This window comes from Herbiconiux dendrobii (assembly GCF_052048175.1).
Lineage (GTDB): Bacteria > Actinomycetota > Actinomycetes > Actinomycetales > Microbacteriaceae > Herbiconiux.
Window position 1 is genome coordinate 1 of sequence record NZ_JBLZQV010000011.1, and the last position, 81,925, is coordinate 81,925.

An 81,925-nucleotide genomic window follows, 5' to 3' on the forward strand; every position below is an offset into this window, starting at 1 on the left:
CTCAATCGCTGCGCTTGCCAGACAGGCAAAAAAATCAGTTGAGGGAGAGAGAACCCAATGACTACCAACACCGCCAGCATCCCGCAGGGCGTCGTCGAGCACATCGACCCGACCGTAATCATCGTCGAGGCGAACGTACGAAGCGAGGCGAAGCTGCCCGCCGACTTCCTCGCGAGCATCAAGCAGCACGGTGTTCTGTCGCCGATTCTTGCCCGCCGCAACGAGCAGGGCAACGTCATCGTGCGTGCCGGTCAGCGCCGTACCCTCGCCGCCCGTGAGGTGGGGCTGGCCAGCATTCCGGCGTACATTGTCGAGGCCGACGAGAAGACCGTGGATCGGATCGTGCAGCAGATGGCCGAGAACGAGCACCGCGAGGCCGTCACCGACGCCGATCGGGTGGCCGCGTACCAGCAACTCGCGTTCGAGGGGCTGACCCCGACCGTGATCGCCAAGCGGCTCAACACCAAGCCCGCGACGGTGAAAGCCGGAATCGCTGTGGCCGAGAACGCCGCCGCCGCATCCGCCATCGTGTCGCACTCGCTCACGCTCGACCAAGCGGCGACGCTGATCGAGTTCGAGGGCGATGACGACACCGTGGCCGAGTTGATCGAGGTGGCGACCACCGAACCCGGCCAGTTCGCCCACACCGCCCAGCGGGCGCGTGACGACAAGGCCCGTAATGCTGAGAAGGCCGCAATCGAGGCCGAGCACGCCGAGCGCGGCTACGTGATCCTCGACCGGGAACGGGGCTACTACGAGAACGACTACACGCTGGTGCGCGACCTGGTGACCGCCGACGGCACACGCCCCACCCAGGAGCAGATCGACGCCGCCGAGGGACGCGCCGCGTACGTTGCCACCTACTTCGGCGGCCAGGTCCGCCCGGTCTACTACCTGGCCGACCCCAAGGCGGCAGGGTTTCGGAAGGACAGCGGGAGCGGCGCGAACAGCGGCCCGATGACCGACGAGCAGAAGGCCGAACGCAAGACCCTGATCGCCAACAACAAGGCATGGGCCAGCGCCGAAACCGTGCGCCGGGAGTGGCTGGCCACGTTCCTGTCACGCAAAACCCTGCCGAAGGATGCCGCGCAGTTCATCGCCCAGGGCCTCACCGTGCACGGACTGAATGTCGGCGGCGCCGCTCGCGACGGTAACGCCCTCGCTCACGAGCTGATGGGCTTGGAACGCGGCGGATACTACGACCGCGACAAGCTGTCCGGCCTCGTGGAGGCCACCCGAGCAAGGCGCAGCACGTCGCCCTCGCCGTGGTCCTCGGTGGCATGGAGGCCAGCATGTCCAAAATGAGCTGGCGGAACCCGAACACCACGGATGCGCTCTACCTCAACCAGATCGCCGCGTGGGGGTACAGCCTCAGCGAGGTCGAGCAGATCATCACCGAGCACGAGAAGAACCGGGCCGCCGCCCGCGCCGAACAGGCCGTGAAGGGTGAAGTCCACCCGGACGAGGTCGCCCCGGACGACACCGGCGACGACTTCGAGGGGTAGCAGACTCCCGGCGTGGCAGTCCCCCACTGCTGCCACGCCGGGCCACTCCCCCGGCCCCGGCACGAAGGCCGGACCCTCCACCCGATATCGGAACACTTTCACTCTGATATCGGTACGAAAGCAGATCACTGGGAGCCGCAGAAGGAACGCCGGCGCCGCCGGCGCACTGCCCTGACCGGAATGGAGCCGCCGCCGGCGGCGCTGCCTAGTCGTCATTTTTCCGTCTGTCTGGCCACTTGACGATAGTTCGCTCCCGGCCCTTCGTGCCCATCGATTCGGACGCGCCCTGGCGGGCTTATTTCGCCCGAATTGGCGGGCACTGCGGGCCGTCCGCTCTCAATCGCTGCGCTTGCCAGACAGGCAAAAAATCGGTTGAGGGAGAGAGAACCCATGAGCACCACCCTTGAAAACATCGTGCGCGGCCAGATGGTCGCCTATCTCGTCGGGCGGGTCATCACCTGCCCCGTGACCGGAGCCGTGCTCGACGCGCGCACCGCCGTCGCGTTCACGGATGCCGACGGAGATCCGGCCTACGTAGTGTCCCCCGAGGCGTGGGCGGCAATCAAGAGCAACCCCACGGCCCGGGCTTACTTCGAGGGCACCCGCGGATTCACCCTCCCCGAGAACTAGGAGACGCCGTGCTGATCCTCACCACGCCAGGCGGCGACACCATCACCGCCGCGACCGACGTCGAGCTGGCTTCCAAGTGGCTCGACAAGCAGCACGGCGAGGGCTGGGAGAACGGCGTCATTCCGTTCGATGAGCACGACGCCATGAACTCCGCCATCGAGGAACTCGCGCTGATGGCCGACGGGATCTTCCCCGGCTACACCGTCACCGAACCCACCACTTTCGACCACTAGGAGAGACATTATGACCACCACCGACACCCACCGGGGCATCCTGATCGGAGCCGACCAGCTGCAGCAGGTCACCGTGCCCGCCGACCAGACGTGGAAGGCGATCCAGCAAGCGATTGGCGCACGTAACTTCGACGTGGTGCGCTGCCGCGACGGCATCGACCTGTACGTGGACGATGAGGGCGCGATCAACGGGGCGCCGTTCAACCTGCCGCTGACGATCATCGCCCACGCGCTCGGCCACCCAGCCGCCCTGTTCGGCTCCGCCCTCGCGCTGACCGCCGACGACGACGGCGATACCCAGGGGCTCAGCGACGAGCAGGCCCAAGCCGTCACCGACGCCATCGGGCAGAAGCCCTCCCCCGAGGTCGTCGACGCCGTGGTGGCCACGCTGAGCGTGCACCCGGCGTTCCTGCCGATCATCGCCATACTCCGGTCGATCTGACCCGCCCAGGTGCGGGGCCGCCACGGAGGCCGGCCCCGCACCCTCCACCCGCACACCACCAGCCCCGAGAGGGCCCCATGACCACCGAACCGCCCACCATCCCGCTTCCCCCGAAAGTCGCGGCCGCCGTTGATCTGATCCAAGCCCAGTGCATACGTGAGGAGTGGATGCTTCCCAGCGACCTCCCCGACCAGGCCACCACCTACCGGTATGTCACTGATTCCTGCTACCTCCCCGAGCGCGGCACCGGCTACGGCAAGCCCGGCGCCGGTGAGTTCGAGGACTACGGCGACGAGTACGCACATGCCTACCTCATCGTGCTCGCGTGGGAGCGGGTGGAGTGGGATCTGAGTGCAGACCCTGCGCACGAGCACGCGGGCGAGCTGACGCATGACGAGGCTTGGGAGGTTGAAGGCCAGGTGCAGAAGCGCACCAGGTTCCGGTTTTGCCCGTCGACTGGCATGTCCCACCGTCTCGGCGGGACCGTGCTCGCGCCCATCTGCCTCGACTGCGAGGTGATCGGCTAACTCCAACCGCTCCCCCACGCCGTCGCCACCGGTCACCCGCGCACTCTCTCCTCGCGGCAGGCCGGTGGCGATCTGGCGTACACCACCCACGACCAGGGCAGCCGGCGCGGGACGGATTCCGCACCAGCAATCGGACGACCGGCAAGCCGGTCGACAGTCAGGCACCGCGGGTGCCCGTTCTTTTGCCGTGAAGCCTTCGGCAGCATACGTTCGGCCACCCGTCGCGCAATCGGCAGCGCCGACGGCTCCCCCGAGATTTTCGGCACGCGGTCGCAAGCTCCCTTATTTCGCGCCGAAATTCTCTCCTCCCCCGCCCTAAAGGGTTGCGAGCCGGGCGTCCTCTCTAGCGGCGGTAAACCGCCTTCACGGCAAGAAAACGTGGAGGGGAGAGAGAGAAGAGACGATGACTAAAAGCATCATCACCAAGGACGTAGCCAAGATGATCCGCGCCCAGCTCAAATCGGCCTTCCCGGGCGTCAAGTTCTCCGTGCGCTGCGGCACCGGCACCGGATCAGCGTGGATCGGCGTCCACTACGACGACGGCCCCACCTACGACCAGGTGGCCGCAATCGCGCGCGCATTCGAGGGACGCACTTTCAACGGCATGACCGACGGCTACGACGAAAACGAAAGCGGACTCATCGCCAGCGAAGGCGACAACTTGCCTCAGGAAGTGCAGTATCAGTGCGACGGCGTGAACATTCACCGCTCTTTCACCCCCACCGCCCACCTCGAGGCCGAGCGCATCATCGCGACAGATAGCAACGTGCGGGATCTCATGATCTGCGACGACGCCGGAAAGCTCGTCCAGGGCAACCTCAATGGTCCCACCGACGACCTGGCCGTTATCGGCGGCCGCGTGCAGCGCCACCCCTACCTGGACGCGCACATGGCCGTGCACCTCGCCCTTTCGGAGCGCGACCTGACCCCCGTCCGCTGTAAGTAACCCACCGAGGAGAGGTGGCCATGACCCAGAGCATTCAGAGCCTGCAGCACCGCGTCAGCAAGTTTGACGACGACCCCATGAGCCAGAACCAACAGATCGGGTATCGCGCCGAAGCCCACACCGCCTCCGCGGAGAGCGTCGAGTACGTGCTTTTCGTTGACACCCTCGTCAGAGACAGCGACGAGTAGCCCAGCAGGCCCCGGGGTCGGCCATTGCCGGCCACTCCCCCGCTGGGCTGGCGGCCTCCCGCGGGTCGGCCACCAGCGAGGGGCGCCCCCCCTCGCGCTCCCCCGACAGAACTCACCCGCACATATCAGAGTGATATTAGTTCGCTACTGCTTTGAAACTAGTAGCATTTTGCTATCGTATAAATAGTAGAAGCATATTAATATGGTTTCGCTATTGCTCCAATATTGCACTGAAAGTAAAGTGAAAGCATGATCCTACTTATCGGCAGCCAGAAGGGCGGCGCGGGCAAGTCGACGATCGCCGTCAACCTCTGCGCAGAGTTCGCCCGCCAAGGGCTCGACGTGTGCTTGGTCGACGCAGACAACCAGCGGTCGTCTGCGCGCTGGCACGCCGATCGCGAAGAGGCCGGCGTCACCCCAACCATCGCGTGCGTGGAAAAGCTCGGCAACCTCCGCGAAACCCTCCTCGACCTCGACAGCCGATACGGCATCGTCGTCGTCGACGTAGCCGGCAAGGACAGCAAAGAGATGCGGACCGGGATGACCGCCGCCCAGAAGATGGTCGTGACCGTCCGGCCCTCCCAGTTCGACCTCGACACCCTTCCGCACATGAGCGAACTCGTCGAGCAGGCCCAAGAGTTCAACCCGGAGCTAGACGTTCGAGTGCTACTCACGCAGGCGCCGACGAACCCCAACGGATCCGAGCGCACAGACGCGGGGGAGTACCTGACGGACTACCCGGGGCTGAAGTCCCTGCAGACCGTTGTCTACGAGCGCAAGGCGTATCGCGACGTCATCGGAGAGGGCAAGGGCGTGGTGGAGTGGAACAACCCCAAGGCCAGTGCAGAAATCAAGGAACTAGCAGCGGAGCTAATGGCGTAATGGCAATCAAGAGACGAACCGACCCCGCCACCGAGGCCGCTATCGAGGCATTCGGCGCAGGCGCCGAAGCCCTCACCTCTCCGGCCGTCGCGCCCCGAGCTCCGGCGGCGAGGCCCTCTCGAGCTGCGGCCGCTCGACCTGCCGCGAAGAAGCCCTCTGGGCGAGCCGAGGACGTGGCTAAAACATTCCTGATTCGGTACCCAGACGAGAGTCTGCCGCTCCTGCTGGCCGAAATGGCGCAGATTGAAGATCGCAGCCAGCACGCCGTAGCCCTGCGGGCGCTGCGCCGCGGACTGGAAGCGATGAAGGCCGACGCGGAAAGCTAGGCCACGGGGCCAGCTTCAGAAGGGATATCAGTTTCAAAGCGATATCACTCTGAAAGCAGAACGAAGGCACGGGGTGCGCGATGCGATCGATAGCGGGGGAGTGCGGCCGGCACGGAGGCCGGACGCGGATGGAGCCGCTGCGCGGCCCTGTAGAGCTTGACCGATTCTCACCTGTCGGGCCGTTCGCCGTAGCTCGCTCCGCGCCTCCCGTCCCGGGCTTTCGCGGCATATCCTCACTCGCTCGGCTCCCTCCGGTATTCCACGACCCAGCACTCAGGCTCTCCCACTCACAAACGATTCCTTCTGCCAGACAGGCTCAAAAAAATGTTGGTGGGAAGGGGAGAATCAATGGCTAGGACGATCGTCACGGTCTACACGACGCCCGGATGCGTTCAGTGCACCCCGACAAAGAAAATGCTCGAGTCGAAGGGCATCGAGTACACGGAGCACGACGTGACCACGAACCCGGCAGCGCTGGAATACATCACCGAAGAACTCGGTTACAGCGCAACTCCCGTGGTCGTCGTCGACGATCACAACCACTGGTCCGGCTTCCGCCCCGACCTCATCAGCAACCTGTCCTAACCGCACGACAACCGAAGAAGAAGAGCCCATGTCCACACGCGCCATCACCGGGAACCTGGCCGCCGGCGTCGAGGTAGTCAAGGCGGGAAGCATCAACATCACGAAGCTGCGCGTGATCGAGCACACGGGGGAGTACCGGGGAGGCAAGTACGTCGAACACCCGGACGCCGCCACGCATTTCGTCGAGGCCAAGTTCGAGCTGGGGGAGAACACTGCAGCCACCCTGCACCGCGGAGGCACCGTGATCGTCGTGGGCCGCGAGCACACGAGCAGCTGGGGGCCGGAAGGGAACAAGAGCTACGGGCGCGTGCTCGAGGCCGATCACATCGGCGTCGACCCCGGCCGCCAGGTCGCCCAGGTTTGCCGCGTCAGCCGGGAGGACGACGGCCAGTAGCAACGCATAACCGCCCCAGAACATGCACCGCCCCCGGCCAATTCTCTCGCCCGGCCCGGCCCGGGACGGTGCTCTGCGCGCATAGTGGGGCCATGAATATCCCCGAGCGCATCCGCCCCTGGTGGTACGACGGCGCCGGGGTGCGCGTCATCCGCTACAGCTCCCGGCAATGGGCTAGCGGATACCCGCTCGGAAGTGCCTTCTACGGGCTCCAGCTACATCGTCGTGGGATTCGTTTAATAGAACATACGTTCTAATGTTGGGGGATGGGTCAGAACCGCCGCTATCCCGGTCACGCGATCGACCGCGAGATTGAAGATGCCGTGACCCGGCCACAACCGGTGTCACTCACCGCCGCCGAGGTCGACGCCGAACGCCACCCGATCGTCACCCCGGCGAAGCCCGTGCCCGTCGAGGCGTGGGTGCGATTCCACGAAGCGACCGTGCGGCCGCGCTGCGAAGCGATCGCGTGGAACGATCACGCGGTGCAGGTTCGGTGGACAATGCGGAACGGTCAGACCGTCAGCGCGTGGGTATGGCGCTCGGCCGTCGGAACGCCGCCTGACTAGACCCGTACCCTCGCAGTTCGACGTCTAAACACCCGGATGGAAATTTCACTACGGCGTAAAAGGGGCCGGAAGCTGCAACCTCCGGCCCCTTAGAAGTGCGACCTACGAGGCGATGATCTTCCCGCCACGAATGAGGATCCGCTTGCCCTCGCTTATGGCCTGGGCAAGGGTCGAGAGTTCAGGCTCAGTGACACGAGCGCCGTCGTTGGCTGACGCCCATCGTTGAGCCAAGATCGGCTTGATCTCCGGGACCGACAGCCCTCTACACTCCCGACTTATCCCGTCGAGGACAGGCTGGAACTGCTTTTCGATTGCAGCGTTGGCTTGCTTAGCCAGCTCGCGTTCCCATCCTGGGTTGAACTTGAAGGTGACGTTGGACGCCATAAGGTCGCCCCTTTCTGATCGGAGTTGGGGCACCGCCCTCTCGGACGGTGCCCGGGGTGCTACTTGGTGCGGCGCACCGTCGTCGTGATGGTCACGCGAACGGGTACACGCACGGGCTTGGTGCGAACGATGCGCACCACGCGCTTTGCGGGCAGGGGCTCTCTCCTTCCTCAGGATCGCGCCTGAGGGAGCACTGCCGTTAGCAGCTCAAACTCCGGTAGTCTGGTTCTTTCAACGGAACTGACTAGCTCAGGACTTACCTAGAGGGCCGACACACTGTTTGCGCAGCGTGCCGGCCCCACTTTTTTGGGGCTAGCTCTTGCGGTTAAGCACCCCGCAGAGATCACGTCGACCAGAGAAGATTCTCTGGTCGTTCCGCTAACCCTTGCCGAGGGTGGAGCCGGCCTTAGACTTCGCCGGCTTCGTTGAACCCTTGGACGCGAGGGTCTTTCCGGCCTTCGAGAGCGAGGCTTTCGAAGGCTTTGACGACTTCGCCATGTGCTGTGTTCCTTCCACTTTCCGGGTGAAGGACAGATCCACAAGCACCAACGCTGGGTTGGCGGAGGAGCTATTTAGCTCCTAGAGTCGTACAAGTCTGCCAAGACACAAGTACGGCCCCGATCTGTCTAAAGAGCTCCGCTCGAATTCGATCGGGGCCTTTTTTTGTTCAGTCTCTTGTCGGCATTGCTGCGTTCAAGTGACTACGCCAAGCATACCCGCCGCGCCTGACATCGCGCGCTGTGCGCCTCACAGAGCGAAGAATTTACGTGGATACCCAAGTTATCCACGGAACCGTCGGAAAGTCGCTCAAAACGGCAGCTGGGGGCACACAGGGGCATATCTGGGGCGGCGTGTCGTATTTTTCAGTCTGTTTCTTGAGTTTCACACAGAATCCACACGCATGTGGATAACCCGCCCGGTCCAGGCGGCGGTGTTCTGGGCGCTTTTCGTGATCAGTTCGAGACCAACAGTTGACAACAATGAAATGTTGTTGGGGATGTCCTTCAACATGAGGTTGAAGTTGCGTTTCCTGCCGCTCGAGGCGCAACTCGCGAAACCGATGACTGCGATTGTCAAGTGTTGCTCATGTATCCGTTCATCTCAGCCCCTCCGTTATTGCCGCCACGAGCGTTCTCTCATGAGCTATATAGCTCTCGCACTGAGGTATCTAGGACGGCAATCCACGGCCTCTCTGCGCAGTCTTCGGATAGCAGTGACCCAGGAAAGGAACGTATGATGCGTATGCGCACTGCAATAGCGGTGTGAAGTGAACTCGGTAGCCTTCCGGACGGTGGGTGAGCCGAGTTTCGCGCATTAAGCGCTACATCGTCGTGACGTCGATCAACATCGGCGCGATCCGGCGTTTCCAGTCACCCCCCTTCGCATAACTCCACGCGATTGCGTCAGGGATCCACAGCAGCGGCTCCGAATAGGGCGCACACAAGTCGTATTGCACCGCTGCCCGAAGCCCGTGAACACCCAACTCCCGGTAGAGGATGCGGCGATCCGAACGCTCGATCGACTCATCACGCTCAAGGACGAGCTTCGAATGCGAGTGCTTCTTCGCCTGCCCGACGAGTCCGATCAAGCACTCTTCGCGTCCATCTGACTCGCGCTTGGCACTCGACTCGATGATGTGAGCTCGAACCTCCAGCTCCGTGAGCGTGGAGAGGATGGCCTTTCGACGCGAGTCGCTCTCGCTACTGAAGTGAAGACGTCGCTGGCCCGGCAGCACAAGCCCACGCATGGCCCTCTTCATCGCAGTCGACTCCGACGGCGCCACCACGGCGGCCACGAGCGTGTACCCGGAGCTCTTGCTCTCATCGACATACAAGGCGCTCATTTGGCGCCCCCCTCTGTCATGGCCACCTTGGGCTTCCGAGCGTTCTTCTGAGCGGCCTTGATGGCGTCGACCGCGTAGGGTCCGGTGAGCGTGTAGCGGAACTCTTCCATCCACCCCGTTGGGGAGCGGGCCGAGACCACATATCCCACGGTCTTCGTCAGGAAGCCCTTGTTCTCGAGGCCGCGGAAGCCGCGCCTGGCCGTGGGTTCGGAGACTCCGTACCACTTCGGGGCCCTGTTCATGGGCAAGGCGAATCCCTCGACCTGGTCGAGTGAGATAAGGAGCATGAGCTTCTCGGCCGTTGTGAGGTGAGCATCATGCTCTTCAGTCCAGTAGCTGTACGGGAGGTGAAGCCAGTGCCCCTCGGCCGCGCTCTTCGGCCGGACGTACTTCGAACCATCCCCGGACTCATGCAGCAATTCATAGTCCATCTGGTTACCGCGGCGGTGCCGCTCGATCAGCTGCAGTCGTTCCAGCTTCGACACAAGCTTCGACCACCGCGACTTCGCCGCATCGAACGAAGCCGCCTCGTCGAGACGGGCAAGCTGCACCCAGGTCGCAGCGGGATAGGAAGCCAAGTACGGCGCACTGCTGCTCGCCATGGCGTGGATGAGAAGATATGCATCGAGCGCGGAGCCGTCACGAGCGAGCCGCGCAAGGACTGAGCCTCGCTCTTCTCCAGCTGACTTAGGCCTCTGAATGAACGCGCGGCGGACCGGGACAGTTACTCGCTTCGTGCCGGCAAGCATGGGACTAAGCAGCTCCATGCGCGGCGGACGGCCAACGGGTTCGACGAGTTCGCCCCCCTGGCCGGATCGAGTAGTGTCTGTCATGGATCACAGGTTACCCGAGTTCTGAGTCTGGGTTGCAGAGTTGAGATTCTGCGGATTGCCGCTCTGGATACCCCTGCTCGATGACTATTCGATGCCGTTCGAGGTCGCATGAGAGTTCAATGCGAGGACGAATTAGCGAATTGCCCTGGGGAACCGAGACAGCCGCGGGTTGCCGGACCCGCGGCACCGCGAATTCGACCAGCGGATTGCCCTTTTGACGAATTCAGCACGTCCTGGGCCTCTTCTGGGTGGTCGGTGCTCCTAAGTGCAGCCGAACTTACTACCTCCCAGCTCGACGACCACAGTGGGTGCGGACCTATGAATACGTGCCGATCGGCCGCTAACGAAGTTGGCGCACCGCGGCCACCGCGGCATCCGGGGTCGCGAACTCCCCAAGCGCGAACACGCGGGCCGTCTCGCTGGCATCGTCAGCGTGGCTAAGCCATTAGCCGGCGCCCTCGCGCTCGATCCGCCACGGCGTCTCGACCAGCACGCCGTCGACTTCCTCAACCACCCAGTAGTGGTCATCCTCGATCCCGCGAGCGGTGAACATCACGGGAACCCGATCAGGCATCATCCGGCAGATCGTTGGGCGCGTCCTGGTTCTCCTCAGAAGCGGCCTGGATAGCTCGTTCTTGATCGGCGGGGGCAACCGTAAGGTCCTGAGCCCAAAACCCGTCGTAGCTGGCGACCAGACCAAAGCGCAGGATCGCATATGCCTGCTGCAGAGGACGGTTGTAGCGGAAAAGCCCTTCTGAGGTTTTTCGGACTAGTGATCGGCGCTCCTCGGTCTGCAGCTTCTTGAGGTACGTAGTGAGGTTCCCTGCCGGGTATTGATCGTGCGTTTTCCGAATCTCCGCGATCAATTGGGCGTGTGTTGCGCCCTTCTCTGGAAGAGCAGCGAGGGCCTGCAGGATGATGGCGTAGTTGTTATACCGGCGGGTTTGCGCGACCTCGAGCGCGACGTCAAAATCTTCTTTCATGTTGCCGCCGCGGGTTCTCACGTAGGCGCTCTTTGCAGTTTCAAGTGCTACAGGTGTAATCACTACCCGGGACTCTGCAGTCCTTCGAACACCCATTGCTAGGCAGCACTCGCGAGCTAAAGAGTGGGTGATGCTCGCGACGCCAACAGAGTGTCTGATGATCGAATCGCGGACTTGATCGAAGTCGACGTTAAGTAGCTCCTTCGACTTTTCCAGCAAAGCCCCGAGCTGGTCGTCGTCCAGCGGTGGCACGGGAATGTCGGCCAGTCGGCCTCCCATGTTTGATGGAGCGCGCAAGATTTCGCTGGCGTTATCCGCGACGCCCGTCACCACTATTCGCAGTCTGGGGTGTGAGGGCGACTCGTCACTAAAGACTTTCATCGTGTCGCTCATCGCCGTGCGCACGGCCGGAGCGACTTTGTGAAAGTCCTCGATGACCCAGGCGAACCCCCTGGACCCGAGATAGAGCGCCAGTGCGTGTGATGTGAGTTGGGCAGGGACAATCGGCTCCCACTCCGTTGTAGTGCCTAACTCCCAGCTGGCATCGGCGTGGATGGATGCGGGTATCGTGCCGCCGCCGATCTCTGACCCTGCACTGAGAGTGCGTGTGTCTTGGTTACTCGAGCTGACTTTTCGCACTGCACGTAGCTGATCGAACGCAGAAGCTAAGAGTTGGTCATACGTGGTTGTGGCTTCGCATCGCGTCGTGACCGAAGGCTGCTTTGCCTGCCGCAGGACGTTGACCACGAGCGAGCTCTTACCAGCACCAGATTCACCCCAGACGAGAATTTGCGAGCCGCGCTCATCGAGCACGTTCCTGAGGTCGCTCTCCTGGGACGGGCGGTTGACAAAGCCTTTGTCGGCAGGTTGGCCGGGTGTGAAAACCTCGTCCAACTCATAGATGTGTCTTAGCTCGCTCGTCGTTTCGACCTGCTTGCGTCTAAAGAACTTCAGTAGATCCATGTTGTGTATCCCCCGGAGCGCCAGCCTAGTGACCGGCGCGCATAGAAGGACACATGTCGAACCCAAGATCTGTTTATCCGAAAACGATCGTTTGCGAACAGGTCGACGTCGACCGGCGGCACCGTTGATTCTCCGCGGGTCGTGATCTGTTCAAAACCCCTTACCAAAATCAAATCTACCGAAACATACTCATGGAGGTTTTTGGGCAGATCCGGTAGACTGATAGCAACCAGATTGGAGCCGTCATGAGCATCGCGCATGCACGTACAGCACCCGCCGTCGAGCAGGTCGATGTCGAGCGGCGGATGAGCTTCGCTGATGCCGCTCTCGGAGCAGCCGGCCACGAGGTCACCGACCCCGCCGTGCGGGCTATCAGTCGGCGCCTGGCCGCTGGTGAGGTCTCGGGGGACGAGGCTGCAGCGCTCGTGAAGGCGCAGCTGCTCGGCACCCGCTAACCGTGGCGAACGGCTTTAGTACCTGGGATGACTATTTCATCCCAGGTACTTCCGTCTTAAAGAACATCGAGGGCATCACCGATGGCGAGCAGCTGCGCCGCTACGAGGAGGCCCAGGGGCACGTACGCCTCGTCGAGCTGGCCGACGCACCTCTGCCAGCGACGTTCGACTATGCCCACATGAAGGCCATCCACCGGCACATCTTCCAGGACGTGTACGCGTGGGCGGGGGAGGAGCGCGTGGGTCCCGTCGGCTTCATGACGAAGGACGGGCACTCGTACTACCCGGCTGGCCCCGCGCTCGCCGAGGCGGCGGACGCCGAGTACGGCAAGCTTGCGAGCAAAGACTTCCTCCGCAGCCTCGACAAGGGTGAGTTCGTCGACGAGCTTGCAGAGCGATGGGGCGAACTGAACGTCATCCACAGCTTCCGTGAAGGCAACACTCGGACGCAGTTCGTGTTCTTCTCCCAGCTCGCAGAGAACGCCGGCTACCGGATCGACACGGACGCCTTCAAAATCGGCTCACCGCTCCGCGACGAGTTCGTGGCGGCCCGATTTCACAGCCAGGACACTGGCAGCAACACCCGGCTGGCCGCGGTGCTATCGAAGGCCATTGAGTCGATCGACAGAGGGCCGGATGCGCCGGCACCGCTGGGCCCTGAGCTGCAGCGCATCGTCACCCTGAACAAACGCAACTTCCCGTCGAGCGCCACCGAGATCCGGGCGCCCGAACCCGGTAGCTCCACGCCGGGGCGCGGGCACGTCCCGCCTCGGGGGCTCAGCAGCGATCGCGGATACGGAAGGTAGGGCTTGGTGGCCATCGTCGGATACACCCGCGTTTCGACGCAGGATCAGAATCTCCACTCACAGATCGACGCCTTGAAAGCGGCCGGCGCCGATCCGATTTTCTCAGACAAGCTCACGGGTAAGAATGCGGCCCGCCCGGGGCTCATCGACGCGAAGAAGTTCCTCCGCACCGGCGACACTCTGCTGGTGTACTCGACCGATCGGCTGGGCCGGTCAATGACCGACGTCGTGACGATCGTGACCGAGCTGGGGGAGCGGGGAGTGGAGTTCAAGTCACTCACGGAACCCTTCGACACCACCACCCCGGGAGGTGAGCTGTTCTTCCATATCTGCGCTGCGTTCGCACAGATGAACGGGCGCATCATCTCCGACCGCACTCGCGCCGGTCTTGCTGCGGCGAAGGCTCGTGGCCGTGGCGGCGGACGACCCACGGTGATGACCGCGGAGCGAATCAAGATCGCCCGCCGGATGCGGGCCGAGAAGGCGACGTGGCCGACGATCGCCACCGCCCTCGGTGTCGGCGTTTCCAGTGTCCGCCGCGCGCTCGACCGGCCCGAAGAAGTCCTCGAAAGCCAGGGCTCATGAGTGAGGTTGACCGGCGCGGCACGGCTCCTGTTGTGCTGCCCTGGTGGCAGTGCCCTGAGCGCGGATGCACGTTCGTCGCCCACGGCCTCACTCGTGGAGCCGCGGCGATGGCGCTGTACGGGCATGGACAGGAGAAGCACGGCGCGGCGGTGCCGATGTGTGGCCAGTCGGCCCCTGTCGGTGACGGGTGGTGTGTGCTTCCCAAAGACCACCCGCCCGGTCACGAGAGCCTTCTCGACCCCACTATCTGGCCATGATCGACGCAACGGGCGCTCCGGAAGATGCTCGGGTGTTCTACCGAGACATCAAGCCGTATGAGGCGCCGGGGCGGCTCGACGAGCTGCATGGTCCGCGCGACGGCCGCGTGCAGCTCCCGATCAACGTCTATTGGGGCCCGGCCTACGCGTTCGACCTCGCCAACGAGTCCGACGTTGTGGAGCCCTACCAGGCCACTCTCCGCGAGGGCCGCCCCAGTGACCAGGTTGAGCTCCTGAACCGCGACCTGTTGGTGGCTGTATGGCCGGAGCTGTTGTTGCCTGTGCGTGTCCGCGCGCTCTGGGAGGGCCGCTTCCCCGACCTGGCCGCGGAATGAGCGATGTGCGGGGAGTTGTCGCGAGCTAACTCCCGGTGGGCCAGGTGGCTGGCGTCACGACGTCTCATTGGCGTCTGCCGACCTCAACTGCATCACGTCGGCTGTGTTGTAGCGCACCACCCCGTAGCCGACCGCATGGCACTTCGGACCAGCGCCCCGCGCGCGCAGCACCTCGAGCTCAGCCACCGGTAGGCCGAGTACTTGGCCAGCCTGTGCCGGCGTCAGCAACGGCATCATCTGCTCTGCTCGAGCACGCAGCGCGCTCACGTGTTGCTCACCCTCAGCAGTTGCCCAGCGGACCGTCGTGCGGCCGCGGCCGTGATCCGCTCGGGGTCGAATCCTGACCAGTGCTGTGCCCCGTCGACGACGACCGGCGCCGACAGATACCCGAGCTGCTTCACCAGGTCGACGGCGCGCTCGTCGCTCGCCAGATCGACCACGGCGAACCCCACGCCGGCATCGGAAAGTGCCCTCTCCGTCATCGTGCACTGCACGCATCCGGGCAGCTTATAGAGCGTGACCTGCTCATCCATCTGAACCATCCCTCTCTCAACCTCATTGCCTTTTGGCACCCGTCGAACTACTCGCCGGAGGCGTGGAAGGAAGGGACCGTGGAATACCGGAGCGCAGCGAGGATATGCCGCGAAAGCCCTTCCTGGAGCGCAGCCGGCGCGTAGCCTCGCCCGGTGCAAAAGGCAACGGAGTTGCCCGACCAAAGGCGAGCCGAAGGCTCATCCTCAGCGGCACCCTTGGGTGCAGGCCGAGCGACGCTTTCGCATCCCTCCAGGCGGAGCCCAGACGGAGCAAGCTATAAAGTTACCCAGGGTAACTTCGTCGTTCCTCTCGACGCCGTGGCGTTCTCGTGGGCATACTGGAGGTATGGTCCCCGGAAATCGGGGTCGCTGCGCTGGGCCAGGAAGGACGGTGGAACGATGGCTGAACCGGACAAGGGACGCCTGTTCGGCCGCTCCCGGCGCAAGAACGTCTCCGGTGCTCGGCAGAAGTTCTACAGCGTGTATGTGACCCCTGATGAGCAGGTGCAGTTGGAGGCGCGGGCCGCCGTTCGCGAGGTCACCGTGCCGCGGCTTCTGTTCGAATCTGCGATGGTGGCGGACGTCGAGACGGACACCGATCGCAAGGCCGCGATCGTGGAAATGTTCGAGGTGCGCCGGCTGCTCGCGAGCGTCGCGAACAACGCGAATCAGCTCGCCCGGTTCGCGAACACGGAGGGCTCGTTCCCCGCCGAGGCGGAGTCGATCATCATCGAGTACCGCGCCATCGTCCCTCGCCTGTCGGCCGCGATCGAGAAGCTGGCCGAATCATGATGCCCAACATCAGCCGCGGCGATCGGATGGGTGGACTGATGGTCTACCTGGCCGGTGCCGGCCGATCGAACGAGCACGAAGAGCAGCACCTCGTGGCGGGTGATTCTGCGATCGTCACGATGCACGGATACGGAGTACTTGACCGTGACACGGCTCTGGCGATCGCGAAGGATCTGGACGAACCGCGCGTGCGGCTCGGCGTCGACGTCACCCGCCAGGAGCGGATCGCAGACCCGGAGAGGGGCGAGGTCACAAGCACCACCGTGCCGGCCGACGTGTGGCACTGCTCGCTCTCGCTCCGTGCCGAGGAAGGGCAGCTCTCGGATGAGAAGTGGGGGGCGATCGCGCAGCAGTTCGTCGACCGCATGGGCTTCACCACCGAGGGCGGCAGCAAGGCAACGTGCCGGTGGGTCGCCGTCCGTCACGGCCTCTCGACCAACGGCAACGATCACATCCATGTCGCCGTCTCGCTCGTCCGTGAGGACGGCACGAAGGCGAACACCCACAACGACTACCAGCGGGCACAGAACATCTGCCGCGACCTCGAACGCGAACACGGCCTCGAGCAGCTGGAGTCGCGAGAGCGCGGCATCGGAGAGCGCGGCGTAAAGCCGGCCGAGCGTGAGAGGGCAACCCGCGCCGGCGCCGAGGTCGGAGTGCACCGCCTCGAGCGCACCGTGCGCGCCGCGGCCACCGCATCACTCGACGAAGCAGAGTTCGTGCGGCGCCTGCGCCGCGGGGGAGTGCTCGTCCGCCCACGGTTCGCAGCAGGCCGCGACGACGTGGTGGCCGGCTACTCCGTGGCGCTGCGGCCAGAGCCCGACACGCAGGTCGTGTGGTACGGCGGCGGCCGTCTCGCTCGCGACCTCACCCTCCCACGCATGCGCGAAGGATGGCCGGACAGCGTGCACGCCGCACAGGGCGCCGTCAACGAGTGGAAGGCCACCGCGAAGAACCCGTGGCAGTACCGGCCCGTCTCGCCCGGCCGCGAAGAGTCCGCGCCCGACCCGCAGCTGTGGAAGCAGTATACGGCCGAGATGAAGCAGCTCCGCGCGCAGATGCGGGAGGTACCGATCGACGACCGGGCCAGCTGGGCGCACCTCGCGCGCGACACGGCCGGCGCGTTCGCCGCGTGGTCGCAGCGCGTCGAGGCGACACCCGGGCCCCTCGCTCAGACAGCCCGCGATCTGTCCAGGACAGCGCAGATCCGCGCCCACGAATCCAAGCCCCGCCCGGCCGGCCACGTCTCCGTCGCCGGCGCCACGATGATGCTTCTCCAGGCCGCTGACCAGGGCAAGGGCTCGATGGCCGAAGCGCTCATGCTGCGCCAGCTCGCCGCGACCGTGCGCGCTGTCATGGAGATGCACGAGGCAGTCGGAGACGCCCAGCGTGCCGCGCAGCTGGACCGCACCCTGCGCGAGCAGTACACCACCGTCCGCGATCGCCTCCCCGCGATCCCCAAGACCGGAGCAGCAGCCCAGGGCACGGCAATGCCGGGACCCGCCAACGGCCTCGACCCGGAGCTCGCACGCGTCGTCGAGGTCGCCCAGCGCGGCCAGGTCATCCCCGGCACCGGGAGCCCGCTGCCGAACCCGATCGAGCAGCAGCGACCCAGAACCACCGCCACGCCCATCGAGCGCGACGGCCACGAGAGATAACCAAGGAGGCAACGACGATGGCTGAGGACAACGACGGCATGGGCGAAGCGCTCGACGGTCAACTCCGCACGGCACTCGCCGTGGCGATGCAGCTCGCACAGCGGTTCGCTCGGCTCCGCGAAGAGCTCGCCCGGGCGGCGCAGGCGCGCACGGAGCAGCAGACCCGCGAGCTGCAAGCCCGCTTCGACGCCGAACGCTCTGCGGCCGCGGCGAGCCTCGTCCCCGTGCACCAGGCCGAGTGGTGGAACTACGCCGGTGTCGATGACATCGCGGCCGCGTACGAAACCGCCGAGGCATGGCGACCCGTCGACGCTGACATTGCTCGCACCGCAGACCACATGCGTGACGAGCTCCGTGAACGCTACGGCGTCGACGTCAACGAGCTCGGCGCCGACCCTGCCCGCGTCCGCGACCTGCTCGAGCGCACAGAGCGCGCTCGCGCAGACGCGGCCGCGCAGCGGGGCGAGAGTGGAAAGGACGCCGCCGAGGGTGCCGTGCTGCTCACCACGGCCGAGCAGCTCGAGCGCGACGCCGAGCAGCGCGACCAGGAGCAGCGCGAGGCGCAGGTCGACGAGCCCACGTCGGGACTCACCCGCGAAGAGATCCTGGCTGAAGCGGCGGCCAACCGCGACGGCTCCGCATTCGCCTACGACAGCGCGGAACGCCGTCAGCAGACCGCCGCCGAGCTGGACAAATCCGGAATCGACCCTGAGCTCGTGCGGATGCGGACGGTCACCGACCGTGACAACGCCGTGCCGGCCACCGCCGCGGTGGCCACCAAGCCCGGCAAGCAGACCAGGGCCCGGACAGGCACCTGGACTCCCAGCATGCATCGCGAACGCGGCGGCCTCAGCCGGTAGGCGGGTCGCGGCGATCCTCGCCGAAGAGTGTGGGTATGAAAAAGATCGATGCGAAGGTGCCAGACGACCGATCTTCTCGAAGGCGAAAGAGCTAGCTGTTTGGGGTGATCGATCCCGCTCCCGTGAAGGCGTCGTAGGCCCTCCGGACCACTCGTCGAAGCTGCTCGGCGGTCTTGTGTAAGACGAAGAGCATCTTCGGTTGCCTTCCCACCAGGAACCCTGATCCGTTCGGTGCCAGACGAAACCCGTGCGAGTGCATGCCCTTGCGGAGGGTGGCACCCGCGATGACGGAAAGGGCGTTCGGGCGGCCTGAGGCGTTAAGGCTCGCCGCATGGAGTTCCGGTAACCGGGCGCCATTCGAGCCGTCGTTTGGCAGGTCATATCAATTTGCCAACGGCTTGTTGGCGTATTGAGTCAAGTTCACTTGCACGGCCGAAGCGGCTACGAACTATGACCAGGCACGAGCGGAGATCTCCGCGAATACGCGTTCGATGAGGCGAAATGTGCTTGCCGGAATGAGGCGATCCAAGGGGTTGAAGGCCGCCGTAGCTCGCGCATGCGCGCAAGGGGATTGTGTAAGGTCAATCTCTTCGCGATGCGCGGAGTCACGAGGCGGACGTATGAAGCGATATGAGGTTGTCGTGTTTAGGATCGGCGTTGGTGGATGCTTGAGGTTCCAGAGCTTGGGGTGATTGGTCAGTCTCCGACCCGGTCGGCGGTTCCGCGAGAGGCCATGGATCTGGTCAGTGTCGTGCTGGACGCCCCGGATGGGCATGTTGTGCCTCCGCGGTTGCGGTGGGCGGCGCCTCGTCATTTCGATTGATCGCGGCGTTTGAGGTCGATGTAGTCGCTCATTGGTGTGCCGGCGCGTGCGGCGTGCAGTGCGAGTGTCTGCGGGCTGTAGTCGAGGAGGTCTGCGAGCGATCGGGCGTCGAGTTGGTGGGCGAGGTCCCGGAGGGCCGTGTTCCTGGCGCGCTGCGCGTCGATTCCGAGCACTCGGAGTCGGATGGAGAGGGTGTTGGGGCTGATCGGATGCCCGGCCCGGTAGCCGGGGAAGAGCCAGTCCGTGCCGGTGTTCACGGTTTGCTGGTTCCCGCGATCGGTGAGGTAGGCCCAGAACACTTCTGTGATCGACTCTGGGATGTCGGATGCGTTCTCGCCGAGTTGTATGCGCATGCCGGTGGGCCGGGTCTGGATTGCGGCGACGGTGAGTCGGGTGATCTTGTTCAAGGGCTGGGCCCAGAGCAGCTGGATCAGACCCGCGATTCGGGTGGACAGTGTGACCTGGTCGAAGGCGAGGCAGTTCGCGACGAGTTCGATCCACTGTTCCTGAGTGATCAGAGGGTTGGAGAGTGCTTTCCGGTAAGGGGCGGTGACCCGGCGGTGGCTGCCTTGGTTGCGGCTGTTCCAGTGCAGGAAGGTCCGGATGTGATTTCGGGTCGAGGTTCCTGTGGAGAGGTATTCGTCGACGTGTCCCTGGCGGAGCTCGGCGACGGTGAGTCCGTGGGTGACATCGAGCCAGATAAGGAATTTCTCGGTCTCGGTAATTTCCTGTCGGGCCGTCAGCGTGGCGGTGACCATGGCCTGGGCGGGGTCGGGGGAGTGGAGGCGCTTCAGGTGGTGCCAGCGCGCGAACTGCTCGACGGGCTGGTGGACATGAGGCCGAGGTGCCAGCTCGCTGAGGCGAACTTGGAGCCAGCGTTCGAAGCCGGCGAGGTGCTTATCGGGTAGTGCCGGGAGCATGTGGTGATGGATCAGGATGTCCCGGATGTGTTCTAGCGCGGGGGAGGAGCGGGAATCGAAGCTGGCGTGATCGAGGGTGACGGTGCGGTTGCCGAGCTGGGCGAGGGCAAGAGCAGTGCCGCGGCCGCGCATCCAGGTGTGAATGCTCTCGGGCCGGGCGGACGCGGCGAGGGTCTCGACAAGCCGGCGGAGCCGCAGGTCGGGTGGGTCGTTTGGCCGGAGTATGGCGCTGAGCTCGTCGTGGAGGATGCAGCGAATGCAGTTGCCGTGCCGGAATCGTTCGGCTTCGGTGCCGCACCGATCGCAGGTCATATTGGTGGTGATACCGGCGCAGTCCCGACAGATCGCCCCACCGGCGCCCGTGCGGCCGGGCAGGAGGCGGTGGTCTCCGCAGGATGCGCAGACACCTCGGGTGCGGACGCCTGCGGTGAAGCAGGCCCCGCAGATGGCACCGTCTGGCCAGTGCACGCGGATCTTCGCCACCATCGAGTTGCAGCGATCGCAATGCAGATTTCCTGAGGACCGTGGCCGGCCCCTCCGCCGTGGTTCAGCCATCGTCTCGATGGCAGGACGTGAGGCCTCGTCTCGGATTGGGCGACCGAGCGGCTGGTCAGTCATCCTCAGTCGTGATCCGGGCACGGACCGGACGATAGGTGCGGAGATCAGGGACATCGTCGTCACCGACAGCGGCCTTGCGTCTGGCTGCGCGGGCATTGGCGGCGGTGTAGGTGACGAGTTCGCCGACGTCGACGCTGAAGATGTCGGCGAGAGCGACGAGTACTTGGAAGGAGATCCGTTCGGGGTTCTGATCGACGATGCGCCAGATCTGAACGGGGGAGAGGGTGATACCGCGCTCTCGGAGGGGTTCGACGAGGTCCTTGCTCGTGCGGTAGTGGTGGCGAGCCATGAGCTCCCGCACTCGCCATTCGTAGGTGATCTCGCGTTTCATCGGGTTCGTCCTTTCAGAAGATTCTGCGCGGCCGCGAGGGTCGCCTCGTGGGAGTTCTTCAACGCCAACCGCTGATAGTCAGGGGAAGCGAGCGTGTAGATGGAGGTCGTCGACGCGTGCTCGTGACCCAGCTGCAACTGCGCGAAGGTGACGTCGAAGCCCTCGCCCGTGATCAGCTGAGTTGTGTACGAGTGGCGGAACGAGTGCAGGTCCAAGCCCGGCGGGAAGCCGAGCTCGTCAATGAGTCCGTGCAGTCGGCGCAGGAGATGCGGTTCGCCGACGATGTTACCGCGGGTGGTGGGGAATAGGTCGGTGACCGGGTGCCCGTAGTGGGGGAGTCCGCGCTCGACCCAGGCGCGGAGTGCGTCGGCGGTCCAGTCCCAGACAGTCAGCACCGAGCGGGTCTTCTTGGCCGAGCCCCGGTGCGGTTTGCCCCAACGGACCCGGACGACGCCGTAGTCGCCAAAATAGGGTGCGCTGTGGTTCCGAGACAGGTCGACTAGCTGCAGATGCCTGGCCTCAGTCGATCGGAGACCCCAGCCGTAGAGGGTTTTGAATGCAACCGCGTCGCGCATTGCCGCGAGGCCGCCGCGCCTGCCGGCGTTCATGATGCGGTCGACCTCGAGATCAGCGAGATCGAAGAGCTCCTGCAGCTCAGCCTGCGAGAACGCACGCTTCGCGGTCTTCGTCTCCGAAGCTTGCGCATGGGTGACGCGGTTCCACTCCGTGATAATCTGCACGAACACGGACCCGAACAGTCGGCCGCAATTCTCGTTCCAGTCGTAGGCGGGGTTCGTCGCGAAATCGCAGAACAGCCGGATGCTGCCTTGGTAGGAGCGGACGGTCGAATGAGCGAGGTTACGAACACCTCGAGCATGGGCGAAATACTCGTCGGCATCCGAGACGGACCAGTCCCAGGGGTAGTGGCCGGAGAACTCCACTAGATCCAGCACGCGGGCCCGCCGCGAACGAATGGTCCCACGATCAAGATCCGCAGCCCCTTGAGCTCGATCCCAACCGTCCAGCACCTCACTGAGGAACGCGTCCGGCGCAGGCGCAACCTCGCCGAAGGCTAGGAACGACAAGCGGCCGGATTCGCTCACTATCAGCCCTGACGCCGTTTCATAATACGAAGAATGATTTCATGAGTTGAAATCAGCGTCAAGCAAATGCCCGATCAACCGAGGATTTGCCTTGGCAGTGCCAGTATGTTCCCGCGCCCATGCCGACACATCTGTTTCGGTGCGCTCCTCAGCGAAGGTCCTGATCAGTTTACTGTTTCTATTTCGGCGCGGGGAGTGCCCGAAAGTTCTGTCATTGCAAGAAGTGAAATTAAGCAGCCTTCATGTTGACATAATATCCATTATCAGTTTGTTTGCACGCATGCATTACGGCCATCGTCACCGCCCGTACCGCGGCAAGGCACCGCTCCGCCTCCGCGCGGCCGCAGTGCTCCAAGGCCTGGCGCAGCGCGTCGTTGACCGCACCGTTGAGTAAGCCCACGGGAGTGGCACCGTACCCGTCGGCGCCACTCTCCCGGCAATCGTCAACTGCCACCGCTTCCTGACAGTAATCGTTATCTAGAGGGATGGCTGGTGCTCTCACTTCTGCACTGACGACGGCGGGGGTGCTCTTAGGCTGCGGCGAGCAGCCCGGCGATTTGGCCGATGGAACCCGGGACGTACCGATATACGCCCATGGCGCCCACTTCGAGCGAGACAGGAATCCGGCATCAACGAGGATCCTAAGATGCGACACAGTCGGCTGCGTCGACCCGAGCGGCTCGGCTAAATCGCAGACACACGCTTCGCCCCCGCAGATAAGAATCCATGGCAACGCGCCAGCAGTTGCAGCGCACCGAGTGACGGATTTGCCTACCACTCGATTGGTGGCATCAGCTGGTGCCGCCCTCGCCCTGCTTGAAAAGGCAACGTCGGATACTCTCGGCCGTTTGACCGATCCCGCACCCGCTCCGCGGTCCTAAGCTCGCCCCCTTGGCAGAGTCCGGCGTGCGCCGGCGGCGTCTGCAGAAGGAGGAACACATGAACTCGTACGACGGATATCCGGCTACGGCGGAGCACTCTGTGCCCGGACTCGATGCGGAAGTCGAGATTATCGTCGACCGCTGGGGAGTACCCCATATCTACGCGAGCACCACGGGTGATGTGTACCTTGCGCAGGGGTTCAACGCGGCGCGCGATCGCCTCTTCCAAATCGACGTGTGGCTGCGGCGCGGGAACGGCCGATTGGCCGAAGCGCTCGGTGCCGGATACCTGCAGCAGGACTCGGCGAGCAGGCTGCTGCGCTATCGCGGCGAGTTGGTGGCCGAGTGGGAGGCGTACGGCGTTGACACGCGGCGCATCGTGTCCAGCTTCGTGAGCGGATACAATGCGTATGTCGATCATGTGCTCACGCATCCCGAGCTGCTTCCGCCGGAATTCGCTGTGAACGGATTCCTGCCCCGCCGTTGGGAGCCCGAGGATATCGTGCGCTTTCGCACTCACGGCCTGTTGTTCAACGCGGAGTACGAACTGGCCCGGGCGATCACGATCACCCGCTTCGGAACAGAGGCGGAGCAGATCGCACGCGTTCGCGAACCCGACGACGCGCTGGTGTACCCCTGCGGACTCGACCTGGGCGAGCTCGGCGACGAGGTGTTGGCGGTTTACCGGCGTGCCTTCGCCCCCGTCGACTTCGCCTCGGCTCGCGCGGTGCAGGCTGCGAACGGCGCGTCCGCACGTGCCCGCGCCCAGCCGGAGGCCCTGGACGCTGCTCGTGCTTCGGGTGCTCCGACCGCCCCGGATGCCGCCGACACCGTCGGGGGAAGCAACAGCTGGGTGGTGGGTCCGGAGCGGACAGCTACCGGGCGCCCCATCGTCGCTAACGACCCCCACCGTGGCATCTCCCTGCCCGCATTGCGCTATCTCGCACATCTGAACGCGCCTGGATTGAACGTGATCGGTGCCGGCGAACCCGGCCTCCCCGGCATCTCGATCGGACACAACGAGCATGTGGGATTCGGCCTCACCATCTGGGCGGCGGATGTCGAAGACCTCTATGTCTACGAACTCGACCCTGCCGACCCCGAGCGCTACCGCACCGCGGCAGGGTGGCAGAGATTCCGCACGGTGGAGGAGCAGGTCCCCGTCCGCGATTCCGCCGCCGAGACGGTCATCCTGCGCTACACCGAGCACGGCCCACTACTGTTCCACGATGAGGGCCGCGGGATTGCCGTCGCCCTGCGGGCGGCATGGCTCGAGCCCGGCATGACCCCCTACCTCGGCAGCCTGAGCTACCTCGGTGCTCGCGACGCCCAAGAGTTCTCCGACGCTCTGCGGCACTGGGGAACGCCCGCCGTCAACCAGGTCTTCGCCGACGTCGACGGCGATTGGGGTTGGCAGGCGAGCGGACGGATTCCCCGCCGCGACGGCTGGGACGGCAGCCTGCCCGTCTCCGGCCACAGCGGGCGAGAGTGGGCGGGCCTCGTTGACTCCGGGGCCCTACCGGCAAGCCGGCGGCCCGTCGAGGGCTGGATCGCCACGGCAAATGAGATGAACCTGCCGCACAGCTATGATAACCGAGCGCTCACCGCCACCTACGACTGGTTCCCCGATGGCCGCTACCGCCGACTGCGGTCCTGGCTGAGCGGCGACGAGCGGGTCTCTGTAGCCGACAGCTTCGCGCGGCAGCTCGACTTCACCAACGGAGTGGCGCTTCGCGCGCTCGACGCACTCCGCGTGCTTGATCCCGCCAAGCTCGAGCACGGCGCAGAGCTCGCCAGGCTGTTCGCCTGGGATGGCGTCGAGTCGACCGATTCCCGCGAAGCTCTGGTGTTCGAGATCTGGTGGCGCCGGCACTTTCGCCGACGCCTGCTCGAACGGCATCTGCGCCGTCTCGGTACGAGCGAGGACCTGCTCGCCGAGGGTGTGCGCCGACTCACCCACGACGAGAGCGCCGTGGGTGATCTGCGCGGTGACCTGCGCATCCTCGAGGCCCTCGATCCGAGAGATACTGCGGCCGTGAGCGCGCTGCGCGACGACGTCGACGCGGCCATGGGAGGAGCCCTGACCGAGATCCGCTTGCTCGTCGGCGACGACGAGGCCGCCTGGCGCTGGGGTGCCGTGCACCACGGCGCCTTCCTCAACACCGCGCTCTTGGGAACGGAGGTGCCGGACGACTGGCAGCGGCTCGGTCCGGTCGAACGCGGCGGCGGTCCCGACACCGTGGGGCTCACGAGCTACGAGACGGGATTCCGCCAGGTAATGGGGTCGAGTTTCCGGATGGTGCTCGACGTGGGCGACTGGGATGCAAGCCTCGTGCTCAACGGACCGGGACAGGCCGGAGATCCGCGTTCCCCGCACTACTCCGACCATCTGGCCGCTTGGGCGAAGGGCGAGGGTTTTCCGATGGCATACTCGCGGGAGGCGGTCAACGCCGCCGCCGCGCACCGCATCTGGCTCCGCCCAGCCAGTTGAGGTCTCCCATGCGAGAGGGGATGCGCCGCCGAGCGGCGGGGCATCCCCTCTCGCATGTCAGGCCGCCTTCTGACCCGCGTCCCACCGGCGGGCGGCCGCCTCGACGGTCGAGAACTCGGCGCCGTGCTCCTTTGCACGGTGAATGAGGCGGCGCAGGATGCGGATTCGGCTGCCTCGACCGATCGACTGTGGGTGAAAGGTGTGGGTGAAGATGCCACCCGGCACCTCCTCCACCATGAAGTCGAGGTCGGAGATCCAACGGTCGGCTAGCCCCGCAACATCCGTCGAACCCGGCAACGACACGCCCGGGGCCAGCGCGAACTCGATGAAGGGGAAATCGTCGAGCGTCCAGGTCACCGGCACCTCAATAAGTGAAAGCGGCCGGCCCCATTCGATCGGCTTGTCGGGGTGGAACACGTCGCCGGTACGGCACCGGTAGGGCTCGAAGTCCTGAGCCATCATGCTGCTGTCGTACAGGAAGCCGTACTCCTCGAGTAGCCGCGTTGAGTTGGGCGAAAGGTCGAAGGCTGGTGAGCGATAACCCACCGGGCGCACCCCCAAGGTGGAGTCAAGCGCTTCTATGCCGCGCTCCAGGATGGTTCGCTCGGCTGGCTCGTCGAGGGTGGTGGGGCCCTCGTGGGCATAGCCGTGGTGGCCGATCTCATGGCCGGAGTCGCGGATGCGCCTGCAGACGTCTGGGTAGGTCTCGGCATCGAGACCGGGGATGTACCAGGTGCTGGTCACCCCTTCCTGGTCAAGCAGGTCGAGGATGCGGGGTGCGGCGACGTTCGCCACGAACTCGCCGCGCGACAGGTACGTCGGCGTCGAGGTGCCGAGCAGTCCGTACCAGTCCGTACCAGACCGAAATTGCATCGAAGTCAAAGGTGAGGCAGACGGTGGGTGTAGGCATGGGATGTCCCTTCCTCAGGTGAGTAATGGTTACCTGCACCGTATGAACCGCCGCCGCGGCGGGGATCGGTCGAATGACCGAGACGCCACTCAACCGGCGGCGACCACCCGGTGCTGGAGCCCTCGCACCTGAAACACCAACTGGGCCTGAGATGTCGCCGGGTCCGTCCCGTCGTCGGGGTAGCAGCGGTTCGTCTGGCTGGCGTGACCGAAGTAGTAGTTGCCGTTCACCCCGCGATACACGACGCTACGCAGCACCGCCGACACCGTGCTATGTTCGGCCGGCGACCTCGTGAACGACCAGGCCTGGGCGAGCAGTCCGACCATGTCGTAGTGGATGCCGGCACTCGACAGACCCGCATCCATGTGGAACCGCCGCTCGAAATCGCGGGCGAAGCGAGTGCCGAGCGCATCCGGGTACCGGCCGGTGACAGTCGCCCAGTACAGCCCCTCGGCGTTATCCCCTGCCGCGCTGAGGAAGGAGGGCACGGAGGGTGCGTAGACGGCGTAGAGCACAGCACCCGTGGCGTCGCGACGGTAGGCCGACATGAATGCCGCAAGGTCGCGAGGCGAGTAGCAGCCAAGCAGCACCGCGAAGGGGTCGACCGCACGCACGGTGGCAGCAGCATCCGCCCACGCCGACTCGCCCTCCGCGACCGTAACGGCTTGCACCTCCCAGCCGGCGCGCTGCAATCTCTCGCGCAACGCCGGCGTGGAGGTCGCCAGGTCCGGGTCGGCGCTCTCGAGCAGCAGGATACGGCCGGACCGAAGGCCGCTGGCCCCGGGAACGCGCAACGACTGGATTATGCGTAGGAAGCCCTCCCCGTAGCGGTTGGCCGGGGAGCAGGCCTGGAAAACGTTGCCGAACCGTTCGGGCTCCTCGGCTACGAGAGCCGCCGCTTGAGCCGAGGTGGAGTGGTGCAGCAGCGGAACACCCTGCATGGCCGCCTCTCCAAGCTGCATCTCGAAGGCGCCGCGGCTGCGGTCGAAAAGTGCGCCAAGGGTGATTGCATCCACCTCCTGATTAAGCAGTCGCGCCACAGCGGCGGCCACCGTCACCGCTGAGCCAACGTCGACCTGCTCGGTGCACAGCTCCAGCGGACGGCCGTCGATGCCGCCACGGTCGTTCGCCTCTTGCACGGCCAACTCAGCACCGGCGCGCATGAGCCTCGCGTCCCCGCTCCACTCCTCGTTCCGCGGGTAGACGGCACCGATGCGGATAGGACGGGACCGAGAACGCGCGCGTCGGGCACGAGCGGGCGCGGCGAGCCCGATCGGCACCCCGGCCGCTGCCGCACCGAGCGCCAGCACATCGAGCTCAAGTTCGAGACCGATAGGCCGAGTGTTGAGCCCGGGCACGGGTAGCGTCAGCAGGGAGAGCTCGAGCGCCAGCGCCGCCGCGGCCGCGCGCGTAGAGACACCCAGCTTGGCGAACACCAGCTCCACGTGAGTGGCGACTGTGCGCCGGGCTATCTCGAGCCGTAGTGCGATGTTGATGTTGCTCAGCCCACAGGCCAGCAGGGTCAGCACCTCGAGCTCGCGATCGGTCAGCAGCCGGGCGTCGCTGCGGTCGACCCGCTCGAGCTCGGCGCGCCATCCCTCCAGCTCCGCGGCCTGGAGACTCACCCGCAACACTTCCCTACGCCCGGCCCTCTCGCCCTGATCGACGGGCCCCAGCCAGAAGAACGCTGTGCCAGAGCGGGGCTGCACTATCGGCACCGCAGCAAGCAGCCGCGCCAGTGCGCCATCAGGTACGCCTTCGACCGGAAAGAGCACGCCAGCGCCATCGATTCGCACCGTACGGTGTGAGGTCATATCCACCCCCATCGCAGGGCTTGCCGACGCTTACGGCAAGGCATCGACGCCCCATCGTTCGGCGAGAATCGCGACCTGCGTACGATTACCGAGGCCGAGCTTGCGCAACACGTTCTCTACGTGGGTGGCGACGGTGCGGCTAGACACGAAAAGTTCCTGAGCAATCTCTGCATTGGAATGGCCGTCACGGATGAGCGAGCAGACCTCCCTCTCTCGCGGAGTGAGCTGCGCTTGTTCGAGCGCCGTCATTCCGCGCAACCAGTCGGCCAGTGGGCTGAGCGATGCCCGGAACAGCTCGGCCGTCGAGGACGCGACGTGCTCGCTGGAAAGCGCTAGGTGCAGCAACCCGATCGGCCTGTTGCATCCGTCGTTGAGGTACATAGAGAGGCCGTTGCGGAAACCGGCCGGGCCGAACACGCTGCGGGCGGAATGAGTGGCACGGAAACCGGGAATCGTGTCCCAATCGTGCGCGACGGCGTGCCGTGCGCGCACCTCGGCGAAGCCGACGCATCGTTTGAGGAAGCCTTCCGAACCGAGGTAGTCGAGCACTCGCCTGTCGTATCCGCTGTTCGCCACCGCAATATGAGTTCCGTTCGGCAGCACGCGGAACAGGCTGATTGCGGGCGCGGCGCTCTGCCACCGCATCAGGTCGAGCACGCCATGCGCGCGCTCCGCGGGTCTCGCCGAGGTCACCCGGGTGAGCACATCGGAGATATGCCCCGGCAGGGCTTCGTTACCCGTCATGCCGTGATTTTAGTCCGGCTGCGGCGGCCGGCGTGTTACGAGGCCGTTACGAAGAGCATGAAACGTTGAAGCTCCGTATTTCTGCGGAGGCGTCGACCCTCCCGCGCTTCCTAGCATCCTGACAGCGCCCCTGAAGCGGGCACCCGAAGACCGAGGAGGCTCTCATGTCGAACATCCGCACCATCGCCATGTGCACAGCAGCACTGACCCTGGCCACAGCGGCCCTGTCGGGCTGCGCCCAGGCCACGTCCACGTCGTCCGACTGTACCGAAACGACCACGATCGGTTTCAGCCACCCGCTCAGTGAGGCCTCCGGCGTGAAGGCAATCAAGCAGTTTCTGACCCAGTACGCCGAGGAGGACGGCTGCGTCACGGTGCTCCTAGACAACACCACCGCCAACAACCTCGAGACGCAGCGCGCGACGGTGGAGAGCTGGGTCACTCAGGGCGTCGACTCCATCCTGCTCTGGCCCGTTGATCCCGCCGCCTTTACCGGTTTGCAGCAGGAGGCGCAGGACAAGGGCATCAAGTGGCTGACCTACCTCGTCACCATGGAGGGCCAGGACGGCAGCGTGGGCTTCGATAGCAGTTACAGCGGTGGCCTGATCGCCGACGACCTCACGAGCTGGCTCGCTGAGAACCACCCCGAGGGCGGCGTCTCGGCCGCGGTTACCACCGTCACTGCACTGCCCGCGCTCTCCGGCCGTTGGGACGTGCCGCTCGCCGCGCTCGACGCCGCCGGCATCCCCGTGGTGGGCGAGCAGGATTGCGCCGACCAGGCCTGTGGTCTGCAAATCGCCGAAGACCTCCTGCGTGAGCATCCCGACCTCCGTGTCTTCATCGGCATGAACGACGATGCGGCGCTGGGTGCCAAGAAGGCCTTCGATAACGCAGGAATCGACCCGGACTCCGTCTACATCGGCGGCTCCGACGGCACCCCGGAGGGTCTCGCCTCGGTGAAGGCTGGCGGCGCCTTCCGCGTCACCTCTGCCTTCCCGATCGCTGAGCTTGCCCAGGACATCTTTGACAACTCGCTCGCCGCCATCCGCGGCGAAGGCGAGACAGAGACGCTCACCCCCGCCGTGCTCGCCAAAACCGGCGACGACGCCACCATTGACGACCTCATCGCGCAGTATGGGAGCAAGCAGTGACGGCTTCCGTGTCGAGCCTCGAGGGGCTCACCGTCTCCGGACTACGCAAGTCATACGGACCGAATATCGTGCTTCGGGGCATCGACCTCGAGGTGCAGCCAGGCCGTATCCATGCCCTGCTTGGTGCCAACGGAGCCGGCAAATCGACCCTGCTGGGATGCCTGAGCGGGGCCACCACACCAGATGCCGGCGTTATCCGAGTGGCCAGCGTCGAGCATGCGGGATTCAGCCCGCGCCAAGCCCTCGAAGCGGGGATCGCCATCATCTACCAGCATTTCCAGCTGATCGGCGAGCTTTCCGTGGCCGACAACGTGTTCCTCGGCTCCGAGCTGCGTAGACCCGGCGGCATCACCGACCGCCGCGCCCAGGCAGTGGAGACAGCCCGCGTGCTCGCCGTGCTCGGAGTGGACATCGATCCGTCCCAGCGCGTCGACCGACTCAGCGTGGGCGAGCAGCAGATGGTAGAGATCGCTAGAGCTGTGCGCCGCACTCCTTCGGTGCTCATCCTCGACGAGCCGACAGCAGCCCTCGGCACGCACGAGATCGACGCCCTGCTGCAAATGGTGGACCGGCTCGCGCACGAGACCGGCATCGCCGTGATCTACGTCACGCACCTGCTTCATGAGGTTCTGCGCATCGCCGACGATGTAACCGTTCTGCGCGACGGGGCCGTGCTTTGGACACGACCCCGCGCGCAGATCGGGCTCGCTGACCTGGTCGAGGCGATCTCACCCGGCGCAACCACCGCTCGGCGCTGCATGCGGCCTCTCGACGGCCCGGAGTGGCTGATGCTCAACAGCTACCTCTGTGGCTACACCGGCCCGATTGATCTCAAGGTGCAACGGGGCGAGATTCTCGGTGTGTACGGCATGCTCGGTTCCGGACGCACCGATCTGTTGGAGACCCTCGCGGGCGTGCGAGTTCGGAAGTCAGGCGAAGCTTCGCTCGCCGGCGCTCCCCTGACCGCGGCTTCACCCCGGAAGGCTCTCGATGCCGGCATCGCGCTCGTGGCCTCCGACCGGGTCTCGCAATCGCTGTTCGGCGAGATGCCGGTTGTCGACAACCTGCTGATGCCGCACCTCGACCGTCTCGCTCGGGGGATACGCCGGGTGGGCGAGGAGCGGCGGGAGTTCTCTGAGACGGTGGCCGAGGTAGGTGTCACGCCCCCGCGCGGCGATATCGCGGTCTCGTCCCTCTCCGGTGGCAACGCCCAGAAGGTCGCAGTTGCCCGCTGGACGACTGCCTCCGCGCGGATCGAGCTACTGCTGCTCGACGAGCCGACGCAGGGGGTGGATATCGGCAGCCGCAGCGACATTTACGCACTGCTGCGCCGGGCCGCCGAGAACGGCACCACCGTGATCTTCGCCTCGAGCGATCCGGAGGAGATCATAACCCTCGCCGACCGGGTGCTCGTGCTCGTGGAGGGGCGCGTCGCTCACCATGGCGACAACGTGCTAAGCGAGGACGAGCTTACTGTGCTGGCACAGCCGATGGCCGTGGAGAGTGCCGCATGAGCGCCGCGACCCCCGTGACGGACGCTACCCCCGACCACCGCGGGCGCCGCGGGGTCTGGATCGTGCGGGCTTTCGATTGGGTCTTCCCGGTCGCTTGCGTGGCACTAATGGCGTACTTCGCCATCGTCACGCAGAGCTTCCTCACCCCGGCCAACCTCTCGGCCATGCTCGTACAGAACGCGACCGTGTTTGTGGTAGCCGCCGTCGCCGGTGTGCTACTGATGGCTGGCTACGTCGACCTATCCGTGGGTTCAACCATGGCCGTCGCCGGCGTCTGCGCGGGCCTCGCCTTCGTGAACTGGGGTGTCGGGGCGGGGGTCGCCGTCGGCCTCGCCGTGGGACTGGGTGCTGGACTGTTCAATGGGCTGCTCATCGGCCGTCTGGGGCTCTCTCCTATCGTCGTGACTCTCGGCGGCCTCGCCGGCGGCCGTGCGCTCGCCCTATTCCTCGCGCCGGACTCGATCTTCGGCTTTCCCGAGCCGGTGATTGGCTTCGCCAACACCTCAGTGCTTGGCGTCAGCGCGATCGGCTGGGTGGCGATCATCGTCGCCGCGCTCACCCTGTTCGTAATGGGGGCGCTGCCCTTCGGGCGGCACGTACAGGCGATCGGCGTCAACCCCCGGGCGGCTTTCCTCGTGGGTATCCGGGTGAAGTCGACCGTCGTGCTGCTCTACGCGGCTGTGGGACTGGCCGTGGGTATCGCTGCTCTGCTGCAGATCTCGCGGCTGGACAGCGCCCCCTCGGGAACGCTCGGCGTGGGCTTCGAGGTAACAGTGCTCACCGCCATCCTGCTCGGAGGCGTGCCGTTCACCGGCGGTCGCGGCAGCCTCTGGCGCGTGCTCGTGGGTGTGTGGCTGCTCGCCGTGCTGCGCAACGGTCTCACCCTGCTCAACTACGGCCCGGAGGCCGCGGGCGTACTGACCGGTCTCGTGCTCATCGTGGCGGCCGCCCTGCAGGCACTGTCGCTTTGGGTGCGCAAGAAATACTGATCCATCAAGAAAGGGACCATCCGTGAATCAAGAAGACATCGTCTGGCTGTCCGCCTCCGAGATCGCAAGCCATGTCGCGGCACACACATTGCGACCGAGCGAGATCGCCGAGGCTTTTGTGCAGCGCATCGCGGCAGTCAACCCGGGAGTGAACGCATACATCTACCACGACCCCGATGCTGTGCTGGCCGAGGCCAAGCAGCTCGACGCGAAGATCGCCGCGGGTGAGGCGCTCGGCCCTCTGGCCGGCGTGCCGTACGCCGTGAAGGGAGCCACCTCAATGAAAGATCTTCCCTTGGATGCGGGCCTGCCGGCTCTGCAAGGCAACCTCGGCACCTACGATGCCGTGGTAGTCAAGCGGATGCGCGAGGCGGGCGGGCTCTTCCTCGGCCGCACCAACATCCCCGAAGCCACCTACGCGAGCTTCAGTGACAATCCGATCTATGGCGCCACCCACAACCCCTGGAAGCAAGGACACAGCGCGGGCGGCTCGAGTGGCGGCGCCGCCGCCGCGGTCGCGGCCGGTATGGCCCCGATCGCGGAAGGGGCCGACGGCGGCGGATCCATCCGCATCCCGGCCTCGCTGTGCGGCGCCTTCGGGTTCAAGCCTACCGGCGGCCGCGTACCGCAAAGCCTGCTGCCCGGCCGCTTCAACACCTGGGTGTCGCACGGTCCGATCACTCGCACTGTGCGTGACGCAGCCCTCTGGCTGAACGCTACCGTAGGACCGGATTCCGAGGATCCGACCAGCTTGCCGCACGACGGCACCGACTACCTGCGCGAGATCGAGAAGCCGCTTACGGGTGTGCGGATCGCTTGGTCGCCGGATCTCGGCCTCGGGTACATCGACCCCGAGGTGGCTGCAGTGTGCCTCGACGCGCTGCAGGCCTTCGTGGAGCTCGGTGCCGAGGTCGAGGAGGCCAAGCCAGAATGGCCAAATCCCGAAGAGGCGTTTTGGACAGGAGTCTTCGCCGCCGGCTTTGCCTCGGAGCACGACCTCATCGACTGGGAGCGATACCGCGGCCAGCTCGACGACAACCTGCTCGCGCTCATCTCCGATGCCAAGAAGGCGACCGGAGAGCAACTCGGCAGCGCCGATGCCTTCCGCGGGCGGATGTGGGACTCCTGGGCCGCCTTTACCTCGCGCTATGACTTGCTCCTCACCCCGACCCTCGCCTCGGCGGCCTTTAAACACAAGCAGATCGTTCCGGAATGGTTCACCGAGAAATCGGCGCAGCGCCAGGTCTTCGGCTGGTTGCTTACCTACCCTTTCAACATGCTCACCACGCCCGCCTCAACGGTGCCCGCGGGGTTCACGGCGGACGGGCGCCCGATCGGCCTGCAGATAGCGGGGGGTCACCTGGCCGACGCGCTTGTTATGCGCGCCTCGGCGAGGTTCGAGAGCGTGCGTCCCTGGGCGCAGTACCGCCCTGAGGAGTGGTGGACGCACACGGACGCCGGCCAGTGAACTTCGGTATCCTGCGCGCGCCCCGCACATTGCTGTTCGGCGAGGGCAGCATCGCGGCTGTGCCCGGCATCGCCCTGGAGTACGGCTCCCGAGCGCTGTTAGTGGCCGATCCTGTGGTACTTGGTACGCCGGAGGGCCTCGCGCTTCGCGCCGACCTCGAAGCGGTCATGAGCGCGGTGTCCGTGCACGCAGAGGTGGTCCCTGAGCTGCCGGTCGATGCGATCAACGCTGTGCTGCCTGCGGTGCGCGACTTTACCCCCGATGTGGTCGTGGCGCTCGGCGGTGGGAGTGCTCTTGATTTGGCCAAGGTGCTGGCGTTGCTGGTGACCAACCCGGGAGTCGTTGCCGACTACTACGAGGCAGGGTCGATTGGCCGGCGCCCGGTTCCGGTCGTCGCGGTGCCGAGCACCGCTGGAACGGGGTCGGAGGTGACGCCGGTCGCCGTCGTCACCGATTCCGCCCGGGGGCTCAAGGTCGGCCTTTCCGATCCGGTACTGGTGCCGGCGGCGGCGGTGGTCGATCCGCTGCTTACCCTGGGAGTGCCGGTGCGGGCGACTGCTGCGGCGGGGGCGGATGCGCTGGCCCACGCTGTCGAGGCGCACACTGCCCGTTTGGAACGGGTCGATTGGTCGGCGCTTCCCACCGGTGCGATCGGCGCCAATGCTTTCTCTTCGGACTTCGCGCTACAGGCGGTGAAACATCTTGGCTCATCTCTGTTCCGCTCGGTGGAACACGGCGGAGACGTCGCTGCGCGCACTTCGACCGCTCGGGGTTCGCTGGCGGCGGGCCTCGCCTTCGCCACGGCAGGTGTGCATCTGGGACACGCCCTGCAGTACCCGATCGGTGCGCTCACCCACACCCCGCACGGAGTGGGGACGGGTCTGCTGCTTCCCTACGTGATGGCGGCGGTGCTAGAGGTGCGGACTGCGGAGCTGGCGGATGTGGGTCGCGCGCTCGGCGTCGCCGCCGAGGTCTCTGCCGAGTCAGCCGCCGAGCTGGCTATCCGTCGCGTGCATGAGCTGATGCGGCAGATCGGTCTTCCCGCCTCTCTAACCGAGCTCGGCGTGGCGAGTTCGGAACTCGAGGGGATCGTAACAGCGGCGGCCCGTATCAGCCGCCTCGTGGACAACGCCCCGCTTGCCGCCGACCGAGTCCAAGACGCGCTCTTGGGCATCGTGGAGGATGCCCACGCCGGGGTTGTGCCCATCTAGACCGAGGGGTGCGACTACGTTCCTCCAATGCCCTATCGGGAAGCTACTGAGCCTCCGTAGGAGGCCGAGATGACCGAAATCGAGCCGACAGCTACCACAAGACGCTCGCGGTTCTGAAGCAGCGGGGGCGTGAAGCGCGCTTCGCCGCGACGCCAAGCCAACACGGGGATGCTCAGCATCACGGGCGTCGAGTCGCGCTTCAACCGTTCCGCCAGCCCGAACTAGGAGCGCGACTGTTGGACCAAGCCCACGCCCTCACCCTCGAATTGCGATCCAGGGCAAGGACGCGAAACGCCCGGCTCGACGATTCGGCTGCCGGACCGAGACGTCGAGGCTGCTCGAGCAGTCAGGCGGACAGCAGCGCAACCTACGTCGCTGCCCGCCGCCGCCTCACGCGGCAGGTTTGGGGAGGATGATGCAGACCAGTGCCACGAGAGCGGCCACTGCGAGCATGTAGAAGGCCGGAGCGAGGAGGTTGCCAGTGGCTTGGACCAGCCACGTGCTGACGTACGGAGCGGTCCCTCCGAACAGCACATACCCGGCGTTGTAACCCAGACCCGCCCCGCTGATCCGGTTCTTGACTGGAAACAGCTCGATGAAGGCGACACCGAAAGGTCCGAAGAACACGCTGATGGCGAGTGCGAGCAACGTCTGGCCGGCGACTGCGCCAAAGGCGGTTCCGCTGCTGGCCAGCAGATACGCGGGCAGGGCTGCCGCCGCGGAGAGCGCTGCTCCGAGGATGAGCATCGGCTTGCGTCCCCACCGGTCCGAGAGCAGACCAGTGAAGGGCATGGCGATGAACGCGGCCAGCAACGCCACTGCGTTGGACAGCAGCGACGTGCTCTGATCGATGTGGACGGTCTCGCTCAGGTAGGTAGGGAAATAGCCGGTCAGCGTGTAGAACCCTAGACTGGACAGGGACGCCAGGGCGAAGGCGAAGAAGATCGGACGGGGCGATTCGCGGATCGCGGACCACAGCGGGAAGGCACGCTTCTTCGGCGTCGACACGTCCGTGTTCGTGAGGGCGAGTTCCGCGAACGCCGGAGATTCATTGACTCGCCGACGGATGTAGAGACCGACGAGCGCGAACGCACCGCCCAACAGGAACGGGATGCGCCAGCCCCACTGCATGAACGTGTCGTCGTCCATGACGCTGGTGAGCAGGAGGATGAGTAGCGACGCGAAGACGGCAGGGACGGTGGAAAAGGCGAGAGTGAAGGCTACCGTCAAGCCCCTCCTGTTCGCAGGAGAGTGCTCTGCGACCAGGGTGTTCGAGCCGGTCGTCTCCGCTCCTGCGGACAGTCCCTGCGCGAGACGGCAGACAACCAGTAGCACAGTCGCGATGACCCCCACCTGGCCGTAGGTAGGCAGCAATCCGATTGCTGCGGTCGATGCGCCCATCACGAGGATGATCACCGCTAGTACGTTCCGCCGACCGACGGTGTCGCCGAAGTGCCCGAAGATGATGGCACCCAGCGGCCGCATTACGAAGCCCGCGGCATACACCGCGAACACCGCGAGCAGTGAAGCGATACGGTCCTCAGCGGGGAAGAAGAGGGTCGCAATTATCGACGCCGAGTAGGCGTAGATGACGAAATCATACCATTCGACGAACTGGCCGATAGCAGCGGAAGCTAGAACTCGGCGTAGCTGTGTGCGGGGACGTGACGGCGCTGGGCGCAACTGTGAATCGGACACCATTATCCAAAACTCCTTCTGTGTGGGGGGTGCTTGCGGGAGCCGCTCAGCGCTCGACTCCGGTGAGGCGATAGCGCTGATTGCAGGCGACGGGGTGAGCCTTCCTGACCTGCTGCAACACGCTCTGCTCTAGGCGGGCGATGGCGAGCCCCTCAGGCGCATCGACGGTAGCGAGAGTCGCTCCCGCCGGGTCAAGGACGGTGCTGTGCCCCGTGGATGCCGGGCCGGCTTGATTGCTGAGCAGGAGGTACGAGGTGGTCTCGATAGCGCGGGCGGCGGTGAGTGTCGCCAACTGGAACGCTTTGCCGGGACCCTGAGCCCAGGCGGAGCTCATGGCGATGACATCAACACCGCGTTCGATGAGACCGAGAGTGAGTTCGGGGAAGCGGAGGTCGTAGCAGTTGAGCAACCCCACCCGCCAGCCGTGAAGGCTGAAGGTTGCCAGCTCGGAGAAGTCACCGTGGATGGGCCCCGGCGCGATGTAGTCGGACTCGCGGTACGAGAAGGCGTCGTAGAGATGGATCTTGTCGTACCGCGCCAAGGCGACGCCAGACGGTGAGAGGGCTGTGAGTCGGTTGTACGGTCGCTTCTCGGCCTCACCCATCTCGTAACTGCCGTAGACGAGGTGAATGCTGTGGCGCTGCGCCAAATCGGACATGGCCTCGGCGAACACCCCTGACTGGAACCGTGCCACCTTGGAGATCGCTTCCGGCCCAGCGGACCATTCGTAGATGGATGACTCCGGCAGGGTCACGAGGGAGGCCCCCGCGTCGGCGGCGTCGCGCACCAGAATGCCGATGCGAGCGATGTTCGCCTCGACGTCTTGAGATGACGCGAATTGAGCTGACGCGACCGTCAAACGTGTCTGCTCACGGACCGGAGACCCGTTAATCAAATCGTTGTGGCTCATGGCGGGTAAGCGTAGATGCGTCCGGCCGCTGGTGTCAATGTCGCAGTGATACGAGCGCGCCGTCGCGGTCTCTAGACCGATATCGTGAGACCGGGCACTGTCACGAACGCGACACGTAAGGCCCATCGACGGGAGGCACGGGTGGCCGGAGAGCAACAACGCAGTCGGCCGGTCACCATCAAGGATGTGGCTGCACTCGCCGGGGTGTCCCCGGCTACGGTCTCCCATGCGTTATCGGGGCGACGGAAGATCTCCGAAGCGACGACCGCTCGAATCAGAAGCGCTATCGATCAGTTGGGGTATGCGGCCGACCCGGTAGCGACCGCGCTCCGTCGCGGTTCCACGCGCCTCATCGGTCTGGTTCTTCGCCCCCGGGACGCCGTGCAGGGTTCGATGGGCGGAGCCGCCGGTTACCTACGCTTGATAGGCGCAGCGGCCATCACCTCACTCGACCGCGGTTGGGGGTTGGTACACGTGCCCAACGGTGTGGACTCCTGCGACATGTCTCTGCCCGTTGACGGGTACATCGTGGCCCACCCCTCCACCAACGACTCGGTACTGCAACAGCTGCGTCGTGCACGGGTCCCGGTTGTCACCATCGATGACTTTGACGACCGAGACCCGGACCATGATGTTCGCCTCGACCACAGCCACGGGGTGACGGCACTCCTCAACGAACTCTGGAAGGGTCCACAAGAACCGACCGCGTTGATCACTGGCACCGAGGACAACCGATGGAATGATGACGTCCGAAAAACTGTCATCTCCTGCTATGCCGCTCGTGGCGAACCTCTCGCAACGGGTGCGCTCTACGAGGGTGAAGGGCCAGAAGGGGCCCGCAGCATGGTGCAGTCGCTGTTGGACCAGGGCACGCGACGCTTCCTCGTCGGGCCCAGCCGGTTCGCCATCGGTGCCCTTCACGCCGCACGGGCTCGCGGCTTCGCGGTGCCGGAGGACGTGGAGATCGCAGCGTTCACCGACAGCCCCATGGCTGAGACGTCTATGCCGACCATCACCGCGATGGATGTGCACCTCGAGGACGCTGGTGCCCGCGCGGCGGCCCACCTGCTGGACTGGTTGAGCGGTGAGCCGACGCTCACGCCCGAGCCAGTCAGACCCGAGGTGAAGTGGCGAGATTCCACCCTCCCGCGCAGCGAGCGAACCTAGATCTACGCGGCCTACACGTCGTCAACGAGCGCCTGCTTGGCGGCGTCGAGAGTGCTGAACACTCCAAGGTCCCTCCCCAACGCTTCGGTGACCTGGAATCCCTGGCCCCAGTTCTCATGGATGATTCCCGCGGACGCGCCGGTAGGAGCGGACGCCACCCAGAGTCCTGCTTGCGCGCAGCGCCACGTCAGCGCTGAGGTGGCGTCTTGGGTGTCGGTGTCTTCGGCTCGGGTCATCCGGTTCCCCTTCCAGTGTGCGATCCAGCTTCGGAGTTTTCGATCATCCCCCGACGTACCCTGATGCACAGCACGTGTCCGGTACGGGTGCAGTCGGCACACCCGCATTACGGGATCGAGGCGCACAGGAAGTATCGCCGTATGGCTGGACGTGGAAATGCACAGAGGCGGCCCCAGAGGCGTGCATTAGGCACATGATCCGGCGAGGCCGTTCCGGGAGTGTTGACCGCGAGGTGGTGGTTCGATGTCGAGCTCGGTCATGCAGCGTGCGGTGTTCTTCGTCTCCGACAGCACCGGCATCACAGCCGAAACGTTGGGGAACGCACTGCTGTCCAACTTCCCCGGTCTCGCGTTCAAGCGCCACACTGTGCCCTTCGTCGACACTCCTGCCGGGGCAGGGAGTGTGGTTGAGGACGTCGCCGCGACCGCTCGTGCGGGCGCCGACCCGATCCTGTTCACCACCATCAAGACGCCCGCCGTGGCCGCAGTTCTGGCAACCGCCCCGGCGACACGCATTGACCTTCTCCAGGGTCACCTCACCGAGCTTGAGCAGGCCTTGCAAACCACCGCGTCCGATCAGTTGGGACGCTTTCACGCTGTCGGTGACACGGAGCAGTACTTCCGGCGGATGAGAGCCATCGAGTACGCCATAGAACATGACGACGGACAGAGTTCCAGGGCTCTGGACGTCGCGGACGTAATCATCCTCGCCCCCAGCCGCTGCGGTAAGACGCCGACCACGATGTACCTGGCCCTGCAGTACGGGTTGCTGGTCGCCAATTACCCGCTCACCGACGATGACCTCCCGAGCGAGGGACTGCCCACCTCTATCGCTGGTCTGGCCGCCCGCTGCTTCGGTCTGACGACAACGCCGCTGCGGCTCAGCCAGGTCAGGAATGAAAGGCGCCCCTCGTCACGGTACGCCAGCCTTCCGCAGTGCACTGCGGAACTTCGCCGTGCCGAGTCCCTGTACCGGTCATCTGGAATTCCCTATCTGAACTCCTCGACCAAGAGCGTCGAGGAGATGTCAGCCGTCATCCTGCAAACCCTGAAGCTCCGACTATGACCTCCCAAGGAGACCTATGAGCAACATCCTCTGGTTCGACAAAATCGGTATGCCAGACCTCCCCCACGTCGGTGGCAAGAACGCGTCGCTAGGTGAGATGGTGTCCCATCTCACCACGCTCGGCGTTCGTGTCCCCCCGGGTTTCGCCACGACCGCTGACGCTTACCGGCGGTTCCTTGAACATGACGGCCTTCGCGCACGGATCGCTTCATCCATCGCCTCGCTGAACGTCGAGGACGTGACGGAGCTGGCACAGGTGGGCGAGGCCGTCCGAGGCTGGATCGAGACGCACCCGCTTCCCGCGGACTTGGAACGCGACATCCGGAGCGCTTTTGATGAGCTCGGTGAGAAGTACCCCATCGCCGAGGTGTCGTGGGCAGTCCGCTCGAGCGCGACCGCGGAGGACCTGCCCGATGCCTCCTTCGCAGGCCAGCAGGAGACATTCCTCAACATCGCCGGTATCGATAACGTCCTCACCGCCATCAGGAAGGTCTTCGCGTCCCTCTACAACGACAGGGCCATCGCATACCGTGCCCACCACGGGTTCGCGCACGACGACGTCGCGCTCTCCGCCGGCGTTCAGCGGATGGTGCGCTCCGACGTCGCATCCTCCGGCGTGATGTTCACCATCGACACCGAATCCGGCTTCGACAGAACCGTGTTCGTGACAAGCTCCTATGGCCTCGGTGAAGCGGTCGTCCAGGGTGCGGTGAACCCGGATGAGTTCTACGTCTACAAGCCGGCCCTTCGCGCTGGACGACCCGCCATACTTCGCCGGTCGCTCGGCGAGAAGGCAATCGCGATGACCTACACCGACAGCGTGGAGGCAGGCGCCAGTACGGCCTTCGTGGATGTACCCCTCTCCGACCAGCGACGGTTCTCCATCACCGACGACGAAGTCCAGGAGCTCGCACGACATGCCCTTGTCATCGAGGAGCATTACGGCCGACCAATGGACATCGAATGGGCCAAGGACGGCTCGGACGGTTTGCTTTACATCGTCCAAGCTCGACCCGAGACGGTGGTGTCCCGCGAGGACGCGACCACGCTCACGCGTTTCCGGTTGCAGGGAAGCGGCCCCGTACTCATCGAAGGACGCGCCATCGGCCAGCGGATCGGCGCGGGCCCCGTGCGGGTGCTCAAGGACGCGGGGCAGATGGGAGAGTTCAACCCGGGAGATGTGCTCGTCGCCGACATGACGGACCCAGACTGGGAACCTATCATGAAGCGCGCCTCCGCCATCGTCACTAACCGGGGCGGCCGCACCTGCCACGCTGCCATCATCGCCCGTGAGCTCGGGATCCCCGCCGTGGTCGGCACAGGATCCGCGACGACCACCTTGCCCGAGGGCAGCGACGTAACCGTGTCCTGCGCGGAGGGCGCCACCGGCGTCATATACGCCGGCCGGTTGGAATTCGCTCAGGAGCAAACACACCTGGACCGGATGCCCGAGGTGCCGGTGAAGATCATGATGAATGTCGGCTCCCCGGATCAGGCGTTCGCCTTCTCGCGCCTACCCAACGAGGGGGTGGGGCTAGCGCGGTTGGAGTTCATCATCAACCGCCAGGTGGGCATCCATCCCCGGGCGCTGCTGGACACGCCGTCGCTGCCACCGGAACTGCGCGAGCAAGTGCTGCAGCGCACCAGCGCATACTCCAGCCCTCGGGACTACTTCATCACCCGCGTCGCCGAAGGTGTCGCCATGATCGCTGCCGCATTCGACCCGGCCCCCGTCATCGTCCGGCTCTCCGATTTTAAGTCGAACGAGTACGCCAACCTCCTCGCGGGTCAGCTGTACGAGCCGTCGGAGGAGAACCCGATGATCGGGTACCGAGGAACCTCCCGATACCTGTCCAAGGATTTCCTCGAGTGCTTCAAGATGGAGTGCGAGGCGTTGACGTATGTCCGTGACACGCTGGGACTGACGAACGTGCAGGTGATGGTCCCCTTCGTCCGGACTGTCCAGGAAGCTACCTCGGTCGTGCAGCTGCTCGCCGACAATGGGTTGCGTCGAGGGGAAAACGGGCTGAAGGTCATCATGATGTGCGAGCTTCCGAGCAACGCACTGCTCGCTGATGCCTTCTTGGAGCACTTCGACGGTTTCTCCATCGGCTCAAACGATCTCACGCAGTTGACGCTGGGGTTGGACCGGGACAGCGCCCTGGTCGCAGACCGGTTCGACGAACGCGATCCCGCCGTACTGTCCCTGGTCTCGATGGCTATCGACGCCTGCCGGAGGAAGGGCAAGTACGTGGGCATCTGCGGGCAGGGACCCAGTGACCACCCCGATCTCGCCGAGTGGCTGACCGATAGGGGCATCGACTCGCTGTCCTTGAACCCGGACACGGTCCTGGACACCTGGCTCCGGCTGGCTACCCGATCCTGACGCAGTCACCGCAGCACAGCAAAGGGGGGTCACCGACGGGATGTCCGGTGGCCCCCCTTCTTCATGTCAGGGTTCAGAGGTCGAGGGTGGCCGACTCCCCCGGCTGCAGTGCGACGATGGCATCGCCGAGACCCTCGCTCTCGAACAGAGCGCGGATCTGCTCCGCGTTCTGGCTGAAGTGCTCCCAGCTGTCCTCGTGAACGGCGATGACCTTCGGCGCCCCGAGGAGCCGTGCAGCCTGAACGGCGCGCTCGTTGCTGAGTGTGATGTAGCTGCCGTCGGCGATGACGTCGAACTTCGCACCTCCGACGAACAGCACAGCGACGTCCACCGAGGGGTACCGCTGAGCGATCTCCTCGACGATGTCCAGCTCCGAGTTGTCACCACTGACGTAGATCGTGGGAACACCAGGCCCTTCGAGGATGAACCCGACGACCGGTCCCAGCGCCGGCCACACCTCGTCAGGCCCATGGTGCGCGGGAACAGCCGTCACTTTCAGCTCGCCCCCGTCGGGAAGCGGCACCGTCGCCGATTCGTAGTCGGTCAGACCGACGACGTTGGGTCCGAACTGCTCAGCGACCTGCGTGGTCGTGAAAGCCTTCGGCACCATGGTGAGGAAGCCACGTCCGGACACGTCGAGGTTGTCGATGTGCTCGTGGGAAGCCAGGGCGACATCGATGTGACCGAGCTCCTCCGGGGTGAACGCGGGTCCGGTCTTTTTAGTGACGGGACCAGCGATGGGGTGGTGATACACCTGGGGTGCATCGAACGTGGGGTCAGTGATGATTCTGAGCCCGGCGACGTCGAGGACCGCTGTGGGTCCGCCGACGAGAGTGACTGAGATTGACATAACGTTAGTCGACCGCATGGGAAGCGTTGCAGACAGTCCAAGATGTGTACCGGCGCCTCACCGCCTTCACCGCTCGGTCATCGCCGCGGTCACGTCCTCGGCGGCGTGGAGGACGTACAGCAGGTCGCCCTGAGCGTCGAGAACGGGCGCGTTCAGCGGCTGCCAGTAACGGACTTCAAAAGAGCCATCTGCTAGTTCCATGTCGTAGCGCTGAGGCTGCAAAACGTCGAGCTGCTTGGTGTGGACGACCCTCTCGATCGACTCTCGCAGGACCGTGGTCCCGTTCGCGGTGGGGTCGTCCGGATTGTCGGGGAACACATCCAGAATGTCACGTCCGATGATGCGGTCCCGTTCCTTCACGGTGGCAGCAAGGAAGGAATCGGTCGCGGCGACGACCAGTCGTTGCGGGTCGACCACGATGTACTGGTTGGGCAGCGCTTCGAACATGCGCTGGAAGTCCGGGGCGGGTCGGGGGGTGTCGGACATGGCGAGCCTTTCTCGAGAGAATGCGAGGAAGGCGTTCTTCCTCATCTCTGATTCGAGCAGGGGCGCGCCGACTAATGCCAGTCCTGTTTCTGTACTGTGCGGCTTCAGGGCCTAGCGCTGAACCAGGTGGGGTAGGCGCGTGCGAGATCGCTGGGCCCCTCGAATCCGATATCACCGGCGGCAATGGCCACCGCGCACTTGCGTTTGCCCCACCACAACTCGTTGAGCACCTCGGCTTCGACGGTCACGGTCAGGGAGGGCTCGCGTTCGGGCACTCCAATGCAGGCCCCCGAGCTCTTCTCATGCACGTAGATGTAGGCATGCCGTTGCGCGGAGTGCGGGAAATGGAACGCCACATCCAACTCGATCGGCGGCAGGGCCTCCCGATTAAGTCCCTGGTACATCTGCCACAGTAGGGTGGAAATGGACAATTCCGCATCGGAGCTCGGAGGAAGACGCCAGTCCAGCGCCCACACGCCTAACGCCTCCAGGACGGGGCGGAGGGCAAGTCCCGATTCTGTCAACCGGTACTCCCCCCGCTGCACTGCATGCTGGAGCACGCCGATACGTTCGAGGTATCTGAGCCTGGAGGACAGCAGGCTGCGTGACAGCGCCGGAAGCGCCCGGTGGATGGCGTTGAACCGGGTAATCCCCATTAGCATCTCCCGAACGATGAGAACTGTCCAGCGGTCCGCGATCAGACGAGCTCCGATGGACACCGGGCAGAACTCGGTGACGGGGTTCCACCCGTCGTCCTGGCCGTCTAGCCGAGGGAGAGTGTGCAAAGAAGTCATGTCCACCGTCTGCCGAAGGTCCGTTCCATCGTTCGGCGAGATGATAGCTCTTCTCTCTCCGATGCTCGAATCTCGCATACACACCTTCACGTACTATGTGCGTAGTGCACATGTTTGGGCACTCCGGGGGTGGCGCGGCACAGTCCGGCTATCAGCAGGACGCATAAAGTCTCATAGTTGAGCTGGCAGTGTTCACGCTCTGGGAAGGAACTGCCTGTGGTCGATGAACGCAAGGTCATGCTCGCGGAGCGGCGAGCAGCGGTCCTGTCTCAGCTCGTCACCCTGTTCACCGCCGGGCTCGGACCGGTCGAACTGGCGGAGGAGGCTGTGGACCTGGTCGCTCGGGCTACCGATACCGCGGCCGTGTTCGTCTATCTGTGGGACGAGGAGGAGGAGCGCTTGGTCCTGCGTGTGGCTACGAACGTGCCGCAGCAGACCGGTATCGACGAAATCCGCCTGCGGCTGGGCGAGGGGATAGCGGGCTGGGCGGCGCTGCGACAGCAGTCCGTCAACATCGGCCAGAACCTGCACCTGGATCCTCGCTTCATCAGATTCGACGCCATCGAGGAGGATGAGTTCAAGTCGGTGCTCGCCGTCCCCATCGCAGACGGCCAGAACCAGCTTCGAGGAGTCTTCGCGCTCTACTCGATGCAGAACGACGCGTTCGGTGATGATGAGCTCGCTATCTCCGTCGAGGTCGGCCGTCTTCTCGCCAGCGGTATGGTGCGAGCCGAGACAGTGGACAACCTCGCTCAGCAGTCCGCCAGCGCCCACTTCTTGTTGGATTTCCCGACAGCGACCCGGACATCTCTGGTGGCGAGCATGCAGTTCGCCACGGACCGCATCCTCGGCTTACTCGACGCTGAGGTCTGTGTGCTGGAGTACATCAGTCAGCGTGAGGCCGGAGCCACGCCGACGATGTTCGCGTTCCGGTCTGAGCAGGGTCAACATCGCCTGTGGTCTACTCATTCCCGCGCCGCGGCTCAGGCGAGCCTGGACCAGTACTGCACGGGGTTGGAAAGCACTTCCATCTCCCTCGGAGTCGGGGCTTCTCGCGGTATCCTCTCGTGCTACCGGAAGTCCCGCTTCCGGCCCCGGGATTTCGAACGGTTGAGCGCTCTCGCCATGCAACTGGGCGTGATGCTGGAAGCCGTCGACGTCAACTCTGTCGGCGCGTCACTCGCGACTCGACTGCGTTTCGCTCAGAACGATGCCGAGGCAGCTCGTGTCTACCGCGAGCTGGGCATCGAGGGTCCTTCCTGCCCCGTGCTCATCCGTGTCCACGGAGTGCGAGGTGATTGGGAGGCCGTCAGCCGGAACCTCAAGGACGCTCTGGCGTCGGCGGCAGGTTCACGGTCCGTGGTGCTTCTGCACTCCACGTGGGGTCTCATCCTCGTCGACGCGCCCGGCGGGCGGCTCTCCCCCGACCTGCCTCATCAGCTACTGAACGCGACTCAGAAGCTGGCTCAGGATGTAGGACTCCGCGCCAGCATCGGCGTCGGCAGCATCGCGTCCACGTCCCATCAGATCCGGCGAGCCATCACGGACGCCCACAGCGCGTTGGAGTGGTGTGAGGCGTACGACCGGTCTGCGGCGGTGACGATGGCGACCCATGAAGAGGTGAGAGAGGTGCTCGCGTTGACGGATGTCGTCCGGGTGATGGTTCCGGGCATCGTCGCCATGGTGGGCGTCCTCGAGCCGCTGATCCGGTACGACGTGGAGCAGGGCGCGCAGCTGGTCAAGACGCTGTCGGTGCTGGCCAGCTGCGGCGGCTCAGTCAATGAGACCACCGTCCGGCTAGTCATCCACCGCAACACTCTCCGGCAGAGGATGCAGCGCATCGAGCAGGTGCTCGGGTTGTCCCTGGACGCGTACTCCGACTGGCCGACGCTGACGTTGGCGACGAGGGTCGCCTCCGCTCGAGTGGAGCGGCTGCGACCCTCGACACGGGTGTGACCTCAGTAGACGTCTTTGACGTACCGGTTCGCGCTCTTGAGCTCAGACAGAGCAGCGGCGCCATCGGTCACTGCGCCTTCTCGCGCGAGGATCGTCATGAGTGCGCGGTCCACATCGGGTGCCATGCGCGTCTTGTCCCCGCATACGAACACGTACGCGCCGGCATCGATCCAGTCCAGGAGCTCGTCGCGAGAGCGCAGCATCTCATCCTGCACGTAGTGCTTCTGAGCCTGATCCCTGGAGAACGCGACGCTCTGGGTCGTCAGAAGACCCTCCGTCTGGTACTGCGCAAATTCGTCCTCATACAGCCAGTCGTACTCGCGATGCTGGTCGCCGAAGAACAACCAGTTGCGTCCTGACGCGCCGGTGGCTCGGCGGTGCCTGAGGAAGGCCCTGAATGGTGCCACCCCGACTCCCGGACCGATCATGATGACCGGGACGTCCTCGGCGGGGAGGCGGAATTCGTGCGCGGGGAGGCGACGGACGGCGAAGACGTCTCCGTCGTCGGCGCGTTCGGTGAGGAACCGGGTGGCGGCGCCCTGGTAGGCCCCGCGGTGCCCGGGATAGCCGACCTCGCTGACGGTAATGTGCACGCGGCCGTCATCTCCCCGGGGGCTTGAGGAGATGGAGTAGTCACGGTGCTGGAGCGGCCGGAGCTCGGCCAGGATGTCGCTGATGGGCAGATCCAGGCACCCTAGAACGGTCAACACGTCCAGCACGTCACGGCCCCAGAACCAGGAGTCGAGCCGTTCGCGATCTCCGGACTGAATCATCTGGATGACCCGGCCTATCGCGTCGCTGCCCGGCTTCATCTCGGAGAGGCCTACCACCAGTCCCGGATGCGGTAGTCGCAGTTCCACCTCCTCTCGGAGGACATCGCGCAGGGGCCTGCGGCTGTCACCGGAGGGGACGTCGGGGTCACCGAAGTGCTTCACCCACTCCTCGACGAGCCCATCAGGGTTGGTGGGGTAGATCGCGAGGGAGTCGCCGGGCTCGTAGTCGAACGAGCTGTCCTCGAAGGAGAACTCGTAGTGCATCACCGACTTCTCGGACCCGGTTTGGGACAGTCGCCTGCTCTCGGCGATGCGTGCCAGGTGCCGCTCCTCCGCGGCTACGGGACGGCCAGCACCTGCCGGCTCTGCGCTGACGGGGACCATGCCCTCCCAGCCCTCGGCGGCGAGAAGCGCCTCCACGGCCGGCCCTGCCCACCGTCCGGCACTGAACTCGAAGTCGATGTCGCAGTCCACGCTCTCCACGACCCGGACAGCTCCGAGCTCCTCTAGGCGGGTGTCGATGTCGTGTCCTGCCTTGCAGAAGTCGTCGTACATCGAGTCGCCGATGGACAGCACCGCGTACGGCAAACCTTCCAATGAGCCGACCTCGAGCCCTTGGAGGTAGTCCCAGAACTCGGCGGCATTGTCGGGCATGTGCCCGTTGTCATGGGTGGACGTTACCACGAGCAGGCGCTTGACGTCAGGCCGGCCAGCCTGCAGCCAGTCCTCCATCGACGCCAGACCGACTTCGTTGCCAGCTTTGACAGCTTTCCCGTGAATCTGGTGGGCGAGGTACTCGGCGTTGCCTGTCTGGCTGCCGAACAGAATGGTTAGCTGATCCATCTGCGTGTCGTTCACGGCTCCCTGTCCCTCCTGAGCTCCCGTTGCAGTACTCATGACGCGGTGCTGATGAACACAGACTTGTGCTCGGTGAACCCGCGGACACCTTCCATGCCCAGCTCTCGCCCCATTCCGGACTGCTTAAAGCCGCCGAAGGGGACCTGCACGCGGATGGAGGAGTTGGAGTTCACCGACAAGGTCCCGCTCTCCACGCCCCGGGCGACCCGCAGCGCTCGGCCCACATCGCTGGTCCAAATGGAGCCGCTGAGACCGTAGATGGAGTCGTTGGCCAGACGGATGGCGTCCTCTTCGGTGTCGAAGGGGATGACGACAGCGACAGGACCGAAGATCTCCTCCCGCGCAGCGCGCGTGGATCCGGTCGGGTCCAGCGCGATCTGTGGCGCCATCCAGTACCCGGGCGTGGTGGGGGCGTCACCGGAGTAGACGACATCGAGACTGCTGTCCAGGAAGGAACGCACCGTGTTCCTGTGTTCCGCGGACACCAGAGGTCCGAGGTCTGTGTCATGGGAGGCGGGGTCACCGATGCGCAGCGCTCGTGTGGCGTCGATGAAGCCCTCCAAGAAACGGTCGACGGCGGAACGTTCCACCAGGATCCGGCTTCGGGCGCAGCAATCCTGACCGGTGTTATCGAACACCGCCCACGGCGCTGCCGCCGCGGCCTTGTCGATGTCGGCGTCTGCGAAGACGACGTTCGCCGATTTTCCGCCCAGCTCCAACGTGACCCGCTTCATGGTCGTCGCGCTGGAGGTCAGGATCGAACGCCCGACCTCGGTGGAGCCGGTGAAGCTGATCTTGCCCACTCGGGGGTCCTCGATGAGGGTGGCTCCCACCTCTGAGCCGCTTCCGGTAACCACCTGGAGCAGGTCGGGAACCGGTGAGACCGTCGCTGCAAGCTCTCCCAGCCGTCGTGCGGTCAACGGAGTCATGCTTGCGGGCTTGAGGATGACCGAGTTGCCGGCCGCCAGCGCCGGGGCGATGCTCCAGCTGGCGATGGGGAGGGGGAAGTTCCACGGCGTGATGACTCCGACAACGCCGATGGGCTCCCGGAACGTCATCGCGATGCCGCCATCGACGGGGATGGTCTCGCCGGTGAGCTTGTCGATGGTGCCGGCGTAGTACCGAAACACACCGGCCACACTCTCCGCTTCGGCCAGGGCCGCGCGGATGGGTTTGCCGACGTCCTGTGATTCGAGCTGAGCGAGCTCGTCTCGATGCTCGGCGATGAGTTCGGCGAGCTCGTACATAAACTGCTGGCGGCGCCCAAGGGGCAGTCGCGCCCATGCCTTCTGCGCTTCCAAAGCGCGGGTGATGGCCTCATCTACCTCACCGTGGGTGAAGGCGTGAACCGAGTCGAACTGGGCTTCGGTTGCGGGGTTCCACACGGGAATGGTCTGGTTCGTCATCGATCCTCGTTCCAATGGTCGGTCGCTGATTTCACGCCGTTGCGTCACTCTTCACTACAGATGACTGGCCTGCTGAGTGCGTGCAGCACGGCATGCGAAAGGGTCATGTGCGTCACGCACATGACCCTTTCGCTCCGTCGCGCCTGTTTGCTACGGCTCGCGCAGCAGTTTGGCGATCCGCGGCTGCGAGTTCACGCCGATCCAGGCGTGGGTTCCGTTGTAACCGTCCACCCGGTAGAGCGCCGCCTCCCGCGCGGGGTTGGAAGATTCCAGCGTGAGGTTCGCCCCGGCAGTCAGAGTGCCCACCACCTGCACCATGCGGCCGGCAACCTCGGTCCAGAAGTACGGCTTTCCCACTGGCGCAGACTCAGCGTGTCTGAGTGTCTCCGCCAACTGCGTGGCGTGCTCTCTCGCTGCAGCCCAGCTCTCCGTCCGCAGCAGACTGCCATCATCCCGACGCCTGGTGATGGCGTCACCGATGCCGAAGATGTCCTCACGCGTACCACCAGGGGCAAGCACTCGCCCGGTCTCATCGACGATGAGCTGCCCATCGGTGAGGAGCCCGCTGTCGGACATCCACGTCACCGCAGGCCGGGCGCCGACGGCGCTGACGAGGACGTCCGCTCCGACATGCACCCCATCGGCGAGCTCGACTACCCAGCCTTGGTCGTCGTGCCTGATGGCGGACAGCGACGCCTCCCAGATGCATCGGACGCCGGCCGCCTCGAGCCAAGCCGTGGTTTGCTCGCTGAGGTGACCAGCGAGCAGGCGTTCCAACGGGCCCGTTGCGCGGTCGATGAGCGTCACGGGTGAGCCTCGGAAGGCCAGCGACGATGCCAGCTCAACGCCGATGGCTCCGGCGCCGATGATAATCACGGACTGACCCGTGTCGGTGTGAGCCCGCAGATGCCGAGCGTCTTCTGCGGACCGAAGCACGAAAGTGTCCTCGGGCTCGATGGCCAGCCTGGCGGGCAGCGCTCCTGTGGCGATGACAAGTTGCTCGTAGTTCACCGTCATGGTTTCGGCGCTCTGGTCATCCAGCACCAGGCTGCGCCTGTCGGTGTCGACGCCGGTGGCGCGGGCATGCACCAGGGTGACATCGAAGTCCGACCAGTCCACGGCGATGTCCTCAAGGTCACCGTTACGCAGGAAATGCTTGGATACCGGCGGCCTGTCGTACGGGGCGTCCGGGTCCGCGTCGATGACGACGACGCTTCGCGTGTCGCCGAGTTCGCGGAGACGCTCGATGAACGCCGACGATGCTACGGACGCCCCGACAACCACCAATTCGGCGTTCATGATGCGACTTCGTCTCCGACGATCTTGATCGCCCTTTCGGGGCAGTTCCTGATGGCCTTCTTCACGTGCTCCTCCTCGTAGGAGCCCTCGCGCCCTTTAACGACATGGGCGTACCCCTCGTCGTCGATGAGGAAGGTGTCCGGCGCGATCATATAGCAGCGCGCGTGGCCTTGACAGCGAGCCGGGTCTACCCACAGTTCAGCCATGTCACGACCTTCCTGTCAGGCGCAGACGCAGTGGACCGACCCCATGCCAAGGTTCGTCCTGCGCAAGCTCAAACTCGGGAATGGTCGCCAGGAAGTGCTCGAGGGAGATCACCAGCTCCTTACGACCGAGGTTGGACCCAAGGCACCGGTGGATTCCGCCGCCGAAGGCCAGGTGACGGTTGTTCTCGCGCGTGATGTCGATGTCGTTGGGGTTGTCGTAGACTTCGGGGTCACGGTTTCCTGCCCCAAAGACGAGTACGGCACGCTCCCCGGCCTTGATTTCTTGGCCGCTGACGACAGTGTCCTTCCTGCAGGTACGAGCCATGCCCTGGACCGGCGACAGCGTCCGCAGGAACTCCTCCGCGGCGTCGGAGATGCGGTCCGGGTCCGAACGCAGCAGGTTCTGGGCTTCGATGTTGCCGGCGAGGTACCACAGCGAGGACCGGATGGCCCATGCCGTCGTGTCAAGTCCAGCGAGGAACAGCAGATAGCCGTAAGAGATGATCTCGTCGTCCGTGAGGGGCCGGCCGTCGACGGTGGCGTCCAGCAGGTCCCCCATGATGCCTTCGCGGTTGCCGCCCGCGCGGCTGTCGTCGATCAGGCGCCTGACGTAGGCGATGAGGTCGTCCCCTGCCGCGGTGGCCTTCTTCGGGTCTTTCGTCCGCTCATAGATGATGTCATCGATCCACTGGTCGAACATCGGCCAGTCTGCTTCCGGGTATCCGGCCAGGCGACTGAAGATGATGGTCGGGTAGGGTCGAGCGAACAACGCCGACGCGTCAATTACGTCGGACTCGCCGAGTGCGGCGCTGACCTCGTCGGAGAGGTCCTGCGCGGTGGTGTGCATACCCGGCTCGAGCTTATTGATGGCCATCGGGGTGAACATCGGCAGCAGAATCTTGCGGAACCCGGCATGGGTCGGAGGGTCGATGTCGATGGGAATGAGCGGCATCTCCGTGCCGAAGGACGGCAGAAGCATGGACGGCCCGACCGCCCAGGTCTCCGGATCCTGCTCGGCTTCGAAGATGTCCTCGCTCTTAGAGATGTACCAGAACCCGCCGTACTTCGAGCTGTGCCCGACCGGCTCGGACTCGTGCATTGTCTTGTAGTCGTCGAAGATCGTGTCCAGGGCCTTCCCGTGGAAGTCGAAGTCGACAACCGACTGTCGGTCAGACATGAGCCATTTTCCTTTCCTTGTGTGCTCGAGCTCGCGCAACGAGATCGTCGAAGAGCGCGTGGTTGTCTGCAGAGGTCCGGAACAAGTGCTCGGGGTGCCACTGCACAGCGACGAGATCCTGGTTGGCGTCCTCGAACGCCTCGATTACCGCACCCGAACGCGCAGTGACGCGCAGCCCGTCACCGAGTCGGTCCACAGCTTGGTGGTGGTAGCTGTTGACGTCCATTACGGTCCCGCCGATGATCTTCGACAGTTGGGAGTCAGGTTCGACGAAGATGTCGTGGTCCGGCTCGTCCGACGGCCTGGTCTGCCAGTGGCCGTCCAGATGCTGGATGAGAGATCCACCTCGTAGCACGTTGATGAGCTGCAGGCCTCGGCAGATCGCGAGAACGGGGATGCCTCGCTCGCGTGCATCGGCCACGAGCGCAGTCTCAAACCGGTCACGGTAGACGCTAACGCCATAGACCTTCTCGTCCGGCTCTTGTCCGTACATCTCCGGGGAGAGGTCTCCGCCGCCGGTGAGCAGAAGTCCGTCGAATCCGTCGAGCAAGTCACTTGGGATTGTTTCGGTCGCGGGAAGCAGCGCCGGGCGTCCACCGGCAGATACGACCGCCTCGGTGTAGTTCATCACCTGGATGGTGGAGTCCCGGGGGCCGAAGGCGGAGCGTTGTTCACTGCGCTCCGCGGTGACGGCAATGAGGGGAGCAGACATCAGTAGATCGTCCATCCACCATCGACGAACAGGGTCGTTCCGGTGATCCAGCTGGCCTCATCGGAGGACAGGAAGGCGACTCCATTGGCGACGTCCTCGGGCTTGCCGATGCGACCCATCGGGGTGCGCTCCAGGAGCCAGTTCCGGACCTCTTCGTTGCCAAGGGTTTCTGTGGTGAAGGGGGTCTCGATGAAGCCGGGGGCGACTGCGTTGACGCGGATGCCGGAGGAAGCCGTTTCCACTGCGAGAGCACGTGTGAGCTGCAGCAGGGCGCCCTTGGATGCGTTGTAGTGGATCTGCGGGTGTCCGCTGCTGGAGATAACGATGTGAGCCTCCACCGAGGTGATGTTCACGATAGAGCGGGTGTGCTCCCCGGAGCCGGCGCGGAGAAGTCCGTACGCTTCGCGGGAGACGATGAACGGTCCGGTGGAGTTCACGGCGAAGACCTGATCCCATTCCGCGACGGAGAGGTTCTCGAACGTGCCGAACTTGACGATGCCGGCGTTGTTGACGAGGACGTCGAGCTGCCCGAACGCGTCGCCGATCTGTGAGAAACCGGCGCGTACCGAGTCCTCGTCGGCGACGTTCGCCTGCACGCGCACGACCTCGGGACGGTCACCGAAGACGCTCTCGAGAGCCTCCGGGTTGAGGTCTATGGCGGCCAGACGGGCACCTTCGGCGAGGAGCTTTTCTGCAATGGCGCGGCCGTTGCCCGAGGCTGCTCCGGTGACGGCGGCAAAGCGCCCTTCAAGTCGATTGCTCATGGATGTTCCTAACTGATGGATGCGGTCGGATATCGGTGGGTTCAGACGTGCTCGAGGTAGCGTGCGATCTCCCAGTCGGTGACGGCGGTGCGGAACTGCCGGACCTCCCACCGGCGGGTCTGCGTGTAGTGACGCACGAACTCTTCCCCGAAGTACTCCTTCGCCAAGTCGCTGGCGGCGAAGACCTCGGTGGCGGAGTCGAGGCTGCCGGGCAGCTGCACCGAGGCATCGAATTCCTGGGCGTAGGCGTTGCCGACCACGGCAGGTGGGGGCGACATCTTTTGCTCCAAGCCGCTGAGGCCTGAGGCGATGTTCGCGGCCAGGACGAGGTAGGGGTTGGCGTCCGCGCCTGCGACCCGGTTCTCCACACGTGCCGCGGGACCTGACGAGGGAATGCTTCGGATGGCGACCGTGCGGTTGTCCAGGCCCCACGTGGAACTCGACCCGGCCCACTGGCCGCCCTCGGCGCGCTTGTAGGAGTTAATGGTCGGGAGGTAGATCGCGGTGAAGTCGCGGGTACCAGCGACCAGCCCTGCGAGATAGGCCATGCCGTCATCGCTCAGGCGCGTGGAGTCGGTGGGGTTGGCGAAGACGGCCGCGTTGTCTTCCTGCCGCAGAAGGCTTTGGTGGACGTGACCAGATGATCCTGCATGGTGCGGATCGACCTTGGCCATGAACGACGCGGTCAGACCCTGTGAGGCAGCGATCTCCTTGACGGTGTTCTTGAGGATGAGCGCACTGTCGGCAGCTCGGACCGCGTCACCGTAGTGGATGTTCACCTCGAACTGGCCGGCACCATGCTCGCTATTGCTGGCTTCGATGAACACGCCCTGCTCGGCGAGACGGTCCCGGATGAGGCCTACCACGTAGTCGGTGCCGGTGTCGCGGTAGACGCTGTAGGTGTGGTTGCCGTTCGAGATCGGTTCGAGGTCCCGGAAGGACTTCCGGGCGAGCTCGCGCGGGCTGCCTTCGAAGAGGTAGAACTCGAACTCGTATGCACAGATCGGGTCGAACCCGAGGTTGTTCGCGCGGTCGACGACTCGCCTGAGCACTCCCCGGGGCGAGATGGCGAGGGGCGAACCGTCGGGCTGGTAGATGTCGCAGATGACGGAGGCGACTCCTGGTTCTCCGGGCGCCAGTCGCAGAGTGCTGAGGTCGGGACGGAGGTTGACGTCCGGGTAACCGGTGTGCCAGCCCGTGAAAGTCAGATCGGGGATCGACACGTCCTGGATGTCCCACCCGAAGAGGATGTTGCAGATGTTCGTTCCGGCCGAATAGGCCGCCTCGACGAAGTATGGCGCCGAGAGTCTCTTGCCACGCCAGAGGCCGTCGATGTCGACGGCACCGATCTTGAAGACCCTGATGTCGTGCTCCTTGACGAAGGCTTCGACAAAGCGCTTCTGGTCGTCGGCAGGAACCTCGTTGTTCATATATGGAGCCTTTCTTCCGTCTTCGCTCCCCTATGGGTGGAGAACGGGATCGTGTAGTGAAGTTACGGCGGGTGCCGAGGGAATGGATGTGCGAGGTGCACATGCTTCTATAGAGGCCGGTGCAGGACGAGTCGACGTCCCCCGAGACAGGCTAGGGCTGTGCCCGGGCATGCCACAGCGCCCGGGCACAGCCCATCGTCCGCCGCGTGAACGCTAAGCGGTGGTACCAGCCTCATCGCGTTCGAGTGGGACAGCGAACGCGTCTGGCTGTTCCTCCTCGTCGTAAATCTTGCCGATTCGGGCATACCGCTGCGGGTCTCTCCGTCGCAGGTACAGCGCGTAGACGATTCCGGCGATCGCGATGGCAGCCACGTACACCGGTATTAGGTTCACGACGATGACGTCTGAGCCGGCGAGGAAGGGGATGTAGATCACCAGCAGGACCAGCACGATGGCCTGCGCGACCACACCGATGATGGGAGCGATGAGTGTCTTCCAATAGTCGCCGGCACCTCTGCGGCCCACACGATTGAAGTAGAAGATAACGGCCAGCGATACCAGCAGCTGCACGAAGACGACCCCGGCGGTGCAGAAAATCGGCAACCATCCACCCAGCTGCAGGAGCGGATCCGCACCTCCGAGCGCGAAGAGCGAGATCACGATGATGGCGATGACCGCTTGCACCCCGTTGGCGATGTAGGGCGACTTGTGACGCGGGTGGGTGCGGCCCAAGCTCGCGGGCAGGATGTGATCCCGCCCCATGGAGAACAGGTACCGGGAGGCGTTGTTGTGAAAGGCGAACGCGCACGCGAAGAAGCCTGTGATGACCAGGAAGTCCATCAACACTCTCACGAAATGCCAGGTGTACATGTCGGCAAGTACGAAGTAGTACTCCCCGAGGAGGGTACCTCCCTGGTTGACGGTGTCGTTTCCGAACCCAACGGTGCCCGCATAGGCGGCGAAGGTGTAGAACACGCCAAGCGTGATGACGGCGATGTAGGTCGCCTTGGGCACGGACTTCTTCGGATCCGTGGTCTCCTCCCCGTAGATGGCGGTGGTCTCGAACCCGATCCACGACCAGAACGCGAAGAAGAAGCCGATGCCGATGGCGGGAGCCGCGATCCAGCCTGCGGGGTTGAACACTTCCGGCATCTGACCTTGCGCTCCACCCTGGACGATGACAGCGGAAGCAACGAAGAACACCACCAGGCACTCGAGGCCCAGGGCGATGCCGAGCACCCGGCCGGCGACGGTGACCTTGAAGTAGGAGATGGCGTACATGACGGCCACCCCGAAGATGCTGCACGCCCACCACGGCACCTCGAGGCCGAGGTAGTTCTTCAACATTTCAGAGAAGAAGTAGCCGAACCCGCCGCTGATGGCGGGGACGATCATGCTGTATGCCGCCGTGACCACCCAACCTGCTCCAAGCCCGAGGGGTCTGCCCAGGCCCTGGGTGGTGAAGTTATAGAACGCTCCCGATGCTGTGATCCGCTTGGCCATCTGCGCGAAGCCCACCGCGAAGATGAGGAGGATGAGTGTGGCCGCGACGTAGGTCAGGGGGACAGAGAGTCCCGAACCAAATGCGAAGGAGATCGGGATATACGTGGAGACGACGACAAGCGGTGCCGCTGCCGCCGTCACCATTAATACGATTGTGAAGAATCGAATCGAACCTTTCAGCAGGTTCGTCGAGGCTTCAGCTGTCCCGCGTCGCGGGATGGAGTTTGTCGCCATGGGTCGGTTCGCCTCTCAGTGCGTGGTGCATCAGTAGGTCGTCCTCGTCGGGTGACGCTCATGGATCCAGAGCTCGCCCTCGAACTGTTGGGATTTGGGCAACGTAGCGAAGGCGAAGCGCCGGCTCGGTGTGACGAAGTGCCTATCGTTACAACCTCGTATGTGCACCCGGCCTATCGGCTCGCACAACGGTATGTGCAGACGCCGATCCCGTTCAGCCTCGCCGGAGCACTCGAGCGAAACTTCGCGCCAGCGCCTCGTTGTTGGCGTGGACGATGCTGTCCCTCTGCTCGAAGCTGTCCGCCATCTGCTCATAGCCGGCACGCTCCACTGCCGCCACAGCTGACCCCCAGGACCTGAAACATCCGGGTGTGACCTCAGGGTGAAACTGCACCCCCCATGCTCGGCCGATGCGGAAGACCTGGTGGGGGTAGGTGCTACCGACCCCGAGCAGTACCGCCCCTCCAGGCAGACGGCGGATGGCGTCGAAGTGCATGCTTCCAGCCGAGAAAGGTTCCGGGAGCTCTCCCACCAGCTCATCACCCTCGGCGGCGGACATCCACGTCACTTCCACAACACCGCACTCAAGACCCGCCTCACCTGGGCGTACGTCGCCGCCCATTGCCCGGGCCAGGAGTTGAGCGCCGAGGCAAATACCCAGTGTCGGCAGCTGGCGCTCGACGGCGAGGCGGAGCAGCGTCCTGATCTCGGCCAGCCAGGGAAACGCCTCGTCATCCGAGGCGTTCATGCTTCCGCCAAGGACGATGAGACCGTCCTCGTGCAGTTCGGTCGGGATCGCTTCCCCGCGGAAGGGCTGAATCAGCCGAACAGCGACATCTTCGCTCTCCAGCCACTGGCCCAATCGCTGCAGATCGTCCTTCTTGTCGGGTTGAACGACCAGTACGGTCGTCATCGTGCCCGTTGCGCTCGTTGTCATCGGCTTCTCCATCCCCGTCGTCCCCGAATAGTCGGGTCCTCCTACCTGACATCAGCACGTCGGACGACACCACGAATGTCGTTTCGGCACATGTGCAAACCGGATCAACGTGCATACCGCACCCCCATGCCTGGGGGCGGTCGGAGAGTATGCGGGGAGTCGATTCAGAGACGCTCGACGTGAGGACACCATGAGCCGCATTCCCATTCAGGCCGCAGTGTTGACTGCGCCCGGCGAGCCCTTGCAGCTACAGACGCTTTACCTCGATGAGCCAGGCCCGGGTGAGGTTCTGGTCACCGTGGAGGCTGCGGGCCTGTGCCACAGCGACCTGCACTACATCACGGGCTCGCTACCCATCACCACACCTGCGGTTCTTGGGCACGAGGTCGCTGGACGTGTGGAGCGTGTCGGTGTCGGCGTCACCCGTATCGCGGTGGGAGACCGGGTCGTCGCCACCGTCACGCCGAGCTGCGGCTCCTGCCCCGAGTGCGTGTCTGGCAACCCCACGCTCTGCGAGCGAGTGTCGGAACTCCGCCGTCGCCCGGACGCACTGCTCGTGGACGCCGATGGCCGCCCCGTCATCGCTCTGGGCGCTATCGGCGCGTTCGCGGAAGCTATTGTGGTCCCTGAGGCGTCCCTCGCCGTCGTGGCGGACTTGAACCCACAACTGGCCTGCCTCCTCGGCTGCTGCATCAGCACCGGTGTTGGCGCCGTCGTCCATGGGGCGTCCGTCTCCGCATCGGACACCGTTGTCGTCATCGGGTGCGGTGGAGTAGGAATGGCTGCTATTCAAGGCGCGCGGATCAGCGGGGCACGCCGCATCATCGCGGTAGACATTCATGACGACAAGCTCGCTCTGGCGCGTGCCCTGGGCGCCACAGACGTCATCTCCGCCGCGGACGACGTCCGGACCGAGGTTCTGGCTCTGACCGTTGGGGGTGTGACGCGCGCGTTCGAAGCCGTGGGTCGGCCCGAGACCGCCGAGTTGGCGTTCTCCGTCCTGGCACCAGGCGGCGTCGCAACGATCCTCGGGCTCATGCCCGTCGATAGCACCATCCCCATCGACGCGGCCTCGCTCATCGAGGGAAGCCGGCGCATCCAGGGCGCCTACATGGGCGCGAACAGGTTCCTCGCTGATGTCGCGTTCCTCGTCGACCACGCCAAGAGCGGACGACTGGACCTGTCATCCATGGTCACCGAAGTCGTCACGTTAGAGGACATCAACACCGGGTTCGAGGCCATGCGCTCACCCGCCTCCATCCGCACCGTCGTCGACCTCAGGAGAACCGCATGACTGAGAACCACGCCCCCGTCATCCGCACCCGCTCCTTCATCGAAGGTGCCTGGCGCGACGCCGACGGCGTTCTCGGAGTCCTCAGCGACCCGAACACCGGAGAGACACGATGCGGCCAACTGAGCGCATCACTCACCGACGTCGAGGACGCTCTCTCCACAGCACAGAGGGCATACGACGAGGACCTCCTCCAGGACGTCGACGTCGCCACGCGCGTGCAGCTCCTCGAAGGGTGGGCGGCACGACTGGACGAGATCGTCGAGGAGATCGCGCTTCAGGATGCCGTATCGACGGGCAACCCGATCCGCACCACGCGCATCCTCGCATCATCCCTCGGCACCCGTGTGCGCGGAATCGCCGAGCAGGCCCGCGCTCTCGGAGACGGGCAGCCGCTCGGCGGCCAGGCCAGCAGGGTACGCCTGCTGAACCGAGCGCTCGGACCAACCCTGGTGCTTGCACCCTGGAACGCTCCCACCTTCGTAGCGGTATCGAAGGTTGCCGCCGCACTGGGTGCTGGCTCACCCGTCATCCTTAAACCATCGGAATGGACTCCTTCCGGCGCCCAGGTCACCTTCGAGCACCTCGTGGACACTCTGCCCGTGCACGGCGTCGACACTCGGGTGGCGCAGCTGGTGCACGGTGCCGCTGAAGTCGGGTCTGCGCTCTCCAACGACCCGCGCGTACGGGTCATCACCTTCACCGGCGGCCTCACCGCCGGTCGCGCCGTCGCCCGCGCCGCGGCGGAGAACCTCGCGGTCACGCAGCTGGAACTGGGGTCGAACAACCCCGCCATCGTTCTCCCCGACGCCGACATCGCCGCGACCGCGCGGCATCTTATCTCTGGGATGACGCGTCTGAACGGTCAATGGTGCGAAGCTCCGGGAAAGGTTCTCGCTCCCGCTGAGCTGCACGACGACCTCCTCGAGGCCCTCCTAGCCGAAGCGGAGACGCTGCGAATCCGGAACTGCTTCGACAACGACTGCGATCTCGGGCCGCTGGCCTACCGCCGCCATCGCGACCGCCTCGAGCAGCAGCTGGCCGAGTATGCGGAAGCCGGAGCGCAGGTTCATCGAGCGGGCACTGTGCCCGAGCTCGACGGATGGTTCTTCGCCCCCGCCGTTGTCTCGGGACTGCCGGCCGCAGCGGCAGCCGATGAGCTGTTCGGCCCGGCATTGACCCTCCACATGGTCCCCTCCGTTGAAGAGGCGATCGTCGAAGCCAACCGCACCGGGGGCGGCTTGGACGGATTCGTGTTCGGTCGTGACGAGGACACTGCCCTCAAGGTCGGGGCTCGCGTCCGAGCCGGAGAGGTCCGTATCAACGGCACGCACATGGCAGATCTTGCCGACGGATCTGAGCAGACCTTTTGGGACACCTCCGGCGTCGGCGGCCATGGGCCCGCGCAGGGTGTCGCCTTCTACCAAGGCCGACGTGTCGTCGGCGTGGACTCCCCCGATCTTCCCCTATGACAGTCAATACCCTCTGCAGCGCAGGGGTAGGAAAGCAGGAATCATGATCATCGGCATCCCCGCTGAAGTGAAGAACAACGAGAACCGGGTCGCCGCGACTCCCGCAGGCGTCGCTGAGCTGGTCTCCCATGGTCACCGCGTCGTGGTGCAGGCCGGTGCCGGCACCGGGAGCGCGTTCTCTGATGACGAGTACCTCGTCGCTGGTGCCCTCATCGTCCCTGAAGCCGAGACGGTGTGGGGCGACGCCGACCTCATCCTCAAGGTCAAGGAGCCAGTGCGAAGCGAGTACTCCCGAATGCGGGAAGACCAGGTCCTGTTTACCTACCTGCACCTGGCCGCTGACGCCCCGCTCACGGATGCGCTGTTGGCCAGCCGGACGACAGCCATCGCTTACGAGACCGTCCAACTCTCCGACCGAAGCCTGCCACTGCTGTCGCCGATGTCCGAGGTCGCGGGTCGGCTGTCGGGCCAGGTTGGCGCGAACCAGCTGATGAAAACCGCGGGAGGCCGAGGCCTGCTCCTTGGCGGCGTCCCGGGAGCTCCGAAGGGCAAGGTGGTCGTCATCGGCGGAGGCGTGGCGGGAGAGCATGCGGCGGCGATGACCCTGGGACTGGGAGCGGACGTGACCATCCTCGACGTGAACCTTCCCCGACTGCGTTACCTTGACGCTCGCTTCGGAGGTCATGTCACGACGCTGAGATCCAACCCGTACACCATCGCCGAAACCCTGGCGGACGCGGACCTCGTCATTGGCTCGGTGCTCATCCCCGGCGCCGCGGCTCCGAAGCTTGTGACCGACGAGATGGTCGCCGCGATGCGCCCTGGGTCTGTGCTCGTGGACATCGCAATAGACCAGGGTGGATGCTTCGAAGGCTCTCGCGCCACCACCCACGACGACCCGACGTTCCCTGTCCACGACGCCGTCTACTACTGCGTGGCGAACATGCCGGGAGCGGTTCCGCGCACGTCGACGATCTCGCTCACCAACGCCACCTTGCCCTACGCTATTGCCCTCGCGGATAAGGGTTGGAAGGACGCTCTCAGTGCCGACCCTGCGCTGGCGAAGGGGCTGAACACGCACGCCGGAATGCTTACCAACGCGCCTGTGGGGCAGGCCCACAGCAAGGAGACCTCCACAATCGAAGAGGCCGTCGCCGCGTAAGCGACAGGGCGCGGCGAGAACCGCCTTGCCGCGCCCTAACCCCCGGTCACATTCCTAGGGAGACCCCATGCAGCCATCACCGTTCACCGCTCGCGCCGACCTCGGCCTGGCCTGGAGTGTGAAGGACTCGTTCCTCCAGTACATCCGCGGAATGAACGACGGTGCTATCCGCTGGGGCGGTGGCGCGGCGGTCGCGAGCACGGGGCAGTTCTACTTCCCGCTCGAGGACGCCTCCCGGATCGAAGGCGCACTCGTTCTGTCCTTCGCCGGTGAGGTGCGGTTCACCGCCCATCGGGGGGTACTGAGCGTCACCATCTCCGACCCTCTCATCCGGATCGTCGGTGGAGAGGGTGCTCTCAGCGTTCGGTGGGGCGAAAAGGAGGAGCTCATCACCAAACTTGACCTTCCTCCCCTGATCATCGACAACGACGTCGCTATGTGGCTGGACACCGTTGCTCGACTGGCTGGCAGTGGTCCGGACCTATTCGGCGGCACCTACCCAGAGGATGAGCAGCTCGCACCGTTGACCATTCGTGTCCCCGCCACGATGGTGAAGGATGGGGATCAGTGATCAACGACGCACGTCAGCCCTCAGCCCTGCTCAAGCAGCGCGTCGACGCCGACTACCCAGTCGTCACGCACGGCTTGGGGGTCTACCTGTATGACACGGGCGGTCGCGAGTACCTCGATGCCTGCAGCGGTGCGATGACGGCGAGCATCGGACATGGGGTCAAGGAGGTCGCCACAGCGGCTGCAGCGCAAGCGGAGCAGGTCGCGTTCTCCTACCGCACGCAGTTCACCAACGTCCCCGCCGAGAACCTCGCCCGGCGTCTCACCGAGCTGGCACCGGGCGACCTCAACAGCACCTTCTTCGTCAATAGCGGATCGGAGGCATCCGAGTTCGCCATCCGCGCGGCGGTGAATCATTGGCGCGAGAAGGGTCAGCCGGCGAAGGCAAAAATCCTCTCGCGTCAGGTCAGCTATCACGGCATGACCATGGGTGCCCTGTCGATGTCCGGTCATGCGGCGCGACGCCCGGATTACGGGCCGCTGCTTCATTCATTCCCGGCCACGGCTCCCGCGTACTCGTACCGGCACGCTCGGGACGGTGAGAGCGAGGACGATTATGCGGTTCGCGCGGCCGAGGAGTTCGAAACAGCTGTCATCGCGCAGGATCCATCCACGGTCGCCGCCATCATCGTCGAACCCATCGTGGGTGCCGCGGGTGGTGTTCTTGTCCCGCCGCGCGGGTATCTGCGTCACCTGCGGGAGGTGTGCGACAGACTCGAGATCCTTCTCATCCTGGACGAGGTGATTACCGCTATCGGAAGAACCGGGGAGTGGTTCGCCTGCAGCTCCGAGGATGTCGTCCCTGACATCGTTATCTTCGGCAAAGGGATCAGCGGCGGCTACTCGCCGATGGCTGGGGTTCTGCTGCGCCAGCACATGGTCGACACGATCCGAGACGGGACAGGGGTAGCACCTTTCGGTCACACCTTCTCCAACAACCCGCTCGGTGCAGCGACCTGCCTCGCCGTGCTCGATGTGATCGAACGTGACGGTCTCCTCGCTAACGCGCGCGAACGCGGCGCGCAACTTGAACAGGGGCTGCGCCAGCTGGCAGCACGCTTCCCGTTCATGGTCGACGTGCGCGGACGCGGGCTGCTGTGGGGCTTCGAATTCGTTGTAGACGCAGCCCGCAAGACACCACCACCCGCGTACCTCAACACCGCTGACGTGTTCGTCAGGGAATGCTTTTCGCGAGGCTTGATGGTGTATCCCGGCGGCATCGCCCCGCTCAATAACGCGTCGATTGTCTGTCCGCCACTCAGCATCACCAGTTGCGAGGTGGAGCGGCTACTTCGAACGTTGGGGGACGCATTGAACGCCATGGCGTCTCACATGGATGCGTGGTCAGAAAGGACGGGGAACGCCTTCACTCTAGAAGAGCCCTGAAAATTACCTATCGCGCGCCCGCTGACAGAGACGCGCGTGCGTGGGAGTTCATTGCGATGGTGCGGAGGCGGCATCTAATGCGGATTTGTTCAGCATTAGTGCGCCGACGATCGCGGCGGCGAAAAGGATGGCTGCTGCGGTGAGAAGAGCAACCTGGTATTCCCCGACGAGGTCGCTGGTTACTACGGCCGGGGTTCCGGCTGTGGCAGCAGCGACGGTGGCGAGGACCGTCAGGCCGAGGGCCACGCCGATCTGCTGGGCAGAGTTCAGCAGCGCTGATGCGATGCCAGCCTTGTTGGTTCGTCACAGTCCCGTGAAGGTGACCGTTTTCGCTCGAGGAAACAGCACTGGCCGTCAGGCGGCGGGCGGATAATCGGCGCATGCTCTTCATCGCGCGCGGCATTGAGGATGACCACTACTGGATTGTCCAGGAATTGAACGGCGCCCTATTGGACATGCCATGGCGCGTCGAACGCGAGTCAGACGGCTACCGGTTAAGTCATGCCGACGACGCCGAGACTGCGCGCGTATTCGATCTCGGAGCGTTTACGGGCCCCGAGGCAGCTGTGGCAGTGCTTCGCGCGCATTTCTACGGCACTAGGGCGTGATGGTGGAAGAGTATCGGCGGTTCGAGTGCTTCTCAGTCCGGTTCAGACGCCGTCCTCCCCTCATCGAGGACAGGTCCCCGATCTAAGAGTTGTAGCGCGTCCTCGATAGGCACGTGCGCCCGGCGTAATGAACGAAGCGACGTCTTCCGCAGCTCACTGATGCGCTGTTCCTCATCCTTGAGTTCTCGGCGGAGTTGCTCGACGTAGTCCTCTTGCTCGCGGATCTGTGGCCACAGCTTCATGAATGTCGCCGGCGCATCAAAAACGATCGGTTCATCCGGATCCAGCCGCGACCCAACCTTCGCCAGCGCGCTCATCGCTGCCGCCCGGATTTCGTCCAATCCGTTTGCGTAACTCCACGCCTTACGGCTGGCGAAGTTTGCGTGAGCGACCCATCCGCGCGGACCATAAAACACCGATAGGCGTGCGTGCGCCGGGCTTTCATTCGCATCCGGCCCAGGTGGGGTGACGACCTCGGCCAAGTCCTGCGCAGGCGGTGCGGGCCGCCGCCGCCCTACTTCCCGGCCCTCGACATCAATGAGAGCCCGGGTGCCGTCCACCAGGTCGACGCGTGCGTGAGGCACGCCCGGGTACACCGACACGGAGACCACGGCATCTCCGAACACGCGCTCGGCGCTTGCCGTGTATGTGTCGTCGCTACTCACTGCTGAGCCGCCGCACGGACATCCGGGAACAGGCCGGGGGGCGGGGCGGTGTAGGGCAGCTTCTCCCCCGGGTCGTTCTGATCCTTTGAGTCCGAGAACGGACCCTCGACGTCCATCAATACAGCCATGTGTGGGTCGAGGTGATCGCGCCACCACACGCTTGAACCGGTGGCGCCGTCCTGTCGCAGGTGCTCCCATGCCCGCCAAATTGCCTCGAGGCGGGAGACAGCTTCCGGATATCTCCACCAGTCCGCAGCCCAGCGTCGGTGTGCGCGCCCGCTGGGCCCCACGACGCGCCGATATTCTTCGATCAGCTGCTCACGCACGAACTCGTCAACCGAGCCGAAAAAGAGGCCTGCATTGGCGCTGGCGCTCTCGTCGACGGCGGAATCGTCACCTTCTGCAGCGTCGAGGTCGTCGTCGTAGTCAGTCATCCCGCTCCCCGTCCCTCGCTGTACCCGCCTCAACCCAGGCCCGAGCTGGCTGGTCGACCGGCGTCGGCGTTGCCGTTACCCCGGCGCCAGCTGGATCGTGCGCGGCGATCGACGCCCGAACCGAGTCGGCATGGGGGCCGCGCATCCACGGCACAGTTTCGATGAGCGTAGCGGGCGCACCCGACGCGAACACCACGGCGCGGCCGCGCGGCATACCGCTGAGCTCAGACACGTCGAGAGTGCGCTCGCGGTGGATCTGATGCGACGTCGACCGATGGCCTTGCCCGACCGACGTCGATGATGTGTGCTTGTCGTAGTCGCCCACCAGCTGCGACAGCTCGCCCAGGAACTCCGTCTCCGCTACACCGCCGCCGTAGACCTTCACATTTGAAGCGGACCACAGCTTGCGCATGCCCTCTCGTCCCCAGACTTCGACGCCCTGGGACCAGGACTGCAGGATGGTCATCAGGACGATGCCGCGGGAGCCGTAGTGCGAGTACAGGTCCGGCAGGTTGCGCCAGCGGCAGACGTTGGCTGCCTCATCCAGCACGCCGAGCATCGGTACCGACAGGCGGCCGCCTCGCTGAGTGGTGGCCAGCTCTTCGGCGGCCTCCACGGTGATCGCGGTCAGCGCGGTCACGAGCGGGCCGGCCGAGCCCTGGCCCTCCATCGACAGGCTGTAGAGGGTGTCTTTGCTTCGCACGAACGTCTCCGGTGAGAACTGCGGCCGCGGCTCGGCGGCCGAGTCCCCGCCGTGGGCGGTGACCCAGCGGGCGATCTTGCCGATCTTCAAGCAGTCGACCATCTGCGCCGCGGTGCCGTACACGCTGTCGCGCCGCTTCGGCTCGCCGTTCACCTCGCCGGCTACCGCGTCGGCCATGCCGATGAAGCCGTGCCGCTCCAGGATCTTCACCGGCTCGATTTCACCGGGCCGCGTGGTCCAGGTGAAGATCTGCGTGATCGGGCGGTCGTCGAGCGCGGCCGCGAGCAGGAAGCCGGCGAGCAGGTTCTCGCCGGCACGGTTGAAGTAGGACGAGTTCTCGGACGCTCCACCCGTCATCGTCGACGACGCGAAGTGCGCAGCCAGGCGGGCCGCGCGGGTGTCGTCGGTGACGTAGGACAGCGGATTCCACCACCAGGTCGGTTCCTCCCGCGCGATGCCCTGCGGATCGAACACCCAGACGGTCGATCCATTCGCGGCGCGCACGTCGCGAGTCGCGTCCACGACGTCGCGCTTGTTCGAGGTCGTGACGACGGCACCTGGGGCGTCGACGATCGCAGGAATGACGTAGGACGTCGATTTGCCGACCCGGGGGCCGGCCACCATGACGATCATGTCCTCCGCGGAGGCGTAGAGCTTCTGCTTGCCCACGATGGTGACGCCGATTGTGACGCCTATCCAGCCGTCGACGCCGAGCCGCTGCGCGGTGGCGCGTGCGTTCTTCGCCGACAGCGAGGCGAGATCCTTGCCCTTGCCCATGAACCGGGCGGCCTCGTCGACGCGGGTCCGCCGCGACCGGGCGCGGGCGATCGCCACCCACAGCAGAATGCCCAGAGCGAGGATGATCACCGCAGCCGCCACGGCGATCCATGTGGCGGAGCCTGGCCAGGTCACCTTGCCGCGGAGCACCCCGAAGAACAGCTCGAACGGGTCGCCGCTGAGCTCGGGATTCACGCCGTCGAGCTTCGATCCCCACGTCACGGCAGCCCACACCGTGCCGAGCACCAGCACGGCCAGCGTGAGCCCGACGAGCAGGAGGACGGTCGAGCCGTCGAGCCCAGGTGCTCGGCGCCTGTTCGAGGTGCTCATGCTGCGCCTTCCTCCGCTCGAGCTGCGCCCGGCACCTCAGCTTCGAACTCGCGTTCCACCTCGTCGGCACTCTCCAGTCCGATCACCGGGTTGGACTCGTCCGGCTCGGGGAACGAATCGGCCGGGTGCCAGAGCTTGTTCGTGTCGTTGATCGCCCGCTCTGCTTCGATGAGCTCGATCTTCACGGGGATACCCGGGTGGCCACCGACCTTGATCAGGAACTTCCCGCGCCCGGGCGGCTCCGCCTCTCGCCCGGCACCGGTGTCCCAGGCGCCCGGGTCCTGCCACGACGCCAGCAGATCCTGCTCCGCACGCGACAGCGGCACGGCGCTGGTCAGCATGGGCATCTCCGCACCCGGCAGGCCGCCCGCGATCACCATGCCGCTGCGCTCGACGAAGCCACGCGCCTTCATCCGGTCGGACTCGGTGGGCAGGGCGAGCAGGTCGCTCATGGTGTGGGAAATCATGGCTAGGCCGACCCCGCGCTGCCGGTTGAGGCGGGTCAGGGCGTCGACGCGATCGACCATGCCTTGACCGGCGCGGAGAGCACGCCACAGCTCATCGAGGACGACGAGGTAGTGGCGGCGTGGCTCCAGCCCGGCGTCAGCGAGGGCGTTCGCGATGTTGACCGTGCCGAAGCCGGCCGACCAGCAGGCGAGCAGGATCGCGGCCTGCATGTCGGTGTCGGAGTCGTCGATCGAGGACACGTCGTAGACCACGGGGCGATCGCGCATCATCGGTACGTCGGTGTGGTGGGCGAACGTCTCTCCGAGGCGGCCGCCCGTGGTGAGGCTGATGAGCGACGCTTCGAGCTCTTCGGTGATGCGCCGGTAGCGGTCATCGTCCCCGCGGTCGAGTGCGACCGCGCGCACTTCGGGCGGGGCCTCCTGGATGACTGCCAGCAGGTCACCGAGAACGGGGACTCCGGCTGCTCGCTGGTCGAGCACTTTCAGTGCCCGGTCGATGATGGCCTCTTCGCGTGCGGAGGGCGGGTTCTTCCGCAGGATCGTCAGCAGCGCCGACACCATCGTGTGTCGGCGGCCGTGCGCGTCTGCGAGCACGATCGCCCGCTCCTTTTCCTTGCCGGCAGCTCGTAGCCGCTCGGCGGCGGCGGTGGCCTCGCCGGGGTCGAGGATGTTGAGGTGGCCGCGGCCGCGGCCGAGGGTGATGACCTGGCCGCCGAGGGCTTTGATCATGTCCACGTAGTCGGGTTTCAGATCGCCCAGCACCAGGGGCAGTTTGCCGAGGCCTGCACCGCCCGCGGCCATGCGTCGGATCAGCGTCGACTTCCCCAGGCCCGGCAGGCCGAGGACGAACACCGAGGGGTTGGAGATGAGGCCGGCGTCTTGGAACCACGAGATCGGGTCGGCGCACACGGTCGCGCCCGTGAACAGCTGCAAGCCGAGCGGAACGCCAATCATCGGTGTCCCCGTGCCGACCGAGAACGGATGGAGCCCGCAGACCTGCACGGTGGTGCCGCGCCACTCGTCGACGGGCTGGATGACGCTCGCCTCCCCTCGAGCACGACCCAGCCAGCCGCGCGGCCCTGGCCGCTTCACCGCGGGCTTCTTCTCGCGCTCCCGCTCGGCCTTCGACGGCTTGGCCGGCGCGAGCTCCTTCGGCTTCGACGCACGGATCTTCCGGCGTGTGTTGTCGATTGCGGGCATTACAGCTGCTCCCTGACCTCAGTGGGGATGCGGAGATGCTTCGGCAGCACCAGGCCCAGCGGCAGCGCCGCCGCGAACGCGGAATCCTGCGACCCATGCACGACGCGCAGCCGCAGCCGCGCGGTGGCCGACAGACTGTCGATCGCCGCCTTCGCGTCGGCCTCCTGCGCGGCATCCGTCACCGTGGCGGTGACGAGCATGCCGAAGTTCACCAGGCCCGCGCCCGACGCCTCTTCCTGCGCGGTCGCCAGTGCATACTTCGTCGCGGTAACGCTCCGAGCAGTGGGCTTATTCGAGGACTGGAGATTGAACATCGCCGCACGCGCATCCGCTTCGACAAGCGCGGCCGCCTTGGCCGCGTCGATCGGGCGATACAGCAGCGTGATCCGCTTCCGGGCGACGTCGCGGTGAGGTGCGAGAAGCCTGGCCAGGATGCTCGAGGGCACGTTGCCGCGCGGGGCGCCGCTCATCATCCACGTCACCGACAGGGCGGAGTCGTGCCGGTAGGTGTCCCAGTTCGCCTGATGCGCGGTCGGGCCAATCTCCGGCCAGTACAACTCGGGCGGCTCACCTGCCGCGTTGGCGTCGTCGATCAGCCGGGCAGCCGCGGGGTCATAGGCCACGCGGATGACCTCGCAGAGCTCCTGGGCGCTCAGCGGGTGCGTCGCGCCTGCGCCGGTGGCCGAGAGCCCCTGGGTCAGGCCGGGAAGCCGCGAGGCGAGCTCGCGGCCCATCTCGTCAGGGGTGCGCTTCTTGCCACCGGCGCGCGCGGCCGCGTTGAAGGTGATGGCCACGTAGGCCTTGATCGTGGCCGACCCGGCCGGGTAGTGCTCCACCAGGTCGTTGAGGATGCTCTTGGCGAACTCGGGGGCGTTCGGGTCGATCCGGGAGCTCACCTCGCGCCGGAGCCTCGTGCCGGTGTCCGGTGCCGTCTCGATCGTCACCGACACCGCCTCGATCCCTGGCTCGTCTCCCAGGTTGGCCAACCACATGCCCCACTCGGCCACCCACACATCGACCTGCTCGCGGTCAACGAGCGCGGCGCCATCAGGCTCGGTGCCGATGACGACCGTGAAGTCCGACGTGTTCGGCACCTGCACCAGCGCAAACGGCCGGTTGTAGCTGTCGCGCCACTCCGTCAGCCGCGAGCCTGCCGCCAGGCCGGGGAGCTGTGTCGTTCCCCACTCGGCGCGGCCAAGCGGCCCCGACCGGTAGATGTTCGATCCCTTGCTCTTCGTAGCCATCCATCCCACCCGTGTTGTGGTCCGCATCAGCAGACTCTGACCGTGCTTGTCCTTGACGGAAACCGTCAGCAGGAACAGCCCGAACACCAGAGCGGTGAGCAGGCCGTTGACGATGGTCGACGCCATCGTGACGATCACACTGAAACCCGCCCCGAAGAACAGGATCGCGGTCCCGATCGTGCCGAGGCCGAGCAGGCCGGCCGTCTTGGGCTTGGTCCAGTTGCCGTACGCCGGAGGCGCACCATCTGTCGTTGTCATCGCACGAACTCCCTACGCTCCGGTTGAATCATCAGCGGCCGACTGAACCGCACCCTGCGCGGCCTCACCCACGGCTTTGGCTCGCTCCTTGACCATCTGTGCGCCCATCACGATCGGTGCCGCGGGACCAGCCGCAGCGGCTCCGCCCGCCGCCGCTCCGGCACCAGCACCTGCGCCCGCAGCGGCTCCGCCCGCGGCCGCGCCACCACCGGATGCACCGGAGCTCGCCGCAGACCCAGCGCCGCCGCCACTCGCGCCCGCAGGTGAGGGTGTCGGGGTGGGACTGCCCTTCCCGGCCATGCTCGCTCCGCTCGGGCTGGAGTCGCCGCCACCCCCGCTGACTCCCCCTCCGCTGTTGCCGGAGTTGCTCATCCGACGAACCGCACCGCTGGCAACCTCACCGCCGACCATCCCCGCAGCGCCGGCCAGAGCCAGCCCCGCAGCGCCCCCTCCAGCGACCGCGCCCGTCATCGGCGCCACGAACTTGAGCAGCGCCGGCAGCGCGATCAGCGCCATGAGCATGAGGGCCAGGCCGGTCAGGATCGAATAGATGCCGCCGCCGTCCTTCTGGAAGGCGTCTGTGCCGGCCAGGCTGAACGCGGCCGCGTAGATCAGGGCGGCCGCGGGCTTGTAGAGGATGAAGGCGAGCGTCCAGCCGATCATCTTCCCGAACCACTGCTTGCCCATCTGAGTGTTGGTGAAGCTCGCGGTCAAGGGGAGCGCGCCGGCGAGCACGACCAATAGACCGCCCCGGATGACCATCAGAGCGACCTGCACGTAGGTCATCAGCAGCGCGATCGCACCGAGGATGAGCACACCGATCACTCCGATAGGCGACGAGGCGGTCAGCGTGATCAGCGTGGCCATGTTGGTGCCGAAGCACTGGCTACCGGCCGCGGACACGTCACAGTTGGTGGCGCCTTGGAGGATCCACACGGAGAACTGGTCGGCGGCGGTCGTGGCCAATGTGATCACGGCCAGACCGGTGCCCGACACCACCACGAGGGTGATGAGCGACTGGATCAGGTCTTTGCCCGGCTGCGCCCGCTGCTCCCACGCCATCCGGATGCCGGCAATGATGATGGACAGGATCGCGAGGCCACCGACCCAGTACCAGAGAGCGTTTTGCAAGAACCCGACCGTCGAGGATGAACCCTCCGGTGCTCGAGCGGAGAGAAGTCCGCCCACGAGCGCGGACGCCCCCGAGATGAGCAGGATGGCGATGAAGATCACGCCGAGCTTGCCGGCGTTCCGGATTCCCTCACCTCGGCGGGACTGCAACGCCATGAGCGCGCCGAGCGCGATGATCGACAGCACGGCGATCGCCAACCCGATGTAGCTCACGTAGGAGAGGATCATTGTGAACTGGTCGGCACCAGGGTTATTTGTGGGCAGCACCCCAGTGCCGTTACCGGCCGTCAGCACCGGAGTGGGCACGTTGACCCACATCGTGCCGATGCTTGCCAGCGCCTTCCCGAGCCCTTCCAGCACCCGGTTCATCAGTTCCTGTACGGCGTCATTCGACGCCTGCGAGATGATGTCCTTCGCGCCCTCGCCCAGCTTGCACGCGATATCGAACGGCTGGCATTCCTCCACAACAGCCACCGCTTACGCTCCCGCCCAGGGGGTGTAGCCGCCCAGGTTCTCAACCTGCGCCGAGTCGAGAGGACTGTTCCCGCTGTCGTCGACGACGACCTTCCAGTCGCCGTCATGCCAGCTCAACACAGTGGGAATGCTCACCAACGCTCCCGAGTTGGCGACCTGCAACACCAGGTCGACCGTGGCTCCGGCACCGTCGTACGCGTTGATCTTGTACCCGACGATCTGCGCTCGCGTCGACGAGCTCGGCGCATAGTCACCGGCCGCCTCGCGTGCCAGCACAGCGTCACGACCCACACCCGGCAGGAGGTACCGCTCCGACAGCTCCGGCGCGAGCCGACTGTCGGTGCTCATGGCAAAGATGTTCGCGGCCGCGTACAGCGCCCCCTCTGCCGTGTGGGCAAAGCAGCTGCGGAAGCCATCGGCATCCACGGTCCCAGGTCCCGACACCTCAGGGTCGGCCGGAGCGGCCAGCGTTCCGATGAGCTCCCATGTCGTGTCGGGCGCACTGTCGAGCGTGTTGGTCGTCTCGTCGCCAGGCAGCCCGCACACGCTTGGGTCAGCGGTGCTCGCCGGGGCGCTCGTCGACGGGGCGGGTGTCTGGGGAGCCGCGGTGTCGCCACCGCGGGTGAGTGACGTGACGAGCACCACGATTCCGGCCAGGACGATGATCCCGACCACGACCGCCGCGGCGATGAATCCGCGGCTCCTGAACGGGCTTCTGGTCTCGGTGCTGCTCATGCGTGGTTCCCTTCCGGAGAGTGGCGGTGGTCTATGAGCCGGAGAGGAATCCGACAAGGGCGGTCGCGGCGCCGATGATCATCACGCCGATCAGGATGCCTACGAAAGTCTTGATGTGCTCGCCACCTTCGCCGCGGCGGGAGTTGAACATGAACAACACGGCCACGGCGATCAGAGCAAAGATGGCGGCGATAAGGCCGACCCACTTCGCCCAGCCGAGGATCGTGATGAAGCCCTCGAAGCCGGGAGGAGCAGCGGGCTCGGGATTGGGCAGCAGGCCGGTGTACTGGCTAGCCGCGGTGAGCACGTGTGCGGCAGCGAGGGATAGAGACATGGCATGTCCTTTCAGTGGTGAGCGGGTGCGCTCGGGGTTGTAAGGGCAAGGTCAGAGAACAGTTGGCGGAACTCCCTGGGCAGCAGCGCGGCCGCGTCTGTCGGTCCGATGCGCCACGCGTCGACCCACGGCAGGTGCCACACGTGGGGCACGCCACCGGCGACGATCTGCTCGAGCTCGCGGAGCGGCTTCGGCAGTCGACCGGGTGCGTCTGCGATCAGCACGAGGCCGGCGAGGCCAATGCCCTCGCCCAGAGCGTTGGAGGCCCACTCCGTCGCCGCGCGCTGCGCAGCGGTGATGCCGGCGAAGTTGCTGCGGGCCACGAGCACCACCCGATGTGTGGTGCCCGCGGTGGTCGGAATGGGCCAAGCGTGATCTGCGGGGCGCGTGCCGCTGGCCAGAGCGGCCAGTGTCGACTCGCCGGCACCGCCGTGCACGCCGAGCCACCAGGCGGTCGCTGGCCATGCCTGCTCGCGCCGCGGTAGCCGGTCGGCGGTGTCGGGCGCAGGCACACCGGGCTGCGGAGCGGTGGCTCCGCTGCGCGCCTCGCGCCTCGACTGCGGAGGCTGCGTGACGGGTGTCTCAGCCGCTGGCTCTTGCGGGCTGACCAGCCACGGATTCACGTTGGTCATGCGCTCGATCCCTCTCAGATTGGGACTCGGAGTGCCAACGTCCATGCGCTTGCGTCATTCTCGACACTGGTAGAGCATGAACCGAGACCCCCCGTAGAGGGCACTCCGGGCCTCGTCTCACACACATTACCTGTTACGCCACAAAGTGCACCACTTTGTACTTATGTGACCTGTTTTCCGTTAGCCTCTGAATGTGGACGAACCGATTTCGACGCTGACGTGGCCCGACTCCGCGCTCTCCAGCTACGGCGACATGCTCACCGTGGGGGAGGTTTCGCGGGTCATCAACCTGGGCGAGCGGAGCGTGCGCGACCTGCTCTCGACCTCCGATCCGGCCAGCCGATTGCCGGCCGTCAGGATCGGGAAGAACTGGCGAATCCCCCGCGAGCAGCTGCGCGCGTACCTCCTGGCCCACCACAACGAGCAGGCCGCGCTGAGCCCTCAGGACGACGAGAGAGGCACCTCATGACCATCACCGTTCCGACGTTCCCGAAGATCGAGGCCACCGTCGCGGCCGACGCCACGGGCACGGTCACGATCAACGGCAGCACCCAGGACGTGTCCGGTGCCACCGACGCCGCCGTGCGCGCCGAAATCGTCGCGCTCGTCACCGCGACCGCCATGGAGCTCGGCCGGCCCGTCCGCCTGCTCACCCGCGACGAGCTCGGGGAGCAGCTGTTCGCCGTGCACCCTGACGGCCACCTCGAGCCCATCACCGGCCTCGACGCCTCCGCCGCGCTCGTGCAGCAGCCCGAGGCCGCTACGCCGGCACACGCAGCGCCTGAGCAGGTGCCGGCGGCGGCAGCGGCCCCGCAGCAGCAGGCCGCCCCGCAGGTCGCGGTGGCCAAGCCGCGGCCGACCCTGAACGACCTTCTGCAGTCCAGGCCCGCCGCCCCGGTCGGTCCCGCGACGATGGGATGGCAGGGCGCCGTGCGCAAGCTCACGGGCGGCATCATCAAGCCCGCCCCCGGCGCCTTCGAGCTCGCGCACCGCGACGCCATCGAACGCGTCGCACGCAGCCTCAGCGGCCCGCGCACGATCGTCGTCATCAACCCCAAGGGCGGGGCGCACAAGACGACCTCGACCATGCTCCTATCGGCCACGTTCGGCATCCACCGCGGCGGCTCTGTGCTCGCCTGGGACAACAACGAGACGCGAGGCACACTCGGGTGGCGCGCCCAGCCGGCCCGCCACCAGAACACGGCCGTTGACCTCCTGCGAGATCTCGACCGCTTCAACGACATTCGCAACGCCCGGGTGGGCGACCTCGACAACTACGTGCGGGCCCAGAACCCCACCCAGTTCGATGTGCTCGCCTCCGACGAGGACGCAGCCGCCTCAAGCACCATCGACGCCGGCGCGTTCGAGAACCTGCACCAGACCCTCAGCCGCTTCTACCGCGTCATCGTCGTGGACACCGGCAACAACATGCGCGCCTCGAACTGGGAAGCCGCCCTCGCGGCCGCGGACCAGGTGGTCATCGTCTCCACGATCCGTGAGGACACCGCAAACTCTGCCGCGTGGCTTGTCGACGGCCTCTACGAGAAGGGCCACGAGGACAAGGTGCGCAACGCCGTCACCGTGCTCGCCTCACCGTCGAAGGTGGCCGACCCGCAGCTCGTCCGCCGACTCGACTCGCACTTCCGCTCGCTCACGCGCGCCGTGCACCACGTGCCCCACGACGACGCGCTGGTCGACGGCGGCACCCTGAACTTCGACGCCCTGTCGCCGGCCACCCGAGAAGCGTGGCTCCAGGTCACCGCCACCGTGGCGGACGGCCTGTGAACCGCGCCGCCGCGGCGCTGCCCCTGATCGCAGCGCTCGCCCTCACCGGATGCGTCGCAGACACCCCGGACAGCACGAGCGCAACCAGCACCAGCACCGCGGCGCCGACGTCGCCCGCGAGCCCCAATCCGACGCCGCCCGCCGACGAGGCCACCGTGATCCCCATCCCCGAGGCCAGCGAGGACAGCCGAGAATCGGCGCTCGACGCAGCTGAGAAGGTCGTCGCCGCGTTCGCGCAACCGACGCTCGACGCGCAGACGTGGATGAACAACCTCTATCCGCTGATGACCCAGGCCGGCGCGGCCGCCTACGAGGGCACCGACCCGGCGAAGGTACCCGTGCGCCAGGTCACCGGCACCGGCAAGATCCTCGACGGCTCCACGGAGGTAGCGCTGATCGTCGAGGTTCCCACCGACGCCGGCCCGTACAACGTGAGCCTGAGCCGCACCGGTCCGGATGCCCCATGGCTCGCTGACCGAATCCGGCCCGCGCAGGCATAGCCGATGGCGGAGCAGAGCAAAGGCACGGGGGCGCTGATCTTCATCGGCGCACCGCTCATCGTGCTCGCCACGCTCTTCCTGCTCATCGTGCTCGTGTTCACCGGAGGCGGTGCAGCTGCATCATGCGCTGCAGCCGCGAACTCGATCGACCCGGAGAAGGTACCAACCGAGCCGGTCGCCGGCTTCCAAGACGACCAGCTCAAGAACGCCGCCTACATCATGAACGCCGCCTCCGCGCTCGGCCTCGATCGCAAAGCGCAGGTGATCGGCGTCATGACCGCCATCGGCGAGAGCACGCTCGTGAACCTCGACTACGGCGACGAGGGCAACGGCGTCACCAACCCGGACGGCACCCCCACCTGCTCGGTGGGGCTCTTCCAGCAGCAGTGGTGCCGAGGCACCTGGGGCACGCGAGAGCAGGCCATGGACCCGACCTACGCCGCCACCTCGTTCTTCCAGCGGCTCGTCGGCGTGGCCGACTGGCAGAACCTCGAACCCACCCTCGCCATCCACAAGGTGCAGGGCAACGCAGACCCGTTCTACTACACGCCGTTCTTCGAGCCAGCCGACGCCATCGTGACCGCCCTCGCGGGCGGCCCCACCGGCGGCGGATGCGCGAGTGGCAGCGTTGTTCTGCCCCTCTCCCCCGGCTTCAACATGACCGACGACTTCGGACCCCGCGGCGCACCCACAGGCGGCGCCTCCAGCTGGCACCCCGCCGACGACCTCCAACACTGGCCCGGCAACTGCAAAGACCCCATCTACTCGATCGAGAACGGCACCGTCGCGCTCGTCGAGGGCTACCAGGTGTCCATCAAGTCACCAGCCGGCTACACCGTCTCCTACCTGCACATGGACCTCGCGGACGTCACCGTGAAGGTAGGCGACGCTGTGACCGCTGGCCAGCAGATCGCCCTCACCGGCAACGAAGGCCCCTCCACCGGCTGCCACCTCGATATCCGCATCAACGTCGACGGGAACACCGACCCCCAGGTGGCCACCCTGCCCACCTCAGAGACGCTCGGCGCACCGGTCCCCGGATTCATCGACCCCGAGAAGTTCTTCGCCCTCTTCGGCGTCGAGCTCTGCCCCGCCGACAGCTGCACCAGGAACTACTGATGCCGCCGACACCCATCCCCGCCTACCCCGTACTCGTCGTCGACGTACACCAGGGCGGCAGACCCCACGCCCACGTCGTGCACATCGGTGGATCCTCGATCGACACGGCTACCAGCAGCGGGACGGAGGATGAACGATGACGGCCCGAGTCGGCGATTCCGACCCTAGTGCGGGGTACTCGGCCTGGGATAATGCTTGGAGAAGGCCGAACGGCGGCCTAACCGCCGATGAACGCCAGGACACCCGAAGCCCTGACCGCTTTTCCGCCGACCCCGATGGGGACTCCCATGAAACCGCTGCTCTGATGACCGACGACGACACCTATTGGGACGCCTTCCCCAACACGCTCTCCACAACCGATCTTTCCCGAATCCTCAGTGTTGGCCGTCCGGGCATCTTCACCCGCCTCACCAACGGCGTCATCCCGGCATACCGCCTCGAGCGCAGCTGGATCATCTTCAAGCCCGAGGTCCGGGCATGGCTCGACGCCAACAGCAACCGTCCCCAGCCAGAACCGGTCGTCCCCGTCGACGTGCTTGCCGGTTACGCGGACGAGATGAGCCACAAGGACCTCATGGAACTCTTCGACAAGTCCAAGCCCACGATCTACCGGTGGATGGAGCTTGGAGTCATCCCCGCCTTCCACGTCGGAGGGCGCTGGCTGGTCCGGAAGTCGCAGCTCCGCCAAGCCCTCCGCGAAGTCAGTAATCAAAAGGCGGACCCGTCATGAATAGCGACACGCGGGCCCACTTGCCGTTAACTACCCCCTTAACCCGATTGACTTGCGGCATGACGCAGGCAAGCAACGCAGGGATCAAGCGCAACCGCCGACCCGCCGGAGCGAAGGTCGTCGAACGGAAGATCGTTCTCTCCGCAGAGACCGAAGCGCGGCTCAAAGCAGCAGGTATGGCCTCAGGGTCGCTGTCGCTGTCGCTGTACCTCGAACTGCTTGTCGGGCGACTCGAAGCCGAACGAGGATCACTCCCCGTTCTCTCCCCCACTCTCGACGGCGCGGAGGTGCCCTCCACAGCAGCCGCCTAAACGAAAAGGCCCGCCGCTTGCGCGACGGGCCGATCAAGTTTCGTAGCTCAGAACCCTCAAAGTTTGGCGACCACGAGGTTCGAGCTAATCCAACGAAGAATCCGGTTTATCAGGCCGGAGCCTTTGTCATACCCACCGGAGAACCGGAAGGAATGACCCCATAGTAGCCGATTCTGCCGTTTTTGACGGTTTTTTCCTCAACTCGCGTGCCGTGGCACCGCCAGACGTCTCAGCGGCCTGGCAGACAACACGTGTGCTCAGCCGCCGCGCCGGCGTACGCGCGGCCGCGCTCATGGCCGACGGCGAGATCCTGAACGACTACAGCGGCTCGGACTGGCCGCTACACGCAGATCCGCCCACGACGCCGTGGGCCGTGTACCTCTCCGGCGACCGCGAGAGTTTCGACTACCTCTGCTTCGACCTCGACAGCTCGCGCGGTAACTCCCACTACGACGCCGGCAGGCTCTCGCACTGGCTCGAAGAGCTGAACGTCCCGCACTTAACGTGCGTTTCCGGCCCGACTGGTGGCCGTCACGTCTGGATCGGCCTGGCCGATCCGATCCCCGCCGCTCAGGTGCGCCTCCTCGCCCAGCTGGCGAAGCAGCTCCTCCCCTCCCTCGACCCCACTCCGCTGATGAACCCAGCCACGGGATGTGTGCGGCCGCCCGGAGCCCCCCACCGCCTCGGCGGTGTATCCGTGGCCCAGGGGCCGCTCACACCCCTCGCCCACCCCTCCGTGCTGGGCGACGCGATCGACGACCTCACCAGGTTCTTCCTCGACGCCGGCGCCGAGATCCCTACCGTCACCACGGCGCTGCTGCGCGGCATGACAGTCGACGCCGACGGCCACACCCACATCGCCGGGCCTAAGCGACCCCTCAGTTCCCGCATCGCCAGCATGCTCGACGAGCCGCCGACGGCCGACACCTCCTACACCCTGGCCACCGTGCTCGCCGGATGCGCCAACGCACGCTGGCGCTACGCCGACGTGCTCGCGATCGTCGACGCGCCCGCGCTCGAGCACGTCCGAACGAAGGCCGGCCCCCACGGAACGAGGCTCCCCCGCACCGACCGCGGCCGCATCCGTGCCCTTGACTCCGCCTGGAACATCGCCGTCCGATACGTAGCCGCCAACCCTCGCCGCGGCACCGGCGACGACCGCGACTACCTCGCCCGACAGAATGCCGCCCTGCGCGCCGTAGAACGCGCTCAGGAGCGCGCAGACGCCATGCCGGGCCTCTGGGGCGCAGATCGGGCCTCCTCCGCTGCACGGCACCGTCGCGGGACGCACAGCACCCGCGCCGTGCTCGACGCTCTCTGCCTCTACATGGCACAGTCCGCGCAGCTCGTCGTTGAGGCCGACGTGCGCCGACTCTCGGCCGACACCGGCTACGGCCGCACCACCGTGCACACGGCGCTACAGCAACTCACCCAGCCCCACGTTGACGGCCAGCCCGAGACAGCCTGGCTTGTCCCCGTCGGAGAAGCCGAAGCGCCCCACGGGCAGCGCTACCGCCTCTCCGAGAAGTTCTCCACAGAGACAGAACACCAAGACCGGACACAAGTGCTTGCACGCCCCGCCCCGCGCGGCCCCCAACTCTCCCCCGGGTATTGGACCACTCGACTAAGCCGCGAGCTCCACCCTCTGACGCACGACACCTTCGCCGCACCCCACAGCTTGGGCCGCACCGCAGGACTGGTCTTTAAGCACCTCCCCGACGACGCCGTGGCCACGATCAACGACCTCACGCACCGCACCGGATTGGACGCTGCCCGCATCCGAACTGCGCTGCACCGACTCCACCACCACGGTCTCATCCACCGAACCGTCGGCGGATGGACCCGTGCCGACACCTTGGCACTCGATCTAGCCGCCGACGCTCTCGACGTCGCCGGTTACCTGGTCGACCGCCAAGCCCGATATCGCCTCGAGCGCGGTAGATGGGAATGGTGGTCTGCCGAATGCGCCTGGATGCGAAAACGCGGTAAGAAGCGTCGAGGCCGGCGCTCCCCCGATGGTGTCGTGATGTTTGCCCAGAACGATCGACCCGATTATGCCCGCTACCCTCGGGGCCCGAACGGTCGAGCCGATCACAGAGCTGCGCTAGAACTTGTTGCGGCCGGGGCGCTCCAGCTTGAGCCGCTCCCGCTTGTGGCCTAGTTGGCCAAAAGCACTATTCGATGTCGGAACCGGATACGTCGCCAGTCGACTCGTCTCTGCCGAAACCGACCCGTCGCGGGATCGGGTCGACCTTCCGGATCGGCACCTCCTTGCCGGAAGCGCCGCCGCGAGGTCCCTTCACCGTGTACTGCCCGCTTTTCGGACTACGGACCACGCTGAATTCTGAGCTGCCGCTTTGGCCGTTGCTTGCGGCGATGTTCTGCTCCGCCTTAGACCGGAGCTGGCGCGCTAGCTGTCGAGCCCTGGCGCTGTACTCAGCCATCATCACCTGCCCTGTCATCCGTTGGTTCTGAGCCGTCGTCGGGGGCGATCACGTCTGCGACGGCTTTCGCTATCTCTTGATCTTCGGTCGTTGCCCACTTCTGGTCAATCAACTTCAACAAGACTGACACCCCAAGCTCCGAGGTGTCTTCATTGATCGCCCGATCAGTTGCCCACGTGAAGCGATTCCACCACTGTGACCGCTGATCGGCCGCGTCTCTCTGACCCCGGTCTTTCAACGCGGTTTCGCTCGCACGTCGGCTTGAATCCTTCGCGGCCCTGAAAGCGATCGTCGCGGCGCCAACAGCAGCAACGCCACCGAAGCCGGCCGACGCGAAGAAACTCCCCCACCAATTGCCGTCGACCACGAACGGGGGCAGCACTCGACCGAAGATCGCGCCAACAGCACCGGCGAGTACCAAGACGACTAGCACTCCCCCAATACCGACTGAATGCTGTCGCCCCTTATACGTCCATCCCAGCGACAGCCTGGGCTTCGAGGTGTCTGTATCGCTCATATCCCCACTTCAATGAGTCGCCGTTGGCTCCCTTGTTGGAGCCGCTGCGCGGCCAGCTTCCCCTATTTTCCGTCTGTCTGGCCACTTCACGATAGTTCGCTCCCGGCCCTTCGTGCCCATCGATTCGGACGCGCCCTGACGGGCTTATTTCGCCCGAATCGTCGCGCACTGCGGGCCGTCCGCTCTCAATCGCTGCGCTTGCCAGACAGGCAAAAAAATCAGTTGAGGGAGAGAGAACCCAATGACTACCAACACCGCCAGCATCCCGCAGGGCGTCGTCGAGCACATCGACCCGACCGTAATCATCGTCGAGGCG

At 65.4% G+C, this 81,925-nt stretch carries 85 protein-coding genes and 1 pseudogene; 44 read left to right on the forward strand and 42 right to left on the reverse strand.

Going from position 1 to position 81,925, the window contains the following annotated elements; translation table 11 throughout:
* Positions 1-57: 57 nt before the first annotated feature.
* The 13 genes from ACN4JJ_RS20410 (at position 58) to ACN4JJ_RS20470 (ending at position 7,227) form a co-directional block, all read left to right on the forward strand.
* Positions 58-1,305: a ParB/RepB/Spo0J family partition protein gene (locus ACN4JJ_RS20410; protein ID WP_440711724.1), complete on the forward strand. Its 1,248-nt coding sequence runs from the start codon at positions 58-60 to the stop codon at positions 1,303-1,305.
* A complete protein-coding gene (locus ACN4JJ_RS20415) occupies positions 1,293-1,505 on the forward strand; it encodes a hypothetical protein (protein ID WP_440711725.1) in 213 nt (70 codons plus the stop codon). Before ACN4JJ_RS20410 ends, ACN4JJ_RS20415 begins: the two co-directional genes overlap by 13 nt.
* A gap of 390 nt (positions 1,506-1,895) precedes the next feature.
* Entirely contained in the window at positions 1,896-2,135 is a 240-nt protein-coding gene (locus ACN4JJ_RS20420) for a hypothetical protein (protein ID WP_440711726.1), read from the forward strand.
* An 8-nt stretch (positions 2,136-2,143) separates the two neighbouring features.
* A complete protein-coding gene (locus ACN4JJ_RS20425; protein ID WP_440711727.1) occupies positions 2,144-2,368 on the forward strand; it encodes a hypothetical protein in 225 nt (74 codons plus the stop codon).
* Positions 2,369-2,378: 10 nt separating this feature from the next.
* Complete coding sequence (locus ACN4JJ_RS20430) at positions 2,379-2,810, forward strand: DUF3846 domain-containing protein (RefSeq protein WP_440711728.1); 432 nt, start codon at positions 2,379-2,381, stop codon at positions 2,808-2,810.
* Between the two features lie 77 nt (positions 2,811-2,887).
* On the forward strand, positions 2,888-3,337 hold the full coding sequence (locus ACN4JJ_RS20435; RefSeq protein ID WP_440711729.1) for a hypothetical protein: 450 nt from the start codon (positions 2,888-2,890) through the stop codon (positions 3,335-3,337).
* Positions 3,338-3,740: 403 nt separating this feature from the next.
* Entirely contained in the window at positions 3,741-4,283 is a 543-nt protein-coding gene (locus ACN4JJ_RS20440; protein ID WP_440711730.1) for an LPD29 domain-containing protein, read from the forward strand.
* A 20-nt stretch (positions 4,284-4,303) separates the two neighbouring features.
* Positions 4,304-4,471 (forward strand): hypothetical protein, encoded by a 168-nt coding sequence (locus ACN4JJ_RS20445; RefSeq protein WP_440711731.1) that lies wholly within the window; start codon positions 4,304-4,306, stop codon positions 4,469-4,471.
* Between the two features lie 249 nt (positions 4,472-4,720).
* Positions 4,721-5,353: an AAA family ATPase gene (locus tag ACN4JJ_RS20450; protein WP_440711732.1), complete on the forward strand. Its 633-nt coding sequence runs from the start codon at positions 4,721-4,723 to the stop codon at positions 5,351-5,353.
* Positions 5,353-5,679 carry a hypothetical protein gene (locus ACN4JJ_RS20455; RefSeq protein WP_440711733.1) on the forward strand — a complete coding sequence of 109 codons (327 nt, stop codon included), beginning with the start codon at positions 5,353-5,355 and terminating at the stop codon, positions 5,677-5,679. The genes ACN4JJ_RS20450 and ACN4JJ_RS20455 overlap by 1 nt, the downstream gene beginning before the upstream one ends.
* A 348-nt stretch (positions 5,680-6,027) precedes the next feature.
* Positions 6,028-6,264 carry a glutaredoxin family protein gene (locus ACN4JJ_RS20460; protein ID WP_440711734.1) on the forward strand — a complete coding sequence of 79 codons (237 nt, stop codon included), beginning with the start codon at positions 6,028-6,030 and terminating at the stop codon, positions 6,262-6,264.
* A 28-nt stretch (positions 6,265-6,292) separates the two neighbouring features.
* Entirely contained in the window at positions 6,293-6,658 is a 366-nt protein-coding gene (locus ACN4JJ_RS20465; RefSeq protein WP_440711735.1) for a single-stranded DNA-binding protein, read from the forward strand.
* A 266-nt stretch (positions 6,659-6,924) separates the two neighbouring features.
* Positions 6,925-7,227 (forward strand): hypothetical protein, encoded by a 303-nt coding sequence (locus ACN4JJ_RS20470; RefSeq protein WP_440711736.1) that lies wholly within the window; start codon positions 6,925-6,927, stop codon positions 7,225-7,227.
* A 102-nt stretch (positions 7,228-7,329) separates the two neighbouring features.
* On the opposite strand, the gene ACN4JJ_RS20475 is transcribed toward ACN4JJ_RS20470, so the two are convergent.
* The 6 genes from ACN4JJ_RS20475 to ACN4JJ_RS20500 all read right to left on the reverse strand — a co-directional run bounded on the left by ACN4JJ_RS20475 (position 7,330) and on the right by ACN4JJ_RS20500 (position 12,233).
* Complete coding sequence (locus ACN4JJ_RS20475; RefSeq protein WP_440711737.1) at positions 7,330-7,611, reverse strand: hypothetical protein; 282 nt, start codon at positions 7,609-7,611, stop codon at positions 7,330-7,332.
* 882 nt (positions 7,612-8,493) lie between these two features.
* Complete coding sequence (locus tag ACN4JJ_RS20480) at positions 8,494-8,688, reverse strand: hypothetical protein (RefSeq protein ID WP_440711738.1); 195 nt, start codon at positions 8,686-8,688, stop codon at positions 8,494-8,496.
* 244 nt (positions 8,689-8,932) lie between these two features.
* Entirely contained in the window at positions 8,933-9,454 is a 522-nt protein-coding gene (locus tag ACN4JJ_RS20485) for a hypothetical protein (protein WP_440711739.1), read from the reverse strand.
* The gene (locus tag ACN4JJ_RS20490) at positions 9,451-10,056 is read right to left on the reverse strand and encodes a hypothetical protein (protein WP_440711740.1); all 606 of its coding nucleotides are present in this window, start codon (positions 10,054-10,056) and stop codon (positions 9,451-9,453) included. The genes ACN4JJ_RS20485 and ACN4JJ_RS20490 overlap by 4 nt, the downstream gene beginning before the upstream one ends.
* A 676-nt stretch (positions 10,057-10,732) precedes the next feature.
* Complete coding sequence (locus ACN4JJ_RS20495; RefSeq protein ID WP_440711741.1) at positions 10,733-10,861, reverse strand: hypothetical protein; 129 nt, start codon at positions 10,859-10,861, stop codon at positions 10,733-10,735.
* Positions 10,854-12,233, reverse strand: a complete 1,380-nt coding sequence (locus tag ACN4JJ_RS20500; RefSeq protein WP_440711742.1) for an ATP-binding protein — start codon at positions 12,231-12,233, stop codon at positions 10,854-10,856. Before ACN4JJ_RS20500 ends, ACN4JJ_RS20495 begins: the two co-directional genes overlap by 8 nt.
* A 245-nt stretch (positions 12,234-12,478) precedes the next feature.
* Here ACN4JJ_RS20500 and ACN4JJ_RS20505 point away from each other — a divergent pair, with 245 nt between their 5' ends.
* From ACN4JJ_RS20505 to ACN4JJ_RS20520, 4 genes are all read left to right on the forward strand, one after another.
* Entirely contained in the window at positions 12,479-12,688 is a 210-nt protein-coding gene (locus ACN4JJ_RS20505) for a hypothetical protein (RefSeq protein ID WP_440711743.1), read from the forward strand.
* 2 nt (positions 12,689-12,690) lie between these two features.
* A complete protein-coding gene (locus tag ACN4JJ_RS20510; RefSeq protein WP_440711744.1) occupies positions 12,691-13,494 on the forward strand; it encodes a Fic/DOC family protein in 804 nt (267 codons plus the stop codon).
* Between the two features lie 6 nt (positions 13,495-13,500).
* The gene (locus tag ACN4JJ_RS20515; protein ID WP_440711745.1) at positions 13,501-14,079 is read left to right on the forward strand and encodes a recombinase family protein; all 579 of its coding nucleotides are present in this window, start codon (positions 13,501-13,503) and stop codon (positions 14,077-14,079) included.
* Positions 14,080-14,332: 253 nt separating this feature from the next.
* The gene (locus tag ACN4JJ_RS20520; protein WP_440711746.1) at positions 14,333-14,671 is read left to right on the forward strand and encodes a transcriptional regulator; all 339 of its coding nucleotides are present in this window, start codon (positions 14,333-14,335) and stop codon (positions 14,669-14,671) included.
* Between the two features lie 54 nt (positions 14,672-14,725).
* On the opposite strand, the gene ACN4JJ_RS20525 is transcribed toward ACN4JJ_RS20520, so the two are convergent.
* Both ACN4JJ_RS20525 and ACN4JJ_RS20530 read right to left on the reverse strand, forming a co-directional pair.
* Positions 14,726-14,938, reverse strand: a complete 213-nt coding sequence (locus ACN4JJ_RS20525; RefSeq protein ID WP_440711747.1) for a hypothetical protein — start codon at positions 14,936-14,938, stop codon at positions 14,726-14,728.
* Entirely contained in the window at positions 14,935-15,204 is a 270-nt protein-coding gene (locus tag ACN4JJ_RS20530; protein WP_440711748.1) for a glutaredoxin family protein, read from the reverse strand. The genes ACN4JJ_RS20525 and ACN4JJ_RS20530 overlap by 4 nt, the downstream gene beginning before the upstream one ends.
* 399 nt (positions 15,205-15,603) lie before the next feature.
* Here ACN4JJ_RS20530 and ACN4JJ_RS20535 point away from each other — a divergent pair, with 399 nt between their 5' ends.
* The 3 genes from ACN4JJ_RS20535 to ACN4JJ_RS20545 are packed head-to-tail and all read left to right on the forward strand — an operon-like array spanning position 15,604 to position 18,514.
* A complete protein-coding gene (locus ACN4JJ_RS20535) occupies positions 15,604-15,996 on the forward strand; it encodes a plasmid mobilization protein (RefSeq protein WP_440711749.1) in 393 nt (130 codons plus the stop codon).
* Positions 15,993-17,654 carry a relaxase/mobilization nuclease domain-containing protein gene (locus tag ACN4JJ_RS20540; protein WP_440711750.1) on the forward strand — a complete coding sequence of 554 codons (1,662 nt, stop codon included), beginning with the start codon at positions 15,993-15,995 and terminating at the stop codon, positions 17,652-17,654. Before ACN4JJ_RS20535 ends, ACN4JJ_RS20540 begins: the two co-directional genes overlap by 4 nt.
* Positions 17,655-17,671: 17 nt before the next feature.
* Entirely contained in the window at positions 17,672-18,514 is an 843-nt protein-coding gene (locus ACN4JJ_RS20545; protein ID WP_440711751.1) for a hypothetical protein, read from the forward strand.
* Positions 18,515-19,324: 810 nt separating this feature from the next.
* Here the strand turns inward: ACN4JJ_RS20545 and ACN4JJ_RS20550 are convergent.
* From ACN4JJ_RS20550 to ACN4JJ_RS20565, 4 genes are all read right to left on the reverse strand, one after another.
* Complete coding sequence (locus ACN4JJ_RS20550) at positions 19,325-20,743, reverse strand: site-specific integrase (RefSeq protein ID WP_440711752.1); 1,419 nt, start codon at positions 20,741-20,743, stop codon at positions 19,325-19,327.
* Positions 20,744-20,867: 124 nt separating this feature from the next.
* Entirely contained in the window at positions 20,868-21,206 is a 339-nt protein-coding gene (locus tag ACN4JJ_RS20555) for a helix-turn-helix domain-containing protein (RefSeq protein ID WP_440711753.1), read from the reverse strand.
* Positions 21,203-22,309 carry a tyrosine-type recombinase/integrase gene (locus tag ACN4JJ_RS20560; protein ID WP_440711754.1) on the reverse strand — a complete coding sequence of 369 codons (1,107 nt, stop codon included), beginning with the start codon at positions 22,307-22,309 and terminating at the stop codon, positions 21,203-21,205. Before ACN4JJ_RS20560 ends, ACN4JJ_RS20555 begins: the two co-directional genes overlap by 4 nt.
* Positions 22,310-22,538: 229 nt before the next feature.
* On the reverse strand, positions 22,539-23,087 hold the full coding sequence (locus ACN4JJ_RS20565; RefSeq protein ID WP_440711755.1) for an ArsR/SmtB family transcription factor: 549 nt from the start codon (positions 23,085-23,087) through the stop codon (positions 22,539-22,541).
* 161 nt (positions 23,088-23,248) lie between these two features.
* Between ACN4JJ_RS20565 and ACN4JJ_RS20570 the strand changes: the two genes are divergently transcribed.
* Complete coding sequence (locus ACN4JJ_RS20570; protein ID WP_440711756.1) at positions 23,249-25,681, forward strand: penicillin acylase family protein; 2,433 nt, start codon at positions 23,249-23,251, stop codon at positions 25,679-25,681.
* Between the two features lie 57 nt (positions 25,682-25,738).
* Here ACN4JJ_RS20570 and ACN4JJ_RS20575 read toward each other — a convergent pair whose 3' ends face one another.
* From ACN4JJ_RS20575 to ACN4JJ_RS20585, 3 genes are all read right to left on the reverse strand, one after another.
* Positions 25,739-26,554 (reverse strand): polysaccharide deacetylase family protein, encoded by an 816-nt coding sequence (locus ACN4JJ_RS20575; RefSeq protein ID WP_440711757.1) that lies wholly within the window; start codon positions 26,552-26,554, stop codon positions 25,739-25,741.
* A 126-nt stretch (positions 26,555-26,680) separates the two neighbouring features.
* Positions 26,681-28,405, reverse strand: coding sequence for an ABC transporter substrate-binding protein (locus ACN4JJ_RS20580; RefSeq protein WP_440711758.1), 1,725 nt, complete (start codon positions 28,403-28,405; stop codon positions 26,681-26,683).
* 30 nt (positions 28,406-28,435) lie between these two features.
* On the reverse strand, positions 28,436-29,149 hold the full coding sequence (locus ACN4JJ_RS20585) for a response regulator transcription factor (RefSeq protein ID WP_440711759.1): 714 nt from the start codon (positions 29,147-29,149) through the stop codon (positions 28,436-28,438).
* Positions 29,150-29,313: 164 nt separating this feature from the next.
* Here ACN4JJ_RS20585 and ACN4JJ_RS20590 point away from each other — a divergent pair, with 164 nt between their 5' ends.
* Genes ACN4JJ_RS20590 through ACN4JJ_RS20610 form a run of 5 tightly spaced genes read left to right on the forward strand, consistent with a single transcriptional unit; the run spans position 29,314 to position 35,482 of the window.
* On the forward strand, positions 29,314-30,300 hold the full coding sequence (locus tag ACN4JJ_RS20590; protein WP_440711760.1) for a sugar ABC transporter substrate-binding protein: 987 nt from the start codon (positions 29,314-29,316) through the stop codon (positions 30,298-30,300).
* Positions 30,297-31,814 carry a sugar ABC transporter ATP-binding protein gene (locus ACN4JJ_RS20595; RefSeq protein ID WP_440711761.1) on the forward strand — a complete coding sequence of 506 codons (1,518 nt, stop codon included), beginning with the start codon at positions 30,297-30,299 and terminating at the stop codon, positions 31,812-31,814. Before ACN4JJ_RS20590 ends, ACN4JJ_RS20595 begins: the two co-directional genes overlap by 4 nt.
* Positions 31,811-32,803 (forward strand): ABC transporter permease, encoded by a 993-nt coding sequence (locus tag ACN4JJ_RS20600; protein ID WP_440711762.1) that lies wholly within the window; start codon positions 31,811-31,813, stop codon positions 32,801-32,803. The genes ACN4JJ_RS20595 and ACN4JJ_RS20600 overlap by 4 nt, the downstream gene beginning before the upstream one ends.
* Positions 32,804-32,825: 22 nt before the next feature.
* The gene (locus tag ACN4JJ_RS20605; RefSeq protein WP_440711763.1) at positions 32,826-34,271 is read left to right on the forward strand and encodes an amidase; all 1,446 of its coding nucleotides are present in this window, start codon (positions 32,826-32,828) and stop codon (positions 34,269-34,271) included.
* Entirely contained in the window at positions 34,268-35,482 is a 1,215-nt protein-coding gene (locus ACN4JJ_RS20610; protein WP_440711764.1) for an iron-containing alcohol dehydrogenase, read from the forward strand. The genes ACN4JJ_RS20605 and ACN4JJ_RS20610 overlap by 4 nt, the downstream gene beginning before the upstream one ends.
* Before the next feature lie 390 nt (positions 35,483-35,872).
* On the opposite strand, the gene ACN4JJ_RS20615 is transcribed toward ACN4JJ_RS20610, so the two are convergent.
* Positions 35,873-37,183 carry an MFS transporter gene (locus ACN4JJ_RS20615; RefSeq protein WP_440711765.1) on the reverse strand — a complete coding sequence of 437 codons (1,311 nt, stop codon included), beginning with the start codon at positions 37,181-37,183 and terminating at the stop codon, positions 35,873-35,875.
* A 43-nt stretch (positions 37,184-37,226) separates the two neighbouring features.
* Positions 37,227-38,090, reverse strand: a complete 864-nt coding sequence (locus tag ACN4JJ_RS20620; protein WP_440711766.1) for a nitrilase-related carbon-nitrogen hydrolase — start codon at positions 38,088-38,090, stop codon at positions 37,227-37,229.
* 186 nt (positions 38,091-38,276) lie between these two features.
* Between ACN4JJ_RS20620 and ACN4JJ_RS20625 the strand changes: the two are divergent.
* Together ACN4JJ_RS20625 and ACN4JJ_RS20630 are read left to right on the forward strand one after the other, a co-directional pair.
* Positions 38,277-38,384, forward strand: a pseudogene (locus ACN4JJ_RS20625) (LacI family DNA-binding transcriptional regulator); the annotation flags it as partial.
* Positions 38,385-38,591: 207 nt separating this feature from the next.
* Positions 38,592-39,257 (forward strand): substrate-binding domain-containing protein, encoded by a 666-nt coding sequence (locus ACN4JJ_RS20630; RefSeq protein ID WP_440711808.1) that lies wholly within the window; start codon positions 38,592-38,594, stop codon positions 39,255-39,257.
* A gap of 11 nt (positions 39,258-39,268) precedes the next feature.
* On the opposite strand, the gene ACN4JJ_RS20635 is transcribed toward ACN4JJ_RS20630, so the two are convergent.
* Complete coding sequence (locus ACN4JJ_RS20635; protein WP_440711767.1) at positions 39,269-39,493, reverse strand: hypothetical protein; 225 nt, start codon at positions 39,491-39,493, stop codon at positions 39,269-39,271.
* 244 nt (positions 39,494-39,737) lie between these two features.
* Between ACN4JJ_RS20635 and ACN4JJ_RS20640 the strand changes: the two genes are divergently transcribed.
* Together ACN4JJ_RS20640 and ppsA are read left to right on the forward strand one after the other, a co-directional pair.
* A complete protein-coding gene (locus ACN4JJ_RS20640; RefSeq protein ID WP_440711768.1) occupies positions 39,738-40,559 on the forward strand; it encodes a pyruvate, water dikinase regulatory protein in 822 nt (273 codons plus the stop codon).
* Positions 40,560-40,575: 16 nt separating this feature from the next.
* Positions 40,576-42,945, forward strand: coding sequence for a phosphoenolpyruvate synthase (gene ppsA, locus ACN4JJ_RS20645; protein ID WP_440711769.1), 2,370 nt, complete (start codon positions 40,576-40,578; stop codon positions 42,943-42,945).
* Positions 42,946-43,018: 73 nt separating this feature from the next.
* Here the strand turns inward: ppsA and ACN4JJ_RS20650 are convergent, their stop codons facing one another.
* The 3 genes from ACN4JJ_RS20650 to ACN4JJ_RS20660 all read right to left on the reverse strand — a co-directional run bounded on the left by ACN4JJ_RS20650 (position 43,019) and on the right by ACN4JJ_RS20660 (position 45,075).
* Positions 43,019-43,813 (reverse strand): MBL fold metallo-hydrolase, encoded by a 795-nt coding sequence (locus ACN4JJ_RS20650; RefSeq protein ID WP_440711770.1) that lies wholly within the window; start codon positions 43,811-43,813, stop codon positions 43,019-43,021.
* A 48-nt stretch (positions 43,814-43,861) separates the two neighbouring features.
* A complete protein-coding gene (locus ACN4JJ_RS20655) occupies positions 43,862-44,281 on the reverse strand; it encodes a PAS domain-containing protein (protein ID WP_440711771.1) in 420 nt (139 codons plus the stop codon).
* Between the two features lie 104 nt (positions 44,282-44,385).
* Positions 44,386-45,075, reverse strand: a complete 690-nt coding sequence (locus ACN4JJ_RS20660) for a winged helix-turn-helix transcriptional regulator (RefSeq protein WP_440711772.1) — start codon at positions 45,073-45,075, stop codon at positions 44,386-44,388.
* Positions 45,076-45,291: 216 nt separating this feature from the next.
* Between ACN4JJ_RS20660 and ACN4JJ_RS20665 the strand changes: the two genes are divergently transcribed.
* Positions 45,292-47,031, forward strand: a complete 1,740-nt coding sequence (locus ACN4JJ_RS20665; protein ID WP_440711773.1) for a helix-turn-helix domain-containing protein — start codon at positions 45,292-45,294, stop codon at positions 47,029-47,031.
* Positions 47,032-47,033: 2 nt separating this feature from the next.
* Here the strand turns inward: ACN4JJ_RS20665 and ACN4JJ_RS20670 are convergent, their stop codons facing one another.
* The 10 genes from ACN4JJ_RS20670 to ACN4JJ_RS20715 all read right to left on the reverse strand — a co-directional run bounded on the left by ACN4JJ_RS20670 (position 47,034) and on the right by ACN4JJ_RS20715 (position 58,330).
* Positions 47,034-48,662 carry a diflavin oxidoreductase gene (locus ACN4JJ_RS20670; RefSeq protein ID WP_440711774.1) on the reverse strand — a complete coding sequence of 543 codons (1,629 nt, stop codon included), beginning with the start codon at positions 48,660-48,662 and terminating at the stop codon, positions 47,034-47,036.
* Between the two features lie 35 nt (positions 48,663-48,697).
* Complete coding sequence (locus ACN4JJ_RS20675) at positions 48,698-50,068, reverse strand: aldehyde dehydrogenase family protein (RefSeq protein WP_440711775.1); 1,371 nt, start codon at positions 50,066-50,068, stop codon at positions 48,698-48,700.
* A gap of 150 nt (positions 50,069-50,218) precedes the next feature.
* The gene (locus ACN4JJ_RS20680; protein ID WP_440711776.1) at positions 50,219-51,367 is read right to left on the reverse strand and encodes an NAD(P)/FAD-dependent oxidoreductase; all 1,149 of its coding nucleotides are present in this window, start codon (positions 51,365-51,367) and stop codon (positions 50,219-50,221) included.
* Complete coding sequence (locus ACN4JJ_RS20685; RefSeq protein ID WP_440711777.1) at positions 51,364-51,573, reverse strand: ferredoxin; 210 nt, start codon at positions 51,571-51,573, stop codon at positions 51,364-51,366. The genes ACN4JJ_RS20680 and ACN4JJ_RS20685 overlap by 4 nt, the downstream gene beginning before the upstream one ends.
* A 1-nt stretch (position 51,574) precedes the next feature.
* Positions 51,575-52,750 carry a cytochrome P450 gene (locus ACN4JJ_RS20690; RefSeq protein ID WP_440711778.1) on the reverse strand — a complete coding sequence of 392 codons (1,176 nt, stop codon included), beginning with the start codon at positions 52,748-52,750 and terminating at the stop codon, positions 51,575-51,577.
* The gene (locus ACN4JJ_RS20695) at positions 52,743-53,462 is read right to left on the reverse strand and encodes a gamma-glutamyl-gamma-aminobutyrate hydrolase family protein (protein ID WP_440711779.1); all 720 of its coding nucleotides are present in this window, start codon (positions 53,460-53,462) and stop codon (positions 52,743-52,745) included. The genes ACN4JJ_RS20690 and ACN4JJ_RS20695 overlap by 8 nt, the downstream gene beginning before the upstream one ends.
* Positions 53,462-54,226, reverse strand: coding sequence for an SDR family NAD(P)-dependent oxidoreductase (locus ACN4JJ_RS20700; protein WP_440711780.1), 765 nt, complete (start codon positions 54,224-54,226; stop codon positions 53,462-53,464). Before ACN4JJ_RS20700 ends, ACN4JJ_RS20695 begins: the two co-directional genes overlap by 1 nt.
* 41 nt (positions 54,227-54,267) lie before the next feature.
* Positions 54,268-55,656, reverse strand: coding sequence for a glutamine synthetase family protein (locus ACN4JJ_RS20705; protein ID WP_440711781.1), 1,389 nt, complete (start codon positions 55,654-55,656; stop codon positions 54,268-54,270).
* A gap of 213 nt (positions 55,657-55,869) precedes the next feature.
* The gene (locus tag ACN4JJ_RS20710) at positions 55,870-57,393 is read right to left on the reverse strand and encodes an APC family permease (protein WP_440711782.1); all 1,524 of its coding nucleotides are present in this window, start codon (positions 57,391-57,393) and stop codon (positions 55,870-55,872) included.
* A gap of 214 nt (positions 57,394-57,607) precedes the next feature.
* A complete protein-coding gene (locus tag ACN4JJ_RS20715; protein WP_440711783.1) occupies positions 57,608-58,330 on the reverse strand; it encodes a type 1 glutamine amidotransferase in 723 nt (240 codons plus the stop codon).
* A 190-nt stretch (positions 58,331-58,520) separates the two neighbouring features.
* On the opposite strand from ACN4JJ_RS20715, the gene ACN4JJ_RS20720 reads away from it, so the two are divergent.
* The 5 genes from ACN4JJ_RS20720 to ACN4JJ_RS20740 all read left to right on the forward strand — a co-directional run bounded on the left by ACN4JJ_RS20720 (position 58,521) and on the right by ACN4JJ_RS20740 (position 64,211).
* A complete protein-coding gene (locus tag ACN4JJ_RS20720; protein ID WP_440711784.1) occupies positions 58,521-59,624 on the forward strand; it encodes a zinc-binding dehydrogenase in 1,104 nt (367 codons plus the stop codon).
* Positions 59,621-61,093 (forward strand): aldehyde dehydrogenase family protein, encoded by a 1,473-nt coding sequence (locus ACN4JJ_RS20725; protein WP_440711785.1) that lies wholly within the window; start codon positions 59,621-59,623, stop codon positions 61,091-61,093. Before ACN4JJ_RS20720 ends, ACN4JJ_RS20725 begins: the two co-directional genes overlap by 4 nt.
* Positions 61,094-61,136: 43 nt before the next feature.
* Entirely contained in the window at positions 61,137-62,255 is a 1,119-nt protein-coding gene (gene ald / locus ACN4JJ_RS20730; protein ID WP_440711786.1) for an alanine dehydrogenase, read from the forward strand.
* 67 nt (positions 62,256-62,322) lie between these two features.
* Positions 62,323-62,826: an HtaA domain-containing protein gene (locus ACN4JJ_RS20735; protein ID WP_440711787.1), complete on the forward strand. Its 504-nt coding sequence runs from the start codon at positions 62,323-62,325 to the stop codon at positions 62,824-62,826.
* Entirely contained in the window at positions 62,823-64,211 is a 1,389-nt protein-coding gene (locus ACN4JJ_RS20740) for an aminotransferase class III-fold pyridoxal phosphate-dependent enzyme (RefSeq protein ID WP_440711788.1), read from the forward strand. Before ACN4JJ_RS20735 ends, ACN4JJ_RS20740 begins: the two co-directional genes overlap by 4 nt.
* 48 nt (positions 64,212-64,259) lie before the next feature.
* Here the strand turns inward: ACN4JJ_RS20740 and ACN4JJ_RS20745 are convergent, their stop codons facing one another.
* A complete protein-coding gene (locus tag ACN4JJ_RS20745) occupies positions 64,260-64,457 on the reverse strand; it encodes a hypothetical protein (protein WP_440711789.1) in 198 nt (65 codons plus the stop codon).
* Between the two features lie 134 nt (positions 64,458-64,591).
* Here ACN4JJ_RS20745 and ACN4JJ_RS20750 point away from each other — a divergent pair, with 134 nt between their 5' ends.
* Positions 64,592-64,819 (forward strand): hypothetical protein, encoded by a 228-nt coding sequence (locus ACN4JJ_RS20750; protein WP_440711790.1) that lies wholly within the window; start codon positions 64,592-64,594, stop codon positions 64,817-64,819.
* A 32-nt stretch (positions 64,820-64,851) separates the two neighbouring features.
* Here ACN4JJ_RS20750 and ACN4JJ_RS20755 read toward each other — a convergent pair whose 3' ends face one another.
* The 9 genes from ACN4JJ_RS20755 to ACN4JJ_RS20795 are packed head-to-tail and all read right to left on the reverse strand — an operon-like array spanning position 64,852 to position 74,203.
* Positions 64,852-65,484, reverse strand: coding sequence for a hypothetical protein (locus ACN4JJ_RS20755; protein WP_440711791.1), 633 nt, complete (start codon positions 65,482-65,484; stop codon positions 64,852-64,854).
* Positions 65,481-65,918 (reverse strand): DUF4913 domain-containing protein, encoded by a 438-nt coding sequence (locus ACN4JJ_RS20760; RefSeq protein ID WP_440711792.1) that lies wholly within the window; start codon positions 65,916-65,918, stop codon positions 65,481-65,483. Before ACN4JJ_RS20760 ends, ACN4JJ_RS20755 begins: the two co-directional genes overlap by 4 nt.
* Positions 65,911-67,728 (reverse strand): type IV secretory system conjugative DNA transfer family protein, encoded by a 1,818-nt coding sequence (locus ACN4JJ_RS20765; protein WP_440711793.1) that lies wholly within the window; start codon positions 67,726-67,728, stop codon positions 65,911-65,913. The genes ACN4JJ_RS20760 and ACN4JJ_RS20765 overlap by 8 nt, the downstream gene beginning before the upstream one ends.
* A complete protein-coding gene (locus ACN4JJ_RS20770; RefSeq protein ID WP_440711794.1) occupies positions 67,725-69,395 on the reverse strand; it encodes a putative type IV secretion/conjugal transfer ATPase in 1,671 nt (556 codons plus the stop codon). The genes ACN4JJ_RS20765 and ACN4JJ_RS20770 overlap by 4 nt, the downstream gene beginning before the upstream one ends.
* Positions 69,395-70,897 carry an SCO6880 family protein gene (locus ACN4JJ_RS20775; RefSeq protein WP_440711795.1) on the reverse strand — a complete coding sequence of 501 codons (1,503 nt, stop codon included), beginning with the start codon at positions 70,895-70,897 and terminating at the stop codon, positions 69,395-69,397. The genes ACN4JJ_RS20770 and ACN4JJ_RS20775 overlap by 1 nt, the downstream gene beginning before the upstream one ends.
* 12 nt (positions 70,898-70,909) lie before the next feature.
* On the reverse strand, positions 70,910-72,502 hold the full coding sequence (locus ACN4JJ_RS20780; RefSeq protein WP_440711796.1) for a TrbL/VirB6 family protein: 1,593 nt from the start codon (positions 72,500-72,502) through the stop codon (positions 70,910-70,912).
* A 3-nt stretch (positions 72,503-72,505) separates the two neighbouring features.
* Entirely contained in the window at positions 72,506-73,237 is a 732-nt protein-coding gene (locus ACN4JJ_RS20785; protein WP_440711797.1) for a DUF8175 domain-containg protein, read from the reverse strand.
* Positions 73,238-73,268: 31 nt separating this feature from the next.
* Positions 73,269-73,571, reverse strand: coding sequence for a hypothetical protein (locus ACN4JJ_RS20790; protein ID WP_440711798.1), 303 nt, complete (start codon positions 73,569-73,571; stop codon positions 73,269-73,271).
* A gap of 11 nt (positions 73,572-73,582) precedes the next feature.
* Positions 73,583-74,203: a DUF6668 family protein gene (locus tag ACN4JJ_RS20795; protein WP_440711799.1), complete on the reverse strand. Its 621-nt coding sequence runs from the start codon at positions 74,201-74,203 to the stop codon at positions 73,583-73,585.
* 193 nt (positions 74,204-74,396) lie between these two features.
* Between ACN4JJ_RS20795 and ACN4JJ_RS20800 the strand changes: the two genes are divergently transcribed.
* The 7 genes from ACN4JJ_RS20800 to ACN4JJ_RS20830 all read left to right on the forward strand — a co-directional run bounded on the left by ACN4JJ_RS20800 (position 74,397) and on the right by ACN4JJ_RS20830 (position 80,809).
* The gene (locus ACN4JJ_RS20800; protein WP_440711800.1) at positions 74,397-74,672 is read left to right on the forward strand and encodes a helix-turn-helix domain-containing protein; all 276 of its coding nucleotides are present in this window, start codon (positions 74,397-74,399) and stop codon (positions 74,670-74,672) included.
* Entirely contained in the window at positions 74,669-75,988 is a 1,320-nt protein-coding gene (locus ACN4JJ_RS20805) for a MinD/ParA family ATP-binding protein (RefSeq protein WP_440711801.1), read from the forward strand. The genes ACN4JJ_RS20800 and ACN4JJ_RS20805 overlap by 4 nt, the downstream gene beginning before the upstream one ends.
* The gene (locus ACN4JJ_RS20810) at positions 75,985-76,488 is read left to right on the forward strand and encodes a hypothetical protein (RefSeq protein WP_440711802.1); all 504 of its coding nucleotides are present in this window, start codon (positions 75,985-75,987) and stop codon (positions 76,486-76,488) included. The genes ACN4JJ_RS20805 and ACN4JJ_RS20810 overlap by 4 nt, the downstream gene beginning before the upstream one ends.
* A gap of 3 nt (positions 76,489-76,491) precedes the next feature.
* A complete protein-coding gene (locus ACN4JJ_RS20815) occupies positions 76,492-77,607 on the forward strand; it encodes a M23 family metallopeptidase (RefSeq protein WP_440711803.1) in 1,116 nt (371 codons plus the stop codon).
* A 304-nt stretch (positions 77,608-77,911) separates the two neighbouring features.
* Entirely contained in the window at positions 77,912-78,337 is a 426-nt protein-coding gene (locus ACN4JJ_RS20820; RefSeq protein ID WP_440711804.1) for a helix-turn-helix domain-containing protein, read from the forward strand.
* Positions 78,338-78,396: 59 nt separating this feature from the next.
* Positions 78,397-78,648 carry a hypothetical protein gene (locus ACN4JJ_RS20825; RefSeq protein ID WP_440711805.1) on the forward strand — a complete coding sequence of 84 codons (252 nt, stop codon included), beginning with the start codon at positions 78,397-78,399 and terminating at the stop codon, positions 78,646-78,648.
* 292 nt (positions 78,649-78,940) lie between these two features.
* A complete protein-coding gene (locus ACN4JJ_RS20830; RefSeq protein WP_440711806.1) occupies positions 78,941-80,809 on the forward strand; it encodes a hypothetical protein in 1,869 nt (622 codons plus the stop codon).
* A gap of 275 nt (positions 80,810-81,084) precedes the next feature.
* On the opposite strand, the gene ACN4JJ_RS20835 is transcribed toward ACN4JJ_RS20830, so the two are convergent.
* On the reverse strand, positions 81,085-81,609 hold the full coding sequence (locus ACN4JJ_RS20835) for a hypothetical protein (RefSeq protein ID WP_440711807.1): 525 nt from the start codon (positions 81,607-81,609) through the stop codon (positions 81,085-81,087).
* Between the last annotated feature and the right edge of the window lie 316 nt (positions 81,610-81,925).

Excerpts from the sequence above, each read along its gene's own strand:
- ACN4JJ_RS20410 (WP_440711724.1), top strand. The coding sequence starts at position 58 with ATGACTACCAACACCGCCAGCATCCCGCAGGGCGTCGTCGAGCACATC.
- ACN4JJ_RS20415 (WP_440711725.1), top strand. The coding sequence starts at position 1,293 with ATGTCCAAAATGAGCTGGCGGAACCCGAACACCACGGATGCGCTCTAC.
- ACN4JJ_RS20420 (WP_440711726.1), top strand. The coding sequence starts at position 1,896 with ATGAGCACCACCCTTGAAAACATCGTGCGCGGCCAGATGGTCGCCTAT.
- ACN4JJ_RS20430 (WP_440711728.1), top strand. The coding sequence starts at position 2,379 with ATGACCACCACCGACACCCACCGGGGCATCCTGATCGGAGCCGACCAG.
- ACN4JJ_RS20435 (WP_440711729.1), top strand. The coding sequence starts at position 2,888 with ATGACCACCGAACCGCCCACCATCCCGCTTCCCCCGAAAGTCGCGGCC.
- ACN4JJ_RS20440 (WP_440711730.1), top strand. The coding sequence starts at position 3,741 with ATGACTAAAAGCATCATCACCAAGGACGTAGCCAAGATGATCCGCGCC.
- ACN4JJ_RS20445 (WP_440711731.1), top strand. The coding sequence starts at position 4,304 with ATGACCCAGAGCATTCAGAGCCTGCAGCACCGCGTCAGCAAGTTTGAC.
- ACN4JJ_RS20450 (WP_440711732.1), top strand. The coding sequence starts at position 4,721 with ATGATCCTACTTATCGGCAGCCAGAAGGGCGGCGCGGGCAAGTCGACG.
- ACN4JJ_RS20455 (WP_440711733.1), top strand. The coding sequence starts at position 5,353 with ATGGCAATCAAGAGACGAACCGACCCCGCCACCGAGGCCGCTATCGAG.
- ACN4JJ_RS20460 (WP_440711734.1), top strand. The coding sequence starts at position 6,028 with ATGGCTAGGACGATCGTCACGGTCTACACGACGCCCGGATGCGTTCAG.
- ACN4JJ_RS20465 (WP_440711735.1), top strand. The coding sequence starts at position 6,293 with ATGTCCACACGCGCCATCACCGGGAACCTGGCCGCCGGCGTCGAGGTA.
- ACN4JJ_RS20470 (WP_440711736.1), top strand. The coding sequence starts at position 6,925 with ATGGGTCAGAACCGCCGCTATCCCGGTCACGCGATCGACCGCGAGATT.
- ACN4JJ_RS20475 (WP_440711737.1), bottom strand. The coding sequence starts at position 7,611 with ATGGCGTCCAACGTCACCTTCAAGTTCAACCCAGGATGGGAACGCGAG.
- ACN4JJ_RS20485 (WP_440711739.1), bottom strand. The coding sequence starts at position 9,454 with ATGAGCGCCTTGTATGTCGATGAGAGCAAGAGCTCCGGGTACACGCTC.
- ACN4JJ_RS20490 (WP_440711740.1), bottom strand. The coding sequence starts at position 10,056 with ATGGCGAGCAGCAGTGCGCCGTACTTGGCTTCCTATCCCGCTGCGACC.
- ACN4JJ_RS20495 (WP_440711741.1), bottom strand. The coding sequence starts at position 10,861 with ATGCCTGATCGGGTTCCCGTGATGTTCACCGCTCGCGGGATCGAGGAT.
- ACN4JJ_RS20500 (WP_440711742.1), bottom strand. The coding sequence starts at position 12,233 with ATGGATCTACTGAAGTTCTTTAGACGCAAGCAGGTCGAAACGACGAGC.
- ACN4JJ_RS20505 (WP_440711743.1), top strand. The coding sequence starts at position 12,479 with ATGAGCATCGCGCATGCACGTACAGCACCCGCCGTCGAGCAGGTCGAT.
- ACN4JJ_RS20520 (WP_440711746.1), top strand. The coding sequence starts at position 14,333 with ATGATCGACGCAACGGGCGCTCCGGAAGATGCTCGGGTGTTCTACCGA.
- ACN4JJ_RS20530 (WP_440711748.1), bottom strand. The coding sequence starts at position 15,204 with ATGGATGAGCAGGTCACGCTCTATAAGCTGCCCGGATGCGTGCAGTGC.
- ACN4JJ_RS20535 (WP_440711749.1), top strand. The coding sequence starts at position 15,604 with ATGGCTGAACCGGACAAGGGACGCCTGTTCGGCCGCTCCCGGCGCAAG.
- ACN4JJ_RS20540 (WP_440711750.1), top strand. The coding sequence starts at position 15,993 with ATGATGCCCAACATCAGCCGCGGCGATCGGATGGGTGGACTGATGGTC.
- ACN4JJ_RS20545 (WP_440711751.1), top strand. The coding sequence starts at position 17,672 with ATGGCTGAGGACAACGACGGCATGGGCGAAGCGCTCGACGGTCAACTC.
- ACN4JJ_RS20550 (WP_440711752.1), bottom strand. The coding sequence starts at position 20,743 with ATGGTGGCGAAGATCCGCGTGCACTGGCCAGACGGTGCCATCTGCGGG.
- ACN4JJ_RS20555 (WP_440711753.1), bottom strand. The coding sequence starts at position 21,206 with ATGAAACGCGAGATCACCTACGAATGGCGAGTGCGGGAGCTCATGGCT.
- ACN4JJ_RS20570 (WP_440711756.1), top strand. The coding sequence starts at position 23,249 with ATGAACTCGTACGACGGATATCCGGCTACGGCGGAGCACTCTGTGCCC.
- ACN4JJ_RS20575 (WP_440711757.1), bottom strand. The coding sequence starts at position 26,554 with ATGCAATTTCGGTCTGGTACGGACTGGTACGGACTGCTCGGCACCTCG.
- ACN4JJ_RS20580 (WP_440711758.1), bottom strand. The coding sequence starts at position 28,405 with ATGACCTCACACCGTACGGTGCGAATCGATGGCGCTGGCGTGCTCTTT.
- ACN4JJ_RS20585 (WP_440711759.1), bottom strand. The coding sequence starts at position 29,149 with ATGACGGGTAACGAAGCCCTGCCGGGGCATATCTCCGATGTGCTCACC.
- ACN4JJ_RS20590 (WP_440711760.1), top strand. The coding sequence starts at position 29,314 with ATGTCGAACATCCGCACCATCGCCATGTGCACAGCAGCACTGACCCTG.
- ACN4JJ_RS20600 (WP_440711762.1), top strand. The coding sequence starts at position 31,811 with ATGAGCGCCGCGACCCCCGTGACGGACGCTACCCCCGACCACCGCGGG.
- ACN4JJ_RS20615 (WP_440711765.1), bottom strand. The coding sequence starts at position 37,183 with ATGGTGTCCGATTCACAGTTGCGCCCAGCGCCGTCACGTCCCCGCACA.
- ACN4JJ_RS20620 (WP_440711766.1), bottom strand. The coding sequence starts at position 38,090 with ATGAGCCACAACGATTTGATTAACGGGTCTCCGGTCCGTGAGCAGACA.
- ACN4JJ_RS20630 (WP_440711808.1), top strand. The coding sequence starts at position 38,592 with ATGTCTCTGCCCGTTGACGGGTACATCGTGGCCCACCCCTCCACCAAC.
- ACN4JJ_RS20635 (WP_440711767.1), bottom strand. The coding sequence starts at position 39,493 with ATGACCCGAGCCGAAGACACCGACACCCAAGACGCCACCTCAGCGCTG.
- ACN4JJ_RS20640 (WP_440711768.1), top strand. The coding sequence starts at position 39,738 with ATGTCGAGCTCGGTCATGCAGCGTGCGGTGTTCTTCGTCTCCGACAGC.
- ppsA (WP_440711769.1), top strand. The coding sequence starts at position 40,576 with ATGAGCAACATCCTCTGGTTCGACAAAATCGGTATGCCAGACCTCCCC.
- ACN4JJ_RS20650 (WP_440711770.1), bottom strand. The coding sequence starts at position 43,813 with ATGCGGTCGACTAACGTTATGTCAATCTCAGTCACTCTCGTCGGCGGA.
- ACN4JJ_RS20655 (WP_440711771.1), bottom strand. The coding sequence starts at position 44,281 with ATGTCCGACACCCCCCGACCCGCCCCGGACTTCCAGCGCATGTTCGAA.
- ACN4JJ_RS20660 (WP_440711772.1), bottom strand. The coding sequence starts at position 45,075 with ATGACTTCTTTGCACACTCTCCCTCGGCTAGACGGCCAGGACGACGGG.
- ACN4JJ_RS20675 (WP_440711775.1), bottom strand. The coding sequence starts at position 50,068 with ATGACGAACCAGACCATTCCCGTGTGGAACCCCGCAACCGAAGCCCAG.
- ACN4JJ_RS20680 (WP_440711776.1), bottom strand. The coding sequence starts at position 51,367 with ATGAACGCCGAATTGGTGGTTGTCGGGGCGTCCGTAGCATCGTCGGCG.
- ACN4JJ_RS20685 (WP_440711777.1), bottom strand. The coding sequence starts at position 51,573 with ATGGCTGAACTGTGGGTAGACCCGGCTCGCTGTCAAGGCCACGCGCGC.
- ACN4JJ_RS20690 (WP_440711778.1), bottom strand. The coding sequence starts at position 52,750 with ATGTCTGACCGACAGTCGGTTGTCGACTTCGACTTCCACGGGAAGGCC.
- ACN4JJ_RS20695 (WP_440711779.1), bottom strand. The coding sequence starts at position 53,462 with ATGTCTGCTCCCCTCATTGCCGTCACCGCGGAGCGCAGTGAACAACGC.
- ACN4JJ_RS20700 (WP_440711780.1), bottom strand. The coding sequence starts at position 54,226 with ATGAGCAATCGACTTGAAGGGCGCTTTGCCGCCGTCACCGGAGCAGCC.
- ACN4JJ_RS20705 (WP_440711781.1), bottom strand. The coding sequence starts at position 55,656 with ATGAACAACGAGGTTCCTGCCGACGACCAGAAGCGCTTTGTCGAAGCC.
- ACN4JJ_RS20710 (WP_440711782.1), bottom strand. The coding sequence starts at position 57,393 with ATGGCGACAAACTCCATCCCGCGACGCGGGACAGCTGAAGCCTCGACG.
- ACN4JJ_RS20715 (WP_440711783.1), bottom strand. The coding sequence starts at position 58,330 with ATGACAACGAGCGCAACGGGCACGATGACGACCGTACTGGTCGTTCAA.
- ACN4JJ_RS20720 (WP_440711784.1), top strand. The coding sequence starts at position 58,521 with ATGAGCCGCATTCCCATTCAGGCCGCAGTGTTGACTGCGCCCGGCGAG.
- ACN4JJ_RS20725 (WP_440711785.1), top strand. The coding sequence starts at position 59,621 with ATGACTGAGAACCACGCCCCCGTCATCCGCACCCGCTCCTTCATCGAA.
- ald (WP_440711786.1), top strand. The coding sequence starts at position 61,137 with ATGATCATCGGCATCCCCGCTGAAGTGAAGAACAACGAGAACCGGGTC.
- ACN4JJ_RS20735 (WP_440711787.1), top strand. The coding sequence starts at position 62,323 with ATGCAGCCATCACCGTTCACCGCTCGCGCCGACCTCGGCCTGGCCTGG.
- ACN4JJ_RS20750 (WP_440711790.1), top strand. The coding sequence starts at position 64,592 with ATGCTCTTCATCGCGCGCGGCATTGAGGATGACCACTACTGGATTGTC.
- ACN4JJ_RS20760 (WP_440711792.1), bottom strand. The coding sequence starts at position 65,918 with ATGACTGACTACGACGACGACCTCGACGCTGCAGAAGGTGACGATTCC.
- ACN4JJ_RS20765 (WP_440711793.1), bottom strand. The coding sequence starts at position 67,728 with ATGAGCACCTCGAACAGGCGCCGAGCACCTGGGCTCGACGGCTCGACC.
- ACN4JJ_RS20770 (WP_440711794.1), bottom strand. The coding sequence starts at position 69,395 with ATGCCCGCAATCGACAACACACGCCGGAAGATCCGTGCGTCGAAGCCG.
- ACN4JJ_RS20775 (WP_440711795.1), bottom strand. The coding sequence starts at position 70,897 with ATGACAACGACAGATGGTGCGCCTCCGGCGTACGGCAACTGGACCAAG.
- ACN4JJ_RS20785 (WP_440711797.1), bottom strand. The coding sequence starts at position 73,237 with ATGAGCAGCACCGAGACCAGAAGCCCGTTCAGGAGCCGCGGATTCATC.
- ACN4JJ_RS20790 (WP_440711798.1), bottom strand. The coding sequence starts at position 73,571 with ATGTCTCTATCCCTCGCTGCCGCACACGTGCTCACCGCGGCTAGCCAG.
- ACN4JJ_RS20795 (WP_440711799.1), bottom strand. The coding sequence starts at position 74,203 with ATGACCAACGTGAATCCGTGGCTGGTCAGCCCGCAAGAGCCAGCGGCT.
- ACN4JJ_RS20805 (WP_440711801.1), top strand. The coding sequence starts at position 74,669 with ATGACCATCACCGTTCCGACGTTCCCGAAGATCGAGGCCACCGTCGCG.
- ACN4JJ_RS20815 (WP_440711803.1), top strand. The coding sequence starts at position 76,492 with ATGGCGGAGCAGAGCAAAGGCACGGGGGCGCTGATCTTCATCGGCGCA.
- ACN4JJ_RS20820 (WP_440711804.1), top strand. The coding sequence starts at position 77,912 with ATGACCGACGACGACACCTATTGGGACGCCTTCCCCAACACGCTCTCC.
- ACN4JJ_RS20825 (WP_440711805.1), top strand. The coding sequence starts at position 78,397 with ATGACGCAGGCAAGCAACGCAGGGATCAAGCGCAACCGCCGACCCGCC.
- ACN4JJ_RS20830 (WP_440711806.1), top strand. The coding sequence starts at position 78,941 with ATGGCCGACGGCGAGATCCTGAACGACTACAGCGGCTCGGACTGGCCG.
- ACN4JJ_RS20835 (WP_440711807.1), bottom strand. The coding sequence starts at position 81,609 with ATGAGCGATACAGACACCTCGAAGCCCAGGCTGTCGCTGGGATGGACG.